Source organism: Kitasatospora sp. NBC_01266, assembly GCF_036242395.1.
GTDB lineage: Bacteria > Actinomycetota > Actinomycetes > Streptomycetales > Streptomycetaceae > Kitasatospora.
The window spans coordinates 1,196,687-1,310,477 of sequence record NZ_CP108458.1; the positions used below are offsets into that span (position 1 = coordinate 1,196,687).

Here is a 113,791-nt window from a genome sequence, read left to right on the forward strand (position 1 = left end):
CGAGTACCTGGCCGCGTCCGAGCGGCCCGCCGTACCCATCGAGCGGTTCCGCCCCAACCTGGTGGTCGACGGCACCGGGCCCTGGGAGGAAGAGGGCTGGCACCGGGTCAGGGTCGGCGAGCTGACCTTCCGCGCGGTCAAGCTCTGCGGGCGCTGCATCGTGACCACCACCGACCAGGAGAGCGGCGAGCGGATGGGCCAGGAGCCGCTGCGCACCCTGACCAAGCACCGGCGCTTCGACAAGAAGGCGGTCTTCGGCGTCAACCTGATTCCCGAGCGCCCCGACCAGGTGACCGGGCCCGCGCTGGGCACGGTGCGGGTGGGCGACCAGGTCACCGTGCTGGCCCGGGGCGAGCGGCTCCCAGCCGCTTAGCAGCGGAAGGCCCAGGTAAGCACGCTACGGTGAGCGCACGGCACGAGCGCGGAAGGCGGGACGACGCAGCGTCATGAGTGGGCACCGTCATGAGTGAGCACAGGGTCCGGGTCACGCAGGACAGCGGCTCGCGCTGGCGGCGGCGCGCCGGGGAGTACCAGACGCTGGCGGAGGCGCTGGCCGCTGCCGAGCCGGGTGACACCGTCACGGTGCGCCCCGGCGTGTTCCGCGAGAACGTGCTGCTCGACAAGGCGGTCACGGTGCTGCCCGCCGAGGGCCCCGGCACGGTGCGGATCGACCCGCCAGCGGGTGTGCCGCTCACCGTCACCGCCGCCGCCACCGTGCGCGACCTGGTGATCGAGGGCTTCAACAGCTCGGCGGCGGCCGTCCGGATCGCCGGCCCCGAGGCGGACGCCACCCTGATCGGCTGCCGGGTGGACACCCACTCGGCGGTCGGTGTCGAGGTGGCCGAACAGGCCCGGGCGCAGCTCATCGGATGCACCGTCAGCAATCCGTCCGGCCTGGGCCTGCGGCTGCGCGGCGCCGCCACCGCGCAGATCGACGAGTGCGAGGTCACCGAGGCAGGGCAGGCGGGCCTGGCGGTGCTGGAAGGCGCCACCGCCCGGCTGAACCGCTGCCGGCTGCACCACGCGGTGGGCGCGGGCGTGCTGCTCGCCGACCCCGGCAGCCTGGCCGAGCTGACCGGCTGCGAGCTGTACGAGATCAAGGGCAGCGGGGTGCAGGCCGAGGCGAAGGCGGTCGGCCGGCTGACCGACTGCTCGGTGCACCGGGTCACCGGCAACGGCCTGACCCTGGACACCGAGGCCGCGCTGCACCTGGTCGACTGCCGGCTGCACGAACTGCCGGAGAACGCCGCCGACCTGCGCGACCGGGCCACCCTGACGCTGGAGCGCAGCACCGTGCGGGCCTTCGGGCGCGGTGCGCTCTCGGTCTGGGACGCGGGCACCAGGGCCACCGCCACCAGCTGCGTGATCGAGGACAGCACCGGCGACTACCCCGCGATCTGGGTCAGCGACGGCGCCCGGCTGGCGCTGGCCGACTGCACGCTGCAGAACCTGCCGGACGCGCTCTTCGTCCTGGACCGGGACTCCCGGGCCGATGTCACCGACACCTCGTTCAGCGAGATCCGCAGCTCGGCCGTCTCGGTCAGCTCCGGCGCGAACGTGGCGCTGGAGCGCTGCAGGGTGCGGGCGGCGGGCACCGGGCTCTGGTTCCGCGACCACGGCAGCGGCGGGCTGCTGACGGACTGTGAGATCTCGGACGTGGCCACCGGGGTGATCGTCACCAAGGGCGCCGACCCGGTGCTGCGCGACTGCGTGGTGCGCGGCAGCACGGAGGCGGCGGTGTACGTCTCGGCGCAGGGCAGGGGCAGTTTCGAGGACTGCCGCGCGGTGCAGGGCAAGGGCTTCGGCTTCCACGTGATCGACGGCTGCCGCACCGTGCTGACCCGCTGCCGGGCCGAGCAGAACGCCCGGGCCGGCTTCGAGTTCGCCGAACCGGGCCCGGTGGTGGAGGCCTGCACCTCGGACGACGTGCCGGCCGCGACCACCGCGCCCGCCAGGTCCACCGCGCTGGCCGCAGCCCCCGCCCTGGCAGAGAGCGTGCCGGGCCCGCGCAGCGCGCAGCTGACCTCGGGCCCCGCGCTGGTCGCGCCGCCACAGATCACGCCGATCCCGGACTGCCGCCCGGCCGACGAGGCGCTGGGCGAGCTTGACGCGCTGATCGGGCTGGCCACGGTGAAACAGGAGGTGCGCACCCTGATCGACCTGATCTCGGTCGGCCGCCGGCGTCGGCAGGCCGGGCTGAAGGCGCCCTCGCTCCGCCGCCACCTGGTCTTCACCGGCTCCCCCGGTACCGGCAAGACCACGGTGGCCCGGCTCTACGGCGAGATCCTCGCCTCACTCGGGGTGCTGCAGCGCGGCCACCTGGTGGAGGTGGCCCGGGTGGACCTGGTCGGCGAGCACATCGGCTCCACCGCGATCCGCACCCAGGCCGCCTTCGACCAGGCCAGGGGCGGGGTGCTGTTCATCGACGAGGCCTACACCCTGGCTCCCGAGGACGGTGCCCGGGACTTCGGCCGGGAGGCGATCGACACCCTGGTGAAGCTGATGGAGGATCACCGCGACGAGGTGGTGGTGATCGTGGCCGGGTACACCGCCGAGATGGAGCGCTTCCTCAGCTCCAACCCCGGTGTCTCGTCCCGCTTCTCACGCACCATCGCGTTCCCCGACTACACCGACGCCGAGTTGCTGGAGATCGCCCGCACCCAGGCCGTGGAACACGAGTACCACCTGGCCGAGGCCACCGAGCAGGCGCTGCTCGGCCACTTCGCCACCCTGCACCGGGGCCCGAGTTTCGGCAACGGCCGCACCGCCCGGCAGGTCTTCGAAACGATGATCGAGCGCCACGCGATGCGGGTGGCGCAGCTGGCCGACCCGTCCACCGAGGACCTCCAACTCCTGGTTCCCGCCGACCTCCCGCTGCCACGCGGGTGAGATGACGTGGCAGGATGACTATAAGGACGGAACACCGAAAGGCGGGGCGGCGTACGTGGCCGACAACAGCAACCTGCTCGCCGAGCAGCGCCGGGCGCTGATCCTGGACGAAGTACGACGGCGCGGTGGAGTGCGGGTCAACGAACTGACCCGGCGGCTGAACGTGTCGGACATGACGATCCGCCGGGACCTGGACGCGCTCGCCAAGGTCGGCGCGATCGAGAAGGTGCACGGCGGCGCGGTGCCGGTCGAGGAGGCCCGCACCCACGAGCCGGGCTTCGAGGCGAAGTCGACGCTCGAACTGTCGGCCAAGGAGGAGATCGCCCGATCCGCCGCCGCACTGGTGACGCCGGGCAGCGCGATCGCGCTCTCCGGCGGGACGACCACCTTCGCGCTGGCCCAGCACCTGGTGGCGATCGGGCCGCTGACCGTGGTGACCAACTCGGTGCGGGTCGCGGACGTCTTCGAGCGGGCCCAGCGCCAGGGCGAGGGCACCGGCACCACCGTGGTGCTGACCGGCGGGGTGCGCACCCCCTCGGACTCGCTGGTCGGCCCGGTGGCGGACCGGGCGATCCGCTCGCTCCACTTCGACCTGCTCTTCCTCGGCACCCACGGCCTCTCCCCCGAGGCCGGGCTCTCCACCCCGAACCTGGCCGAGGCCGAGACCAACCGGAACTTCGTGGCCTCCGCGCGCCGGGTCGTGGTGGTGGCCGACCACACCAAGTGGGGCGTGGTCGGCCTGTCGACCTTCGCCGAGCTGGCCGAGGTGGACACCTGGGTCACCGACGCGGCGCTGTCGGCCGAGGCCGGCGAGGCCGCCCGGGAGCACGTGCGCGAGCTGGTGCTGGCGCCGTCCGGGGCCGGCCGGCTCGGCTGAGGGCGCAGGCGGCTGAGGGCGCAGGCTCTCCGGCTCTCCGGCTCTCCGGCTCTCAGCCGAGGGCAGGTGCCGTCCCGGCCAGCAGCGCCGCCAGCGCCCGCTCGTACGGAGCGATGTCCAGGCCCTGGTCGGCGAGCCAGGAGTCGGCGTAGTACTTGTCGAGGTACCGGTCGCCCGGGTCGCAGATCAGGGTGACCACGCTGCCGTGCTCCCCGCGCGCCCGCATCTCGGCGACGATCTTGAGCGCGCCCCACAGCCCGGTGCCGGTGGAGGCCCCCGCCCGCTTGCCGAGCACCCGCTCCAGCAGCCGGATCGCCGCGATCGACGCGGCGTCCGGGACCTTCATCATCCGGTCGACCGCACCGGGCACGAAGCTCGGCTCCATCCGCTGCCGCCCGATCCCCTCGATCCGCGAACCGCGCTCGCTGGTGGCGTCCGGGTCGTGGTTGACCCAGCCGTCGAAGAAGCACGAGTTCTCCGGGTCGGCCACACAGATCCGGGTGTCGAACTGCTGGTAGTGCACATACCGGGCGATGGTCGCCGAGGTGCCGCCGGTGCCGGCCGTGGCCACCACCCAGGCCGGCTCCGGGTGCGGCTCCAGCCGCAGCTGGGCGAAGATCGACTCCGCGATGTTGTTGTTGCCCCGCCAGTCGGTGGCCCGCTCCGCGTACGTGAACTGGTCCATGTAGTGCCCGCCGGTCTCGGCCGCGAGCCGGCTGGAGGTCTCGTAGACCTCGCAGGGATCGTCCACCAGGTGGCAGCTGCCGCCGTGGAACTCGATCAGGTCGATCTTCGCCTGGCTGGTGGTCCTGGCCATCACGGCGATGAACGGGACGCCGATCAGCTTGGCGAAGTACGCCTCGGAGACGGCCGTGGAGCCACTGGACGCCTCGATCACCGGCTTGCCGGGCCGGATCCACCCGTTGCACAGCCCGTACAGGAAGAGCGACCGGGCCAACCGGTGCTTGAGGCTCCCGGTGGGGTGCGTCGACTCGTCCTTCAGGTAGAGGTCGATGCCCCAGTCGGTGGGAAGCGGGAAGCGCAGCAGGTGCGTGTCGGCCGAGCGGTTGGCGTCGGCCTGCACACGGCGCACCGCCTCCTTCAGCCAGGCGCGGTAGGCGGCGTCGGAGCGGTCGACATCCAGGGTTTCCATGGAGTCGATTGTAACGGAAAGTAATCGTTTCGAGAGGTGCAGGTTCCGCTTATCGAAGCCCTCGGGAGCTGCCGAGGGCTTCGACAGGCGCGATCACCAGTGCGGCCACCGGGCGCCCCCCGAGCCGTCGTCCTCCGTCAGCGTCGCCTTCCGTGCCCGGTACTCGTCCTCGTCGATCTCACCGCGCGCGTAACGCTCGCCGAGCACCGCCGGCGGCGGGGACTGCGGGCCGCCGTGGGCCCAGGGGCCGTAGGGGCCGCGCCAGCGGCGCCAGGCGGTGCGGTGCGGCGTCACGCTGACCCGGACGCCCTTCTGGTGACGGGGTCTGACTGGGCGTCATGGCGTTCGCAAGGGCCCTACCCCGCGACCAGCTGCGGGTTCGCCAGGTACGGCTCCCAGGCCAGCTCGGCCGCTCCCACCAGCCCGCCGTGTGCCAGGGCGGACGCGACGATCGGCACCTGGTCGCAGCGGCCCCAGAGGCTGTGCCGGATCACCGCCTCCGGCAGCCGCTCGGGGGCGGCGGCGAGCAGGTCGCGGTGCAGGCCGCCGAGCACGATCCGGTCGGGGTTGAGGATGTTGGCCAGGCCCGCGAGGCCCAGCCCGAGCCGGTCGACCACCTGGTCCACCGCCGCCCGGGCCACCGGGTCCCGCCCGGCCGACCGGGCCAGTTCGCGGGCCTGGTCAAGCAGTTGACCGGCTGGGTCGAGCAGTTGACCGGCTGGGTCAAGCAGTTGGCCGGCCGGGTCGCTCGCCCGGCCGGCGGCGGCGAGCAGCGCCGCCGGGTCGGTCTCCACGTTCAGGCAGCCGCGGTTGCCGCACGGGCAGGGGCGGCCCAGCGGATCCACCGTCAGATGGCCGACCTCCAGGGCGAGTCCGGCGCTACCGGTGTGCAGACGGCCGTCCACCACCAGCGCGCCGCCCACGCCCCGGTGACCGGAGGTGACCAGCAGCAGGTGGCGGGCGTCGCGCCCGGCGCCGTGGCGGTGTTCGGCGAGCGCGACCAGGTTGGCGTCGTTGGCGACGGCGGTGGGCAGCGGGCGGCGGGTCCGGGGGCCCAGGTCCTGGGCGGCCATGGCGTCCGCGAAGAGTGCGGCGGCCGGGGTGTCGCCGGGCCAGCCGAAGGTGAGCGCGGCGGGGGCGGTGCCCTGCGGCAGGCGGACGGGATTGGGCAGCGCGAGGGCGGCACCCAGGCAGCGGCGGCGGTCGGCGCGGATCAGCCCGGCGCCGGCGTCGGCGATCGCGCCGAACAGGCTGACCGGATCGGTACGGGCGGGCAGCGGGTGCGCGACCGGCTCACCCAGCGACCCGCCGAGCCCGGCCAGCGCCACCGAGAAGCCGTCGGCGTGCAGTTGGGCGGCCAGCACCACCGGGCCCTCGGGTGTCAGGCCGAGCCGGTGCGAGGGGCGACCCCGGGTGCTGCCGATCGGGTGCTGATCGACCGTCACCAGGCCGAGCGCGGCCAGTTCGCCCGCGACGGCACCGGCCGTGGCCCGGGTGACCTCCAGGGCGGCGGTGAGGGCGGAGCGGGTGGGGGCGCGGCCGGTGTGGACCAGCTCCAGGGCCGGGCCGAGCAGGCTGCGACCTCGATCCGGCGCGCGACGGGTTGTCGGAGTGTGCGGCACTCCTCTATTCTCACTTTGTGCCGCTCCTGAACAAAATACGCGCCACCGTCCGCCACCCGTCCGGTACAGCAGAACCGTCCGCCCCGGCAGGCCGGGCGGTCAGCGCCTGGCCAGCCGCCCGGCTCGCGCTGACCGCCTTCTTCGCCGTCGACGGCTTCCTCTTCGCCGCCTGGGTGGTCCGGATCCCCGACGTCCGGGCCCAGGTGCACGCCTCGCACGCGGCCCTCGGGCTCGCGCTGCTCTGCGTCTCGGCCGGCGCGGTGGCGACCATGCCGCTGGTCGGCCGGCTCTGCCTGCGGCACGGCAGCCGCCGGATCACCGTGCTCTCGCTCGCGCTGCTCAGCGGCGCGGTGGTGCTGCCGTCGCACACCCACTCGGTGCCCGCCCTCGGCGCGGTGCTGCTGCTCTTCGGCGCCGGGTACGGGGCCGCCAACGTGGCGATGAACAGCACCGCCGTCGAGTTGGTGGCCGAGCTGCGGCGCCCGGTGATGCCCAGCTTCCACGCCGGCTACAGCCTCGGCGGGCTGCTCGGCGCGGCGGTCGGCGGACTGCTGGCGGGGCAGCTGACGGCCAGTTGGGCGCTGGCCTGCAGCGGGGCGCTGGGCGTGCTGGTCACCGCCGGGGCCGGGGTGGTGCTGCTGCGCGGCGGCCGCGTCGCCGGCACGGTGCGCGAGACGCCGACGGAACGTGCCGTGGCGGGGCAGCTGCCACGGGCCGGCCGGCTGCTGGTGCTGCTGGTCGGGCTCACCGCGCTGTGCAGTTCGTACGGCGAGGGCTCGCTCGCCGACTGGGCCACCCTGCACCTGACCGACGACGTGCACGCGGGCGCGGCGCTGGCCGCCTTCGGCTACGCCGTCTACGCCTTCGCGATGACCGCCGGGCGGCTGGCCGGGACCTGGCTGTCGATCCGGCTCGGCCCCGCCCGGCTGATGGTGGCCGGCGGCCTGACGGCGGGTGCGGGCATGCTGGTCGCCGCGTTGACCCCCTCGGTCTGGCTGGTGCTGGCCGGCTTCGTGCTGGTCGGGCTCGGGCTGGCCAACCTCTTCCCGCTGGCGATCGCGCGGGCCGGCGAGGTGGGCGGGCCGCGCGGGGTGGCCACCGCCTCCACCCTCGGGTACGCGGGCATGCTGATCGGCCCGCCGGTGATCGGCTTCCTCGCCGACGCGGCGAGTCTGCCGCTGGCGCTGACCACGGTCTCCGCCGCCGGCCTGGGGGCCGCCGCCCTGGCGGCGGTGGTGCACCGGGCCGGGCGGCGGCACGGGTAGCCTGCCCACATGAGCGTCCATCAGCTGCCCGCCGCCGCCCGCACCGTCACCCCCTGGCGCAACGGTGGCGGGTACACCCGCGAGGTGGCGGCCGACCCCGGCGGGGCGTGGCGGGTGAGCCTGGCGGAGGTCGCGGCGGACGGGCCGTTCTCACTCTTCCCCGGCCTGGCCCGGATCCTCACCGTGGTGGAGGGGCCCGGCCTCGAACTGACCGTCGGCGACCGCGAACCGGTCATCGTCCCGCCGCAGCGGCCGTTCGCGTTCCCGGGCGGGCTGCCCACCAGCGCCCGGCTGCTGGGCAGCCCGGTCACCGCGCTCAACCTGATGGCCCGGGAGCCGGGCGCCGAGGTCACCGTGACCTCGGGCGGCGAGGAGCTGCGACCGGCGGCGGGCGGCACCCTGCTGGCCATCGCGCTCGACGGCTACGACGCGGTCCTGGTCAGCCACCCGTCGAGCGCGCCGGGGCCGGTCGGGCGGACGGCACTGATCCGTCTCTGATCCGTCTCTGATCAACCGGCGGCACCCGGCGACGAGGGGCCGGGGCTCAGTCGACCGTCGGCGGCCGCAGGTCCCAGCCCACCAGCGCGCGCAGCTGCTCGGCGGTGACACCGTCGGGCAGCGGGCGCGGCGCGTCGTGGCGGAACGGCGGCTGCCAGCCCTCGGCCTCGGTGAAGCTGCGCACCACCCGCGCGGGCGCCCCGGCCACCACGCTGTGGTCGGGCACCTCGCCGCGCACCACCGAGCCGGCCGCCACCACCACGTTGCGGCCCAGCCGGGCGCCGGGCAGGATCACCGCGCCGGTGCCGATCCAGCTGCCGGCGCCGATCTCGACCGGCTCGTTGCGCGGCCACTGCTTGCCGATCGGCAGGGTGGTGTCACGGTACTCGTGGGCCTGGTCGCTGATGTAGACGTTCGGGCCGGTCCAGACGTCGTCGCCGAGCACGATCGACTGGTGTCCGATCAGGTGGCTGCCCCGGCCGATCACGCAGCCGCCGCCGATGGTGATCAGCGGCTCCGGGCCCAGGTCCAGACCCGGCACGAAACCGGCCGAGATGGTGACCCGCTCGCCGATGATGCAGAACGGGCCGATCGCGATCGACTGCTCGTTGAACACGGTGCCCAGCGGGAAGGCGAGCTTGCTGCCGTCCCCGAGGGTGTGGAAGCGGTACGGACCCGGGTTCTGGTTGGAGACGGCGCCCTGCTCCTGCACCCAGCGCCAGCTCCGGTGCACGGCTCGCCCGGCGGCACGACGGGCCCGGGAGCGGACGGCGGTGAGCAGGGCGGTGGCGTTCGGCATGCGCACACGGTAGCCGCTCCCCCGCCGCCCGCCGACGGCCGGGGGAGCAAGATCACACCACCGATCGGATCACGCCGGGAGACCGACCGGGATCACCGCACGACCGGCGCCGTGGTCACTGCGCGTCGAGGGCCCACGGTGCCGGGCGCCGCTCCAGGAACGCCTTCATGCCCTCCTGCGCCTCGGGCGAGCCGAAGAGTCGGGCGGACTGCTCGACCCGGGCGTCCGCGTCCTGCTCGAAGGAGCGCACCACCTCGGCGTTGACCAGCCGCTTGGACTCGGCCAGCCCCTGCGGGGAGGCCAGCCGCAGCGCGGCCAGCACCTCGGCCAGCACCTTCGCCGCCTCGTCCGCCTCGCCGGCGGCGACGGTGATCAGGCCGATCCGGGCCGCCTCGACGGCGTCGAAGGTCTCGCCGGTCAGGTAGTAGCGGGCCGCGGCGCGCGGCTCCAGCTTGGGGCGCAGCGGCAGCGAGATGACGGCGGGAGCCAGGCCGAGCCGCACCTCGGTGAAGGCGAAGGTGGCGGCGGGCCCGGCGATCGCCAGGTCGGCCGCGCCGAGCAGGCCGAGCCCGCCGGCCCGGACGTGCCCGTTGACGTACGCGATCACCGGCTTGGGGCAGTCCACGATGGCCCGCTGGATGTCCACCAGGCCGCGCGGCCCGACCGTCGGGTCGCTGCCGGTGGCCTCCGAGAGGTCGGCGCCCGCGCAGAACACCTTGCCGGTGTGCCCGAGCACCACGGCCCGCACGGCCGGGTCGGCCGCGGCGTCCGCCAGGCCCCGGGCCAGCTCGGCCATCAGCCGGGTGGAGAGCGCGTTGCGGTTGTGCGGGGAGTCGAGCTCCAGGGTGGTGACGGCGCCGGCCGTGCTGACGCGGACGAGGGGCGCTGCGCTGGTCATCGCGGTAGGACCTGCTTTCCGGTATCCGATATGAGGGTGGGTCGGACGGGCTGGGAGCACTCTGGCACGCCGGACCGCCTCCGAACCAGGGGCCACCGGCCCGGGCCGTGCCGGCACCGTGAATTCGCTGGCCGGCCGCGGCACCCGCTCGGCAGAATCTCGCAGGCCTGCGCGCGGCCGGGCCGGCGACAGAGCTGGCCGCCGCCGACCTGCCGTACTGCCGGCGGTGGTCAGATGAGCCGACCGCCCGTCAGGCCAGGGCCGCGCGCCGCTGCGCCCAGCGGCTGACCGGGACCAGCGCGACCCCGGCCACCGCGAACAGGAGGCCGAAGCCGAGCCAGCCCAGCATCCCGTGCCCCACCACGCCCAGGGTGATCAACGCGGGCCCGACCATGAGGGTGGCGGCCGTGCCCGCGTTGAAGACGCCCTGGTAGGCGCCGACCGCGCGGTCGCCCGCCAGGTCGTAGCTGAGCGCCCAGGTGCCCGCCTGGGTGAGCACCTCGCCACCGGCCTCGACGACCAGGGCGAGCGTCAGCACCACGGTGGCGAGCAGCGGCGACAGTCCGTGGGCCAGGCCGAACAGCAGGCAGCCGGCCGCCAGCAGCAGCCCGCCGCGCAGGCAGACCCGGGCGGCCCGCCCCGGCTGCTCGGTGCCCCGGGTGGCCCGGACCTGGAAGAGCACCACCAGGGCGGTGTTGATGGTCATCGAGACGGCGACCATGACGCGCGGCGCGTGGGTGTCGCGGACGATCCAGAGCGGGACGCCGACCTCCAGCATCGCGAACTGCAGGGTGAGCACGGCGCTGAGGCCGGTGATGGCGAGGAAGGGCAGGTCGCGCAGCGCGGGATTGCGCCGCTCCGCGCGGGTGCGGGCCACCGACGGCGCGGCGGCCGCCGGCCGGCTCGGCACCCGCAGCATGCCGAGCGCCACCAGCCCGTAGCTGACCGCGTTCGCGAGCACGGTCAGGTTGTAGGCGAAGCGGGTGTCGGCCTGCAGCGTGAGGCCGGCCAGGATGCCGCCCAGGCCCATCGCCACGTTGGTGACCGCCCGCAGGTAGGCCCGCCCGGCCACCCGCTGCTCGCTCGGCAGCACCTCGGCGTAGAGCGCGCTGCGGGCGGTGGCCACGCCGCGGTCGAGCGCGGTCACCACGCAGGAGAGCAGCACGAAGGCGGGCAGCCCGTGCAGCAGGGGGTAGCCGGTGCTGCCCACCGCCTCGACGGCGACCAGCACGATCACCACCCGCTTGCTGCCCCAGCGGTCGGCGGCCCGCCCGGCGGGGATGCTGGCCAGCACCCCGCAGAGCCCGGCCACGGTGAGCACCACACCTACCTGGGCCACGCCGTAGCCCAGGATCCGGGTGAAGTAGAGGGCGCTGATCGTGAAGAACAGGCCGTTGCCGAGCGCGTTGGCCACGGTGATCCAGGTCAGCAGCCGCAGCACCGGATCGGTCGGCAGCAGTCGGCCGGGCGCGCGGATGGGCGCCGGGGCGGGCGGAGCGGGTACGGACGGCGTGCTGTCGGTGCTTGTCGTCGTCATGACGCGATCTCAGCCCGGCCCGGTACCGTACGGGTACTGATTTAGGCCCAAGCTGAATCGAGGGGCTGTTATGCACCGTTTCCTCCTCGGCCTGGCCGACCTCGCCGCGGTCTCCTTCTCCTGCTCGCCGCTGCACGAGACGGTGCTGAGCCTGCGGATGTGGACCCACCCGGAGAGCTATCCGGCGCAGCGGCCGTGGTTCCGGCAGATGCGGCCGGCCTTCGAGCAGTTGGAGGGCGGCCGGCTGCTGCGCGCGCTGGTCGCCGGCAACCGGTACACCCCGGACTTCCTGACCCCGCGGCCGACCGGCCCCTCCCCCGGCTTCCGGGCCGAGCTGGGCGTGCTGCGGGCCACCGACCCGGCGAACCTGCGGGCCGAGCTGGAGCCCGCCTTCCTGCCGCACGACGGGGCGCTGCCGCCGCCGCTGGCCGAGGGGCTGGCCGAGCCGGAGCGCCTGCTGGAGGCGATCTGCCTGGCGCTGGAGGAGTACTGGGAGAACTGCCTGGCCCCGCACTGGTGGCCCCGGGCCCGCTCGGTGCTGGAGGCGGACATCGTGCACCGGGCCCGGACCCTGGCGCAGCAGGGCGCCGCGGTGATGTTCGCCGAACTCGACGACCGGCTGCACTGGTCGGACGGCGTGCTGACGATCAACCGCAGCTGGGGCGACTCCGGGGACACCGACATCCCGGTGCGACGGCGCGGCCTGGTCTTCCTGCCCAGCTGCTTCGTCCGCGGCGCCAACACCTCGATCAGCGCCGAACTGCCGCCCTCCATCAGCTATCCGGCCCGCGGCCAGGGCACCATGGCGGGCGCCCTCGACCCGCCGGGCTCCTCGCGCGCGCTGGAGCAGCTGCTCGGCGCGCCCAAGGCCCGCCTGCTGACCCTGCTGCACGAACCGGTCTCCACCACCGAACTGGCGCTGCGGCTGAGCGTGACCCCGGGCGCGGTGAGCCAGCACCTGGCGGTCCTGCTGGCCACCCGCCTGGTCACCCGGGCCCGGCACGGGCGCTCGGTGCTCTACCTGCGCAGCCCGCTGGGCGAGGAGCTGTGCCGCTGATGCCCCGCCACCACCCGCACCGCGCGCAGCAGGTCCAGGCGAGGACGGCCCGGCGGACGTCGGCCCGCCGGAGCCCTCACCCGTACTCCCCCGGGAGCAGGCGCCCGGCGGGCACGGTCGGACCGGCCCTACCGCGAGGCCAGTGCCGCCAGCCGCCGCGCGGCCCGGTAGCGCCGCAGGATCTGGCCGAAGGTGGTGTGCCCCTGGGTGGTCTGGGCGAACGCCTGCCAGGCCGGCCTGATCACGCAGACCGCCAGGTGGAACAGGTACGGCCGGCGCTCGAAGGCCTCCAGCATCACCTTGCCCGCCCGCATCTCCACGCCCAGGCCCGCCTTCACCGCGAAGGCGTAGTTCAGCGCCTGCCGCCGCACCTCCTGCGGGCTGCCCGCCTCGGCCACCTGCACCGCCCACTCGCCGGCCAGCCGGCCCGAGCGCAGCGCGTAGGAGATGCCCTCGCGGGTCCACGGCTCCAGCAGTCCGGCCGCGTCGCCGGCCACCAGCACCCGGCCGCGGGAGAGCGGCGAGTCCTCGGCCCGGCAGCGGGTCAGGTGGCCGGACTCGATGGCGGGGGTGAAGCCGGACAGCCCCAGCCGGCGGATGTAGTCGGCCAGGTAACGCTTGGTCAGCTCGCCGTCGCCGCGCGCCGAGATCACCCCGACGGTCAGCGTGCCGGAGTCGGTCTTCGGGAAGACCCAGCCGTAGCTGCCGGGCAGCGGGCCCCAGTCCAGGTGGATCCGGCCCTCCCAGGCCCGGGCCACCCGCTCGGGCACCGGGATCTCGGCCTCCAGGCCCAGGTCGATCTGGTCGAAGGTGACCCCGACGTGCCGCCCGATCCGGCTGGCGCTGCCGTCCGCGCCGACCACCGCGCGGGCCTGCGCCGAGCGCCCGTCGGCCAGCGTCACGGCCACCGTGCGGCGGTCGGCGCCGCCCTGCTGCTCGACGCCGGTCACGGTGACGCCGGTGACCAGCACGGCGCCCGCCTGCTGGGCCGCCTCGACCAGGCGCAGGTCGAACTCGGTGCGGTTGACCAGGCCGAAGAGCATCCGCTTCGAGCGCCGGGTGCGGGTGAAGCGGCCGTTCAGCGCGAAGGTGACGGCGTGCACCCGGTCCTGGAACGGGATCTTGAAGTCGGCCGGCAGGTTGTCCCGGGACGGTCCGATGATCCCGCCGCCGCAGGTCTTGTAACGGGGGTGCTCGGCCTTGTCCAGCAGCAGCACCCGGCGACCCTGCACAGCTGCGGCGTGCGCGGCCGAGGCCCCGGCCGGGCCGGCCCCGACCACCACGACGTCCCAGACACCGTCGAGCGGGTCACGGGCTTCGACGTCGGCTTCAGGTTCGGCCGCCGGTCCGTCCAGAACGTCGACGGGCAGGCGGGCATCGGGGGCATTACCGGAGTCTCTCACGTCGAGTCATCCTATGCGGCGCACCGGCGTGTGCCGCCTGCGCCACCAGCGCGGCCACGCCACCCGGGCGTCCGGCGGCGCCCTTATGCTCGGTCGCACAGGTGATCAACCACGCAGCTTCCGGAGAGCCGTCATGACCGAACCCTCGCCCGATCTCGCCGCCGCCGTCCATGCGCTGATGCCCCGTGCCCAGCGCGAGCTCGCCGAGCTGGTGGCCTTCCCGTCGATCGCCGACCCGCAGCTCGGCCTGGAGCGGGAGTGCCAGGCCGCCGCGCACTGGGTGGCCGACGCGCTGCGCGCCGAGGGACTGACGGGCGTTCAGCTGCTCGACACGCCGGACGGCACCCAGTCCGTCTACGGCGAGCTGACCGGCGTGCCCGGCGCGCCGACCGTGCTGCTCTACTCGCACTACGACGTGCAGCCGCAGCTGGACGAGAAGGCCTGGGCCAGCCCGCCGTTCCAGCTCACCGAGCGCGACGGGCGCTGGTACGGGCGCGGTGCGGCGGACTGCAAGGGCAACATCCTGATGCACCTGACGGCCCTGCGGGCGCTGCGCGAGAGCGGCGGCCCGGCGCTGCCGGTCAACCTGAAGGTGATCGTCGAGGGCTCCGAGGAGCAGGGCACCGGTGGCATGGAGCAGTACGCCATCGCGCACCCCGAACTGCTCACCGCGGACGCGATCGTGATCGGCGACGTCGGCAACTTCGCGGCCGGCCTGCCGACCGCCACCGCCTCGCTGCGCGGCATCACCGAGGTGTCGGTCGAGGTGCGCACGCTGGCCGGCAACCTGCACTCGGGCGCGTTCGGCGGCGCCGCCCCCGACGCGCTGGCCGCGCTGCTGAAGCTGCTCGCCTCGCTCTACGACGAGCAGGGCGGCACCGCGATCGCGGGCCTGCCCGCCGACCAGACCTGGCCCGGCGTCAGCTACCCCGAGGACCGGTTCCGCGCCGACGCCAAGGTGCTGGACGGGGTGCGGCTGATCGGCACCGGCGACGTCGCCGACCGGCTCTGGGCACGTCCCGCGGTGACCGTGGTGGGCATCGACGTCCCCGCGGTGATCGGGTCCACCTCCTCGGTGCAGGCCGGCGCCAAGGCCAAGGTCAGCCTGCGGGTGCCGCCGGGCATGTCGATCGAGACGGCCCAGGACGCGCTGGTGGCCCACCTGGAGCAGGCGGCCCCCTGGGGCGTCCAGCTGACCGTCACCCGGCTCAGCGGCGGCCACCCGTTCCTCGCCGAGACCTCGGGCCCCGCCTACGAGGCGCTCGGCGAGGCGATGCGCGAGGCGTTCGGGGTGGACATGGTGGTGGCCGGCGAGGGCGGCTCGATCCCGCTCTGCAACACGCTGCGCACGCTCTACCCGAAGGCCGAGATCGTGCTGATCGGCGTCGAGGAGCCGAGCACCCAGATCCACGCGGTGAACGAGAGCGTGGACCCCGAGGAGCTGGAGCGGATGGCGCTCTCGGAGGCGCTGTTCCTGCGGCGGTACGCGCAGGTCTGGCAGGGCTGAGGCACCAGGGCCGGTCGGGCGGTTCGCCTCCCACCGGCCCTACCGCCGGTGGACCTGCCGGGGCGGCCCCAGCAGGTCCAGCACGCCCAGCACGGCCGCTGCCGTCGTGGCCCCCGCACCGGCGCCGAAGCAGAAGTCGGAGATCGGGTCCGACCGCCCGCCCGTACCGCGCGCCCGACGGACGCGGCTCAGCCGGTGGGCGGCCCCGGCCGCCGCGCCGGCGCCGACCAGCGCCCGCCGGCGGGCCCGCTGACGGGTCGTCCGCGGGTCCTGCGGCGCCCCGCCGTCCGGCTCGATCCGCAGCTCGCGGGCCAGGTGACCGCCGAGCACGGCCAGCCCGAGGGCCGAGCTGCCGTACTGCAGCGCCGTGCAGAGCGGCACACCCGCCACCCGGCGCTCGAGCACCGGCAGCAGTCGCCCGCCGAGCCGCCCCGGGTGGGTGAACGCGTCCCAGCCGACGTGGCCGGCCGCGCCGAGCGCGGCGGAGAGCGCGAAGGCGGTGGCCCGCTGCCCGGACCCGCCTGGCGCCGGGCGGCGCTCGGTGGCCAGCAGGGCGGGTTCGGCCCAGCACGGCGGCAGCAGGCCGAGCAGCGGGCGCCGCAGCGCGCCCTGCCAACCGGCCGCCAGCACCCCCGCCAGCGCCACGTCCACGGTGGGGACCGCCCACCACCGGTGGGTCAGCGCGCCGTGCCGGAACAGCCCCGGGCCCCAGGAGGCCGCGAAGAACGGCAGGTCAGGCGCCATCGACCCGGCGACCAGCGCGGAGGCCAGCAGCGGTCCCCGGCCGCGCAGCCCGCGCAGCAGCGGCAGCACGGCGGCGGGATGGCTGAACGTGAACGGCATGCGGCCATCCTCGCCGAGAGCCGTCGGCGCGGCCATCCGCCCGCCGGCTGCCCGGTCGCTACCCGGCGCTGCCCGCGCCGGTGGCCGCCGGGCGGCCCGCCTCCAGGTAGTGCGAGGTGCCCGCGCCACGGGCCTCCAGGGCGCTGGCCAGCCGCCGGTAGCGGCCGGCCGACAGCAGCCGCTCGGATTCACCCAGGGTGACGAAGCGCCAGTCCCGCAGCTCGTCCGGCGGCAGCCGCAGCTCGGCCCGCTGAGCGGCGGTCAGGCGTCCGCCGTCGTAGACCAGCCGCATGCCGCCCCGGCGCGGGCCGGTGCGCGGCTCCCAGTCGACCGCCAGCAACCGCAGCGCCTCCGGGTCCAGCCGCAGGCCCAGTTCCTCCGCGGCCTCCCGGACGGCAGCCAGGGTGGGCGCCTCACCGCGCTCGACCACGCCGCCGGGGAACTCCCAGTCGGGCTTGTAGACGGGGTCGACCAGCAGCACCCGGTCGTCCTCGTCGAAGAGCAGCACCGCGGCCGCCACCGTGTCGTCCGCCGAGTCGGTGGCGCGCACGATCGGGCAGCGCGCGGCGCCTTCCGCGACCAGGGCGGCGAGGGTCTCGGCGACCTGGCGGGGCGTCAGGTCGGCGGTGTCCAGTACCCGGGCGTCGCGGTGCAGCCAGGTCCGGGCCTGCTGGTAGACGGGCAGGTGGGCCAGGCGCCAGCGGCGGCACTCGGCGTCGGCCGCCGGATCGTCCGGGAACCGCGTGTCGTGCCCGATCCGCTCGCGCAGGATCGTTTCCTCAGCGTGCAGCACGAAGTGGTGCACCGTCAGGCCGCGGGCCGCCAGCGCGCCGAAGATCTCGTCCCGGTAGGCCTCGCGCAGCAGCGTCATCGGGACCACCAGGGTGCCCGGCACCTCCGCCAGCACCGTGGCCGCCGCCTCGGGGACCAGACGCCGCCAGGCCGGCAGGTCCTGGTAGTCGCCGACCTCGGCCAGCCGGCGGCGCGGCAGCACCCCGCGCAGGTAGTCGCCGATGCCCTCCGGATCGAAGAGGGTGCTGCCGGGCAGCAGCTCCACCAGCTCACGGCAGGCGCTGCTCTTGCCCACTCCGAACGTCCCGTTGACCCAGATGATCACGATTCCCCCTGACCTCGCCGACGCTCCCTGACGCGCCGAGCGCCCCGGCACCATCCGAGGTGGTACCCGCCGAGGCCGACCCGTCATTCCTGAAGATCTGATGAGCGGTCACTTCTCGGTCCGATCCACGTTCGATCCAGGTCCGCTCCCGCTCCGAACCGGGGCGCGTTTCGCCGAGCACGCGCCGCCCGCTCAGGCCCGCGCGCCCGCTCAGGCCCGGGCCACCGCCCGCAGCGCCGCCGCAGCAGCGCCCACCAGGCCCGCGTCGGTGGCCAGTTCCGCCGGCCGCAGGCGCAGCCCGCGCACGTAGGAGAGTGCCGCGTAGTCGCCCAGCCGCTCGCGCAGCGGGCCGAACAGCAGCTCGCCCGCCTGCGCGACACCGCCGCCGATCACCACCACCTCCAGCTCCACCAGCGTCGCCGCCGCCGCGATGCCCGCGGCCAGCGCCTGCCCGGCGCGGGCGAAGGCGGCCAGCGCCACCGGATCGCCGGCGCGCGCCGCCACGGCCACGGCGGCCGCGTCCACCCGGCCGCTCGCGGCGCCGGACGCCGCACCGGTCGCCTGGCCGCTCGCCGCACCGCCGGGCCGCCAGCCCGCCGCCAGCGCGTGCCGGGCGATCGCGGTCCCGCTGGCCAGACCCTCGAGGCACCCCCGTCCACCGCAGGCACAGGGCTCACCGTCCAGGTCCACGCTGATGTGGCCGATATGCCCCGCGTTGCCGGTCGGCCCGGGGTGCAGCGCCCCGCCCAGCACCAGGCCGCCGCCGACCCCGGTGGAGACCACCATGCAGAGCGCGTTGTCGAAGCCCCGGGCCGCGCCGCGCCAGTGCTCGGCGGCGGTCATCGCCACCCCGTCGCCGGTCAGCACCACCGGGCGGCCGGCCGCCAGCTCACGCACCTCCCGGACCACCGGAAAGTCGCGCCAGCCGGGGATGTTGACCGGGCTGACGGTCCCTCGCACGGTGTCCACCGGGCCCGCGCTGCCGACCCCGACCAGCTCGACCCCGGCCCACTGCGGCGTGGCCGCGAGTGCCTCGACCACCTCGGCCAGCGCGTCGCGCACCACCTTGCCCGACTCCTGGGCCCGGGTGGGGCGCTCGACCCGGTGGTACAGCTCGCCGTCCTCGGCCCCGACGAGCGCTCCGGCGATCTTCGTCCCACCGATGTCGACCGCCGCGACCAGCGCCTGACCAGTCATCATCCACCGTCCTGTTCCTCGTCGTCCGTGGCCCGAGCCCATCCTGCCCGGTCCCGGCCACGACGCGGCCGCACCTGCCGGGACTGTCCCGCAGCACCCCGCGGTTCCCGCGCCACCCATTCTGGACACCGCGCCCCGCCGCGCCCCAGAATCGGTCGTATGACCGCTCCCGAGCCCCGCACCAGCGTGGCCTCCGTCGACCTCCAGGCCCGTCCCTCGGAGGCCGACCGCGAACGCGCCCTCGAGGTGCTGCGGGACGGCGCCGGGGACGGTCGGCTCTCGCAGGACACCTTCATCCGCCGGATGGAGCTGGTGCTCACCGCCCGCAGCACCGCCGAGTTGGCGGCGGCCCTCGCCGACCTGCCGGCCGACGGCCCGCTGGCCCGCTTCGCCCTGCGCGCGGTCGGGCGCCTGTCCGCCTTCACCGTCCGGCTGCGCAACGCCTGGCGGACCGAGCGCCTGCCCGGCCTGACACTGCCTCAGCTGGGCCCCGCCGAGCTGCGGATCGGCCGCGCCCCCGGTTCGGACCTGCGCCTCACCGATGTCTCCGTCTCCCGTCAGCACGCCGAACTGCGCCGCTACGGGGACGGCTGGGTGCTCTACGACCTGGGCTCGACCAACGGCACCCACGTGAACGGCCGCCGGGTCACCGGCGGCGTGCCGGTGGGGCCGGGCGACCAGGTCGAGTTCGGCAGCCAGGCGTTCCGGCTCGGCGCGGCCTGAACCCGCGCCTCCCGATCCGCCCGCAGTCGGCTACTCCTCCAGCAGCCGCTTCTTCAACACCTTGCCCATCGCGTTGCGCGGCAACTCCTCGACCAGGACCACCTTGCGCGGGCGCTTGTGCACCGAGAGCCGCTGCGCCACGAAGTCGGTGAGCTGGTCACCCGTCACCGGGCCGTCGGGGATCACGAAGGCGACCACCGCCTGCCCCAGGTCCGCGTCCGGGGCGCCGACCACGGCGGCGTCCGCGACCGCCGGGTGGTCGCGCAGCGCGGCCTCCACCTCGCCGGCGCCGATCTTGAAGCCGCCGCTCTTGATCACGTCCACCGAGCCGCGACCGACGATCCGGTGGAAGCCGTCGGGGCCGATGGTCGCGACGTCCCCGGTGCGGAACCAGCCGTCCTCGGTGAAGGCCTCGGCGTTGGCTAGCGGGTTGCCCAGGTAGCCGTCGAACATCGAGGGACCGCGGACCTGGAGGTCGCCCACGCTCTCCCCGTCGGCGGGCACCGGGCGCCCGTCCTCGGCGATCAACCGGGTCTCGGTGCCGGCCAGCGGCAGGCCGACGCTGCCGGGGCGGCGCTCGCCGGCGGCCCGGGTGCTCACGGTGATCAGGGTCTCGGTCATGCCGTACCGCTCGACCGGGCGGTGGCCGGTGAGCGTGGTCAGCTTCTCGAAGACCGGGACGGGCAGCGGGGCGCTGCCGGAGACCAGCAGCCGGGCGCCGCTCAGCGCCTGGGCCGCGGGCTGGTCGGCGGCGATCCGGGACCAGACGGTGGGCACGCCGAAGTAGAGGGTGCCGGCCGCCTCGGCGTAGGCCGCCGGGGTCGGGCGGCCGGTGTGCACCAGCCGGCAGCCGGTGCGCAGCGCGCCGAGCACGCCGAGCACCAGGCCGTGCACGTGGAACAGCGGCAGGCCGTGCACCAGGGTGTCCTCGGCGGTCCAGGCCCAGGCCTCGGCCAGCGCGTCCAGGTCGGCGGCCACCGCGCGGCGGGAGAGGATCACGCCCTTCGGCGGGCCGGTGGTGCCGGAGGTGTAGAGCACGAAGGCGGCCTGCTCGGCGGCGGGCTCGGGGGGCTGCTCGGCACTGGTCTCGCCGAGGTCGACCGGCAGCGCGTCGACGGTGGCAGCGCCGATGATCTCGGCCGCGACCTCCTTGACGGCCGGGCCCTCGCCGGCCAGCAGCTCGGCGCCGCTGTCCCGCAGGATGTGCGAACGCTCCACCGGCCCGGCGTCCGGCGGCAGCGGCACCACCGGCACCCCGGCCAGCAACCCGCCGACCACCGCGGTCACGGTCTCCACACTCGGCCGCGCCAGCACGGCCAGCGCCCTGGCCCCGGCCACCCGGGCCGCCACCGTGTTGGCCGCGCCCAGCAGCCGCTCCCGGGAGAGGGTCCGACCGTCGATCCGCAGCGCGTCGGCCGCGTCGCCGTGCCCGCCCTGAAGTGCTGTCAACAGGTTCACGGCGGCACTCTACGGGACCCGCACACGCCACAGGGCGTGATCCACACCACCACGGGGGGATCACGCCCTGCTGGAGCTGTCGGCCGAGCTGAATCCGGCTCGACACTCGCTCAGTTGCTCGTGCGGTCGCTCGCGTTCGGCCTCCCGAGCGCCGCTCGGTCCGGCCCTGCGGGCGCCGCTCGGGTTCAGCCCTTGCGGGCGTTGACCTCGCCGGTCAGCTGCGGCAGCACGTCGAACAGGTCGCCGACCACGCCGTAGTCGACCAGCTCGAAGATCGGCGCCTCGGCGTCCTTGTTGATCGCGACGATGGTCTTCGAGGTCTGCATGCCGGCCCGGTGCTGGATCGCGCCGGAGATGCCCGCCGCGACGTAGAGCTGCGGGGAGACCTGCTTGCCGGTCTGGCCGACCTGGTTGCTGTGCGGGTACCAGCCGGCGTCCACGGCCGCGCGCGAGGCACCGACGGCCGCGCCGAGCGCGTCCGCGAGCTGCTCGACCACGCCGAAGCCCTCGGCGGCACCGACACCGCGGCCGCCGGAGACCACGATCGCGGCCTCGGTCAGCTCGGGGCGGCCGGTGGAGACCCGCGCGGTGCGCGAGGTGACCTTGGCGGCGTTGCCGGTGAACTCGACGGTCACGTTCTCGACCGTGCCGGCGGCCGGGGCGGCCTCGGGCGCGGCGGAGTTCGGCTTCACGGTGATGACCGGAGCGCCGTGCGAGACCTTCGACTTGACCTGGAACGAGGCCGCGAAGACCGACTGGGTGGCGACCGGGCCGTCGGCGCCGGCCTCCAGGTCGACGGCGTCGGTGATGATGCCGGAGCCCAGGCGCAGCGCCACGCGGGCCGCGACCTCCTTGCCCTCGCCGGAGGAGGTGACCAGGACGGCCGCGGCGCCGGAGGCCTTGGCGATCTGGGTCAGCGCGTCCACCTTCGGGACGACCAGGTAGTCGGCGAACTCGGCGGCGTCGGCGACGTAGACCTTGGCGGCGCCGAACTCGGCGGCCTTGGCGGCGATGTCGGCGGCGGCAGCGCCGGCGCCGAGGACGACCGCGGACGGCTCGCCGATCCGGCGGGCCAGGGTGAGCAGCTCCAGGGCGGGCTTGCGGACGGCGCCGTCGGCGTGGTCCACCAGGACCAGGATCTCAGCCATGATTTTTTGTCTCCTGAGGGAACGTGGGGGCCGGACGGCGGGTCAGATGAACTTCTGCTCGGCGAGGTAGCTGGCGAGCTGCTTGCCGCCCTCGCCCTCGTCCTTGACGATCGTTCCCTTGGTGCGGGCCGGGCGCTCGGTGATGGTCTCGATCGCGGTCCACGCGCCGGCCAGGCCGACCTCGTCCGCGTCGATGCCGAGGTCGTCCAGGTCGAGCTCCTCGACCGGCTTCTTCTTCGCGGCCATGATGCCCTTGAAGGACGGGTAGCGAGCCTCGCCCGACTGGTCGGTGACCGAGACGACGGCCGGCAGCGCGGCCTCGACCTGCTCGGTGGCGGCGTCGCCGTCACGGCGGCCCTTCACCACGCCGCCGTCGACGGCGACCTCGGAGAGCAGGGTCACCTGCGGCAGGCCCAGGCGCTCGGCGAGCAGCGCGGGCAGCACGCCCATGGTGCCGTCGGTGGAGGCCATGCCGCAGACCACCAGGTCGTAGCCGGTCTTCTCGAGGGCCTTGGCGAGGATCGCGGAGGTGGCGATCACGTCCGAGCCGTGGATGTCGTCGTCGTTGACGTGGACACCCTTGTCGGCACCCATGGAGAGGGCCTTCTTCAGCGCGTCCCGGGCGTCGTCGCCGCCGACGGTCAGCACGGTCACCTCGGCGTCGTCACCGGCCGCCTCCTTGATCCGCAGCGCCTGCTCGACGCCGTACTCGTCGAGCTCCGACAGGAGCCCGTCCACGGCGTCCCGGTCGGTGGTGGTGTCGTCCGCGAAGCGACGGTCACCGGTCGCATCGGGCACGTACTTCACACAGACAACGATCCTCAAGCTCACGGCCTGTCTCCTGTACTGGTCTCGTCCGGCGGCTGCCGCGGGTGCAACGGGCGGGTGCGCACACGCTGACACCCGCTACGGACAGCGCATTCCTGCTGCCCTGACCGGCACTTCCGGCAGCATACTCGGCAGCATCCCGCTCTGGTTACTCGTCAGTATCTAAATACCGGTCGCCCACATCTTGCCGCAATGTCAGGGCGTTATCCCCCCTGATCATTGTGACGAAGCTCTCGACTTCCCCAGCACTCAACCCACCGGTGAATGCCGAGCTCAGGACGCCGGTCCCGGGAATGCTCCCGGACCCTGCTCAGGTGCCGCTCGGGCCGCTGCGGCGGCCGCGTTCAGCAGGCTTCGCCGAGCGCGGCTATCACGTCGGCGCGGCGCGGCTGGCCGACCGCGCGCTTCACCACCCGCCCGGTGCCGTCCAGCACCAGCACGGTCGGGGTGCGCAGGATCTCCAGCCGGCGGACCAGCTCCAGGTGCTGCTCGGCGTCGATCTCCACGTGCGCCACGCCGGTCACCATCCCGGCGACCTCCGCGAGCACCCGGCGGGTGGCCCGGCACGGCTGGCAGAAGGCGGTCGAGAACTGCACCAGGGTGGCCCGCTCCCCCAGTTCGATCTGCTCGCCGAGATCGGCGGCGGACAGTTGCACGGTCTCGTCCCTCCCGCGCGCCGTGACGGCGCGCACCTTTCCGTCGCGCCGGGCCCGGGAGAACCCGAAGGCACTCGCCAGCGCGAGCACCGCGACGCACACCAGCAGTCCGGTCATGCGCTTCAGTGTGCGCCACCGCGGGCTTCGCCCGGACACTGGCTCCTCCGCTCGCGAGCCGCGTACGATCACGCCGTGGACATCCCCCGGAAGCGACTGACGCGGCGCCGCGTGGTCGACCTGTGCCGGGCCACCGCGTCGCGCTGTCGGTGAGCCGCTCCGCCGCTCCCCCGCTCGCCCTTCCGTCCGACGCCTCGGAGTCCACCGTGCAGCAGCGAACCGTCCAGCGCCGCCCCGCTCAAGTCGACCCGCGCGGGCCGCGCTTCGCCGCCGCCCTGACCAGCCTGGTACTGGCCGCCGTCCTGATCACCGGCAGCGGTGCGCTGCTGGCCGGCCAGGCGCTGGTCTTCGCACTCGGCGCGCTGGCCGGTCTGCGCTACTCGCCCTACGGCTGGCTCTACCGGGTACTGGTACAGCCCCGGCTGGGCCCGCCCGCCGAGTGGGAGGACGCCCGTCCGCCGCGCTTCGCCCAGAGCGTCGGGCTGCTCTTCGCCCTGCTGGGGACCGTCGGCTACCTCGGCGGCGCCGACTGGCTGGGCCTGGCCGCCACCGGCTGCGCGCTGGCCGCCGCCTTTCTCAATGCCGCGTTCGACTACTGCCTGGGCTGCGAGGTCTACCTGTGGTGGCGCCGCGCACTGCCCGGCCGCGCCTGAGAGCGACCCCCTGATCGCCGCTCGGGCCACCCCCCTGCCGCCGGTCAGCCCGAGTTCCCGATCCCGCCCTGTTCAGGGGTGTGATGACAATCTCGCGCCGCCGACGCACGCCCAGGTGACAGAAGGCACTCCTTCGAGGGACCATCATCAGCAGAATCACCCGTGTCAGCCGCGGCGTGCCGCGCCTCGAGGCCCGGTCCCCTGGTGGTGAACCCGGGTGCCACCGCACCGGGCCAGGGCCCGTACGTAGTAGAAGTAGGCTGACCGTGGCAGAGTTCGTGTACCCGCCGGTGATCCGTGCCGCGCTGACCGTCTTCAAAGCGCTCGACTGCCGGATCACCATCGTGGGTGCCGAACACGTGCCGGCCACCGGCGGCGCGGTGCTGGTGAGCAATCACATCAGCTACCTGGACTTCCTCTTCGCCGGCCTGGGTGCCTACCGGGGCGGTGACCGCAAGACCCGCTTCATGGCGAAGGACGAGGTCTTCCGGCACAAGATCTCCGGCCCGTTGATGCGCGGGATGAAGCACATCCCGGTCGACCGCACCGACGGCCAGCCCGCGTACGAGGCCGCGGTGCGCGCGCTGAAGGCGGGCGAGGTGGTCGGCGTCTTCCCCGAGGCCACCATCAGCCGCTCCTTCATGCTGAAGAAGTTCAAGACCGGCGCGGCCCGGATGGCCGCCGACGCCGGCGCCCCGCTGCTGCCGGTGATCCTCTGGGGCACCCAGCAGCTGTGGACCAAGGGCCGCCCGAAGACCCTGACCAAGCGGCACGTTCCGGTCACCATCATGATTGGCGAACCGATTCTCCTGGAGCCCACCGACAAGCCGGTGATGGTCACCCGGCGGCTGCGGGCGGCGATGAGCGAGATGCTCGACCGGGCCCAGCGCGACTACCCGGCCAAGCCGACCGGCCCCAGCGACTCCTGGTGGCTGCCCGCCGGCCTCGGCGGCACCGCGCCGACCCTGGAGGTCGCGGAGGCCGAGGACGAGCAGGAGGCAGCCGCCAAGGCAGCCCGGCGCGCCGGGGCCTGACCGAGCCCGAGCCCAGCACCGAGTACCTGTTGACGGCGCGTCACCCTCGCGGGGTGGCGCGCCGTTCGACGTTCGGTCGACTGGTCAGGCCGCGGATCAGCTGTCGGCGGCGAGCGCGGCGGCGATCTGCCGGTTGGTCCGCGCCCAGACGTCCTCGGGCACCTTGGGCAGGAACTCGGCCCAGAGCGGCAGGAAGGTCCCGCGCAGCTGCAGCATGCCCTCCGGCCGGGCGAGGAACCAGAGGTGCAGGTGCGCGGCTCCGTCGCCCCACCGGTTGATGTGCACCCGGGCGATACCGCCCAGCGACTTGATGGCGCGCTCCACCCGCTGGCAGACCGGCCCCAGCTCGGCCGCACGCTCGGCCGGCAGATCCGCCAGGTCGTAATGCCCGCGCGAGAAGAGCATCACCGCGGCCGGCAGACCCTCGGGCTCGGCGAACCGGCAGACCATCCAGTGATCGTCGGCCCAGAGCACATCGGGATCGTCGATCTCCCGCTGGCAGGCACGGCAGTTCTCCGGCCCGTCCTCACCCGAGCGAGGCGGCTCCGGCAGCACCGGCTCGGCCAGTGCCTTGACCTTCAGCTCCCCCTCGAGCGGGAAGGCATCCCAGCCCACCACTCCACCGGCCGGCAGCTCGAGGGGCTTGCCGATCGGCAGACTACGGACGAACGGACTCGGCTCCACGCCGCGTTCACGGTCGGCGGCACGCTCATTGTCAGTCATGCGCCGAATTCTGGCACGAACGCGAAGAAGCCCCCACCGAATATCGGTGGGGGCTTTTTCAGAAGAATTGTTCGGCGGCGTCCTACTCTCCCACAGGGTCCCCCCTGCAGTACCATCGGCGCTATGAGGCTTAGCTTCCGGGTTCGGAATGTAACCGGGCGTTTCCCTCACGCTATGACCACCGAAACACTATGAAACTGTCAACCGCACCACACCGTGACCTGGCGTGGGGTCGTTGTTTCAGAACAACACAGTGGACGCGAGCAACTGAGGACAAGCCCTCGGCCTATTAGTACCGGTCAGCTCCACCCCTTACGAGGCTTCCACATCCGGCCTATCAACCCAGTCGTCTACTGGGAGCCTTACCCTCTCAAGGAGGTGGGAGTGCTCATCTCGAAGCAGGCTTCCCGCTTAGATGCTTTCAGCGGTTATCCCTCCCGAACGTAGCCAACCAGCCATGCCCTTGGCAGGACAACTGGCACACCAGAGGTTCGTCCGTCCCGGTCCTCTCGTACTAGGGACAGCCCTTCTCAACACTCCTACGCGCACAGCGGATAGGGACCGAACTGTCTCACGACGTTCTAAACCCAGCTCGCGTACCGCTTTAATGGGCGAACAGCCCAACCCTTGGGACCTACTCCAGCCCCAGGATGCGACGAGCCGACATCGAGGTGCCAAACCATCCCGTCGATATGGACTCTTGGGGAAGATCAGCCTGTTATCCCCGGGGTACCTTTTATCCGTTGAGCGACGGCGCTTCCACAAGCCACCGCCGGATCACTAGTCCCTGCTTTCGCACCTGCTCGACCCGTCGGTCTCACAGTCAAGCTCCCTTGTGCACTTACACTCAACACCTGATTGCCAACCAGGCTGAGGGAACCTTTGGGCGCCTCCGTTACTCTTTAGGAGGCAACCGCCCCAGTTAAACTACCCACCAGACACTGTCCCTGATCCGGATCACGGACCCAGGTTAGACATCCAGCACGACCAGAGTGGTATTTCAACGACGACTCCACAACAACTGGCGTTGCTGCTTCAAAGTCTCCCACCTATCCTACACAAGCCGAACCGAACACCAATATCAAGCTATAGTAAAGGTCCCGGGGTCTTTCCGTCCTGCTGCGCGAAACGAGCATCTTTACTCGTAATGCAATTTCACCGGGCCTATGGTTGAGACAGTCGAGAAGTCGTTACGCCATTCGTGCAGGTCGGAACTTACCCGACAAGGAATTTCGCTACCTTAGGATGGTTATAGTTACCACCGCCGTTTACTGGCGCTTAAGTTCTCAGCTTCGCCCTGACGAATCAGAGCTAACCGGTCCCCTTAACGTTCCAGCACCGGGCAGGCGTCAGTCCGTATACATCGCCTTACGGCTTCGCACGGACCTGTGTTTTTAGTAAACAGTCGCTTCTCGCTGGTCTCTGCGGCCACCCCCAGCTCAGAGAGCAAGTCTCATCACCAGGAATGGCCCCCCTTCTCCCGAAGTTACGGGGGCATTTTGCCGAGTTCCTTAACCATAGTTCACCCGAACGCCTCGGTATTCTCTACCTGACCACCTGAGTCGGTTTGGGGTACGGGCCGCCATGAAACTCGCTAGAGGCTTTTCTCGACAGCATAGGATCATCCACTTCACCACAATCGGCTCGGCATCAGGTCTCAGCCTTAATGAGTGACGGATTTGCCTATCACTCGGCCTACACCCTTACCCCGGGACTACCACCGCCCGGGCTGGACTACCTTCCTGCGTCACCCCATCGCTCACCTACTACCCTGTTGGATCAGCGGCTCCACCACGTCCCTTTGTCCGAAGACTCCGGGCCGGCTTCACGGCTTTAGCATTCAGAGGTTCGACGTTGGCGCTTCAAAGCGGGTACGGGAATATCAACCCGTTGTCCATCGACTACGCCTGTCGGCCTCGCCTTAGGTCCCGACTTACCCTGGGCAGATCAGCTTGACCCAGGAACCCTTGGTCAATCGGCGCAAGAGTTTCCCACTCTTGTATCGCTACTCATGCCTGCATTCTCACTCGTATCCCGTCCACGACTCGATTCCTCGGCCGCTTCACCCGGAACACGACGCTCCCCTACCCATCCACAGCGTCGTTGGACGTATTCTGTGAATGACACGACTTCGGTGGTGTGCTTGAGCCCCGCTACATTGTCGGCGCGGAATCACTTGACCAGTGAGCTATTACGCACTCTTTCAAGGGTGGCTGCTTCTAAGCCAACCTCCTGGTTGTCTCTGCGACTCCACATCCTTTCCCACTTAGCACACGCTTAGGGACCTTAGTCGGTGTTCTGGGCTGTTTCCCTCTCGACCATGGAGCTTATCCCCCACAGTCTCACTGCCACGCTCTCACTTACCGGCATTCGGAGTTTGGCTAAGGTCAGTAACCCGGTGAGGCCCATCGCCTATCCAGTGCTCTACCTCCGGCAAGAAACACGTGACGCTGCACCTAAATGCATTTCGGGGAGAACCAGCTATCACGGAGTTTGATTGGCCTTTCACCCCTAACCACAGGTCATCCCCCAGGTTTTCAACCCTGGTGGGTTCGGTCCTCCACGCGGTCTTACCCGCGCTTCAACCTGCCCATGGCTAGATCACTCCGCTTCGGGTCTTGGGCATGCAACTCAAACGCCCTATTCGGACTCGCTTTCGCTACGGCTACCCCACACGGGTTAACCTCGCTACACACCGCAAACTCGCAGGCTCATTCTTCAAAAGGCACGCAGTCACGGCCCGCCAGCAAGCTGACGAACGACGCTCCCACGGCTTGTAGGCACACGGTTTCAGGTACTATTTCACTCCGCTCCCGCGGTACTTTTCACCATTCCCTCACGGTACTATCCGCTATCGGTCACCAGGGAATATTTAGGCTTAGCGGGTGGTCCCGCCAGATTCACACGGAATTTCTCGGGCTCCGTGCTACTTGGGAGAAGCTCAAGTGAGCCGCTGATGTTTCGTCTACGGGGGTCTTACCCTCTACGCCGGACCTTTCGCATGTCCTTCGACTACACCAACGGTTTCTGACTCACCCAGCCGCCGGCAGACGACTGAAGAACTTTCCCACGACCCCGAAATGGCAACCCCTGCCGGGTCTCACACCACTCCGGTTTAGCCTCATCCGGTTTCGCTCGCCACTACTCCCGGAATCACGGTTGTTTTCTCTTCCTGCGGGTACTGAGATGTTTCACTTCCCCGCGTTCCCTCCACATACCCTATGTGTTCAGGTATGGGTGACAGCCCATGACGACTGCCGGGTTTCCCCATTCGGACACCCCCGGATCAAAGCTCGGTTGACAGCTCCCCGGGGCCTATCGCGGCCTCCCACGTCCTTCATCGGTTCCTGGTGCCAAGGCATCCACCGTGCGCCCTTAAAAACTTGGCCACAGATGCTCGCGTCCACTGTGCAGTTCTCAAACAACGACCAGACACCCACCCTCAACACCCCAACAGGGCGCCTCGCATGGGACCGGCACTGAGACAACGATTACTCGTTCCCTCAGGACCCAACAACGTGCCCGACACACCAGATCAACCGAAACCGTTCCACGCCGAAGCAGTACTAGGAGACAACCAACCCTGTGTGCCGAATAGTCAACGTTCCACCCATGAGCAACCGTGCGAGACATTCGCTCGCAACCGGCCATGTGCTCCTTAGAAAGGAGGTGATCCAGCCGCACCTTCCGGTACGGCTACCTTGTTACGACTTCGTCCCAATCGCTGGTCCCACCTTCGACGGCTCCCTCCCAAGGGTTAGGCCACCGGCTTCGGGTGTTACCGACTTTCGTGACGTGACGGGCGGTGTGTACAAGGCCCGGGAACGTATTCACCGCAGCATGCTGATCTGCGATTACTAGCAACTCCAACTTCATGGGGTCGAGTTGCAGACCCCAATCCGAACTGAGGCCGGCTTTTTGGGATTCGCTCCACCTCACGGTATCGCAGCCCTTTGTACCGACCATTGTAGCACGTGTGCAGCCCAAGACATAAGGGGCATGATGATTTGACGTCGTCCCCACCTTCCTCCGAGTTGACCCCGGCAGTCTCCTGTGAGTCCCCATCACCCCGAAAGGCATGCTGGCAACACAGAACAAGGGTTGCGCTCGTTGCGGGACTTAACCCAACATCTCACGACACGAGCTGACGACAACCATGCACCACCTGTATACCGACCACAAGGGGGCGCCCATCTCTGAACGTTTCCGGTATATGTCAAGCCTTGGTAAGGTTCTTCGCGTTGCGTCGAATTAAGCCACATGCTCCGCTGCTTGTGCGGGCCCCCGTCAATTCCTTTGAGTTTTAGCCTTGCGGCCGTACTCCCCAGGCGGGGAACTTAATGCGTTAGCTGCGGCACCGACGACGTGGAATGTCGCCAACACCTAGTTCCCAACGTTTACGGCGTGGACTACCAGGGTATCTAATCCTGTTCGCTCCCCACGCTTTCGCTCCTCAGCGTCAGTAATGGCCCAGAGATCCGCCTTCGCCACCGGTGTTCCTCCTGATATCTGCGCATTTCACCGCTACACCAGGAATTCCGATCTCCCCTACCACACTCTAGCCTGCCCGTATCGAATGCAGACCCGGGGTTAAGCCCCGGGCTTTCACATCCGACGCGACAGGCCGCCTACGAGCTCTTTACGCCCAATAATTCCGGACAACGCTCGCACCCTACGTATTACCGCGGCTGCTGGCACGTAGTTAGCCGGTGCTTCTTCTGCAGGTACCGTCACTTGCGCTTCTTCCCTGCTGAAAGAGGTTTACAACCCGAAGGCCGTCATCCCTCACGCGGCGTCGCTGCATCAGGCTTTCGCCCATTGTGCAATATTCCCCACTGCTGCCTCCCGTAGGAGTCTGGGCCGTGTCTCAGTCCCAGTGTGGCCGGTCGCCCTCTCAGGCCGGCTACCCGTCGTCGCCTTGGTAGGCCATTACCCCACCAACAAGCTGATAGGCCGCGGGCTCATCCTGCACCGCCGGAGCTTTACACCAACCCCCATGCGGAGGAAGGTCATATCCGGTATTAGACCCCGTTTCCAGGGCTTGTCCCAGAGTGCAGGGCAGATTGCCCACGTGTTACTCACCCGTTCGCCACTGATCCACCCCGAAGGGCTTCACCGTTCGACTTGCATGTGTTAAGCACGCCGCCAGCGTTCGTCCTGAGCCAGGATCAAACTCTCCGTGAATGTCTGCTCGACAGTGCTTAATTAAAAGCGCGAGCGGCCACCCGCGTTGAGCGGCACGACAACCACCGGAATAGGGTGACCTCGTGCACTGCGTCCTCGCTAGTGTTTTACTTCAAAAGGAATCTCCAACCCCGATCAAGCGATCGAGGCCGGGGATGTCAACATATCTGGCGTTGACTTTTGGCACGCTGTTGAGTTCTCAAGGAACGGACGCTTCCTTCAAGCCGCTCTCGCAAGCTCTCCGGGCGCTTCGTTCTTACTTCGTAAAGCTTATCAGATCAGTTTCACTCCGATTTACCGAAGTTCATCTTCTCGACTCACTCAGTCGCCCCTCTCGGCGCGACTCCGGAACTGTACGGGTACCGGCCCGCCGCAAGCAAATCGTCCCGTCCGGCATTCTGGTGCCGACCTGAGGGAGGGAGTTGACCATGGACATGGTCAGTAAGTTGAGCAGGGCACTGGCTGCCGAACCGGTGTCGTTCGACGGGGGTCCCGGTCGTCACCACCAACTCGTCCTACCGAGCTCGACCACGCCGGTCGTGGTCGACCTGATAGCCGCCGCGCAGACCACGCCCCCACGTCAGGTAGCCGTCCTGCTGCCCGGCGGCGGCCTCAACGTCCGGGCCAACTACTGCACCGCCCAGCACGGCCGCAGCCTGGCCCGGTTCCTCGCCGACCACGGCTATCTCGTCATCGGCATCACGCCCCGCGAAGACGCGCTGACTCCCCCGGCCATCGGTCCGCACTGCGCCGACTGGGGCCTGCGCGCCCATCGACGCGACCTCCAGCCGGTGCTCGCCGCCGTCCAGGACACCCTCGGCCTGCCGTACGACCTGCTCGGGCACTCGGCCGGCGCCGCCCTTGCCCTGGACACGGCCGCGCAGCCCGACGCCCACCCGCGCCGGGTCATCGTGCTCGACACCACCGGCCCCTATGACCCGGCCACCGAGCCCGAGTCGGCCGCCCGCGCCGACGCGCTCACCACCGCGCTCCAGGAGCAGCTCGCCCAGGGAGTCCACGTCGTCGACCCGGGGCTCAAGGGCCTGTTCGCCCGCGCCGCCGCCGACCCCGGGGGCAGCAGCCCGGTACCGCGCCCGGACCGGGCCGGCCCGACGTTCAGCAACCTCGGGCTGCTGCACTACGCGCTGACCCACACCCGGCGGCTGCCCGGCCCGGCGAACTGGATCTACCACCAGGGCCACAGCAGCGGCTCCTTCGAATTCGGCGCCACCCCCGCGCAGGACCGCTTCACGCTCGACCGCACCCCCCTCGACGTCTGGCGCCGGGCGATCGAGGCGCTCGGCAGCGGGGTCCAACCGACCGCGCTGCTGCGCGACCTGGCAGCCGTGTGGGCCGGCCGCACCGACGTGTACCGGATCGACTGGTCGGCGATCCGCGCGGACGTGGTCTGGGTCAACGCCGAGCTGGGACGGGGTGATCACGACCTGGGCGCCCGGCTGATCCAGGCCGGCGGGGCGCGGGTCGACTACCGGGTCGTCCCGGGTTACGGCCATGGCGACGTGGTGTGGGCGCCCGGCGCCGCACAGGAGATCTGGCCGCTGCTGCTCGGCTGAGGCGCACAGACGCGGAACGGCCGGTCGGGACCAGGTCCCGACCGGCCGTCTGCGGCAGCCTTGCTCAGGCCGTGCGGCCCAGCTCCTCGGCGATCGCCGCCGCGAACGAGTCGATGTCCGCCTCGGTGGTGTCGAAGGCGGTCATCCAGCGCACCTCGCCGGTCTGCTCGTTCCAGAAGTAGAAGCGGTAACGCTTCTGCAGCCGCTCGCTGACCTCACGCGGCAGGATCGCGAAGACCGCGTTCGCCTGCACCGGGCGGACCAGCGTGACGCCCTCGATGCCGCCGACCGCGGTGGCCAGGCGCTGCGCCATCGCGTTGGCGTGGCCCGCGTTGCGCAGCCAGAGGTCGCCGGTGAGCAGCGCCTCGAACTGCACCGAGAGGAAGCGCATCTTCGAGGCGAGCTGCATCGACATCTTGCGCAGGTACTTGATGTTCCGGACCTTCTCCGGGTTCAGCACCACCACGACCTCGCCGAACAGCAGGCCGTTCTTGGTGCCGCCGAAGGAGAGCACGTCGACGCCGGCGTCCGTGGTGAACTCGCGGAACGGGCGGCCGAGCGAGGCGGCGGCGTTGGCCAGCCGGGAGCCGTCCAGGTGGACGAGCATGCCGCGCTCGTGGGCGTGCTCGCAGATCGCCCGGATCTCCTCGGCGGTGTAGAGGGTGCCGAGTTCGGTGTTCTGGGCGATCGAGACGGCGAGCGGCGCGGCGCGGTGCTCGTCGTCCCAGCCCCAGGCCTGCTGATCGATCAGCTCGGGGGTGAGCTTGCCGTCCGGGGTGGGCACGGTGAGCAGCTTGATGCCGGCGACCTTCTCCGGCGCCCCGCACTCGTCGACGTTGATGTGCGCGCTCTGGGCCGCGATCACCGCGCCCCAGCGCGGCAGCAGGGCCTGCAGCGCGACCACGTTGGCACCGGTGCCGTTGAAGACCGGGTAGGCCTCGGCCTGCTCGCCGAAGTGCTTCTTGAAGACCGACTGCAGGTGCTCGGTGTACTGGTCCTCGCCGTAGGCGATCTGGTGGCCGTCGTTGGCCAGCGCGATCGCCGCGAGGATCTCCGGGTGGACGCCCGCGTAGTTGTCGCTGGCGAACCCGCGGGAGGCGGGGTCGTGCCGCCGCACCGCGTCGGTTCCGGAGAGGGAGGTGCTCATCGGGCTGTCAACCACAGGTGCTGTCCGTTCAGTTCTGCTGCGGGGCGGGACCAGAGGTCCGCCAGGTGGTCGGCCAGGTCGGCGGTCTCGGTGTAGCCGGTGAACTTGGCCTCCGGCTTCTCGGCCCGCATCTCGGGCGAGAGCAGGGCCTTGATCACCAGGATGACAGCCGCCGCCGTCGGGACACCATCCTCGGCGGTGGTCTCCTTGGCGAAGGAGTTGGCCATCGCCAGGGTCCAGGCCTCGCCGGCGGCCTTGGCGGCGGCGTAGGCCGCGCCGCCCGCGGTCGGCTTGTGCGCGGCGGAGGCGGAGATGATCGCGTACCGGCCGGCCTCGCTGCGCAGCAGCGCGGGCTGGAAGGCCAGCGAGGTGTGCTGCAGCGTGCGCACCACGGTGTCGTGCAGGAAATCCCAGTCGTCGATCCGGGTTTCGTGGAAGGTCTTGCTGCCGCGCCAGCCGCCCACCAGGTGGAGCAGGCCGTCGACGTGGCCGTGCTCGGACTCCAGGTGGTCGGCCCAGTCGTGGACCTCCTGCGGGTCGAGCAGGTCGATGACCTGGCCGGTGACCTGCGCGCCCGGCACGGCGGTGCGCACGCCGGCCGTCACGGCGTCGAGGCGCTGCTGGTCGATGTCGGCGGCGATCACGATGGCGCCGCCGGCGGCCAGTCGGCGCACGGTCGCCCGGCCGGCCGGGCCGCTGGCGCCGGCGACCGCGATGACCTTGCCCCTGACCCCGTCGAGGGTGCGGCCGCTGCTGGTCGAGTCGAGGGTGCTCACGCGGCGACCTCCTGGATACCGGCGCCGGTGATGCCCGCGGTGGCGGTGATCACGTTGGCGAGCTTCTTGGACAGGGCTTCGTAGAACATGCTGAGCGGGAACTCGTCGGGGTGGACGGCGTCGCAGAGCGCCTTGTTGAGCGCCTTGCCGTCCAGGTCCAGCGGGAGGGCCTCGGCGCCCTTGGCCCAGGTGGAGGCCGGGTGCGGGGTCAGGTAGCGGGACACTAGCTGGTAGGCGGCGATCCAGTGGGCCGTCTTCGGGCGGTCGATGCCGGCCCGGTAGAGCGCCTCGATCTCGCCGCAGAGCGCGTTGGTGACCTCTGCGACCCGGTCCCAGTCGATGCTGAGGCGGTTGTCGCGCCAGCGCAGCGCGTCGTGCTGGTGCAGGTAGGCGAAGAGCAGCTGGCCGCCCATGCCGTCGTAGTTGCGGACCCGGCCACCGGTGACCGGGAAGCGGAAGAGGCGGTCGAACAGGATCGCGTACTGGACGTCGCGGCCCTGCTCGTAGCCCTCGGCCTCCAGCTTGACGGCCTCCTTGAAGGCGGTCAGGTCGCAGCGCAGCTCCTCCAGGCCGTACATCCAGAACGGGCTGCGCTGCTTGATCATGAACGGGTCGAACGGCAGGTCGCCGTGGCTGTGGGTGCGGTCGTGCACCAGGTCCCAGAGGACGAAGGTCTGCTGGGCGCGGGCCTGGTCGTCGATCAGCGCGGCGGCGTCGGCGGGGATCTCCAGGCCGAGCAGGTTCACGGCGGAGCTGGAGACGGCGCGGAACCGGGCGGCCTCGCGGTCGCAGAAGATGCCGCCCCAGGTGAAGCGCTCGGGGGCCTGGCGGACGGCGACGGTCTCCGGGAAGAGGACCGCGGAGTTGGTGTCGTAGCCGGCCGTGAAGTCGGTGAAGGTGATCGGCACGAACATCGGGTTGTCGAAGCGGGTGCGCTCCAGCTCGGCCAGCCAGTCGGGCCAGACCACCTGGAGGAGGACGGCCTCCAGGTTGCGGTCCGGGTTGCCGTTCTGGGTGTACATCGGGAAGACGACCAGGTGGCCGAGGCCGTCGACGCGCTGGGCGGCGGGCTGGAAGGCGAGCAGCGAGTCGAGGAAGTCGGGCTCGCGGTAGCCCGTCTCGGCCCACTTGCGCAGGTCGGCCTGGACGGCTTCCAGGTAGGCGGCATCGTGCGGGAAGAGCGGGGAGAGCTCCTGGATCGCCCCGAGCACGGTGTCGAGCAGCGGGTCGACGGTGTGCCGCTGGACCGTGGAGAGGTCGATCGACCCGTCCTTGGACTGCAGCGGGCGCAGCGCCTCGACGGTCTGCTTCAGCCGCTGCCAGGCGGGGTGTTCGGCCAGGGACGCCGCCGTAAGGTCGGCCGCCACAGCGAGGTTCGGCGAAAGATTCTGCATGGGAGACCCACTTCGACAGAAGTTATTGAATCAAGGACACGATAAAAGCGAAAGGTTCTCCTGTTCAAGGGGGGGTCGGTACGAGATCCTCCACTTCGTGTCCCGGCGGCCCGGAATCCGTCCACTGACCACCATCCGGACACCCTGCTGGAACGGCCTCGCTGAACGACCTTGACCCGCCGCGCTCCGCCGTCGCCACCGGGGAGAGCCACTCGGCCGCCCTGTCAGCAGGCCCGGCGCGGACCGTGGCCCGAGCCCCGGCCACCCCCGCCCCGGCGCGCGGATTCGGCCGTCGGCCCGCTCGCACTCCCGTACGCCCCGCACGCGCCCTGCTCCCGGGCGGCGGCGGGGCTGATGGTGGTGCCATCCCCGGGTTCAGCGGCGGGTACGAGGGGGGACCGATGCACGGACCGGCTGTGCTCAGTTGGCTGCTGGCGCTGCTGACCACCGCGACCGGGGGCCTCTGCCTGCTGCGGCTGCGCCGCCCTGCGGGGCGCGTGCCGGGTGCGGGCAGCCGGGGCGGGCATCCCGACGACCGGGGGTCGGATGCGGCGGAGGCCGCGATGGGGCTGGGCATGGCGGCGATGATCGTGCTGGGCGACCGGCTGCCGGCACCGCTCTGGGTCGGACTCTTCGGGTTGCTGGGCGCCGCCTCGCTCTGCGCCGCCGCCGGGCGGCGGGCCGGCGGCCTGCGCGCGCACCGGCTGCATCACGCGGTGGGAGCCGCCGCGATGGTCTACATGGCGCTGGCCATGGGCCACCCGCCGCAGCAGTCGCACCCGGGGATGGTGATGCCGATGGGGCTGCCCGCGGTGACCGGACCGCTGCTGGTCTACTTCGGCTGCTACGCCCTCTGGTCGGGCAGCCGGCTGCTCACCGTGACCGCGTACCCGGGCGGGCCGGCGGCGGGCCGACCGGCCGGACCGCTGCCCGAGGCCTGCCGACTCGCCATGGGCGTCGGGATGTTCGCGATGCTGCTGGCGCTGTGAGACGGAGCGGCAGGCGCACCAGTGGTGTTGTTGGTCACTGCCGTGGCGCGGCGGTTCCACGCGGTCCGGTGAGCGCCTAGATTGAGCCAGAGCGTTCGGTCACGCCTTTCCCTGGGGGGACCCACTGCCATGACGGCCTTGCTCGGCCTGCTGCTGCTCGGTGCGCTGCTCGCCACCGCCGGCCCGCTCCTGCTGACCCGGGCCGGCTGGGTCCAGCGAGAACCGGTGCTCGCCCTGCTGGTCTGGCAGTGCCTGGTGATCGCGGTGCTGCTCTGCTGCCTGCTGAGCCTGCTGCTGGCCGTCTCGGCCTCGCTGCCCCAGGTGCGGGCGCTGCTCTTCACCGGCGCCCCGCACGGCGTGGAGGCGGCCTACGGGCTGGCCGGCGCCGAGGGCTGGGGGCGGCTGTGCGCGGCACTGCTGGCCCTCGGCGGGCTGCGCACCGCGCTCTCGCTGACCCGCGAGGTCCGCGCCGCCCGCGCGCTGCGCGATCACCGGCATGCCGAACTGGCGCACCGGTCACCTGAGTTGCCGGCCTCCATCGGGGACTCGCCGGCCCGCAGGGAGCGGCTGGTGGTGCTGGAGAACGTCCAGCCCCAGGCCTGGTCGCTGCCCGGGCCGCAGTCCCGCCTGGTGGTCACCACCGGCGCGCTCAGCCGCCTCACCGACCGCGAGTTGGCGGCCGTACTGAGCCATGAGCGGGGCCACGTCCGAGCCAGGCACCACTGGCTGGCCCAGTGCGCGCAGGCGCTCGCGGCGGGCTTTCCCGGGGTCGGGGTGTTCAGCGCGTTCCGCGACCAGGTGGGCGAGTTGGTGGAGCTGGCGGCGGACGACCGGGCCGCGCGCCGGCACGGGCGGCTGACCACGGCCCACGCGATGGTCGAACTCAACACCGAGCGAGGGGTGTTCGGGAACTGCCCGGGGCAGGGAGCGCCCGGCCAGCTGGCCCAGGCGCCGCGCCGGGTGGACCGGCTGCTGGTCGGGGCGCCCAGGCTCCCGGTGACCGGTCGGCTGCGCCTGACGGCGCTCGCGCTGGCGGCGCCGGTCACCGTCCTGCTGATCGCGGCGCTGCCCGGCCTGACCGCGCTGCGCTGACCATCGCGGCCGGCCGACCCCGGCCGCCGGTGGGCGGGCGCGCGGGCAGCCGTCAGCCGCCGGCCGGCCGGTGGCCCGCCAGCGACCGGGCGAGCACCTCGCGATGCAGCGGCCGGGCGGCCTGGTAGCGCTCGTCACCGGCCGCCGAGAGCGTCACGTAGATGCCCCGCCGGTCGGCCTCGCACATCGCCCGCTGGACCAGGCCGGCCTTCTCGAGCCGGCCGATCAGCCGGGAGAGCGCGCTCTGGCTCAGGTGCACCTTCTCCGCGAGCTCCTGCACCCGCAGCGCCTCGGCGGCCTCGGCCAGTCGCTCCAGGACCTCGAAGTCGCTCATGCAGAGCCCGAACCGCTCGCTCAGCTCACGGTCCAGGGCGCAGGCCGTCGCCGCGTGGCGGGCCAGCAGATCGCGCCACTCGGAGACCAGGACGGCCGTCTCGGCCGAGTCTTGTACGGACACCCGCGCACCCTATCACATGCACGAGCACTATATGAGTTCACATTATATTTACTTGCACTGATTGCACGTGCATGTAATCTCTCCCCATGACCTCCGCACCCCATGACGCAGCGACAACCCTCCCCCGAAGGACTTCTGACGCACCCTCCGACGAGCGCCACTGGAGCCCCCGGCTCTGGGGCGCGCTGATCGTGCTCTGCGCGGCCCTCTTCCTGGACGCGCTGGACGTCTCGATGGTCGGCGTCGCGCTGCCCTCGATCGGCTCCGACCTCAGACTCTCCACGTCCGCGCTGCAATGGGTGGTCTCCGGCTACGTGCTCGGCTACGGCGGCCTGCTGCTGCTCGGCGGCCGGGCGGCCGACCTGCTGGGCCGGCGCCGGGTCTTCCTGATCGCGCTCGCGGTCTTCGCCGCCGCCTCGCTGCTCGGCGGACTGGTCGACAACGGCGGCCTGCTGATCGCCGCCCGCTTCCTCAAGGGCGCCAGCGCCGCGTTCACCGCGCCGGCCGCGCTCTCGATCATCACCACCACCTTCCCCGAGGGCCCGGCCCGCAACAAGGCGCTGTCGATCTTCACCACCTGCGGCGCCAGCGGCTACTCGCTCGGCCTGGTGCTCAGCGGCCTGCTCACCTCGGTCGGCTGGCGCTGGACCTTCCTGATGCCGGTACCGGTGGCCCTGATCGCCCTGGTCTTCGCGATCAAGCTGCTCCCCCGGCACGCGCATGAGCAGCAGGGCGGCGGCTACGACGCGGCCGGCGCGATCACCGGCACGGCCGCGCTGCTGCTGCTGGTCTACACCGTCACCGAGGCGCAGGCCGCCGGCTGGGCGAGCCTGCGCACCATCGGCTCGCTGGTCGCGGTGGCCGCGCTCGGCGCGGTCTTCCTGCTGATCGAGCAGCGCACCGCGCACCCGCTGGTGCGCCTGGGCATCTTCCGCAACGGCAGCGTGGCGCGGGCCAACGCGGCCGCCTTCACGTTGATGGGCTCCTACGCGGGCTTCCAGTTCGTGGTCGCGCTCTACCTGCAGCGGGTGCTCGGCTGGTCGGCCCTGGAGATGGGCTTCGCCCTGCTGCCGGCCGGGGCGCTGGTCGCGCTGTCGGCCACCAGGATGGGCGCCATCGTGGACCGTTTCGGCACCGGCCGGCTGCTGCCGCTCGGCGGCCTGGCGATGGTCCTCGGCTACGCGCTCTTCCTGCGGCTCGACGCCCACAGCACCTTCACCGCCCTGGTGCTGCCCAGCATGGTGCTGCTCGGCATCGGCTTCGCGCTCTTCTACCCCTCGGCCAACATCGCCGCCACCAACGGAGTGGCCGACGAGGAGCAGGGGCTGGCCTCGGGCCTGGTGAACACCGCGATGCAGATCGGCAACGCGCTGGTGCTCGCGGTGACCACCGCCGTGATCACCGCCGGCAGCCACGGCGGCACCAGCGACGCCGCCCAACTGGACGGCTACCGGCCCGGGTTGCTGCTGGTGACCGGAGTCGCCGCAGTGGGCCTGGCGGTCACCGCCGCAGGTGCGCTGCTGGACCGGCGACGGGCCGGGACAGGGCACCCGGTCCCCGACTACGATTACTCCCGGGGCAACGCCGAGGCGGCCCTGGCGGAGCGGGTCCGATCGAGCGAGCAGGTCTGATCGAACCGGTGCGACCGGCCGTCCGAGACGGTCCGACCGGTCAACGCACCTGGCACTCACGCCCACCGGGCCGGCGGTTCACCGCCGACCGGTGGGTGTCGGTCTCACCAGTCCCCCGTTCTGGTGAGACCGACACCGGTGCCCGCACGGGTCGACCACCGGCCCTGGTCGCCCCCGGCTCCGCCTCGGACGGATACCGTCGGTACGTTGGACCGGCAGTATATTGGCCCGGAGCCAACCGACGTACGGAGCTGACACGATGACACCTCGCGGGGAATCGGTCAACGAGGAGATGCGCCAGCGCTCCCGCCGGCGCCTGATGCGGGCCACCGTGGAACTCGTCGACCAGCACGGATACTCCGCGACCACACTCGCCGACATCGCCGAACAGGCGGGACTGGCACGCGGCCTGGTGTCGTACTACTTCGAAGGCAAACGGCTCTTGATGCAGGCGGCCACCCACCGCTTCATGCACCTGGAACTGACCGCCGCGCTCGCCGAACTGCCCACCGGTGCCTCCGCGCAGTGCCGGCTGGCCACCGCGATCGACGCGGTGCTCCAGCTGGCCCTCGACCACCCCCGGGTGATGCGCTCGCACCTGGCGTTGATCCTCGACCCGGACGTCGGCGACTTCGTGCAGGATCCGGAGCAGCGGCAACTGGGGGCGATCCTGCGGGACTTGCTGGCGGGCTGGGGAGCCGAGGATCCGATCGCCGAACACGCGGTGCTGCGCAGTGCCCTGATGGGCGGGTGCATCGGCCTGCTGCTGCCCGGCGCGCAGACCCCGCTGCCGCCGATCCGGGCCGACCTGTTCGCCCGCTACTCGCTGCCCTGGGAGCTCGGCCGGCCACCGCAGCCGCAGGCGCCGAGCCGACCGCACTGGGCGCCGCCGGACTCCACCGCCCGCTGAGCGGGAGTGCGTCCACCGGCGCGGGCACCCCGCTGCGGAGCTCAGCTCTCCGCGAGGATCGAGGCGAGCAGCTCGATGGTGCGCTCCGGGGTGAGGCTGTCCACGCAGAGCCGCTCCATCACCTGCACGTAGGCGTCCACGTCATCGCGCTTGTCCAGGTAGAGCGCGCTGGTCAGCTGCTCCAGGTAGACCACATCGGCCAGGTCCTGTTCAGGGAAGCGCAGGATGCTGAACGCGCCGCTCTCTCCGGCGTGCGCGCCGAACCGGAACGGCATCACCTGGATCACCACGTTGGGCTGCTCGGCGATGTCGATCAGGTACTGGAGCTGCCCGCGCATCACCTTCGGCCCGCCGACCGGACGGCGCAGCGCCGCCTCGTCGATCACCGCCCACAGCCGGGGCCCCTGACCCTGCGTCAGCAGCTTCTGGCGGCGCAGCCGCAGGCCGACCAGGCGCTCGATCTCCTCGTCGCTGAGCACCGGGCGGCTCTGCCCGAAGACCGCGCGGGCGTAGTCCTCGGACTGCAGCAGGCCGGGGATGAACTGCACCTCGTAGGTGCGGATCAGCGAGGCCGCCTCCTCCAGGCCCACATAGGTCTGGAACCAACCGGGCAGCACGTCGCTGAAGCTGTGCCACCAGCCGGACTTGTTGGCCTCGCGGACCAGGCCGAGCAGCGATTCGCGCTCCTCGCCGTCGGTCACGCCGTAGAGGCTCAGCAGGTCGGCGACGTCCCGCTCCTTGAAGCTGACCCGGCCGAGTTCCATCCGGCTGATCTTGGACTCGGAGGCGCGGATCGCGTAGCCGGCGTCCTCGCGCGTGATGTTGCGACTCTCCCGCAGCCGACGCAGCTGGGAGCCCAGGAGGATCCGGCGCACCATGGAACCGCCGCCGGGCTGCGCTGTGGTCATGCCGTGGGAACCTCCGCGTCGGGAAACAGCGCACAGTCTGCCATCACTTGGCCGCTCACAGTGCGTGTAGTGGCAGAAGGATCTATCAATTTTGCATCGGCACGTCCATCAGCACGTCCATCGGCACGTTCCGCTGCACGTGCATCCGGCGCCTGCATATGCCAATCGGCCGACTGCACGTGAATCGACTCTTGCATCTGCCGGGAGCGCAGAGCACGATGGTGCACGTGCAGTTGCACGCCCCTTGGACATTCCCGCGGGCTTCGTTGTCGACCGTGCGCTGTTGGTCGGGACGAGGACGAAGCGGCCAAGCGAGTCGGAGGTGACCGGCATGACCCCGCCGGGTCCAGCCGTGTCCGCCCCCTTATGGGAGGAGCTCTTCATGGGCACCGGTGCGGCCCTGGCCGTCGATCCTGACGTCGTGACCTGTACGCTCGCGCCCCGCTACGACGCGGTGAAGACCGCGCGCGACTTCACCAGAACGACGTTGCTGCGCTGGGGTCTTGACGATCTCTTCGACGATGTCGCGCTGGTCGCCTCGGAACTGGTGACCAACGCACTGCGCCACGCGATAGGCCAGCCGACCGCCGCCGATCTGCCGGGGTCCCGCTGTCCGAACTCGCCGCTGGCCGGCTTCCCGGTACAGGCGGGCGCCGGGCGGTCACCCGAGGAGCAGGGACACGGCCCGGAGGGGCGACTGCCGATCCGGATCAGCCTGGTCCACCGCGCCTCCCAACTCGTCTGCGCGGTCAGCGATCCGAGCAGCTGCGGCCCGGTCACCCGGGAGGCGGACTTCGTCGCCGAGTCGGGCCGCGGACTGCACCTGGTCGACTCGTTCAGCCAGTCCTGGGGCTGGCACCCGCTGGCCTCCGGGGCCGGCAAGGTGGTCTGGGCCCTGTTCCAGGCCGATGAGTCGGCACAGGACGTACCGGGCCTGGCTCCTGACGCGATGTCAGCGATGACCGCCTCGGCCGGACGCCACCGCCGGTCCGCCTAGAACACCCAGCCGCGCATCATGGGGGCGCCTCCCGGCCGAAGGCCGGGAGAGCCGCGCCCGTGCGCGGCGTTTCACTGCGTCACACTCGCCGGCTCGACGCCTCCAGGACCGATACTCGGCGGCTTCGCGCTTCACGGCCTCGGGCGCCCACTCCGCGGCCTCGCGGGCCGGCGCCCGACCGGCCCCCGCCGCCCCCGCCACCGCCCCCGCCCGGACACGTCGAACGCCGCCGCGGCACAGACCCCCACGACGGCGCGTTTTCGTGTCAGTGGACCAGCGAGGCCGTCAGGCCACCAGGTGGTCGAACTCCCCGTCCTTGACGCCGAGCAGCATCGCCTCGATCTCGTCACGGGTGTAGATGAGCGCCGGGCCGTCCGGGAAGCGCGAGTTGCGCATCGCGACCGCACCGTCGGGGAGGGCGGCGAACTCCACGCAGTTCCCCTTGGAGTTGCTGTGCTGACTTTTCTGCCAGACCACGCCATCGAGGTCCGCAGCCGCCATGCCGTTGAACGTGTGGTGCATAGAAATCTCCCAAGAGCCTGGAGTGCTCGTACTACTCGGCGCCCGGCCACTCCGGCCGCCGGCCGCCTCCGGCTCGTACGGGCAGGGCTAGTGCCTTACTACTCGTAATGATAACGCTAATGCACGTGCATCGGCATGTGATTTTGCGCGTGCAGAAGCCTGTACGACAGGTAACCAAACCACCCCCGAGCAGCCTCGCCCGATCCACAGAATCGGACATTCGATGGCAAATCGGCCGATGATCCGTGACCCGGCGTCGGAGTAACGGCCAACAAGGCTGACCGGTTCAACCATTGACACCCTCGCGCAAGTGATCAACTTCGCAGCCGTTTCCTCACACTCCGTCACATCCGTACCAGCGGGCGAGGGTTTCGCGCGGCTTGTCCGGGTTGGCGGCGGGGCGTCGGCGAGCGCTCTCCCCTTCTATGACGTGCGAAGGTGCCCAGCCGGATGCAGGGCGATCGCGCGCATGTCCTACGATCTCCGGCATGAGCACTGCAGCCATCCCGGGCGCACCACTGCCCGTCCGCACGCCAGGCTCCCGCGCGCGGGGGCGCCACCGTCGGCCCGAAAGGCCCGAGGTGCCGATCGGCGCACCGGCGCTTGTGCTCGCCATTCCCGCCCAGGCCACCCCGGCCGCGGTGGCCCTGGTGGACGAACTGGTCTCGGTGATCCGCTTCGAGCAGCCCGGCATCGAGGTGGCGGCCGGCTGGCTGCGCACCGCCCCGGCGGCGGAGCGGGTCGCGGCCGAGGACGCGCCCGGCGAGGGTGACGAGAGCGAGCCGCGCGAGAGTGCGCACGAGGCGGCGACCGCCCGGCCGACCGCGACGATCGAGGACCTGATCACCTCCGCACTGGAGGCCGGACGCCCCGCGCCGGTCCTGGTGCCACTGCTGCCCGGCCCGCACGACTACCTGACGGAGCTGCAGGCCCTGGCCGCCGAGACCGGCGCCCTGCTGACCGACGTGCTCGGCCCGCACCCGCTGCTGGCGGAGGCGGTGCACGTGCGCCTCTCCGAGGCCGGCCTGGCCCGCGCCGACCGCGCCCGGCTCTTCGCCATCACCACCGCCGCCGACGGCGTGGTGCTGACCACCGTCGGCGGTCAGGCCGCCGCGGACGCCGCCGGGATCACCGGCGTGCTGCTCGCGGCCCGCCTGGCGGTGCCGGTGGTCGCCGCCGCGCTGGACCTGCCGGGCGCGGTGGCCGCCGCCGTCGAGCACCTGCGGGCCACCGGCTCGCAGCGCCCGGCCCTGGCGCCGCTGGTGATCGGCCCCGAGGTCGACGAAGAACTGCTGCGCACCGCCGCCGCGGAGACCGGCTGCGAGAGCGCGGCCGGACTGGGCGCCTACCCGACGATCGGTCAGCTGGTCGCCTCGGCGTACCTGGCCGTGCTGCCGGCCCCGGCCCTCGAGGAAGCTCCCCTCGAGGAGACCGTCGCCGGCGAGTGACGCGGTAGTCAGCACGACATATCGGACAAGGCACTGGCCCTGTCCCCTGGCACCAGCGCCGGGGGGCAGGGCCAGTGGCATGCCCACAGGCCCCACCGGCGGACACCGGACCCCACGGGCGGTCACCCGGCCGCCAGGCGGGGCCTCAGAGGCCGCTGGAGCGCCGGCACGGGCCGGCGGGCCCGTGGTCCGCACTCGAACATCCGGCACTCGAACATCCAGCGTCCAGCGTCCAGCGGGCGGCGTCCGGCGCCCGGCGTCCGGCGTCCGGCGTCCGGCGTCCGGCCGGTGGCGTCGAGAAGCCGACGCCTCGCCCCGGCGACGGCAAGGTGGCGCGCAGGTGACGGCCCGGTGGCGGAGCGGGCCGGCGAAGGCGGTAGCCGAAGGGGCGGCAGCGAACGGCTCGCGATGGCGACCTGACGCCATAACAGAAGGTGCAAAACGGACATTGGGTTGATGTCGGCCAGTCACGGCGCATCTCGCTCCGCGAGACTTCGACCCAGCCCGGCGGGACGAATTTCGACCGCGGATCTCCATGATCATCAAGAGGTGATCCGCCCTCGACCGGACGGGCCATCAGCACCCGCGGCCCTGAAGGACCAGCACTTTCCGCAGCCGCGGGGCCAGTTGCCCACCTCGTCCGCCGCACTCCCCCGACGCTCCCTCAGCTGCGCCGCCGGGGCGATCTTGAAGCTCTCGTGGAGCCCGTGTGACCGCCATCACAGCTGTTTGCGGTTTCAACTTATCTCTGTCTAACGTGCTCCCCGTTCGTGGTCACACGGACCCAGCGCAACCGAACGCCTAGTCCTGCCACGGGCGCGCTGGCAGCGCGAAAACGCAACCACGGCAGGAGCGGGGGAACCAGGTAAGCCGCTCCGGCGCCGGTCTTCGGACCAGGTGCTCGGAGCTAGGGGTGAAGCCGCGCAGTGCGCGGCCGGGCAACTCCAGCCCGAATCCGACAGCTCACCTCGCAGGCGTAGGAGAGGATCGCGTCTTCATGCTGCCCACCACTGGCACGACCCGTCCGTCCCGCAACGCCCGTCGGGCGATCGCCGCCACCGGTCTGCTCGGCCTCGGCCTGGCCCTGCCGTGCATCACCGCCACCACCGCCTCCGCCGCGTCGGTCTCCACCTGGGACAAGGTCGCCCAGTGCGAGAGCTCCGGCGACTGGAGCATCAACACCGGCAACGGCTACTACGGCGGCCTCCAGTTCAGCGCCTCGACCTGGGCCGCCTACGGCGGCACCCAGTACGCCCCCCAGGCCAACCAGGCCACCGAGGACCAGCAGATCGCCATCGCCGAGAAGGTGCTGGCCGACCAGGGCCCCGGCGCCTGGCCCGTCTGCTCGGTCCAGGCCGGCCTGACCCAGGGCGGCCCCGCCCCGGCCATCAACCCCGGTGGCTCGACCAGCTCCTCCTCGACGGCCACCAGCACCCCGGCCCCGAGCACCTCCGCCACCAGCACCTCCGCCACCAGCGCCCCGGCGCAGAGCACCGCAGCGCAGAGCGGCTCGCAGCAGGGCGGCTGGAGCCACGGCAACTGGGGTCACTGGAACCACTCCCAGGGCGGCCAGAGCTACACCGTGCAGACCGGTGACTGGCTCTCCACCATCGCCAACACCCACCACGTGGACGGCGGCTGGCAGAAGCTCTACGACCTCAACAAGTCGGTCCTGACCCACGGTCCGGACGTCCTCTACCCGGGCGAGCAGCTGTCGCTGGGCGGCTCGACCGCCGCGGCCGCCCCGAGCACCAGCACCCCGGCGCCGGCAGCCCCGGCCCCGAGCACCCCCGCCCAGACCACCGCCGCCACCAGCGCGCCGGCCGCGACCGGCTCGATGGCCGCCGCGGTCAGCTTCGCCGAGTCCCAGGTCGGCCAGGCCTACATCTACGGCGGCACCGGCAACGGCGGTTGGGACTGCTCCGGCCTGACCCAGGCCGCCATGGCGCACGCCGGCATCTCCATCCCGCGGGTGGCCGCCGACCAGGCCGCCGCCAGCACCCCGGTGTCGATGAACAGCCTGCAGCCGGGCGACCTGCTGTTCTGGTCGAACAACGGCCAGGACTCGGGCGTCTACCACGTCGCCATCTACGTGGGCAACGGCCAGTTCGTCGAGGCCGCCAACCCGAGCGCCGGCGTGAAGTACGAGACCATCGCCAACTACACCCCGGACTTCGCCGGCCGGGTCTGAACCAGCTGACGGACGCGTGGTGAAGAACGCGTCCCGATGACACGCGTGAACATGTGCCGACATATGTGGACACGTGCTGATCGGCCTCGCCGATCGCAACCGCAGGGCAGCCTGAAGGCCGCCTCCCCTCGGGGAGGCGGCCTTCGGCCGTGCTGCTCGGGCGGGCCGGGACGCGGTCGCGCTGATCAGCCGTGGACGGCGTCGCCGGGCAGCGCCGGCACAGCGTCAGCGGTTCGGGCAGGCCCCCGTGGAGCCGCGGACCACCAGCTCGGGCTGGAACATGAACTCCCCGCGCTGGGCCGGCTCGCCGCCGACCTCCTCGAGGAGCGCGTCCACGGCGGCGGTGGCCATCGCCTCGACGGGCTGGCGGATGGTGGTGAGCGGGGGCTCGGTGAAGGCCATCAGCGGGGAGTCGTCGAAGCCGACCACCGAGACGTCACCGGGCACGCTGAGCCCGCGCCGGCGCACCGCGCGGATCGCGCCGAGTGCCATCAGGTCGCTGCCGCAGACGATCGCGGTGCAGCCCCGGTCCAGCAGCGCGCCGGCTGCGGCGTGGCCGCCCTCGACGGTGAACAGGGTGTGGTGGACCATTTCCTCGGCCTGCTCGGCGCTGTAGCCGAGCACCGAGCGCAGCGCGGCCGTGAAGCCCTCGATCTTGCGCAGCACCGGCACGTAGCGGCGCTGGCCGACCGCCAGGCCGATCCGCTCATGACCGAGTTCGGCCAGGTGCTGGACCGCCATCGCCATCGCGGCCCGGTCGTCGGGCGAGATGAACGGCGCGGTGATCTTCTCGCTGTAGCCGTTGATCAGCACGAACGGCACCTGGCGACCGGTCAGCTTGGCGTACCGGTCGTGGTCGGCGGTGGAGTCGGCGTGCAGGCCGGAGACGAAGACGATGCCCGCCACGCCCCGGTCGACCAGCAGTTCCACCAGTTCGTCCTCGGTGGAGCCGCCCGGGGTCTGGGTGCAGAGCACCGGTGTGTAGCCGTGCCGGCTGAGCACCTGCTCGATCACCTGGGCCAGCGCGGGGAAGATCGGGTTGCTCAGCTCCGGGGTGATCAGCCCGATCAGCCCGGCGCTGCGCTGGCGCAGGCGGGTGGGCCGCTCGTAGCCGAGCACGTCGAGCGCGGCCAGCACGGTCTGCCGAGTGGCGGCCGAGACGCCCGCCTTGCCGTTGAGGACGCGGCTGACGGTGGCCTCGCTGACCCCCGCCTGCGCCGCGATGTCCGAAAGTCGCGCCGTAGTCACGATCCCAGAGCCTATTGCAACCATGTCAGACCGCCCACCAGCTGGTGCTGTCCGGCCCAAGCAGTCCCGGCTCGACGTTCCCGGCCGCGCCGGAGCTGAGCAGCAGCCGGCCCTCGGTGGCGTAGCCGACCGGCTCGCGCGTGGTGTTGACCAGGCAGACGAAGCCGCCGCGGCGGAAGGCGAGCACGCCCGCCGGGGACGGCAGCCACTCCACCTCGGTGCCGGCGCCGAGTTCGGGGCGCTCGCGGCGGACGGCCAGCGCGCTGCGGTAGAGCTCCAGGGTGGAGGTCGGGTCGCCGGTCTGCGCCTCGACGCTGAGCTCGGCCCACTCGGCCGGCTGCGGCAGCCAGCTGGGACCGCCGGCGGTCGGCCCGAAACCGTAGGGGGCGGCGGTGCCGGACCACGGGAGCGGGACCCGGCAGCCGTCGCGGAAGCCGTCCTGGCCGCTGGCGCGGAAGAACGAGGGGTCCTGGCGGACCTCGTCGGGCAGGTCGGTGACGTCCGGCAGGCCCAGCTCCTCGCCCTGGTAGAGGTAGGCGGAGCCGGGCAGCGCGAGCATCAGCAGGGTGGCGGCGCGGGCCCGGCGCAGGCCGAGTTCGCGGTCCCCGCGCTCGCGCAGCTGGGTGCCGCCGGGCGGGTTGGCGAAGCGGGTGGCGTGCCGGGTGACGTCGTGGTTGGACAGCACCCAGGTGGCGGGGGCGTCGACCGGGCGCATCGCGGCGAGCGAGGAGTCGATCACGGCGCGCAGCTCGGCGGCGTCCCAGGCGGTGCCCAGGTACTGGAAGTTGAAGGCCTGGTGCAGCTCGTCGGGGCGCACGTAGTTGGCGGTGCGCTCGACGGTGGGGGTCCAGGCCTCGGCCACCGCGATCCGCTGCCCCGGGTACTCGTCGAGGATCTTGCGCCAGCTGCGGTAGATCTCGTGCACGCCGTCCTGGTCGAAGAACGGCATCACGTCGTTGCCGAGCAGCTTGAGCTGGTCGTGGCTGCCGAGGTCGGGCAGGCCGGGGGCCTTCACCAGGCCGTGCGCGACGTCGACCCGGAAGCCGTCGACGCCCATGTCCAGCCAGAAGCGCAGGATCGAGCGGAACTCGTCGGCCACGGCCGGGCTGTCCCAGTTGAAGTCGGGCTGCTCGGGGGCGAACAGGTGCAGGTACCAGTCGCCCGGGGTGCCGTCCGGGTTGGCGGTGCGGGTCCAGGCCGGGCCGCCGAAGATGGACTCCCAGTCGTTGGGCGGCAGTTCACCGTTCTCGCCGTTGCCGGGGCGGAAGTGGTAGCGCTCGCGCAGCGGGGAGGCGGGGCCCTCGCGCAGCGCGCGCTGGAACCACTCGTGCTGGTCGGAGGAGTGGTTGGGCACCAGGTCCACGATGATCCGCAGGCCCAGCGCGTGGGCGTCGCGGATCAGGCCGTCGGCGTCCAGCAGGGTGCCGAACATCGGGTCCACCGCGCGGTAGTCGGCCACGTCGTAGCCGGCGTCCGCCTGCGGGGAGGCGTAGAACGGGGAGAGCCAGACCGCGTCGACGCCCAGGTCCCGCAGGTAGGGCAGCCGGCTGCGGACACCGGGCAGATCCCCCATGCCGTCGCCGTTGGCGTCCGCGAAACTGCGCGGGTACACCTGGTAGATGACCGCGTCCCGCCACCAGCCTCTGGGCTCGCCGGCGTCCGTGGTGCTCGGGGCGGCCGCGGTGGGCCGGGAGGTGTCGGCCAGGTTCTGGGTCATCGAGACGGGATCCCTTGGAAACGAGGAACGTGCTTGCGAGATACGGCGGTTGACTGTACGTCAGAAAAATGAGCGGACAGCGGGACGAGCGGCCGGCGGGTCAGGACTTGGCGGCACCCGCGGTCAGGCCGGTCACCAGGTTCTTCTGGACCAGGTAGAAGAGCACCGTGACCGGAATCGCGATCAGTACGGCGGTGGCGGCCATCAGGTTCCACTGGCTCTCGTACTGCGACACGAAGGTGTTCAGGCCCACCGCGAGGGTGTACTTGTCCGAGCTGAGCATGAAGGTGGAGGCGAACGGCACCTCGGCCCAGGCGGTCAGGAAGGCGTAGAAGGCGGCCACCGCCAGACCCGGGCGGGCCAGCGGCAGGATCAGCCGCCAGAAGGTGCCGAACGGGGAGAGCCCGTCGACCCGGCCGGCCTCGTCGATCTCCACCGGGACGGTGTCGAAGTAGCCCTTCAGCAGCCAGGCGCAGTACGGCACGGTGGTGGCGGAGTTGACCAGGATCAGGCCGCCGTAGCTGTCCAGCAGGTTGAGGTTGGCCAGGATGTAGTACATCGGCACGATCAGCACGGCGACCGGGAACATCTGGGTGATCAGCAGCGACCACATCAGCGGGCGCAGGCCCGGGAACTTCATCCGGGAGACGGCGTAGCCGGTGCTGGCCGCGATCAGCACACCGAAGAGCGCGGTGCCGCTGGAGACGATCAGCGAGTTGCCGAACCACTTCAGGAAGTCGGTCTGGCCGAGCACCTTGGAGAAGTTGGCGAGGGTGGCCTTGCCGGCGATGCCGCCCGGGTGCAGGTAGTCCATCTTGTCCGGGCCGAGCGCGATGTAGAAGATCCACAGCACCGGGAAGACCGCGACGACGGCGGCCAGGCCCAGCGCGAGGTGCATCAACAGGGCGGCGGGGCGGCTGCGTTCGCCGCGCCGGCGGGCCTTGGCGGGGCGCTTGACGGCGGTCGGCGGCACCGTCGGGCGGGTCGTGCTGCCGGGCAGGTCGGTGGTGGTGCTCATCGGAGGCCTTCCTGGGTGGTCTCTGCGGGCGAACTGACGGACCGTCAGACGGCGGTCTGGTCGTTGCGCCTGAGCCAGCGCTGGTAGAAGGTCGTGAAGACGATCAGGATCGACAGCAGGATGATCCCGTAGGTGGCCGACTGCGCGTAGTCACGCGGGATCTGGCCGAACCCGAGCTGGTAGGCCCAGGTCACCAGGATCTGCACGTCGGGCGCGTTGGTGGAGCCGAAGAGCAGGTAGATGATGGTGAACTGGTTGAAGGTCCAGATCACGCCGAGCAGCACCACGGTGGCGCTGACCGGGCGCAGGCCCGGCATGGTGACGTGGCGGAACCGCTGCCAGGCGCTCGCGCCGTCCATCTCGGCGGCTTCGTAGAGCTCGCCCGGGATCGCCTGCAGGCCGCCGAGCAGCGAGACCATGATGAACGGCACTCCGCACCAGGTGTTGACCAGGATCGCGGCGGCCTTCTGGGCCAGCGGATCCTCCAGCCAGGACGGCTGCGGCAGGTGCGCGAAGCTGAGCAGGCTGTTCACCAGGCCGCCGTCGGCCAGCATCAGGCGCCAGGAGAAGACGGTCACGAAGCTCGGCACGGCCCACGGCACGACCAGCATCAGCCGGTAGGCGGTGCGGCCGCGCAGTCGCTCGTTCAGCAGCAGCGCCAGCCCCAGACCCAGACCGTAGGTCAGCACCACGCAGGTGACGGTCCACTCGATGGTCCAGATGAAGTGCGACCAGAACCGGTCGTAGGAGCCGGGCCCGAACAGCACGTCGGAGTAGTTCTGCAGGCCGACGAACTTGAAGGTGTCGGGGATGTGGTTGACCCCGATGGTGTGCCCCACGTTGAGGCTGGTGGCGTCGGTCAGCGTCAGGTAGATGCCGCGCCCGAGCGGGTAGGCGACCAGCACCCCCAGCACGATCACCACCGGCGCGGCCATCGCGTAGGCGTACCAGTACGTGCTGTACGAGCGCTTCACGCGCTGCACCAGGGCTGTCATGTGCGGGAAAACCTTCTCCGAGTCGGGACCGGACGGCGAGTCCGCCCGGCCCGCCCCCGTGGCGGGCCGGGCGGACTCAGCTCAGCTGCTGCTTGCTTCGCGAATCAGACGGGTCGGTCCGGAGCCTCGCTCCGGACCGGTCGGTCTTACTTCGAGAAGTCCGGAAGCAGCTTGGCGTAGTCCTGCGCGGTGGCGTCCAGACCGGCCTGAATGCCCTGCTGGTTGGTGGCGATCTTCCCGAGGTTGGTGCTCAGCGAGGTGAAGAGCGAGGAGTACTCGGGCAGCGCCGGCCGCGGCTGGGCGACGCTCAGGATCTGCTGGAAGCCGGCGATCCCCGGGTCGGACTTGACGTCGGCGGTGAAGGCGTCGGGGCGGGTCGGCAGGGTGGAGTTCTTCTCCGCGATGAACGACTCGCTGTCCGCCGAGGTCATGAAGGCGGCGAACTTCTCGGCGGCGGCCTGGTGGGCGGCGTCCGAGCCGGCGTAGACGGCCAGGTTGGCGCCGCCGGTGGGGGCACCGGCCTTGCCGGCCGAGCCGGCCGGGACGGCGGCGATGCCGAGGTTGGTGTGGTCGGTGAAGGCCGAGCCCTTGTAGATGTTGGTGATCTCCCAGGGGCCGTTGATGATCGCCGCGACCTTGCCGTTGTTGAAGGCGTCCATCATGTGCGCGTAGGAGTCGGTGGTGATGTCGGCCTTGACCGTACCGGGCGCCGTGAACAGCGACTGGTAGGTGGCGATCGCCGCGGCCGCCGCGGGCGAGTTGATGGTGATCTTCTTGTTGGCGGCGTCCACCATGTCGGTGCCCTCGCCGAAGAGCAGCGGCATCGCGTAGTAGCCGTCGCCGGCCCGCATCTCGAAGCCGTCGACGCCGGTCTTGTCCTTCAGGGTGGCGGCGTCGGCCTTCAGCTGATCCCAGGTGGTGGGCAGCGTCGTGATGCCGGCCTTGGCGAAGAGCGCCTTGTTGTAGAGCAGACCCAGGGTGTCGGTGGTCAGCGGGACGCCGTAGGTCTTGCCCTGGTACTGGGCCTGCTTGATCAGGCTGGGCTGGTAGACCGAGGCGTCGGGCAGCGCGGGGGTGCCGTCCAGCGGGGTCAGGAAGCCGGACTTGGCGAAGGCCGCGGTCCAGCCGACATCGGAACGGAAGACGTCCGGGGCGCCCTTGCTGCCCATCGCGGTCTGCAGCTTGTCCTGTGCCTGGTCGAACGGCACGTTGACGAAGTTGACCTTGATGTTCGGGTTGGCTGCCTCGAACTTCTGCACCACGGCCTGGTAGTTCGGCATCTCGTTGGTGGCGTTGGAGGTGTCCCAGTAGGTGATGGTCACCGGGCCGGAGGCCGAGCTGGAGGAACCGGAGCCGCTGCTGCCGCAGGCCGCGAGAGAGACCGCGAGGGCCGCAACGAGGGCGGAGGCCGCGATGCCACGCCGCATGAGAACTCCTTGGGGAGGGGTGGTGGGGGGTGGGGTGGCCCGGAATCCGGGGCGGGAGCGCATAATTGCTCCCAGACACCAACCGCACTCGGTGCCGGTGCCGGGCTTGTGACCAGGAACGTAACAGCGGCGCAAGGCGCTTTGAAAGTTCTTGCAGCAAGTTTCTGCAAGAACCTGGGGATCGTTACATCCGCGTGTCCAGACGGTTGCCGTCACGCGTCTTGACCGATGCGGCCAGTCCTTGACACCGCAGCGCCCCTGCCATGGGATTGGTGTGGACCGCCCCCACCCCCCCGGGAGGTTCCGCCCTGGCCGGCGCAGTCCAGGGTGTCAGTCGCTCAGGAGGCGCAGATGGCGTACTACCGCACCGTTGGCACGGTGCCGCCCAAGAGGCACACGCAGCACCGCAACGAGGCCGGCGGCCTCTACTACGAGGAGCTGATGGGCGAGGAGGGCTTCTCCTCCGACTCCTCGCTGCTCTACCACCGCGCCATCCCCTCCGCCCTGGTGGACAGCCGGATCTGGGCCCTGCCGGAGGGCAAGCCGGAGCCCAACCACCCGCTGAAGCCCTTCCACTTCAAGCTGCACGACCTGTTCCCGGGCGAGGAGTGGCGCCAGACCGACGCGGTGCGCGGGCGCCGGGTGGTGCTGGCCAACGCCGACGTGCGGATCGCCTACGTGGCCTGCGGCCGGCCCTCGCCCCTCTACCGCAACGCCATAGGCGACGAGTGCGTCTACGTGGAGTCCGGCAGCGGCACGGTCGAGACGGTCTTCGGCACGCTGGAGGTGGGCCAGGGCGACTACGTGATCCTCCCGCGCGCCACCACCCACCGCTGGCTGCCGAGCGGCGACCAGCCGCTGCGGCTGTACGCGATCGAGGCGAACAGCCACATCACCCCGGCCAAGCGCTACCTCTCCAAGTACGGCCAGCTGCTGGAGCACGCGCCGTTCTGCGAGCGCGACCTGCGCGGGCCGGTGGGGCCGCTGGTGGTCGGGCCGGGCGAGGGCGGGGACGAGGACACCGAGATCTACGTCAAGCACCGCGGCAACGGCTCCAGCGGTATCGCCGGCACCGTCTTCGTCACCCCCACCCACCCCTTCGACGTGGTGGGCTGGGACGGCTGCCTCTACCCGTACGTCTTCAACATCAGCGACTACGAGCCGATCACCGGCCGGATCCACCAGCCGCCGCCGGCCCACCAGGTCTTCGAGGGCAACAACTTCGTGATCTGCAACTTCGTGCCGCGCAAGGTGGACTACCACCCGCTCTCCATCCCGGTGCCGTACTACCACTCCAACGTGGACAGCGACGAGGTGATGTTCTACTGCGGCGGGAACTACGAGGCCCGCAAGGGCTCGGGCATCGGCCAGGGCTCGATCTCGCTGCACCCGGGCGGGCACACCCACGGCCCGCAGCCGGGCGCCTACGAGCGCTCGATCGGCGCCGAGTTCTTCGACGAGCTCGCGGTGATGGTGGACACCTTCCGCCCGCTGGAGGTCGCCGAGGGCGGCCGGGCCAGTGACGACGGCAAGTACGCGTGGAGTTGGAGCGGGCGCGGCCCGCAGGACGGTGGCAAGCAGCAGTGACCGCTCAGCAGAACCGAGCAGCGCAGACCTGGGTCCCGGTGCCGGACGGCTCCGACTTCCCGGTGCAGAACCTGCCCTACGGCGTCTTCACCCCGCGCGGCTCCACCGAGCCCCGCGTCGGCGTGGCGATCGGCGAGTTCGTGCTGGACCTGTCGGCGATCTGGGCGGGTACCCCGCTCGGCGCCGACCTGGCCACCGGCTCGCTCAACCGCTTCCTGCGCCGCGGGCCCGCCGAGTGGGCGTACGTGCGCGAGCGGGTCACCGACCTGCTGACCGGCGAGGGCGAGCGGCGACTGGTGGAGGCCAACCTCCACCGGATCGACGAGGTCGAACTCCACCTTCCGGTGGAGGTGGCCGACTACGTGGACTTCTACGCTTCGGAGCAGCACGCCACCAACCTGGGCCACATCTTCCGGCCCGACGGCGAGGCGCTGCTGCCGAACTGGAAGCACCTGCCGGTCGGCTACCACGGGCGCGCGGGCACCGTGGTGGCCTCCGGCACCGAGATCCGCCGCCCGAGCGGGCAGCGCAAGGGACCGAACGACCCGGCACCGGTCTTCGGCTCCTCGGTGAAGCTGGACATCGAGGCCGAGCTGGGCTTCGTGGTCGGGGCCGGCTCGAAGCTGGGCGAGCCGGTGGCCGTCGACGACTTCGCGCAGCACGTCTTCGGCGTGGTGCTGCTCAACGACTGGAGCGCGCGCGACATCCAGGCCTGGGAGTACGTGCCGCTCGGCCCGTTCCTCGGTAAGTCGTTCGCCACCTCCATCTCCCCGTGGGTGGTCCCGCTGGCCGCGCTGGAGGCCGCCCGGGTGGCCACCCCGGCCCAGCAGCCGCAGCCGCTGCCCTACCTGGTGGAGAAGGAGCCCTGGGGGCTGGACCTCGACCTGGAGGTGCGGCTGAACGACGCCGTCATCTCGCGCCCGCCGTACGCCGGGATGTACTGGTCACCGGCCCAGATGCTGGCGCACACCACGGTCAACGGCGCCTCGCTGCGCACCGGCGACCTCTACGGCTCGGGCACCATCTCCGGCCCCGGCGCCGACCAGCGCGGCTCGCTGATCGAGCTGACCTGGAACGGGCGCGACCCGATCACCCTGCCGGACGGCTCCACCCGGACCTTCCTGCAGGACGGCGACACCGTGACGATGACCGCCTCGGCGACCGGCGCGGACGGCGTGCGGATCGGGTTCGGCGAGGTGCGCGGCACGATCGCGGACTGACACCCGACAGCTGACGGTTCGACAGCTGACACACCGACAACAGAGCGGCCGGCCTCCCGATCGGGAGGCCGGCCGTTTCACTGTGTTCACAAAAGAAACTTTACATTCCCGTAATACCATCTGATCCACTGGCTGCCCTACAGTTGTCGGCACACCGTCAAACAGGTGTCCCCCCAATGAAGTTCGCGCGACAACGACCCCCACCTCTCGCCCTCAAGGGAGCAGCCATGTCCGCAACTCCTCGCCGTACCCTGGCCGTCGCCGCCGCGCTCACCGCGGTGCTCGGCAGCGCCGCCCCCGCGCTCGCCGTCAGCGCCCCCGCCCTGGTCAACGCCCCGATGGCGGCGACCGCGCACCCCCTCACCGCGCACGGCGGGATCCTGCACAGCACCAGCAGCAACTGGTCCGGCTACGCCGCGACCGGCCAGAAGTTCACCAGCGTCACCGCCAGTTGGGTGCAGCCGGCCGCCAGCTGCAACGGCGACGACACCTACTCCAGCTTCTGGATCGGCCTGGACGGCGACGGCAGCAGCTCGGTCGAGCAGACCGGCAGTGAGGTGGACTGCTCCGGCGGCTCGCCGCAGTACTACGCCTGGTACGAGATGTACCCGGCCTACCCGGTCAACTTCAGCAACACGGTGCGGCCCGGCGACCACTTCACCGCCTCGGTGACCGAGTCCGGCAGCGGCGCCTTCACCCTGAAGCTCTCCGACACCACCGCGGGCTGGAGCCACACCGTCAGCAAGACGCTGAAGAACGCCGCGCTGGCGTCGGCCGAGATCATCGCCGAGGCCCCCTCGGACTCCACCGGCGCGCTGCCGCTGACCGACTTCGGCAAGATCAACTTCACCGGGGCCACCGCCAACGGCAAGTCGATCGGCAGCTTCTCGCCCGAGAACATCACCATGGCCAGCAACGGCACCACGCTCGCCACCACCTCCGCACTGAGCGGCGGCAGCGCCTTCTCGGTGACCTGGAAGAACGAGAGCTGATCAGCTGACCGGCTGATTCACGGGCCAGGGCACGGCGACTCACCCGAACAGGTGAAGCGCGGGGCGAATCTGAGTATGCGTCACATCACCGGACGGTCGGACGGGCATACGTCTGTCGGCATACAGCCGTATGTACACAGTCCATCAGCACACACTCGATCCGGTGGAGTATCATGCCCGCCCCTCGTCGTCGCGCCCTGGCCGTCTCCGCCGCACTCGCGGCGGTCCTCGGCACCTCCCTCCCCACTCTCCCCGCCCTGGCCGCCTCGGCCCCCGAGCTGGTGAACGCTCCGATGGTGGCCACCTCACCCCATCTGACCGGACCGCACGGCACCCCCATCACCCAGGGCACCAGCACCAACTGGTCCGGCTACGCCGCCACCGGACAGAAGTTCACCAATGTCAGCGCCAGTTGGGTCGAACCGGCCGGCCTGTGCACGGACACCGACACCTGGTCCAGCTTCTGGGTCGGCCTGGACGGCGACGGCAGCGACTCGGTCGAGCAGACCGGCAGCGAGGTGGACTGCTCCGGCGGCGAGCCGCAGTACTACTCCTGGTACGAGATGTACCCGGCCTACCCGGTCATGTTCAGCAACGACGTCGCGCCCGGCGACCACTTCACCGCCTCCGTCACCGAGGACACCGGCGGCGCCTTCACCCTGAAGCTCTCCGACACCACCCAGGGCTGGAGCCACACCATCCACAAGACCCTGAAGAGCGCCGCGCTGGCCTCCGCGGAGATCATCGCCGAGGCGCCCTCGACGGCGCAGGGGCCGCTGCCGCTGGCCGACTTCGACAAGGTCGACTTCACCGGCGCCACCGCCAACGGCAAGCCGATCGGCACCTTCTCCCCGGAGAACATCACCATGGCGGCCCGCAACGGCACGGTGCTGGCCAGCACCTCACCGCTGACCGGCGGCGACGCCTTCTCGGTGACCTGGCACCACAGCTGAGCGAAGCACCGACGGGCCCGCCGGCGTCCGGCGGGCCCGTCGACATGTCAACTCAGCGGCTCAGTAGGGCTGCACCAGCACGTGCGCGGCGCCGGGGATGCCGACCTCGAGCAGCTCGTCCTCGGCCGGCGTGGTCGGGGTGCCGGTCTCCTGCTTGAGGACGGCCCGGGAGAGCGACTGGACCCACATCGCGCGCGGGCGGCGGCGCTCCTCCCAGGCGGTCAGCGCGATCCCCAGGTCGGCGTGCTCGTCCAGTGACCGGGCCAGCAGCAAGGCGTCCTCGACCGCCATCGCCGCACCCTGCGCCAGGTGCGGGGTGCTCGCGTGGGCGGCGTCGCCGGCCAGTACCACCCGGCCGACGTGCCACGGCGCCTCGACCGTGACCTGGGAGATCCGCGAGTAGACCACCGCCGCCGGATCCGTCACCTGCTCCAGCGCCGCCGCGATCGGCCCGCCGAACCCCGCCAAACGCTCGCGCAGTTGCTCGTGCGCGCGCTCGGGATCCGGGCGGAAGTCCGCGGCCTCGGCGAAGACCGTGCCCAGGTACATCAGCTCGTCGGTGATCGGGGTGAGCAGCGCCTTGGCGCTGCGGTTCCCGGTGCTCATCAGCACCCCCCGCAGCTGCGGATCGCGCGGCAGGGTGACCCGCCAGTTGGCGAAGCCGGTGTACTCGGGGGTGAAGCGGTCCCCGTAGAGCCGGGTGCGCAGCGGCGAGCCGATCCCGTCGAAGCCGACGATCAGGTCGTAGCGCTCGGCGCTGCCGTCGGAGAGCTGGACATCGCCCTCGTCGGTGAGCGAGTCGATGGTGGTGGCGAAGCGGATCCTGGCCCCGGCCTCGACCGCCGCCGCCCCCAGCACCCTGGCCAGCGCCGGCCGGGGTATGCCGTTGTTCGACGGCACGTCACCCATCCGCGGCTGCGGGATCCGGGCCAGCGTGGCGCCGGCCGGGTCGCAGACGGTGAGCACCTCCCACTCGAAGCCCGCCGCCAGGCACTGGTCCAGCACGCCGATCTCCCGCATCACGTGCAGTGCGTTGGAGGGCTGGATGATGCCGACGCCGAGCGCGTCCAGCTCGCCGCGCAGCTCGGCGACCTCCACCCGGTGGCCGCGCCGGGCCAGGGCGGTGGCCGCCGTGAGGCCGCCGATGCCGCCGCCGTGGATCAGGACGCGCAGGGGTGCGGTGCTCATATCGATGGATCCCCTATCGGTGACGGCCCTCAGACCAGGGCCGGCTGGTTGATCAGGTGGTCGACCAGGGCGAGCAGCACGTCCCGGCCGAACGGACGGGTGCGCACGTCCCCGATCAGCAGCGGCACCTGCGGATCCAGGTCGAGGGCGGCGCGGATCTCCTCGGGCGTACGGGTGTTGACGCCGTCGAAGCAGTTGATCGCCACCACGAAGGGGATCTGCCGGCTCTCGAAGAAGTCGATCGAGGCGAAGCTGCTCTCCAGCCGCCGGGTGTCGGCGATCACCACCCCGCCCAGTGCCCCGTTCACCAGGTCGTTCCACATGAACCAGAAGCGCTCCTGGCCCGGGGTGCCGAACAGGTAGACCACCAGCTCGGGGTTGATGGTGATCCGGCCGAAGTCGAGCGCGACGGTGGTGGTGTCCTTGGCGTCCACCCCGTCCAGGAAGTCGACGCCGATGCTGGCCCGGGTCAGGTACTCCTCGGTGCGCAGCGGGGCGACCTCGCTGACCGAGCCGACCAGGGTGGTCTTGCCGACCCCGAAGCCGCCCGCGATCAGGATCTTCACAGCGGCCGGAGCCGCCTGGCTGTCTGTCATCTCAGAGTCTCCGCAGTCCCTCGCGTACGGCGTTCAGCAGGCCGAGGTCGACGCCACCGCTGGCCCGGGCCACCGCGATCGGGGCCCGGGCGGCCAGCAGGCCCTGCGCGATCAGGTCGCCGAGCAGGATCTTGGTGACCGAGACCGGCAGGTCCAGGTCGGCCGCCAGTTCCGCGACCGCCGCCGGCTGCCGGGTGCAGCGCGCCAGGATCGCCCGGTGCTCGGGCTGCAGCCGCCGGCCCGCCTGTTCGGCGGCCCGCGGCAGCGCGGTGAGCACGGTGATCAGGGTGAGGTCGTCGCGCTCGGGCGCGGTGCGGCCGCGGGTGATGGTGTACGGGCGGACCATCGACTCCGCGCCGTCGTCCCCGACCGTCTCCTCCAGCTCCTCCCAGTTCGGGCTCACCCGACACCCCGGATCGGGGTGCTGAGCTTCTGCCCGACCTGCTGGACCAGGGTGTGCATGGCCAGCGACATCACCTCGGCGTCCACCTCCTGGGAGGCGATCACGGCCAGGTGGGTGCCCTGGCCGGCGGCGGTGATGAAGAGCCACAGCTCGGCCAGTTCGACGATCACCTGGTGCACCGAGCCGCCGTCGAAGAGCGTGCCGACGCCACGGGCCAGGCTCTGCTGACCGGTCGCCACCGCCGCCAGCCGCTCGGCGTCCGCCCGGTCGATACCACGCGACTTGCTGACCACCAGGCCGTCGTCGGAGAGCAGCACCGCGTGTCTGGTGCCGGCCACCGAATCCACCAACCCGTCCAGCAGCCAGTCCAGGTCCTGATGGGTGGCGATGGTGCGCGTCATGACGGGTCCTCACTGGTGGGGATGGGGGTCAGCTCGGTGGTCTCGTCACCGAAGCGGGCGGCCCGGGAGCGGCGCTGGAAGGCGCCGATCGCGGCACCGGAGCGAACCGGGGCGGGTGCGGGAGCCTGCGGGGGCTCGCCCGGGGTCCGGTCGTGCTCCGACGGGGTCGGTGGGGTGCGCAGTTCGGCGGCCAGGCTGGCCTGGCGGACCCGCTGCGGGAGCGGGGGCTGCACGTTCTCGGCGGTCCGTTCGTGGTCGCTGACGGGAGCCGCCCAGGACGGGCGGGCGGCGGGGACGGGGGCCGGGACCGGGTCGGCCACCAGGGCCGGCAGCGGGGGCGGGGCGCTGGGCAGTGCCCCGCCCGGCGCCGGCCCGGCGGCGGGCAGGGTAAGGCCGCGCACCCGGGACGGCAGTGGCAGGGCTTCCACCAGCACCGGCTCCAGTACGGCGCCGTCGGTGACCAGCTCGCCGGGGATCAGCACCACCGCACGGGTGCCGCCGAAGGCCGAGGCGCGGAACTCCACCCGCAGCCCGAGGGTGTCGGCCAGCCGGGCGACCACGTAGAGGCCGAGCCGGATGTCCTCGGCCTGGGCCAGCACGTCCATCCGGGGCGGACGCTGCATCAGCTCGTTGGCGGCGTCCAGTTGCTCGGGCTCCATGCCGAGCCCGCGGTCCTCGATCTCCACCGCCAGGCCCCGCCCGACCATCGCGGCGCGCACCTCGACCGGCGTGGGCGGCTTGGAGAAGGCGGCGGCGTTCTCCATCAGCTCGGCCAGCACGTGCACCACCGGGCCGACCGCGCGCTCGGAGAGCCATGGGGCGCCCTCGATGTCGATCAGGATCCGCTGGTAGTCCTGCACCTCGCCCTGGGCGGCGCGCAGCACGTCCAGCAGCGAGACCGGCTTGCGCCAGCGGCGCTGGGGCTGACCGCCGGCCAGGATGACCAGGTTCTCCTCGTAGCGGCGCAGGCGCGCGGTGAGGTGGTCGAGGTCGAAGAGGCCTTCCAGCACCTCGGGGTCCTCGTGCTTGCGCTCCATCTCGTCCAGCGTCTTCAGCTGAAGGCCGATCAGCAGCTGGGTGCGGCGGGCGATGCGCTGCAGCAGCCGCTCGAAGCCGCGGTGCTGCTCGGCCTGGCCGACAGCGGCGGTGACGGCGCTGTGCCGGGCCAGGTTGAGGGCCTGGCCGAGTTGGGTGAGCTCGTCGCCGCGGGCCGGGCCGGTGCTGATCGGCCCGGTCTCCTGCTCGGGCTCCGGCTGCTCGCCGCGGCCGAGCCGGTCGACCAGCTCGGGCAGGGTGCGCTCGAGTTCACCCGCCTGGGCCTGGAGGTCGACGATCCGGCGGCGCAGCGAGCGGGTCAGCCGCCAGCTGGTGATGATCACGGCGATCACCGCGAGCAGGCCGATGAGGCTGGTCAGCACCACCCGCAGCAGCAGCGTCTCGATGCTGCTCTTGCCGGTGTCGATCACCGCGTCGGTACGGTCCTGCAGCAGCGAGACCAGCTGCGGGGTGGCCAGGTCGATGGCCTGGCGCCACTGGGCCTGGACCGGCGGGAGCGGGACGGTGTTGTCGGAGCTGGTTTTGATGGGCTTGAGCAGTTGCTGCTCGATACCGGTTTTGGTCTGCCAGGCCGGGCCGGTGATCATCTCCCGGGCGGCAGCGGCCTCCTGGCTGGGCAGGAACGGCAGGATCTTGTTGCCGTAGAGGAACGAGGCGTCGGCGATCGCCTCCTGCACCGCCTGGAAGTCCGGCAACGACAGCTTGCCGCTGGGCCAGCCGCGGGCCAGGATCGCGTCCTCGCGGGAGACCATCTCCTTGGCCCAGAACTCGTCGACCAGGGTCCGCGAGAGGTAGCCGACCTCACCGTTGTCCACGTGGCTGATCGCGGTGAACAGGTTGAGGTCGACGGTGATCAGGTTGGTGTAGTACAGGAAGATGCTCTGCTGGTCGATGGAGCCCTGGTCCACCGCGGCCCGCCGCTGGGGCAGCTGGTCCAGCGCCGTGCGGGCCGAGCTGATCGCGTTCTTCACCTCGGCGGAGGCGTGCGACTCGGAGACGCTGGAGAGCTTCTGGAAGGTGCGCACCGCGTCGTCGGTGGACTGCCGCTGGGTGGCCAGTTGGTCGGTGACGCTGCCCGGCTGGGCCAGCTGCTCAGCCGTGAGCCGACGCTCCTCCTGGAGGTTGTAGTACACGATGTTCGATGGCTGACCGGCCTTCTGGGCCAGCAGCCCCTGCGCGGCCTGCCGTTGGAAGTCGGACAGCGTCTGTCCGGTGGTGACGGCCCAGAGCGCGGCCAGCGCGATGCTGGGGACGATCGCCAGGACCAGCAGCGCGGTCCGCAGGGTGAGGCGCGAGCGCCGGGTTTTCGAGGTGTTTCGCAGCCTGGAGGCTCTACGCGGGCGCAGGGCATTCTCCTCGGAAAGGGCGGTGCTCTATGGCGACACGCCGTCTGTAGTACGACCTTTGACGGAGTGATACTAGTCATACTGTGTGACTGCTGGGAAAACCCCAGGCGAAACGGAGCAGCGTCACGGAGCGAAACTCCTGGCCAGGGCGTAGTTCGGTGGACGGATAGCCCGGCCGGTGCGGCGAGTCCGGGTGGTGCTGGGTCTCCAACGCGACCCCGGCGTACGGCCCGTAAGCGACCCGCCCAGGACCGGTCACCGCACCGTGGAAGGTGTTGGACGTGTACACCTGAAGGCCGGGCTCGGTGGTCAGCACTTCCAGGCTCCGCCCAGAAACCGGGTCCTCCAGCAGCGCCGCCCGCACCGGCGGCCCGTCCTGCGGGCGCGGGCGCAGCACCCAGTTGTGGTCGTAGCCGCCCGGTCCGGCCAGTTGCGGGTGCTCCTCGTGGATCGCCTTGCCGATCGGGGTCGCGGTGCGGAAGTCGAACGGGGTGCCGGCCACCGGCTGGTACGGGCCGTAGGGGATCTGCCGCTCGTCCACCGGGGTGTACTCGTCGGCGTCCACCGTGAGCAGTTGGCCGAGCACGTCACCGCTGGCCTCGCCCGCGAGGTTGAAGTAGGCGTGGTTCGTCAGGTTGATGACGGTGGGTCGTGTGGTCACCCCGGTACTCGATGGCCAACTCGCCGCCGGCGGAGAGCAGGTAGCTGACCCAGACGTCCAGCGCGCCGGGGAAGCCCTGGTCGCCGTCGGGGCTGTGCAGGTGCAGCCGCACGCCCGCGCGCTCACCCTCGACGACCGGCTCGGCGGCCCACATCCGGTCGGCGAAGCCGTCCGCGCCGCCGTGCAGGGTGACACCGCCGCCGGTGGGAGCGAGCCGGTACTCCTGGCCGTCCAGGGTGATCCGGCTGTCGGCGATCCGGTTGGCGTAGCGCCCGACGGTGGCGCCGAAGTGCCTGGCCGGGCCGAGGATCTGGGCCAGTTCCTCGCTGGCCAGCAGCACCTGGCCGACCGCGCCGGTGCGGTCCGGGATCCGCACCCCGTGCAGGGTGGCGCCCAGGGTGAGCACCGCGACCTCGACCGGCCCGGCGCTCAGTGTCCAGCGCTCGATCGCGGCCCCTGCCCCGCCGTGCTCCAGCGGGGCGTGCGAGACCGTCACCACGTGCTCGGAGTTGGGCGCCATCTGCTGCTCCTTCGAATTCGCTGTGCCGAACGGGGCTAACCGTGCGTCAGCTTAGGGCGTGTCAGGACCCTTGTTGGGCCGTGTCAGGACCCTTGTTCGGCAGCCCGAGTGCGGCGGCCAGGCCCTCCCGGGTGCTGCCGGTCTTGCGGTGCACCGCGGCCAGCCGCCGGTTGACCAGGCTCACCGCCATGGTCAGCCGCTCGGCGATCTCCACCGGCGACAGTCCCGACACGGTGAGTTCGGCGATCCGCCACTCGACCTGGCTCAGCGCGTCCCGCCCGGTGCTGCGCAGCCGGCTGGGGCGCAGCCCCGAGGCCTTCAGCTCCTCGCGGGCCCGGGCCATCAGGCCGTCCGCGTTGCACTCCACCGCCAGCTCCATGCCCTGGTGCAGCTGCTCGGTGGCCTCGGCCAGCCGACCCGCCTCGCGCAGCGCGGCGCCCAGTTCGACCAGTGCGCAGGCCTGTTCGTAGCCGGCCGGGGAGTGGCCGAGCTCGCGCACCGCCTCGCCGAGCAGGTCCACGGCGGGCTGGCCCTCCACCACGGCGGCCGTCAGCCGCAGCGCGGTCCCGATCGCCGAGGCGACGCCGGAGGAGCGGGCCCTGGCCAGCCCCTCCTCGGCCAGCTCACGGGCCCGCGCCGGGTCCTCGGGCAGCACGGCGAGCGCCAGGTGCCCCAGCCAGGGCGCCCAGATGGTGTTGTGCCAGCCGCGCTCGACCAGCCGCCCGCCGACCTCGGTGAACACCCCGGCGGCGGCCTGCCGGTCCCGCTGGGCCAGCAGCAGCTTGCCGTAGAGGGTGGCCGCGTCCGGCAGCACCATCGCGGTGGGGTGGTACGGCGGCGCGAAGGAGTAGTCGGCGGCCAGCTTCCAGGCCTCCTCGGTCCGCCCGCGCGCCAGCAACGTGTCGGCCAGCACACCGACCGCGTCCCACTGCAGCGGCAGGCCGGGGCCCAGCCGGCGGGCGATCCGCAGCGCCTGGCGCAGGAACTCCTCGGCCTCGGCGAGCGCGCCGCGGCGGAACCGGACCAGGCCCATCAGGAAGTAGGCGAAGCCGAGGTGGCCGCCGCCCCAGCCCGCCACCTCGAAGGTCCTGATCGCCTCCTCGAAGAGCTTCTCGGCGCGGTCCAGGCGGTCGGTGTAGACGTAGGTGAGGCCGATGATCCCGGGCAGCTCCAGGCCCCACATGGTGCTGGTCCAGTCCAGCCCGGTCGGCAGCCGGCCGTCCGCCAGCACCGCGGAGTCCACCAGCGCCAGCACCTCGGTGGCGTCACCGCCCTGCAGCGTCAGGTCCCAGGCGCGCAGCGCGCGGGCCGCCCGCGCGTACAGGTCGTCGCCGGTCAGTTCGGCGCACAGGGCGGCCAGCCGGGCCGAGCGCTCGGGGCCGTCGGCCTCCTCGCGCTGGAAGGCCGCCCAGATGAAGTGGGCCACCTGCAGCCTGGTCCGCCCCGGCCCCGACGCGGTCCGCTCGGCCTCGGCCAGGGTGATCTCGGCGGCCTCCACCAGCCGGCCGCTGTGCGCGAGCACCTCGGAGAGCCGGAAGGTGGCGTCCACCCGCAGGTCGCTGCGCAGTCCCGGAGTGCTGTCGAGCGCGAGGCGGAGCTGGTTGACCGTGCTGACCGGGTCGGTGAGCAGCGTCGCGCAGCCCAACTCGTAGATCACCTCGGCCCGGTCCTCGTCCTCCGGCGGCTCGGCCAGCGCGCGGTCCAGGCAGCGCACGGCCGCGTCCGGGGCACCCACCGCCAGATGCTCGCGGGCCGCCTGGCGCAGCTTGGCCACCACCTCGGGATCGCCCTCGGGGTGGGTCTCCAGCAGGTGCCGGGAGGACTCCACCAGCGGGCGCCCGGCGTTCTCCAGCTCGATGGCCGCCTTGCCGTGCATCGCGGTGCGCATGCCCAACCGGATCGACTTGTAGAGCGAGGTGGCGAGCAGTGGGTGGACGAACTCCAGCGGGCCGTCGGCCGGGCCGTTGAGCACCTGCTGGCGCCGGAGTTCGGCGATCGCGTCGGCGGCGGCCGACGGGGTCATCCCGGCGATCCTGGTCGCCACCGGGATCGCGATCTGGGTGCCGAGCATCGCGGCGGCCTGGGCGAAGTTGAAGGTGTTGACGCTGAGCTTGGTCAGCCAGTACTCGCGGTCCATGCCCTGGGCCTCGGCGGCCAGGTCGTGCAGCAGCGGCACGTTCTCGTGCACCGGCTCGATGCCGCTCTCGCGGACCTTCGCCAGCAGGGCGTTGACCAGGAACGGGTTGCCGTCGGTGACCGCCCAGACCTGGCGGCAGAAGGAGTCCTCGGCGGTGTCCGGGAAGACCTCGTGGACCAGCCGCCTGACCGGCTCCGGCTGCAGGCCCTGGAACTCCAGGTGCCGGTGCGAGTTTCCGGCCACCAGGGCGCGGAACGACTGGGCCTGCTCGGGCAGTTCGCCGGAGCGCCAGGCGATGGCCAGCAGCACCGGCAGTTCGGGGCAGCGCTGGGCGAAGGCCTCCAGCCAGCTGAGCGACTCGTGGTCGGCCCACTGCAGGTCGTCGACCAGCATCACCAGCGGTGCCTGGCGGACGGCGAGTTGGGTCAGCACGTAGTCGATGCCGGTGCGCACGCTCTGCGGGTCGGCCGGCTCGCCGCTGGGCGCCAGCAGGCCGAGCGCGGGGCCGGCGATCTCGCGCCACTGCCCGAGCACCTCCTGCTGCTGCGTTTCGCCCAGCCGCAGCAGCTCGGGGAGCAGTAACTGGCGCAGCAGGTAGAAGGGTTCGTTGACCCGCTGCTCACCGGCCCGGCCGCTGAGCACGGTCAGGCCCTCGCGGCCGGCCAGCGCCCTGATCTGCTGGAGCATGGTGGTCTTGCCGAGCCCGGCGGTGCCGCTGTAGAGCAGCAGCGAGCCGAGCCGGATGCCGCCGGCCGCGAAGTCCCGGCGCAGCGTGTCGATCGCCGTCCTGGCCGCACCCAGCGCGGCCTCGCGCTCGTAGAGTCGCGGGAGCACCGAAGCCTCGCCCGCTCCTCCTTCGCTCTGCTGTTCGGTCACCGTCGGTCCCCTCCACCTCGCCACTGCGTGATCCTGAGGGTGAGGCTATCGCCGAGACGGCCCACGCGCCGACGCTTCGCGCAGGTAGCGCCACTGACCATGGTTCAAGCGCAGGTGCCATGGGCAATTGCTGCGACAGCCAGAACATCTGATGGTCTGATCAGATACCCTGCGGGCCGCAGAAACACAGGGATCATGCTAGACCGTGGCACCACCCGTACGACCGGCCCTCACCTTCCGGGAGTCCGATGTCCGACGCGACCACCCTTGACGTGCCTTACCCCCACCGCCAGAACCCGCACATCGCGAACGCGGCGGCCCAGCACCGGCGCTGGCTGAACGAGCACTGGATGCTCGGCAGCGCGATGACCCCCGACGCCTACGCGCGCTGGGACGTACCCGGCCTGGCCGCGCTGAGCTACCCGGACTGCACCGCCGAGGAGTTGGCGCTCGCCACCGACCTGATGGGCTTCTACTTCCTGTTCGACGACCAGTTCGACGGCCCGCTCGGGCGCCGACCCGGCGAGGTCGCGGTGCTCTGCGACCGGCTCACCGGCGTGCTGCACGGCACGCCCGCCCCCACCGACACCCCGTGCGCCTTGGCCTTCGAGGACCTCTGGCAGCGGATCAGCCGCGGCATGTCACCACGCTGGCGGGCCCGCGCCACCTACAACTGGGAGTGCTACTTCGCCAGCCACCCGGCCGAGGCGGCCGGTCGACGCGGCGGCGAACCGCCGGACCGGGAGACCTATCTGATCCTGCGCCGGGGTACCGCAGCGATGGAATCGGTGCTCGACATGGTCGAACGGCTCGGCCGCTTCGAGGTGGCCCCGGCCGCCTTCCACAGTCCGCTGCTCAAGCAGCTGCGCCAACTTGTCGCCGACATACCCTCGCTGAGCAACGACATCCGCTCCTATCCGCAGGAGGCACCCCGCGGCGACGTGAACAACCTGGTGATGATCGTGCAGCGGGAGCGCGGTTGCTCCCTGGAGGAGGCCGGCTCGGTGGTGCTCGCCGAGGCCCAGCTGATGGTCGACCGCTACGCCCGACTGGTGGACGACCTACCGCGCACCTACCGGGAGCTGGAGCTGGGACCGGACCAGAGCCGGACCGCGCAGCGCTACGCGGACGGCCTGACCGCCTGGCTCTCGGGCTACCTGAGCTGGGAGAGCGGCACCGGCCGCTACCGGAGCGGGTGACCTTCCCGGCACACACGGTAGCCGAGCGGCCGCAGCAAGGCTAGGGTGCGCAGAGCACCTCAGCCGTCAGTCGCCCGCGCCCCGAGGAGAACCCGGACTTGACGATCTATCAGCCGCCGACCAGCTTCAAGTCCCGCTACGAGAACTGGATCGGGGGCGCCTGGGTGCCCCCGGTCCGCGGGCAGTACTTCGCGAACCCGACGCCGGTCACCGGCCAGGTCTTCTGCGAGGTGGCCCGCTCCACCGCCGCCGACATCGAGCTGGCCCTGGACGCGGCGCACGCCGCCGCGCCCGCCTTCGGCCGCACCTCCCCCGCCGACCGCGCCCAGCTGCTGAACGCGATAGCCGACCGGATGGCGGCCAACCTGGAGCTCCTGGCGATCGCCGAGAGCTGGGAGAACGGCAAGCCGGTGCGCGAGGCGCTGGCCGCGGACATCCCGCTGGCCATCGATCACCTGCGCTACTTCGCGGGCGCGATCCGGGCCCAGGAGGGCGGCCTCTCGCAGATCGACGAGGACACCGTCGCCTACCACTTCCACGAGCCGCTGGGCGTGGTCGGCCAGATCATCCCGTGGAACTTCCCGATCCTGATGGCGATCTGGAAGCTCGCCCCGGCCCTGGCGGCCGGCAACGCGGTGGTGCTCAAGCCCGCCGAGCAGACCCCCGCCTCGATCCTGGTGCTGATCGAACTGATCGCCGACCTGCTGCCGCCCGGTGTGCTGAACGTGGTCAACGGCTTCGGCGTCGAGGCCGGCAAGCCGCTGGCCGCCAGCAGCCGGATCCGCAAGATCGCCTTCACCGGCGAGACCACCACCGGCCGCCTGATCATGCAGTACGCCAGCGCCAACCTGATCCCGGTCAGCCTGGAGCTGGGCGGCAAGAGCCCCAACCTCTTCTTCGCCGACGTGGCGGCCGAGCGGGACGCCTTCTACGACAAGGCACTCGAGGGCTTCACCATGTTCGCCCTGAACCAGGGCGAGGTCTGCACCTGTCCCAGCCGGGCGCTGATCCAGTCCTCGATCTACGACCGGTTCCTCGGCGACGGCCTGGAGCGGGTGCGGGCGATCAAGCAGGGCAACCCGCTGGACACCGAGACCATGGTCGGCGCGCAGGCCAGCAACGACCAGCTGGAGAAGATCCTCTCCTACATCGACATCGGGCAGGCCGAGGGCGCCAAGCTGCTGGCCGGCGGCGAACGGGTCGACCTGGGCGGCGAGTTGGCCGGTGGGTACTACGTGGCGCCGACCGTCTTCGAGGGTGACAACGGGATGCGGATCTTCCAGGAGGAGATCTTCGGCCCGGTGGTCGCGGTGGCCCGCTTCGACGGCTTCGAGGACGCCATCCAGATCGCCAACGACACGCTCTACGGGCTCGGCGCGGGCGTCTGGAGCCGGGACGGCTCGACCGCCTACCGGGCCGGGCGGGCGATCCAGGCGGGGCGGGTCTGGACCAACGCCTACCACCTCTACCCGGCGCACAGTGCCTTCGGCGGGTACAAGAACTCCGGCATCGGCCGGGAGAACCACCAGATGATGCTGGAGCACTACCAGCAGACCAAGAACCTGCTGGTCAGCTACTCGCCCCAGGCGCTGGGCTTCTTCTGATGCCCAGGGTCGCGGTGACCGAGGCGGCCGCCGGGCTGCTGCGCGAGCTGACGGCCGAGCACGGCCCGCTGATGTTCCACCAGTCGGGCGGCTGCTGCGACGGTTCGGCCCCGATGTGCTACCCCGCCGGGGAGTTCATCACCTCGGCGAGCGATGTGCGGCTCGGCGACCTGGCGGTCGACGGGCTCGCCGAGCCGGTCGGGGTCTGGATGGCGCGCGACCAGTTCGCCTACTGGTCGCACACCCACCTGACCATCGACGTGGTGCCCGGACGGGGCAGCGGCTTCTCGCTGGAGGCCCCGACCGGGCAGCGGTTCCTGACCCGCTCGCGGCTGCTGACCGACGCGGAGGTGGCCGAGCAGGAGGCGGCCGAGGGGGAACTGGCCGAGGATGGCTAGGGTCTGGTGGGCAAGCACCCCCGCAACGCCGTGATCAACCCCCGGGAGCGGATGTCGCCGGTCACCCCCGGCTGCATGCCGCAGGTGACGTAGCCGAAGCCGATCCCCAGCTCCGGATCGGCGAAGCCGAGCGCGCCGCCGCGCCCGGGGTGCCCGAAGGCCGCCGGTGAGGACATCGGCGAGGTCGAGCTGTGCCGGAAGAAGCCGTGCCCGAACCGGGAGTTGACGATCAGCACCCGGTCCGGGCCGTCCGCGGCCGGGCCGACCGCCTCGGCCAGCGTCTCGGGCGTGAAGAGCGCCGGCAGCGCCTGCCCGGGCGGGCCGTCGGGCCGGTCGGCCACGCCGATCAGCGCCGCGTAGAAGCGGGCCACCGCGCGGGCCGTGCCGATCCCGTTGGCGCCGGGGATCTCGGCGGCCTGCGCGGCCGGGTCGTTCAGGTCCAACGCGGGACGGACGGCGCCGAAGGCCCGCGCGGTCAGCGAGGCCGGGTCCTGGTAGGCAGCGGTCACCGAGCGCTTGGGCCGCAGCCGCAGCCCGCCCGCCGGAGCGGCCGGCGCCGGAGCCGGCAGGTCGACCAGCCGGCCCACCCGGGGCGCGACCGCGGCCGGCAGCCCGATCCACAGGTCCAGTCCGAGCGGCCCGGCTATCTCCTCGGCGAAGTAGCGGCCCACCGTGCGTCCGCTCGCCCGGCGCACCACCTCGCCGACCAGCCAGCCGAAGGTGTACGGGTGGTAGCCGTGCGCGCTGCCCGGCTCCCAGGCCGGCGCCTGGGCGGCGACCGCGGCCACCGCCGGCTCCCAGGCCAGCACGTCCTCCACCCGCAGCGGTTCGTCCAGGGCCGGCAGCCCGGCCCGGTGCGAGAGCAGCCAGCGCACCGGGATCCGCTCCTTGCCCGCCGCCTTGAACTCGGGCCAGTACTCGGCCACCGGCGCGTCCAGGTCCAGCTGCCCGCGCTGGACCAGCAGCAGCGCGGCGGCCGCCGTGCACCCCTTGGTCACCGACCGCAGCACCTGCGCGGCGTCCGCCGTCCAGGCCACCGCCGGCGCCGGACGGCCGCCGACCTCCGGCCGGGCGTCGCCGCCCCACAGGTCCACCACCTTGCGCCCGCGCAGGTAGACCGTGCAGGCCGCGCCCAGCTCGCCGTAGTCGCGGAAGTTGCGCGCGAAGGCCTCCCGAACCGGCTCGTAGCCCTCGGCCGTCTCGCCCCAGATCTCCACCACGGTGCTGCCTCGCCAGTCTCGCTCGGATCTTCCCCCCGCACCTTAGACCGCGCCTCGGACCGACCCTTAGTCTGATCGTCATGAGCAACCCCAGCGAGGAACTCCTTGACGTGGTCGACGCGAACGACCAGGTGATCCGCGTCGCCCCGCGCGGCGAGGTCTACCGCGACCGGCTGACCCACCGCTGCGTGATGATCCTGGTCCGCGACGCCGAGGGGCGGATCTTCACCCACCGCCGCTCGGCCGACAAGCTCTTCGCCCCCGGTGCCTACGACGTCTTCGTGGGCGGCGTGGTCGGTACCGGCGAGAGCTACGCCGAGGCGGCCGTGCGGGAGGCCGAGGAGGAGCTCGGGGTGCGCGGGATCAGCACCGAGCCGCTGTTCCGCTTCCTCTTCGAGGAACCGGGCTACTCCTGGTTCTGCGACGTCCACCAGGCCCGCTGGACCGGCCCGGTGGAGCCGCAGGCGGCGGAGATCGACTGGCACGACTGGCTCACCGAGGCCGAGGTCGCCGAGCGGCTCAGCGCCGGCCGGTGGCAGTTCGTCCCCGACGGCCGCGAGGCCTACCGCCGCTACCTGCTCCGGCGTCGCTGACCCCGGTCGGGTCGCCCTCCTCCTCGGCGGGCTCCCACTCGGGGTGCTCCCGCGCGGCCCAGTCGGGGTCCACCCACCCGGTGCGCATGCCGCGCCGGGCCTCCGGGTCGCCCAGCGCCATGTAGAGGTGGCCCGCGACCACCACACCGATGGCGAGCGCCAGCCAGTCGTGCACGAAGGTCGCCCCCGTGCGCCAGGCCAGCGGCGCGAGGTGGGTGAACCACATCAGCAGACCGGTACCGAGCATCACCAGGGTGGCGCCCGCGATCCAGCTCGCGAAGAGCTTCTGACCGGCGTTGAACTTGCCCGCCCGGCGGCGGCGGAACGAGCGGCGCAGCGCGGCCTTGAGCCAGGCCCCATCACCGGGCAGGAAGCGGTTCAGCCGGCCCAGGTCGCGGCGCAGCGCCCGGGAGCCGAGGCCGAGCAGCAGCGGCACCGGCAGCAGCACCCCCGACCACTCGTGCACCACCTCCACCAGCCGGCGCCGGCCGACCAGCTCGGCCAGCTGCGGCAGGTAGAGGCAGGCGGCGGTGGCGATGCAGACCAGCATCAGCGTCGCGGTGCAGCGGTGCACCCAGCGCTCGGCCCGGGTGAACCGGGGCAGCCGGCGGTCGGCCGCGGGGTGGTCAGCTGGTCGGGGCATCGTCGCGCCCGTTGGACTTGCCGACCCAGGCGTCGACGTCATACCCGTAGTTCTCCCAGTAACCGGCCTCGACGGTGGGGGTGACGCTGATCCCGGAGAGCCACTTGGCGGACTTGTAGAAGTACATCGGCGCCACGTACAGCCGCACCGGCCCGCCGTGGTCGTGGGTCACCGGCTTGTCCTGCATCTTCAGCGCCACCAGCACGTCGTCACGGCGCGCCTGGTCCAGCGTGAGGCTCTCGGTGTAGCTGCCGTCGAAGCAGGTGAAGTGCACGGCGGTGCCGCCCTGGCGCACCCCGGCCGCCTCCAGCAGGTCGGCGAGCCGGACCCCCTCGAACGGCGTCTTGGGCACCCGCCAGCCGGTCACGCACTGCACGTCGTGCACGATCCGGACCTGCGGCATCGCCTGCAGGTCGGCCAGCGTGTAGCTGGCTGGGTGGTCCACCAGGCCGTCGACGGTCAGCCGGTAGTCGGCCGCCGACTTGGCCGGCACCGGACCGGTCACCGAGTAGTACTCGAAGCCGCCGCTGTCCGGCAGCAGGGCGGTCAGCCCGGTCGGGTCCTTCGCCGCGATGCCGGCGAGCAGCGAGTTGACCGTCTGCGAGAGCGCGGGCCCGGCGGCGACACCGGCGGCGCCCAGGCCGAGCATCCCGAGCAGCACGCGTCGGCCGACCGGCGTGCCAGGAGTCGGAGGATTGTCGTTCACCGGACCAATTGTCCTCGTCCGCACCGGTTCACGGACAGGGGCCGAGCCCGGATGTCAGACTTTCGTCATCTCGACGATCACGGCGGCCGGACGGCTGGGTAGGGTGACGGCCATGTCCCCGTCCTCCGCGAAGCCGGCCGCCGAGCCAGCCGCGCCAAAAGTGGCCAAGGCAGCCAAGGCGGCCAAGGCCCAGCCGCGGCGGCGGCTGAGCGTCGACGAGCGGCGCGAGCAGTTGATCGCCGTCGCGCTCGAGCTGTTCAGCGCGCGGGCGCCGGAGGAGGTGTCGATCGACGACATCGCGGTGGCGGCGGGCGCCTCCCGGCCGCTGGTGTACCACTACTTCCCGGGCAAGCAGGCGATCTACGAGGAGTCGCTGCGCCGGGCCGGGCAGGAGCTGGCCGGGCGCTTCGAGGAGCCCGCCGCCGGCCCGCTCTCCGAGCGGCTGGCCCGGGTGATGGACCGCTACCTGGACTTCGTGGCCGAGCACGGCCCCGGCTTCGCCGCCCTACTGCGCGGCGGCTCGGTGGCGGCCAGCCCGGGGACCAACGCGGTGATCGACGAGGTGCGGCAGGCCGCGCACGACCAGATCCTCGCCCACCTGGCGCTGCCCGACCCGAGCCCGGCCCTGCGGCTGACCGTCCGGGCCTGGATCGCCAACGCCGAGATCAGCTCGCTCGCCTGGCTCGCCGAGCGGCAGCAGCAGCCGCGCGAGGAGGTCCGGCTCCGTCTGGTCCAGGACTTCGTGGCGGCGCTGGTGGTCACCGCCGCCCGCGAACCGGAGCTGGCCGCCGTGCTGCCCGCCTACCTGGCCGACGAACGCCCGGACACCCCGACCGGCACCCTGGTCCGCTCGCTGGCCGGCCTGCTGGCCGTCCCGGGCCTGGCCGAGGCGCTGGGCGCCCTGGTCACCGGGGTGGAGCCGGTCTGATACAACAGCGGAGCGGACATATCAGCACAGCGGGACACCACAGCGGAATCAGCACGGGAACGATCGAACGGGGGCTGCGGAGCATGACGCAGGACGGCCAGGGGAGCCTCACCGGGGCGGCGGTGGTGGCAGCCGCCGAGCGGATCTCCGCCTCGCTCGACTCGCTCGCCGAAGCGCTGCTCGGCCCCGACATCACCCGGCACGCGCCCGACACGCTGTTCAGCACCCCGCCCACCCCCGGCGGCCCCACCCTCTTCGACACCTGGCTGACCCGCACCGGCCCCGGCCGACTGGCCCGCCCCGGCCGCGGCACCGTGGTCTCCTGCACCCCGCCGCGGCCGGCCGCCACCAGCGCCGGAACGATCGAGGCGCTGCTGGACCGGTACGACCGGCAGGCCGTGCGCGGCGTGCCCCACGCCCAGCAGGCGGCTGCCTTCCAACTGCCGGTCAGCGCGGAACCCTCGGCCGCCCAACTGCGCCCGGCCTTCGCCGCGCCGCTGGCCGAACTCGCCACCGGACGGCAGACCCTGGCGCCCGCCGAACTGCCCACCGGCCACGGGGTGGAGGTCCGGTTCGCCGTGCCGCCGACCTTCCACGCCCTGACCGTACGCGGCGCCGACCAGGCGGCAGCCGAGCAACTCGGCGAGGTGGCCGAGGAGTTGTTCGCCGCTGCCGACACGCGGGCCCGCCGGGACTGGGCGGTGCCGCACGCCTCGCTGCTGGACGACGGCGCGGCGGCCGACGTCCGGTTCGCCGCCCTGGCGGCGACGCGGATCGACGGACGGCCGAGCAACGCCTCGCTGGTCGTCGCGCTGCACCAGGACCGCACGCCGATCGCCGAACTCGCCGCCGAACTGGCCACCTCGCGCCCGCAGGCCGAGGTGTGGACGGTGATCCTGCCGTCCGGCCCGGCCGTGGTGCTGGTCCAGGGCCGCACCGGCGCGATCCCGGCGCCGCTCACCGAGGACGGCACCCGGCGCTGGGTGGTCTCCTCGGTGGTGCAGGCCTTCCTGCCGCTGCCGGACGGCGCCTCGCTGCTGAGCGTGCAGCTGGGCACGGCGACCGGCGAGGACTGGGAGCTGTACGCCTCGGTCTTCGCGGAGCTGCTGCGCAGCGTGGAGTTCGGCTGGGACGGCGTGACCGCACCGGCGGCCGCCGCTTCGGGGCCGCCGACGTCCTCGGTGATCGCCGTGCCCCCGATGCCGCCGGCTCCCCCGGCTCCCCCGGCCACCCCGCCCGCCCCGGTGCAGGCACCCGAGCCGGCCAGCACCGCCGAGCCGAGGCGCAAGGGCACCCCGGTCAACGTGCCACCGCCGGACTTCGACCCCTTCGCCCCGGCCAACGCCGCCCCGCCGGCGGCCACACCTACGCCTACACCTACGCCCGCCCCCGAGCCGGCCGCCGCCCCGCAGCCGCTCGACCCGTTCGGCACGGTGGTGAAGAACCAGGCCCGCGCCCCCTTCGCCCCGCCCACCGAGCCGGAGCGACCCGGCACCGCCGAGCCGAGGCGCAAGGGCACCCCGGTCAACGTCCCGCCGCCGGACTTCGACCCCTTCGCCCCGGCCGACGCCACCCCGCCGGCGGCCTCCAGCGATCCGTCGGCCGAGCCTCCAGCGCCCGCCGAGGCCGACCCGTTTTCCTAGATCCACGCAGCCGCTGACGGGGCGTCACCGGTCGTTCCCCGCGGGGTCCCCCACTCCCCGTCGACCGCCAGGGCCCCCACCCCTGACGTCCCGTCAGCCGAGCTGCCCGCGCCGGTCGGCGCGGCCCGGGGCGGGTGTCAGCAACCGACCCGGTTGGCCGCCGCCACCCGCAGCCCGTCCAGGACCAGCTCGGTGGCCGGCAGCGGCAGGTGCTCACGCAGCACGTAGGCGCAGACCTGGCGGCGCACGTGCGGCTCCAGGGTCCGTCCGGTCACCTTGCGGTGGTTGAGGAACGAGAGCACCAGCGCGGGCGCCACCGCGAGCCCGACCCCGGCCGCCACCAGGCTCTGCAGCGCCAGGTTGTCGTCGGTGGTGAAGACGATGTCCGGGTCGAAGCCCTCCTCCGCGCAGATGTGCAGGAAGTTGGCCCGGCAGCGCGCGCAGCCGGCGATCCAGCGGGCCTGGGCCAGCTCGGCCAGCCGCACCGCGTGCCGGCGGGCCAACGGATGGCCGACCGGCAGCAGGACCGTCAGCAGATCCTCCATCAGCCGGATCTCCACCAGTTCGGCCGGCAGTTCGGCACGCATCCCCGGGTAGCTGAAGGAGAGCGCGATGTCGCACTCGCCGGCCAGCAGCTTCTGCACCGACTCCGGCGGCTCGGCCTCCAGCAGCTCGACCCGCACCCCCGGGTGCTCGGCCAGCAGCGCGGCCATCGCCTCGGGGATCAGCGTGGCGTTGGCGCTGGGGAAGGCGCAGACCCGCACCCGGCCGGCTCGCAGCCGGGCCAGTGCCTGGAGCTGCTGCTGAGCGGCGCCGAGGCTGCCGAGGATCACCTCGGCGTGCCGGGCCAGCGTCTCGCCCGCCTCGGTGAGCCGCATCCGGCGCCCGTCCCGGATGAAGAGCGCGACGCCGGCCTCGCGCTCCAGCGCGCGGATCTGCTGGGTGACGGCCGGCTGGGTGTAGCCGAGGGAGCGCGCGGCAGCGGTGAACGAGCCGGTGCTGACCACCTCGTGGAAGGTCCGGATATGTCGGGAGTCCAGCATCCGAGAATCATAAGCAGAATTTGGGAGAGATTGACCTGCCCGTAGCTGAGGTGATCTCTGACCCGATGAAACCCTAACGGTTCTCGCGCCGGCCCTTGACGAGGTATCCGAGCACGGCGCCGATCAGCAGCGTGGCGGCGAGCGCGATCCACAGCGGCGCCGTCACGGTGAAGACCCAGAACTGGATCTTCACGTTGTTCAGATTCGCCAGCAGGAACCAGAGCGCGAGCCCGGCCACCACCACACCGGCGATCAGTCGGGTCGGGATACCGGCGATCTCGCTCTGCTTCGCCTTCTGGCCGGCGAACGGGCGCTCCGAGTTCCTGGTCACACGGGCAGTCTGCGCGCCGGGCCGCCGTCACCGGCCGCACTGCGCCGCCGACTGCCCCGGACGGAGTACCAGCACTCCCCCGGGTGGGTGGCCGGACACCGGGTCGGCAGGTGATCCGGGATCTCGGGAACATCGCTGACCCGCCATTGGTTGACCCACCGGCAGAACAGGACAAATCGAAGGGCACACCACAGCTCGTGAGCATCATTCCCACGATCACTCTCAACAATGGCGTCGCGATCCCGCAGCTCGGCTTCGGCGTCTGGCAGGTGCCGGAGGACGAGGCGGCCACCGCCGTGCGCACCGCCATCGAGACGGGCTACCGCAGCATCGACACCGCCGCCATCTACGAGAACGAGGCCGGCACCGGCCTCGGCATCCGGCAGGCCGGCGTACCGCGCGACGAACTGTTCATCACCACCAAGCTGTGGAACAGCGGCACCCGCGACTGGTCCGGCCAGGCCGGCCGCGACGCGGTGCTGACCGAGTTCGACGCCTCGCTCGAGAAGCTCGGCCTGGAGTCCCTCGACCTCTACCTGATCCACTGGCCGCGCCCGATGCACGGCAGCTACGACAACCTCTGGAAGGCCTTCGAGGAACTGCTCGCCTCCGGCCGGGTCAAGGCGGTCGGCGTCTCCAACTTCGGCCAGGCCGAGCTGACCCGCCTCTTCGAGACCAGCTCGATCGTCCCGGCGCTCAACCAGGTCGAGCTGCACCCGCACTTCGCCCAGCGCGAGCTGCGCGCCTTCCACGCCCAGCACGGCATCGCCACCGAGGCGTGGAGCCCGCTGGGCCAGGGCAAGGCCCTGCTCAGCGATCCGACGCTGGCCAAGGTCGCCGCCAAGCACGGGCGGACCGTCGCCCAGGTGGTGCTCCGCTGGCACCTGCAGAGCGGCATCATCGCGATCCCGAAGTCGGTCACCCCGTCCCGGATCGCGGAGAACTTCGCGGTGACCGGCTTCGAACTCGACGCCGAGGACCTCGCCGCGATCGCCGGCATCGAGACCGGTCAGCGCCTCGGCCCCGACCCGGTCACCTTCGACTGGAGCTGATCTAAGTTCGTGACCGTTCAACTGTTGGCTCCCACCGATCCGGCGGGAGCCAACAGTTATGTCGGACGCTCGGAAATTCTCAGATAATTCCCAGGAATTCCGGGCGAATCGTTACGCCACCGGAGCGAGTCGAGCCGCCTTCGCCAGCAGGATCAACGCCTGCTGATGTTCGGTCGGCTCCAACGGTTCGAGCAGCAACTCTTCCACTCGGGCCACTCCGGCAGCAGCGCTGTGCAGCAGCTCCTGACCGGTCGGCGAGAGCGACAGCAGGTTGCGCCGCCCGTCCGAGGGGTCCCGGCGGCGCAGCACCAGACCCCGCCTGACCAGGCGTGAAACCATCTCGGCCATCGTCGCCTTGTCCAGCGAGGCCAGCTCGCCGACCGTCCGCTGGTCGGCCCCCGGCTCGCTCTCCAGCGCGTCGAGGACGGCGAACTGAGGAGCCGTCAACTCCGAGCCGACGTGCTCCGACCAGAGCTTGGTATGGACCTGCTGACCGACCCTGATCAGGTAACCGACCGCGCGCTGGGCGTCCAGCAGCGGACGGCTGTCGCTCAGCGCGGCCACCGCGGCCGGCTCCAACTTGGCTATCTTGGCCAGGAATCGGATCAGTTCGAGCTGCTCATCGCCGGTCAGCGGCTCGAACAGGGTGCGCTGGACGCGCACCACGCCGCCGGTGGCCTCACGGACCGCCTGGGCTCCGTTCTGCGAAAGTGCGAGCAGTTTGCGCCGGCCGTCCGCCGGATCGCGCCGGCGCAGCACCAGGCCACGCCGTACCAGCCGAGCGACCATCTCGGCCATCGTCGCCTTGTCCAGTGAGGCTCGTTCGCCCACCGTGCGCTGGTCAGCGCCTGGTTCGAGGGCGAGGGCGAGCAGCACGGCGAACTGAGGAGCCGTCAATTCGGCTCCCACATGTTCGGACCACAGCCGGGTGTGTACCTGCTGTGCCACGCGAATGAGGTGACCGGGCGACTGCTGCAGTCGACCGGGCACGCGGGTCGTCGGGATCTCCCCCAGCACCATGAATCCGTCCTGATGTCACACCCGGCGCGCTGTGGGACGCCCGGGCGGGGCAGTAGCGGCGTGCTGGCCTCCCCCGGCGCGAATCGAGAACCAACCGCAGTGATTTCGACCCGGATCGAGGGGAGCTCCGCCGTGCAGCCGACGGCTGCTGGCGCACACTATACAAACGGAGTCTGTGTTGCGGCAGGCAGGGGCAGATAGTAGACGGATGTTCACCATACTTGTGGTATTTCGTCCCGCACCGCCGAGTTGAACATCCGCCCGGATCGCGCTCTGGTCCCCTCAACTACTCGCCGGTAGGGTATTCGGCGCAGCGCTCTCAGCACCATTTTTCGTTGAACCGAGAGAGACGAGTAAGAGGCATGACCGAGCAGAGCAGCACGTCCAGGGTCGCGATCGTCACCGGCGCCGCGCGCGGCATCGGCGCCGCCACCGCGCAGCGGCTGGCGGCCGACGGCTACGCCGTCGCCGTGGTCGACCTGGAGGAGTCGGCCGGCAAGGAGACCGTCGAGAAGATCACCGCGGCCGGCGGTCGCGCCCTCGCGGTGGGTGCCGACGTCTCCGACGAGGCCCAGGTCCAGGCCGCCGTGGAGCGGATCGCGGCCGAGTTGGGCACCCCCGTGGTGCTGGTGAACAACGCCGGGGTGCTCCGCGACAACCTGCTCTTCAAGATGTCGGCGGCCGACTGGGACACCGTCATGAACGTCCACCTGCGGGGCGCCTTCCTGATGACCCGCGCGGTGCAGAAGCACATGGTGGACGCCGGCTTCGGCCGGATCGTCAACCTCTCCTCCTCCTCGGCGCAGGGCAACCGCGGCCAGGCCAACTACTCGGCCGCCAAGGCGGGTCTGCAGGGCTTCACCAAGACCCTGGCGATCGAGCTCGGCAAGTTCGGCATCACCGCCAACGCGGTGGCCCCCGGTTTCATCGCCACCGACATGACCGCCGCCACCGCCGCCCGGGTCGGCATGGAGTTCGAGGCCTTCAAGCAGGCCGCGGCCACCCAGATCCCGGTCCAGCGGGTCGGCGTCCCCGAGGACATCGCGCACACCATCTCGTTCCTCGCCAGCGAGGGCGCGGGCTTCGTCAGCGGCCAGGTGATTTACGTCGCCGGTGGACCGCTCGACTAGTCATTCCTACGTAGCGACCCTGGTCACCGCGTCCGCGCGACGGCCAGGGTCGCTACGGTTTCGGAGCACGGGCGACACCGGGTGCGCTCCTCGGGCGCACCCGGCGGGCAGGCGGCGGCAGGGAGCTGAGGAACGCCACCGGTGGGTGACCCGCGAGCAGGACGCCGACCGGCCGTCAGCGCGCTGGTCGTCCCTTCCGCCGTCGGGTCCTCAAGGGTGCCGTGCGACCGTGCCGGAGGCAGCTGCGGACGCCGGACGCGCCGTCAGCGCGCCGGAGCCGCCACCGGGACACCCCGGACCGCGCCCGGCTCGACTGGTACCGCGTCAGCTAGTACTGCTGCAGCGCCCGCAGCCGGGCCGCCTCCGCGACCATGGCGGCCCGCTCGGCCCGCCGTGCCTTACGCGCCTCGTCCGCGCCGACCGGCTCGACCACGTGGAAACAGGCTCCGCAGACGTAGCCGCCCTCCGGCCCCTCGGAGACCGGGGTCCCGCAGTGCGCGCAATACCGGGAGTAGGTGACAGTGGCGACCATGACGACCTCTCGCATCGGTTACGAAGAGTAGGTCCACGGTAGCCGCTCGTTTCAGTGGCAGAAAGAGCGAACTGATGCTCGATCAGACCTCGGCGGGGTGGGTCCCGGCGATCGATCCGGTGCCGTCGCAGGTCCGGCAGGGTTCCTCGCGGTAGGCCTGCTTGCTGCCGTCGGCGGAAACCCGGTACCGGGTGTAGGTGCCGGTCCCGCTGCACAGGAAGCAGTTGCCGCCGCCGTCCCGTTCGGTGGTGCCGGTTCCCTTGCAGGTCCGGCACTGCAGGCCGGCCAGTCGCCCGGTACCGGTGCAGATGGTGCACACCGCGATGCTCACGCCGCTCCCTCCGATCCTCGTGCTCCCGCCAGGAGCCCGAATGCCTCGTTTGCGCAGCCTACCGCCGGAATACCCTTGGACCTGTCCGGGTACCCCGATCCGGACGGAGGTGAGCCGCCATGCGCTATGCCACCACCCCGCGCCGCTGGCGCAGCGGGACCGAACCCCGCTTCGCCCGAAGCGACCTCAAGCTGCGTTTCCTGCTCTCGGTGGTCTTCGTACCGGTCTTCGCGCTGATGACCGCCGCGTTCGCGGTCTTCGCCGCCATGGCGAAGGCGACCAGCGCGCCCTCCCAGAGCACGCTGGTCGCCTTCGCGGCGGTCTGCTTCGCGCTGACCGTCGTCGCCACGATCGACCTCTACGTGGTGATCCGGCGCCGCCGGGTGGAGCTGTAGCGCCGGGCTACCGGTTCCCCACCGCCTGCTTCACCAGCGTCTTGCCGAAGTCCCACATCAGGCCGCTGCCCCGGTGCGCGTCGTCCATCACCTCGCAGAACGCGTCCACGAACCGGTCCACCTCGCGCTCGGTGATGATCAGCGGCGGAATCAGCTTGATCACCTCCAGGTGGTCGCCGGAGACCTGGGTCAGGATCCGGTGCCGCTGCAGCAGCGGAACCACCACCATCTGCGCGAAGAGCCCCTTGCGCGCGGCCTGCAGCGCCGTCCACCCGGTGCGCAGCTTGAGCGAACGGGGCCGGCCGAACTCGATGCCGATCATCAGACCGCGACCGCGCACCTCGGCGAGCAGCTCGTACTTCTCGGTGAGCGCGGCCAGCCGGTCGCGGAACAGGTCGCCGACCCGGCGGGCGTTCTCCACCACCCGCTCGTCCCGCATCACCTGCAGGGTGGCCAGGCCCGCCGCCATCGCCTGGGCGTTGGAGCCGAAGCTGGCCGAGTGCACCAGCACCCGGTCCATCGAGGAGTACACCTTCTCGAAGATCCAGCCCTTGCCCAGGGTGGCGCCGATCGGCACGTAGCCGCCGGAGAGCGCCTTGGCGGCGCAGACCAGGTCGGGCTGGACCCCCTCCTCGTCCTGGTAGGCGAAGAAGGCACCGGTGCGCCCGATGCCGGTCTGCACTTCGTCGCAGATCAGCAGCGCCTTGTTCTCGTGCAGCAGGTCCTGGGCCGCACGCAGCCAGCCGGGCGGGGCGGCGTGCACGCCCTTGCCCTGGATCGGCTCGACGATCAGCGCGGCCACGTCCCCCTTGCGCAGCTCGCGCTGGAGCGCGCCGAGGTCGCCGAGCGGGATCGCGGTGTCGGGCAGCAGCGGCCCGAAGCCCTTGCGGAACCCGCCCTCGCCGTTGATCGAGAGCGATCCGGTGGTCAGCCCGTGGAACGCGTGGTCGCAGTAGAGGATCCGCCCGCGCCCGGTGGCGTACCGGGCGAACTTGATCGCGGTCTCCACCGCCTCGGTCCCGCTGTTGCCGAAGAAGACCCGGTCCAGGCCGGGCGCCTCGGCCAGCAGCCGCTCGGCCAGCAGGCCGGGCAGCGGCGGGCAGTCGAAGCGGGTCAGGTCGGGCAGGTCGAGGTCCATCACCTGCTGGATCGCGTCGCGCACCACCGGGTGGTGGCGGCCGAGCGCGAAGATGCCGAAACCGGCCAGCATGTCCAGGTACTCGTTGCCCTCGGCGTCGTAGAAGTACGGGCCGGCGGCGCGCTCGTAGGTCTTGTCGAAGCCGATGGTGCGCAGCATCCGCGGCAGCTGCGGGTTGAGGTAGCGGCCGTGCAGTTCATACCGCTCGCCGCCGCGCTCGGCGAGCAGGGCGGCAAGGTCGAGGGCACCGTCCGGTCGGTCGGCGGGCACGTGGTCAGCTGGCACGGGGTTCGTTCACTCCTCGGTTCGGTAGCAGGTGCTTGGCGAAGGCGGCGGTCTGGGCGGCGATCCCGGTACCGGTCAGCCCGGCCTCCTCCATGATCTCGCCGCGCCCGGCGTGCTGCAGGAACTCCTGCGGAATTCCCAGGTCGCGCAGCGGGGTGTCGACCTCGGCGTCCCGCAGCGCCTGGGCGATCGCGGCGCCCACCCCGCCGACCCGGCCGTTGTCCTCGACGGTGACCACCAGCTTGTGCCGGGAGGCGAGTTGGACCAGCGCCGGGTCGACCGGCTTGACCCAGCGCGGGTCGACCACGGTGGTGGCCAGGCCGTCGGCGGTGAGCAGCGCGGCGGCGTCCAGGCAGGCGCAGGCCATCGCGCCGACCGAGACCAGCAGCACGTCCTGGCCAGTGCGTCCGGGCACCTGGGTGCGCTGCAACACGTCGACGCCGCCCAGCTGTTCGACAGCCGGCCGGACCGGGGTGACCTCGCCCTTGGGGAAGCGGATCACGGTCGGCGCGTCGGTGACCTCCAGCGCCTCGTGCAGCTGCGCCTTGAGCTGCTCGGCGTCGCGCGGCGCGGCCAGCCGCAGGCCGGGGACCACCTGGAGGATCGACATGTCCCACATGCCGTTGTGCGAGGCGCCGTCGTTCCCGGTGACCCCGGCCCGGTCCAGCACGAAGGTGACGCCGAGCCGGTGCAGCGCCACGTCCATCAGCACCTGGTCGAAGGCCCGGTTCAGGAAGGTCGCGTAGACCGCGACCACCGGGTGCAGGCCCGCGGTGGCCAGACCGGCGGCGCTGGTGACGGCATGCTGCTCGGCGATCCCGACGTCGAAGATCCGGTCCGGGTAGGCCTTGGCGAACGGGGCCAGCCCCACCGGCTGGAGCATCGCGGCGGTGATCGCCACCAGATCGGTGCGCTGCCCGCCGGCGGCCACCATCTCCTCGCCGAAGACCGAGGTCCACGAGGTGCCGCCGGTCGGCGAGATCGGCAGGCAGGTATAGGGGTCCATGGCGCCGACCGCGTGGAAGCGGTCCGCCTCGTCCAGTTCGGCGGGACGGTAGCCGCGGCCCTTGACGGTCAGGCAGTGCACGATCACCGGGCCGCCGAAACCGCGCGCCTTGCGCAGCGCGGACTCCACGGCGGAGATGTCGTGCCCGTCGATCGGGCCGACGTACTTCAGCCCGAGGTCCTCGAACATGCCCTGCGGCGCGAAGGAGTCCTTGAAACCCTTCTTGGCGCCGTGCAGCGCCTCGAAGATCGGCTGGCCGACCACCGGAGTGCGCTGCAGCGCCTCCTTGCCCCAGGTCAGGAAGCGCTCGTAGCCCTGGGTGGTGCGCAGCGTGGCCAGGTGGTTGGCCAGGCCGCCGATGGTCTTGGCATAGGAGCGCTCGTTGTCGTTGACCACGATGACCAGCGGCCGGTCGTCGGCCTCGGCGATGTTGTTGAGCGCCTCCCAGGCCAGCCCACCGGTCAGCGCGCCGTCGCCGATCACCGCGACCGTCTGCCGGTCGCCGCGCCCCTGCAGCTGGTTCGCCTTGGCGATGCCGTCGGCGTAGCCGAGCACGGTCGAGGCGTGCGAGTTCTCGATCACGTCGTGCTCGGACTCGGCCCGGGACGGATAGCCGGAGAGTCCGCCCTTGGCCCGCAGCCGGCTGAAGTCCTGGCGCCCGGTCAGCAGCTTGTGGACGTAGGCCTGGTGCCCGGTGTCCCACAGGATCCGGTCCCGGGGCGACTCGAAGACCCGGTGCAGCGCGATGGAGAGCTCGACCACGCCGAGGTTGGGTCCGAGGTGACCCCCGGTCCGGGAGACGGCCTCGATCAGGAAGTCCCGGATCTCCTGGGCCAGCTGCGGCATCTGGTTGGCCGGCAGTCGCTTCAGATCGGCTGGTCCGTGGATTGAGGACAGGAGTGACATGGCTCCACCTCTTCGCTCGGTGATAAGGGACTTGACGTCATGGAAACGGCGGCGTGGCTGATCTCAGCCTGCCGCGATCACCGCCGGCACGCCTGCCGGGGCGCCTTCGGACTGCATCTGCTCGGCGAGCAGCAGGGCCTCTTCGATCAGGGTCTCGACGATCTTCGACTCGGGGACGGTCTTGATCACCTCGCCCTTGACGAAGATCTGCCCCTTGCCGTTGCCCGAGGCCACCCCCAGGTCCGCCTCGCGCGCCTCACCCGGACCGTTCACCACACAACCCATCACCGCGACCCGCAGCGGCACCTCCATGCCCTCCAGGCCCGCGGTGACCTCCTCCGCCAGCTTGTACACATCCACCTGGGCCCGACCGCAGGACGGACACGAGACGATCTCCAACCCGCGCTGACGCAGGTTCAACGACTCCAGGATCTGGATCCCGACCTTGATCTCCTCCACCGGCGGCGCCGACAGCGACACCCGGATCGTGTCCCCGATCCCCTCCGCCAGCAGCGCACCGAACGCCACCGCCGACTTGATCGTCCCCTGGAACGCCGGCCCCGCCTCCGTCACCCCCAGGTGCAGCGGATAGTCGCAGGCCGCCGCCAACTGCCGGTAGGCGTTGATCATCACCACCGGGTCGTTGTGCTTGACCGAGATCTTGATGTCCCGGAAACCGTGCTCCTCGAACAGCGAGCACTCCCACAGCGCCGACTCCACCAACGCCTCAGGCGTCGCCTTCCCATACTTCTCCAGCAGCCGCTTGTCCAACGACCCGGCGTTCACCCCGATCCGGATCGGCACACCCGCCTGCGAGGCCGCCTTCGCGATCTCACCGACCTTGTCGTCGAACGCCTTGATGTTGCCCGGGTTGACCCGCACCGCCGCACAGCCGGCGTCGATCGCCGCGAACACGTACTTCGGCTGGAAGTGGATGTCCGCGATCACCGGGATCTGCGACTTCCTCGCGATGATCGGCAACGCGTCCGCGTCATCCTGCGAAGGCACCGCCACCCGCACGATCTGACACCCCGAAGCGGTCAGCTGCGCGATCTGCTGCAGCGTCGCGTTCACATCCGAGGTCAGCGTGGTGGTCATCGACTGCACCGACACCGGCGCGTCACCACCCACCGGGACATCACCGACCATGATCTGACGCGAGTGACGCCGCGTCGCGAGCGGCTTGAGCGGCAGCGATGGGATACCGAGCGAGATCGCGGTCATGACTGTTCGCACATCCTTGCTGTCTTGGTCTTGGTGTCATGGTCGGGCCCGGCGCGGGCTCCCGCACGCGCGCCGGGCCCGCCTGCTCAGCGGTTACCGCTCACGGTCTCCCGCATCGCCCGCAGCGACTCCTTGAGCGAGCCCATGGTCGCCAGCACCGCCGTCGGCTCGTACCCGCAGTGCGCCATGCAGTTCTCGCAGCGCGGGTCCTTGCCACGGCCGTACTTGGACCAGTCGGTCTTCTCGATCAGCTCGCGGTAGGTGGGCACGTACCCGTCGGACATCAGGTAGCAGGGACGCTGCCAGCCGAAGAGCGAGTAGTTCGGGATGCCCCACGCGGTGCACTCGAAGTCGACCTTGCCCTCCAGGAAGTCCAGGAAGAGCGGGCTGTGGTTCAGCCGCCACCGGCGGCGGTTGCCACCGGAGAAGGCCTTGCGGAAGAGCTCCCGGGTCTGCTCCACGCCCAGGAAGTGCTCCTGGTCGGGCGCCTTCTCGTAGGCATAGGCCGGGGAGATCATCATCTCCTCGACCTGCAGCTCGTCATTGAGGAAGTCGAGCACCTCGACGATGGTCTGCGGGGTGTCCGTGTTGAAGAAGGTGCTGTTGGTGGTCACCCGGAACCCGCGTCGCTTGGCCTCCTTGATGGCGGCCACCGCCTCGTCGAACGTCCCCTCCTTGGCCACCGACTCATCGTGCCGCTCGCGCAGGCCGTCGATGTGCACCGTGAAGGTGAAGTACGGCGAAGGAGTGAACTTGTCCAATTTCTTCCGCAGCAGCAGTGCGTTTGTGCAGAGGAAGACGTACTTCCGCCGTTCGACCAGCTGACGGACGATCTCGTCGATCTGCGGGTGCATCAGCGGCTCACCGCCGGCGATGGAGACCATCGGCGCACCGGACTCCAGCACCGCGCCGACCGCCTGGGCGACCGGCATCCGCTGCTTGAGCACCCCGGCCGGGTGCTGGATCTTGCCGCAGCCCTCGCAGGCGAGGTTGCAGGCGAAGAGCGGTTCCAGCTCGACGATCAGCGGGAACTTGTCCCGCCGCTTGAGCTTCTGCTGAATGAGATAGGTACTGACCCGCATCGTCTGGCGCAGCGGCATGGCCATGGCTAGCTCGCCTCCTGAGGGAGCGTCGGCAGGGAAGAGTAGGTGACGAGGGACGGCTCTGACGGCTCCGTCGACAGGCGCGGGCGCCGGGGGGCGCCGGCACCGACGGCGGTGCGGTGCCAACCGAGCAGGGCGGGCACCAGGGCCCGCAGGGTGCGAGCCGCGCGCAGTCCGCTGCGCAGCGTCCCGAGGCGGAGCAGTTCGTGCTCGGGTGTGTCGACCACCACCCGGACCGCCGCCACCGGCAGGCCGGCGGGCAGCGCCTCGAGCACGGCCGCGGACTCCATGTCCACGGCGAGCATCCCGCGGCCGTGCAGCGCGCGGCGCTGGTGGCCGCGGACCACGTGGTCGGCGGAGTACAGCGGGCCGGTGCGCACCGGCAGGCCCAGGCCGGTCACGGCCTGGGCGAGGGCATCGGGCGACCGGGTAGCAGTCGAACATCCCGAAGCGGAGTGCACTCTGTCGGCAATAATCACCTCACCGGGGCTTGTTCCCGGCGCGGTGGCGGCGCAGAATCCGGTCATCAGGACCGCGCCGTACCCCTGGGGGGCGGCCGCCAGCAGGGTGCTGATGGTCCGCCCGGCCCGGGCGGGGCCCATGCCGGTGCGGGCGAGCACCGGCGGACCGTCGAGCGCATTCGCCCAGTCGCCACCGCGCAGCGCCCACTCCTCCGGGGCCAGCGCGCACAGGACCAGGAGTGGAGCACTCATGTCAGCCTCCCCAACGCGGGATTGCCGTGCAGGTAGCGGCCGAGCGCGGTGACCGGGAAGACCAGTCGGTAGAGGTGGTAGTTGATCGAGAAGTCCCACGGGAACCCGGTCCCGGTGAACTGCGGCTCGTCCCAGCTGCCGGAGGGCAGTTGAGTGGCCGCCAGCCAGCGCACGCCGCGTTCGACGGCCGCGCTGCCACCACCCCCCGCGGGGGCGAACCGCCCGCCGGGGCCTTCGCCGGCCGACAGCAGCGCCATCAGCGCCCAGGCGGTCTGCGAGGCGGTGGACTCGCCGCGCCCGGACCAGTTCTCCGGGTCCTCGTAGGAGCGCATGTCCTCGCCCCAGCCGCCGTCCGGGTTCTGCCTCTCCTCCAGCCAGCGCACCGCACGGCGGATCGCCGGGTCGGACTCGGGCACCCCGGCGGCGACCAGGGCCGGCACCACCGAGCCGGTGCCGTAGATGTAGTTGGTCCCCCAGCGGCCGAACCAGGAACCCTCGGCCTCCTGGTTGCGCAGCAGCCACCCGACGCCCCTTCTGGTGCGCGGGTCGTCCGCCTTGCCGACCTCGGCGAGCATCTCCACCACATGGGCGGTCACGTCGGCCGACGGCGGATCGACCACCTCGCCGAAGTCGCAGAACGGCAGCTTGTTCGGCAGCGTGCTGGTGTTGTCGACGTCGAAGGCACCCCAGGCGCCGTTCTTGGACTGCATGCCGAGGTTCCACTCGACGCCCCGGTGGACCGCGCCGCCCACCCGCTCGGGCTCGGGATGACGCACCCGGCGCAGCGCCAGCACCACCTCGGCGGTGTCGTCGATGTCCGGGTAGGTGTCGTTGTGGAACTCGAACGCCCAACCGCCGGGGGCGAGCTGAGGACGCTGGACGGACCAGTCGCCCTTGGTGGTGATCTCCTCTTCGAGCATCCAGTCGGTGGCCTTGATCAGCGCCGGGTGGTCGGCCGGCAGCCCGGCGTCGACCAGCGCGATGGTGGCCAGGCAGGTGTCCCAGACCGGGGACTGACAGGCCTCCAGCCAGCGCTTGCCGTCCTCGGTGTGCACGGTGAAGCGTTCGAAGGCGGCCAGACCCGTCCGCATGACGGGGTGGTCCAGCTCGTAGCCGAGCAGGTGCAGGGCGATCAGCGAGTAGACGGCGGGCGGCTGGATCCCGCCCCAGCAGCCGTCCGCCTCCTGCCGCTCGACGATCCAGCGGCCCGCCTGGGTGAGCGCGAGGCGGCGCAGTGGGCGCACCGCGCGCTTGTGGTAGGCGTGCAGCACCAGGTCCAGCCGCTCGAAGAGGCCGTCCCAGCTGGCCGGCGGTGCGAGCGGGCGCAGCGGGAAGGGGTTGGCCGGATCGGTGTGCAACTCGGTCAGGTCGAACGGCCCGGGTCTGACCGGGCGGTGGGCGGAGACCACGGTGAGCGGCACGATGGTCTGCCGGGCCCAGCAGCCGAAGGCGTAGATGTTCAGCGGCAGCCACTTGGGCAGGAACATGATCTCCGGTGGCATCTCCGGCAAACGCTCCCACGGCCACCAGCCGAAGAGCGCGAGCCAGATCCGGGTGAAGACCCGGGTCGCGGCGATACCGCCCTGGGCACGGACGTATTCGGCGGCGGCGCGCATGTGCGGCGCGTCGATCCCGTCACCGGCCAGCCGCAGCGCGACATAGGCCTCGACCGTGGTGGAGATCTCCGGCGGGCCACCGTGGAAGGTCCCCCAGGTGCCGTCCGCGCGCTGCTGTGAGCGGATCCACTCGGCGGTCGCCGCGGTCTGCTCCACCGTTCTGATGCCCAGGAACTGGCGGAGTAACAGGTCCTCCGCGTCCATGGTGACGTTGGTCTCCAGGTCCCCCTTCCACCAGCCTTCGGCGTCCTGCAAGGACAGCAGGTGCGCGGTGGCCCGGCGCAGGCTGTCCTCGATCTCCGCGCGTTCCACCGGTGTGTGCGCGGGTGGCTCGCCGATGAGCTCGACGCCCTCCCCAGCCACCTGCCACGGCCCACCCATCGGGTCGGGCGGCCGCTCATCCACCGCGACCGGCTCGGAATCGTACTCAGGGTCGAGCCGGCCGTCCGCGGTTGCTGTCAACTTGATGTCACCTCTCTCGTACCACCACGAATTCGGCGAGGGCCACGAAGCGCTCGCGCACCTCGTCGGCCATCGGCACCTCGTCCAACGCGGCGAGGGCGGTTGTGTGCTGGCGGCGGGCCTCGTCCTGGGTCCAGGCCCGGCCGCCGGCCTGCTCGATCAGCGCGGCGCGTCCGGCCAGCACCTCCTCGGACTCCTCGCCGCGCCCCTTGGGGTCGGCGAGCAGCTCGGCCAGCTGTCGGGAGGCCGCACCGCCTTCGGCGAGGGCGGCGGCGACCGGCAGCGACTTCTTGCGCTGGCGCAGGTCGCCCCAGTGCGGCTTGCCGGTGACCTCGGTGGCGCCCCAGATGCCGAGCAGGTCGTCGACGGCCTGGAAGGCCAGACCGAGGTGGTGGCCGTAGCGCTCCAGCGCGTCCGCGGTGCGGTCGTCGGCCCCGGCCAGTACGGCGCCGATGGCGGAGGCGGCGGCCAGCAGGGCGCCGGTCTTGTTGCCCTCCATCGCCAGGCACTCCTCGACCGTGACCACGTCGCGGTGCTCGAAGGAGAGGTCCTGGGCCTGGCCGTCGATCAGCTTGCGGGTGGCGACGGTGAGCAGCCGCACCGCACGGGCCGCATCGGTGTGGGTCGCGGGCGCCGTGCGGTCCCCGGAGGGATTCGCGGAGTCCAGCAGAACCTCGGTACCGAGGGTGGCCAGCGCGTCACCGACCAGGATCGCCTGGGCCGGTCCGAAGACCGTCCACGCGGTGGCCCGGTGCCTGCGGGTCTCGTCACCGTCCATCAGATCATCATGCAGGAGCGAGAAGTTGTGCACCAGCTCAACGGCCACGCCACCCGGCACTCCGGCAAGTGCGTCGGCGCCTGCGGCCTCGGCCGAGAGCAGGGCCAGCGCCGGGCGGACCGCCTTGCCGCCGTCGCCCGCCACCGGGTTGCCGAGCCGGTCGGTCCAGCCGAAGTGGTAGGCCGCGACCGCGTCCATCGGCGGCGCGAGCCGGGCGATCGCCGCACGCAGCGGCGGGGTGCAGAGCGTGCGGCCTCTGGCCAGCAGCTCGGGTACCGAGACAGGCTCGGCTTGGGCCGTCGCTCCCGCGGCCGTGCTGGGGCGTGCCTCCACGTGTGTTCCCTCTCCGTGGGCCGGTGTGCTGGGGTCGGTACCGGCGCGGTGGGCCGGTGGCCGGTCGATGGGGGCGCGCAGGGCGCCCGGCGGCGCGTTCACCGGGGCCACCGCCCGTCGCCGCGGTCCACCGGGACCCGGGCGCCGGCGGCGCGCAGCGCGGCGTCGGCGGCGGCGTGGCCACTGCGCACGGCGCTCTCCATGGTCGCGGGCCAGCCGGTGGCGGTCCACGAACCGGCCAGCAGCAGGCCGGGGATCCGGGTGGCGGCCACCGGGCGCAGCGCCGCGGTGCCGGGTGCCGGGTCGAAGGTGGCGGTGCGCTCACGGGTGACGAAGAAGTCGAGCACCTCGGCCCCGCGGGCGGCCGGCAGCAGCCGCTCGAGCTCCGGCAGGTAGCGGGCCCGCAGCTCGGAGACCGGCAGGTCGATCTCGTCGCGCACCGCGGACTGGGAGAGCGCCAGGTACTGGGCGCCGGGCCGGGTCCGCGCGGCCTGCGAGTCGGCCAGGCCCGAGTGCGGGGTGCGGTCGAAGACCCACTGCACCGGGGAGTCCAGCGCCGCGAAGAACGGGCGGCGCAGCACCTTGCGGTCGTAGACCACGTGCACGTTCAGGATCGGCGCGGTGCCCAGCTCGGCCAGCCGCTGCTGTCCCTCGATCGCCTCCGGCGGCAGCAGCGCGGCGGCACTGTCCTGGGCGCCGGCCAGCACCACGACATCGGCGCTGAGCAGTTCGCCGTTCTCCAGCCGCACCGCGTGCGGCGGGCCGGACGTGGCGGAGACGGTCTTGAGCTCGACCACCTTGGTGCGCAGCCGCACCGCGACGTCGGCGCGCTCCAGCTGGGCGAGCGCCGCGTCGTGGTGCACGGCACCCAGCGGGACGGCGGCGATCCCGATGTCGCTGGCGCCCGGGTCGCTGAGTAGCCCGGTCTTGAAGACCATCGCGGCCAGCGCCAGCGAGACCTCATCGGCCCGGGCGTTCAGGGTGGCCACCCCGACCAGGTCCCAGAGCGCGGCGATGGTTCGCTCGTTCTGGCCGTGCGCGCGCAGCCAGGCGCCGAAGGAGAGCCGGTCGAGCGCGGGGTCGGCGAGGTCCAGGCGCTGCAGCGCGAGCGCGCCGCGCACCACCCGCAACCGGTCCAGCGGCGCCAGGTGCGGGTAGCTCGCCAGGCTCGCGGCCAGGTGCAGCGGCACCGGCAGGCCGGCCCGGCGCAGCCGGCCCAGCCGGTGCCGGTCGCCGCGCACCGAGAGCACCGGGACGTCGAGGCGGGGCTGGATCTCGACCTGGCCCGTGGCGCCGAGGCGCTCGATCAGGCCGCGGTAGGCGGTGCAGCAGCGCAGGAAGACGTGCTGGCCGTTGTCCACGGTCAGCTCGCCGCGGCGGAACGAGAAGGCCAGCCCGCCCAGCCGGGGACGGGCCTCCAGCAGGGTGACCCGGTAGTCGGCCTCGGCCAGCCGCAGGGCAGCGGTGAGGCCGGCCAGGCCGCCGCCGACCACCACGGCGGTGCGCCGGTTCGTTTCTTCGGCCCGCCCGCTCATCGCACCTCCCCGCTGCTCGCTCGGTACACCTGGGGCTCCCCCTCGGTGCACACCCGTCCCATGCGCAACTTCAGCCAAAACACCGGCCACCCCTCCGGTGATTCCCCGTCGCCGACGGCTGACGGAGGGTCGCAGAGGCTCAAGAACGTCCTCCGGCCAGACCCGAGAGCGCGACGTAGGCCTTCTCCCAGCCCGGCAGCGAGACCCGGCCGCGGAGCACCGACTCCGGCTCGGCGGCGATCCGCCCGAGCAGCCGGTGGTAGATGCCGGCCATCGCCGCGGTGCAGGCGCGGCTGCGCCGGTCCAGCATCGGCAGCAGCCGCAGGCCCTCCTCGAAGTAGCCCTGAGCACGCCGCGCCTCGAAAGCCACCAGGCCGGTGAAGTCAGCGCCGGCCGGGGGCGTGGGCGAGGCGAAGCCCTGCTCGCAGCCGAACCTGGCCAGGTCCTCGGCGGGCAGGTAGGTGCGGCCGTTGACCGCGTCCTCGCGCAGGTCGCGCAGGATGTTGGTGAGCTGCAGAGCCAGCCCCAGGGTGTCCGCGTACTCGGCGCCGCGCTTGGGGTCCGCGCAGCCGTAGACGCCCAGCGAGAGCCGACCGATCGAACCGGCCACGCAGCGGCAGTAGACCTTCAGGTCCTCGAAGGTCCGGTACTCCTCGCCGCGCAGGTCCATCTCGACGCCGTCGATCAGCTCGTCGAAGGCGTCCAGCGGGACCGGGAAGCGCCGGGCGGCGTCCGCCAGCGCCACCTTGATCGGGTCGGTGTCCTCCTCGGTGACCTCGCCCGCCCGGATCTCGTCCAGCAGGGCGCGGGTGCCCAGCAGTTGCTCCTGCTTGCGCTCGGCCGGCAGCTCGCCGTCGCCGATGTCGTCGACCCGGCGGGCCAGCGCGTAGAGCGCCGACATGGCCAGCCGCTTGGGCTCGGGGAGCAGCCTGATCCCGTAGCTGAAGTTGCGGGCCTGCAGGGCGGTGACCGCCTCGCAGTACCGGTACGCCGCCATGACCGGTGCCGACGCCAGTGGTGATGCCGCCACTCGGGCGTTCACCTTCCCTTCGCGAAGATGGCCGCCGCCTTCATCGCCAGGCGGCGCTTGTCGGGCTTCGGCTGCTGGGCCAGCACGTCGTACCCGGCGGCCTCGATGGCCGCCAGGGCCGCGTACCCACCCGCGGTGAATCCCGCCAGGAGCAGTCGAAGCCTTCCCCGAACCGTACCCACCAGCGGCGCGCCGTGGTCGAGCAGGGTCCGGGCCCGGGCCGCTTCGAACGCGACCAGTTCGCGTACCGCCGTCCCCGCGCTGGAAACGGCCAGGTCGGCTTCGGTGACGCCGAACCTGGCCAGGTCCTCGGCCGGCAGGTAGACCCGGCCCCGGGCGAAGTCCTCGGCCACGTCCTGCAAGTGTTCGATCACCTGCAGTGCGGTGCAGATGGCGTCCGAATACTCGATCCGCTCCGGTGTCGCGACGTCGGCGAGCGCGAGCACCAGGCGGCCGACCGGGTCGGCGGACAACGTGCAGTAGCCGACCAGACTCTCGAAGGTCGGATAACGGGCGGTGGTCTGGTCCACCCGGTTGGCCTCGATCAGCCGACGGAACGGCTCGGGGGTGACGGCGCGCCGCCCGATCAGCGGGATCAGGGCGGCGATCAGCGGGTGGCGCGGCGGCTCGCCGGCCGTGCCACCCGCGGTGCGGGGCAGCGCGGCCTCGAAGGCGCGGTCGAGGTCGCCCTCCAGCGCGTCGAGCAGGCCGAGCCGGAAGGCCGTCTCGTCCCCACCGTGCGCGGGCGCCCCGAGCAGCGCGGCGGTGCCGGCCGGGTCGGCGAGGTCGCCGTCGCCGGCGTCGTCGACCAGGCGGGCGTAGCCGTAGACGGCCATCAGATCGTCGCGCCAGGCCGCGGGCAGGAAGCCTGGGGCGACCGGGAAGTTCTCCCGGGCCGCCTTGGCCAGCGTGTCGCCCTGATCCGGACCGTCCGCCGCAGCGCTACCCGGCCGCGCCGAAGACTGAGCCGAAGCCGTCACTGCCGTCACTCCCCCGTTCTACACCGGTGTGGACCTTGGGACCCGATTCGGACACGCTTCCCCCGCAGGCTGGGCCGCTCCCGGACCCCCACCCTTTCATCTCGGGTCACCAGCCGAAAAGACCACCCCCCGGCGCGCCGACCCCGCTCACCCTCCCGGCGCACACGCGGGGGCGCGGTGACACACCGTGCGCCGGCGGGCGCACGGTGGATCGCCAGGGGCCACAATGCCAGAGCCGGTGCCCGGGACGCTCGCGCGTTTCGGGCACCGGCTCTGCGGGCTTTCGGTACGACCGGCCTTACGGGCGCTCGCCGCGCTCGTACATGCCGACGACCTCGTCGGTCGGGCCGTCCATGATCAGCTTGCCGGTCTCGATCCAGATGGTCCGCTCGCAGGTGTCCCGGATCGCGTTGTTGTTGTGGCTGACCAGGAAGACCGTACCGGCCTCCTTGCGCAGCTCGCGGATCCGGTCCTCGCTGCGCCGCTGGAAGGCCTGGTCACCGGTGGACAGCGCCTCGTCGATCAGCAGCACGTCGTGGGTCTTGGCCGCCGCGATGGAGAAGCGCAGCCGGGCCGCCATGCCGGAGGAGTAGGTCCGCATGGGCAGGTTGATGAACTCGCCCTTCTCGTTGATCCCCGAGAAGTCGACGATGCTCTGGTAGCGCTCCTTCACCTGGGCCGGGCTCATGCCCATGGCCAGGCAGCCGAGCACCACGTTGCGCTCGCCGGTCAGGTCGTCCATCAGGGCCGCGTTCACACCGAGCAGCGAGGGCTGGCCGTTGGTGTAGATGCCGCCCTTCTCGGTCGGCAGCAGGCCGGCGATCGCCGACAGCAGGGTCGACTTGCCCGAGCCGTTGGAGCCGATCAGGCCGACCGCCTCACCCTTGTAGGCGGTGAAGCTGACGCCGCGCACGGCGTGCACCTCGGTGATGGCGGGCGACTTCTTACGGGAGATCAGCCGGCTCAACGCGGAGGTGGCGCTGCCCTTGCCGGCGGAGGCGCCGTGCACCTTGTAGACGATGTGCACGTCGTCGACGACGACCGTGGGAACCCGGGTCTTCTGCGCGGCCTCGACGGCCCGCCGGTCCCGCTCCTGGCGGTCGGTCTCGGTCTTGGTTGCGACGTCAGCCACGTCCGTACTCCTCTTCGGCCTTCCAGAAGAACACGTAACCGATCACGAAGGCGATGACCGCCCACCCGAGGGCCATGTCCCAGACGTGGGGCGGCAGCTTCTCCGCGTTGCCCCCGTAGTGCTTGCGACTGTAGATGCTGGGGATCATCGCGTGCCGGAACAGCTCCATGTACACGGAGGCGGGGTTCGCCTGGGCGATCACCTGCACCCAGTGCGGCCACTTGTGCACGCGGTCCGCGATGCTGTACATCACGCCGGAGAGGTACATCCAGGTGCGCAGGACGAACGGCATCAGCTGGGAGACGTCACTGGTCTTGGCGCCGATCCGGGCCATGATCAGGGCCAGGCCGGTGTTGAACAGCGACAGCAGGAACATCGCCGGGATCACCTGGAACCAGGTCAGCCCCGGCATCAGGTTGTTGCTCAGCACGATCGCGACCAGCACGACCATCGAGATCAGCAGCTGCTGGAGCTGGATCACCGTGAAGGCGATCGGCATGCAGGCACGGGGGAAGTGCAGCGCGCGGATCAGCCCGAGGTTGTACGAGATCGCGCCGGTGCCGGACTGGATCGCGCTCTGGATGAACTGGAAGATGAACACCCCGACGCAGAGCCACGGGATGTACTTCGGCACCGAGTTGCCGCTCAGGATGACGCCGAACACCAGGTAGAAGACCGCGCAGTTCAGCAGCGGCGTGACAACCTGCCACACCTGGCCCATCTTCGCCGTGGTGTACTGCGCCACCAGCCGCGCGGTGGCGAACGCGACGATGAAGTGTCGACGCCCCCAGAGCTGCTTGGTGTAGGCGAGAAGGCCCGGGCGACGGCCACTGACCGTCAGGCCGTACTTATCGGCGAGCTGCTTGGGGGTCAGCCCGGTATCAACACCCCCAGGTAGAGAGAGGTTGATCGGTTCACTCACTGTCGACACATTCGTCCTTCACGGGATCGGAAGTCCGGCTGCTGGCCGGGGGGCAGTGGCCGGGCTCTCGACGAGGGGAGAGCCTTACGGATCACGGGGGACCCGGACGGCGGCGTGGTGTTCGCCGACCGGGATGATCAGATGACCGGCGGTCTGCCCAACCTGGTCAATCGCCATACAGTACGCCATCGCATCGGCCGTCGCTCACCGCACGGTGTGCGCCGACCTTCCCGGAAACCGCCCCACCAGGCCTTGCGTGCCTCCCGCGGGGGACGGCGGGCCAGGGTGAGCAGAATCCAGGTGCACAGGTAGAGAGGCACCAACGGCACCGGAAGGTTCCGTCGGGCCAGCCACACCCGGTTGCGGGCCACGTTGTGGAAGTACGCGGCATGCCGGGCGGGCGAGGTGGTGGGGTGGTGCAGCACGATGTCCGCCCGGTAGTCGATCGACCACCCGGCATCCAGCGCACGCCACGCGAGGTCGGTCTCCTCGTGGGCGTAGAAGAAGTCGGCGGGCAACTGCCCGGCCTGCTCGAAGACCGTCGAGCGGACCGCGCTGGCGCCGCCGAGGAAGGTGGTGACCCGTGAGGAGCGCAGCGGGTCGGCGGCGCGCAGCCGCGGCACGTGCCGGCGCTGGGTCACACCGGTCTCCGGATCGGCGATCCGGAAGCTGACGATGCCCAGGCCCGGGTCGGCGGTGAACGCCTCGCGCAGCAGCCGCGCCGAGTCGGTCAGCGGCAGCCGGCCGTCGTCGTCCAGGAAGAGCACGGCGTCCACGTCGCGGGCGTTCGGGCCGAAGAGCTCGATGCCCACGTTGCGTCCGCCCGGGATGCCGAGGTTCTCCGGCAGCTCGACCGTCCGCACTCCGGCGGGCAGCGGCGGCAGCGGGGCGCCGTTGCCGACCACGGCCAGCTCGACGGCCGGGCCCTGCTGGTCGAGCACCGACTGGATCAGCGCGTTCAGCTCCGCCGGGCGGTTGCCCATGGTGATGATGACCGCGCCGAGCCGGAAGCCGTCGGCCTGACTGCCGCCGGTGGCGGCGGTGTTGGTGACAGCGGCGGTGTCGGTGGCGGCGGTGGTGTCGCTCATCGCAGCCTGCTGGAGAGGACGATGCTGAGCAGGTGGAGCACGGTCTGGAGCATCGCGATGGCGGCGAGCACCACGACCGCGAGGCGGGTGAAGAAGAGGCCGCCGTGCACCTGGTCGGCGATGCCGGCCGCCAGGATGAAGAGCGAGGCCTCGACCGCACCGACCAGCCGGTGGAACTTGAGGAAGGAGGCCGCCCGGCGGGCCTTGGCCACCCCGGAGGAGCGCGGCACCGCGGCGCTGTCCTCGACCGCGGTCAGCCCGCTGCGGGCCCGCGCCACGTCGACCAGGTCGGTCTCCGACTTGATCAGGATCGCGCCGAGCGCCGCCAGGGTGCCGAGGAAGGCCCACTCCCAGTGCGACCCGCTGCCGTTGCGGTGGAGGAGGTCGGCGCCGCGCAGGCCGAGCCCGGTGAGCAGCGCGGCCTCCGACATGTAGTGGCCGACCCGGTCCAGGTAGACGCCGGTCAGCGAGGTCTGCCGGCGCCAGCGGGCCACCTCGCCGTCCACGCAGTCCAGCAGCAGGTAGACCTGGATCAGCAGCGCGCCGACGATCGCACCGGCGATGCCCGGGATGAGCAGCCCGGCACCGGCCAGGACTCCCGTGAACATCATCAGGTAGGTCAGACCGTTGGGCGTGATCGCCGTGAACGTCGACAGGATCCGGGTGATCCGCAGCGAGATGCTGCGCATGTAGAGCCGACCCGCCCAGTGCTCGGCGCTACGGCGCTGGAGCATGCCCGCCGGGTGGATGACGGCGCGCAGCTCCTCGATCGAGGGGCGAACCGTGAGGTCGACCGGCGGCCGCTCGGCGGCACCGGGGCGGGCGACCGGGGGGCTGGACTCAGCTGTTGACGGCTTGGACATAGTCGGCGTACGCGTCCCTGATCGCAGATGGGGAGAGGTCGAGGTGCTCAAGAATGGTGAAGCGGCCCGGCCGGGTATTCGGAGCGTAGTGCACCGCTTCGGTGAACTCCGCCTCGGTGAAACCGATCTGATCGGCGGTCACCGGCAGCCCGTGGGCCCGCAGGCGTTCGACGATCAGCCCGGTCAGTTCCCGCTCGCCCCGCAGGAAGCTCGCGAAGGCGGCCCCGAGGCCGACCTGCTCGCCGTGCTGGGCCGAGCGCTTGGGATGCAGCACGTCCAAGGCATGCGAGATCTCGTGGCAGGCGCCCGACGAGGGCCGGGTGCTGCCTGCGATGCTCATCGCGATGCCGGACAGTACCAGTGCTTCCGAGAGCGCGGTAAGGAGGTCCGGGTCCTCCAGCACGCCCGGGTGCCGCAGCAGGCTCTCGCCCGCCGAACGGGCCATCGCCACCGCGAGTCCGTCCACCTTCTCGCCCGTGACGCGCTGGGAGAGTTCCCAGTCGGCACAGGCCGAGATGTTGGAGAGGACGTCACCGACGCCGGACGCCACGAAGCGCTGCGGGGCCTGCCGGATCACGTCCAGGTCGACCACGACGCCGATCGGTCCCGGCACCCCGTAGGAGCCGCGTCCGGCGTCGTTGTCCAGCGTCGAGACGGGAGAGCAGATGCCGTCGTGCGCCAGGTTGGTGGCGACGGCGACCACGGGCAGCCCGACCCGCGCGGCGGCGTACTTGGCGGCGTCGATGATCTTACCGCCGCCCAGACCCACCAGGACGTCGTAGTGGCCGCCGCGGACCTCGTCCGCCAGCCGCACCGCGCCGTCCAGCGTGCCGTCGGCCGCCTCGAACCAGTCGGCGTTCGGCAGCAGCGGCCGCAGGCGCTCGCGCAGCCGGGCTCCCGAGCCGTTGCTGATCGCCATCGCGACCCGGCCGCCGGTCGACAGCCGCTGGTCGGCCAGGATGCCGGCCAGCGAGTCCAGTGCGCCCGGCCGGATCTCGACGAAGAGCGGGGAGGGGATCAGCCGGGTCAGTACTGGCACGCGATCTCCCGGGCCTTCGCCAGGTCGGCGTGGTTGTCGACCTCGACCCAGGAGACCTCGCCGATCGGCTGGACGTCGATCCGGAAGCCGTTGTCGACCAGCTCCTGGTAGCCGTCCTCGTAGTAGAGCTGCGGGTCGCGCTCGTAGGTGGTGCGCAGCGCCTCGGCCAGGTCGGCGGCGGCGGACGGGTTGATCACCGTGACGCCGATGTACTCACCGGTCGCGTCGAGCGGCTCCATCAGCTTGGTGATCCTTTGCATGCCCTTGACCGGGTCGACGACGACCTTCATCTCCTCGTCGGCCAGCTGCTTCACGGTGTCCAGCGCGAGCAGGATGCCCGGCGCCCGACCCTCGGCGATCAAGCGGTCGTTGCCGTCCAGCATGGTGCGCTGGACCGAGGCCGGGTGCACGGTGTCGCCGTTGGCCAGCAGCAGGCCCTCGCTGAACAGGTCGCGGGCGCACCAGAGCGAGTAGGCGTTGTTCCACTCCTCGGCCTTGTCGTTCTCGACCAGGGTGAGCTTGACGCCGTACTTCTGCTCCAGGGCCTCCTGGCGCTCGTACACGGCGTCCTTGCGGTACCCCACGACGATGGCGGCCTCGCGCAGGCCCACCTCGGCGAAGTTGCCGAGCGTGAGGTCGAGCACGGTCTTCTCGCCATCCACCGGCACCAGCGCCTTGGGGAGCGTGTCGGTGTACGGGCGGAGCCGGCGGCCGGCTCCGGCCGCGAGAACGAGGCCGATCATGCGGGGTCTCCTGTGCTCGTCTGTGCTCGTCAGTACTCGTCGCCGGGTGCGCGAGTACTCGTCACCGGGTGCGCGAGTACTGACTGCCCTGGGGTTCCCCTGTACCGACCCGCGGGTCGCGCACGTTTCACGAGGTCAGGGCACCGGCGCGCAGTCCGCGCCCGCACCCGCACCCGTACCTGCCCGCCCAACGGGACGACTCCCCGGTCCCGCCGCTCGGCGGTGCACCGTGTCGTATGTGATGGTAGGCGACCGGCGCGACCTGCTCGAACGCTGCCCCACGCTACGGCGCGGGTCGGACGGGGCCGCCGGGCCGGGCGGTGAGGAGGTCGTGGCGAGGACGTGGCGGGGGCATGGCGGAGGCATGGCTGGGGCATGGCGAAGGGGCGGCTGGGGTGCGGCGGAGGCGTGGCTGGGGCGTGGCTGGGCCGCGACCGCGATGTGTTAAACAGGTGATTGATTCTGGCCGCTGAACTGCACACGTGTACGTTTCCAGGGCGCTCGGCAGCCTGTTCGCGCCGGTGTTCCCGGGGCTGGTGCGTCGAATCGGTCCCAGCGCCCCGGCCATGCGGCAGACTGGCAACCGACGCTCTCCGTACGCCACACAGCACCACCCGCGACGGAGGCGTGCTGCCGTCCGCTGGACCGGGGGGGCTTTCCCGGGTGCTACACCCGGGTGGCGGCGCCGGTCCCCGTGCCGAAAGAGGCGCTATGTCCGAGAGTCGATCGACCAGCCTTGCCGCCGAGCCGGCCGCCGCTCCCGCCACTGGTACGTCCGGATCCGCCGAGATCCTGCTGGAGCTGGTGGACGACTCGGGCGTGACCATCGGCACCGCCGAGAAGCTCTGGGCGCACCAGGAGCCGGGCCATCTGCACCGGGCCTTCTCGGTCTTCCTCTTCGACCAGCAGGGCCGCCTGCTGCTGCAGCGCCGGGCGCTCGGCAAGTACCACTCGCCCGGCGTCTGGTCCAACACCTGCTGCGGCCACCCCTACCCCGACGAGGCGCCGTTCGTGGCCGCCGCCCGGCGCACCGCCGAGGAGCTGGGCGCGGCCCCCAGCCTGCTCTGCGCCGCCGGGACCGTGCGCTACGACCTGCCCGACGAGGCATCCGGGCTGATCGAGCGGGAGTGGAACCACCTCTTCGTCGGCCTGATGACGGACGAGCTGCGGCCCGACCCGGAGGAGGTCGAGGACACCCGTTTCGTGACCGCCCGCGAGCTGAAGGAACTTCAGGCCGAGAAGCCGTTCTCCGTCTGGTTCACCACGGTGTTCGAGGCGGCGCTGCCCGGGATCCGGGAGATCGCGGGCCGGGACTGGTAGTCCTGCGGAACGGGGGCGGCTGCGGGGGCAGGGCCGGGCAGCGGTAGTGAGGCCCAGATCACCTTGCCGCCGTCCCCGGTCCGCTCCACGTCGCAGGAGCCGCCCGCCGCCAGCGCGATGCTCTTCACCAGCATCAGTCCGCGCCCGCCGGTCTGCTCCGTGTCGCTCTGCACCGCCTTGGGCCGGTGCGGGTGCCCGTCCTCCACCGCCACCCGCACCTGCCCGCCGCCGATCGTCAGCTCGGTGGTCACCCGCGGCGAGAGCACGGCCGCGTGCGTCACGGCGTTGGTGACCAGCTCGGAGACGATCAGCAGCAGCCCGTCGGTCAGGTCCTCGTACCGCTCCCCCAGCAGCCCCCGGTCCCGCAGCAGATCACGCACCACATGCCGCACCCGCGGCACCGAGCACTCCTGAGCGCCCGCGACGATCCGCCACAGCCCCTCGCCGGCCGGCTCCACTTCGACACCCTCAACGGCGATCTGTGCCCGCTGCCACTGCGACGACTGCTGCGGTTGCCGCTTCTGCAGCACCGTCGGCGTCGTCGCACTCGTCCGCTCCACGTCCTGCCACCCTTCGTCCGGGCCTCGGGAGGCGTCGCCGGCACCGGCCGACTCCGGCCGACCATCCGGGAACGGGGCGTTCCGTTCAGGGCTCCCCTTCACTTCCGAGGCTAGGAGAGCCACCGGACTCCCCGTGCCCGGTCGAGGAACTTGCCCCCGCCAGACCGTTTCCGACCGACCATGACCACTTCAGCCCACTCCTGACCACCTTTCCCCGGGCCGCCGGCGCAGGACCGTTCATCCTGCCGCCCGTTCGGCACGGTTCGCCCGCATCGCGGCTGCCGGGTGCACCGCCCCGGCGGTCCGCCCGACCGCTCGCCCCGGAGTCCGTCAGCGGGCGAGAGCGCAGGTGAAAGGGTGTGAGGAGCACTCCGAAAGCCTGATAGTGTTCTCTCTGTCGCCGCGGGGACAGCACGAAAAACCCCGAGGCACACACCCTGTCCGGGTGGCGGAATGGCAGACGCGCTAGCTTGAGGTGCTAGTGCCCTTTATCGGGCGTGGGGGTTCAAGTCCCCCCTCGGACACTTCGATACGTACATGAAATCTGCGGGTCGTGACTCCACAGTCACGGTCCGCTTTTTCATGTCGTAGACCAGGTTCAGGCCGAAGCTCTCGTAGATCGGTGCCTTGCGTTCGGGTTCGGCCCGCAGGAGGCGGTCGGTGAGATCGCCGAGGTCGCTGATCAGACGTTCGATCTGCTGGTGGGTGAGCGGGGCCGGGATCTCGGCGGTGAGCTGGTTGAGGCGCTGCTGGGCGGTGGCCTGTTGGAGGCGTGCTTCGTTGATCCATTGGGCGACTGTGGCGGGGTCGCCTCCGGCGTCGAGGGTGGCGCGGTAGCGGGTGATGTTGGCGAGCGCGGTCTCGACCTCGTGGCGTGCGGCCTGGACGGTGACCGGATCGGGGGCGGTTGTGGTCTGGGCCTGCTGGAGTTCCGTGATGGTGCGCTTGAGGCGGCTGGGGGCGAAGGCAGTGCCGATCCAGCGGTCGAGCGCGGGCAGGATCACGCTCTCGCGCAGGTAGACGGTGGGCGGGTGGTCGAGGGCTCGGCTCTTGGCGTACTCGGCGGGGTAGCTGCACCGGTAGTGGGGATGGCCGTTGTTGAAGGTGCCCTGCATCTTGCGGTCGCACAGGGCGCAGCGCATCAGGCCGCGCAGCGCGTAGGTGCGGTCGGTGGTGCGGGGTTTGCGCTCTACGGGGTGGGTTGCGGCGGATTTGGTGGCCAGTTTGAGCTGGACCTGTTCGAAGTCGCCGGTGGTGATGAGGGGTTCGTGGGCGAGGCCGGCGGACTTGATCCACTTCTCGGGGTCGTTCCAGCGCAGCTTGGTGATGTGGCCCAGCGCGACGTCTTCGACGTCGAGGAGGACCTCGTCCTTGCGCTGGCGGTTCCAGACCTGGTGGCCGGTGTAGCGGGGGTTGAGGAGGATGACGCGGATCGCGCTCTTGGCCCAAGCGTTGCCGTGGCGGTGCGGGTTGCGGGCGCGGTCGTGGGCGGAGGGGCAGGGGATGTTGTCGCGGGTGAGGCCTTCGGCGATGGCGTACAGACCTTTGCCACGCAGGTACTCGGCGAAGATCCGCTGGATGACGGGGGCAGCGGTCGGGTCGGGCTCGAGGCAGCGCAGGCGCTTGCCGTCGCGGGCCTTGATGGGGTTGGGGTGGGGTCCGGCGTCGGCGAGGCGGTAGCCGTAGGGCGGGCGGCCGCCGAGGTAACGGCCTTCGAGGGCGGCCTGGGACGCCATCGCGGTGCGGACCCGGATCTTGATGCGGGTCCGTTCGCCCTTGGACATGCCGCCGAAGACGGACATGACCAGGTCGTGGGCCTCGCTGTCGGGATCCACGGCGCCACCGACTTCGGGCACCCACAGCTGAACGCCGTAGTGGGCGAAGACGGGTTGGGTGAGGCCGTACTGGTTGCCGTAGAAGACGCGCTGGGGTTCGCCGATGACGACGGCGTCGAACCCTCGGTCGGGATCCTTGAGGGCGGCGAGCAGGGCGGCGGCCCGGGGGCGGCGCTTCCAGGGCAGGGAGCGGGAGTAGCCGACGTCGAAGAACTCGGTGACGATCCGGCCGCCGGCCGGGGTGATGAGCGCTTCGGCGCGGGTGCGCTGCCAGTTGCGGGAGGTCTCCGGGTCTTGAAGGTCCTCGGTGGAGACGCGTCCGGCGAAGGCGAACGCGAGGGCAGTGGGACTGGGGGTGGCGGTCATGGGCAACTCCAGGGGCGGCTGGCGGTTGGTACGCCCCCGTCGTAACTCGGACGGGGGCGAAGGGCCAGTCGGCGCGACGAGTTCACGGCTGTCGACCGATGGATGGGGGCCCTGTGGCCTGGGCTCGTTCGGCCTTGAGGAAGGCCAGCAGGGCTGCGGCAGCGGGGCTGGTGAGGGCCGGTGGGTGTTCGGGAAGCACCACAGTGACGGTCACGGGCGGAGGTTCGCCGTGCTGCCGGGCAACGCGTGCTGTCGAGCCGTCAGAGCGCCGTTGGCGCGGCGATTCAGGCCGCGGCTGGCGATCCTCGGCCGGCGAGGTGCCTGGCATGTCAGCTCCGGTCCGAGGCGGCGTGCTGCTGGAGGAGTTCGGTGAGGGCTCCGGCTGCCTGGTTGACGACCACGGAGTTGCCGAGCAAGCGCAGGCGGGCGGTGCGCGAGATGCCGGGCACACCTGTCCACCCGGGCGGGGTCCCCTTTCGTCGGGGTGGGTTTGAGGGCGTGCACTGTCGCATGGGGAGTGCTTCATCCGTGTGTGCAACTGCTTCTGTAGGTTTGTCGGGCATGTCTTGCATGGCGTCTCCCTGGGGTTGGTAGTGCCGGGTGGGAGGCGTGATGGAGGAGTTCAGATCGTTCTTGGTGAAACTGCCGTCCGGGATCAACTACTGGACGGTGCTTGATGCGGGGCTGCGGCCGGTGGTCGCGGCTGACGAGTTCTTGATCAATGCCCGGTTGGGTCGGGATCTGGCGGAGTCCACGACGCGTGCGTACGCGACATCGATCGCCCTGTACCTGCGGTGGTGCGCGCGGATCGAGATGGGCTGGCCGCAGGCGACGGTTCGGCTGGGCCGGTTCGTGCACTGGTTGCAGCACGATGCTGGCGACGGCGAGAACCTGGTGGTGCTGGTCCGCCCGGTACGCGGTGCCCGACGGGTGAACTGCGTCCTTTCCGCAGTACGGGAGTTCATCCGGTTTGCGGTCTCGACGGGCCTGGCGGACTCGGCGGCGCTGGAGCCGCTCTACGACTTGGTCCCGGTCTGGGACCTGCCACCGGAGTTGCGCGGAGAAGGGCAGACCCGGTGGCGCTCTCGGGCCCGGCACCGGCTGCGTGAGGCCGAGTCGCTTGTGGACGCGGCGTCACCGGAGGAGATCCTGGGTCTGCTGCGAGCATGTCGGAACGCCCGGGACCGGTTCATCATCGTGGCGTTGTGGCGAATGGGCTTGCGCCGGGGTGAGTTGACCGGTGTTCGCCGCGAGGATGTCCATTTCCTTGCCGATGCCTCGCGGTTGGGCTGTGGGATCGCCGCAGCTCACCTGCATGTCCGGCGCCGGGAGAACGTGAACGGGGCGGCGGCCAAGTCGCGTCGGCACCGGCCGATCCCGGCGGACTGGCTGGTGGTGCAGGCTTACGACCGGTTCATGGCCGAGCGGGATGCCTGCCGGCAGGCCCAGGGGTGCGATTTCCTGCTGGTGAACCTGTTCCGGGCGCCGTTGGGGGCGCCGATGCGTCCGCAGGCGTTGAACGAGTTGCTCGAGGCGCTGTCGCGGCGGGCCGAGCTGGAGCGCGGGGTTCATCCGCACATGGCTCGCCACGCGTTCGGTTCGGGCGTCGTGGCCGCCGGTGCGACCTTGGACGAGTTCAAGGAGCTCATGGGTCACGCCTCGTTCGCCTCCGGCGAGCCGTACTTGCATCCCGATCCGCGGCGGTTGCGGGCTGCGGTGGAGAGTGTGCCGTTGCCCCGTGAGATTCCCAGCGAGGTGAACTGGTGAGTGCAACTTCCCTCCGTCCCCTGCCGGTTGATCCGCAGCATGAGGACCTGGCCCGGCTGCGTGCCCGCCTGCGTACGGACTTCCTGACCCGCGCCGGCTGGGACGAGGCCACCGGTGTGCTCACGCCCGACCGGCGGGATCCGCTGCTGGGCCTGGAGGACTGTCCGGTGGCGGACTGCCGGGCTCCGCTGCCGAGGCGGGCGGCGAAGCTCTGTGACCGGTGCGCCAGGCGGTTCGAATCCGCTGGAGTGGCGTGGGAGGAGTTCCTGCGGCTGCCCGGCGGCGGCATGAGCTTCGGGGACCGGACCTGCACGGTCGCCGGGTGTCCGCGGCCCGGCCGAGGCCGGGAGGCGCTGTGCCAGGCCCATACCTGGCAGCGCACGCAACGGCCTGCCCTGACAGTAGAACAGTGGGCGGCCCTTCCGGGAGTCGTGCCGTTGAGTGATCTGGGGCGGTGCCGCGCGATCGCCTGCATCCGCCGCGCCAGCGCGGTCGACCTCCGGTTGTGTCAGGCGCACCATTCCCGCTGGAACAAGCAGCGCAGAGCTCTGGCCCTGACAGTCGAGGACTTCGACGGCTGGCTCGCGCGGCAGACCAGTGTCGCGGTGGGACAGGTCAACATCCTCACACCGCTTCCCGAACGGGTCCGGCTCGAAGTCCTGCTCGCCCTGCAACAGCGCACCGACCTGGGCCTGCGGACGTTTCCGACCGCCCTGCGCTACCTGATCAACCTCCTCCACACGCGCCAGGCCGCCTCGCTGCTGGGTCTGACCGGCGTGCCCAGCACCAGCATCCGCACTGACGCCGGGGCCCTGCTGCGATCGCTGACAAAGGAGCTGTACTGCCATCTGTCCGGCCCGGACGTGGAATCCCGCCGTGACCGGTGGAATCTGCAGGTCTTCGGCCTGCCCGGAACCCTGGACTTCACGCCGATCCGTCAGCGCTGGCTGCGCGAGACCGTCAAGGCATGGACGATCGAAGACCTGCCCCTTCGCTACGGCAAGCAGCAGGCCAGCCAGCCCCGCCAGGTGATCAGCGCGATCACCCTCCTCTCTGAAAGCCTGCACCTGAGCGCCTCCGAGGGCGGCGAAGTACCGGCGCTGCTGGGCCGCTCGGACATCGTGGCGTTCTGCAACCGGATGTCCCATGCCGAGCGCACAGGGCAGATGACCCTGGACAGCCGAATCCGGCTCGTCCGCCTGGCCCGCCGACTCCTCGACGAGGCCCGCCAGCTGGGTCTCACCCGCACAGGCGGCCCGGCCGCCGGGCTGCCGGGCGACTTCAGCCTGCGGCGCGGCGACATCCCCACCGAGCCCGACAGAGGCGAGGCCGGCCGCGACCTTCCCCCGCACATCATCCGCGCCATCAGCGCCAACCTCACTGTATTGCAAAAGCGTTGCGGCAAGGCGGAGCGCCGGATCACCGAGATCCTGATCGACACCGGACGCCGTCCGGAGGAGGTCTGCGCGTTGCCCTGGGACTGCCTGGTTCACGACAGCACCGGTCAACCCGTGCTGGTCTACACCGACTTCAAGAACAACCGGATCGGACGTCGCCTGCCCATCCCGCACGACACCGCGCAGGTCATCGCGGCCCAGAAGAAGGACGTCACCGCCCGCTTCCCCGATACCCCGGTGGAACGGCTGGCCCTGTTTCCCCGGGACGCGGGCAACCGGGACGGCGCCAAGCCGATCGGCGCGGACGCCTACAGCAACGCGCACCGGATCTTCATCGACGCCATCGCCCACCTGCTCATCGACCACGACGGGCTGCCGTTCAACCCGGCTGCCGTCGTCCCGTACGCCTACCGGCACTCCTACGCTCAGCGGCACGCCGACCAGGGCGTCCCGCCCGATGTGCTGCGGGATTTGATGGGCCATCGAAGTATGCGCACGACGGCCGGGTACTACCGGGTCTCCGCGCACCGATTGCGTTCGGCGGTCGACAAAGTCGCCCGGCATCAGTTCGACGGAGCCGGCAACCGCGTCTTCCAGCAGGCCGCGGCCCTGCTTGCCGACGACCGTACCCGCATCGCCGTAGGCCAGGTCGCCGTTCCGTTCGGCATGTGCACCGAACCCAGCAACGTCAAGGCTGGCGGGCAGGCATGCCCGTTCAAGTACACCTGCATCGGCTGCGGCCATTTCCGTAGCGACCCCTCCTACCTGCCGGAGCTCAAGTCCTACCTGCAGCAACTCCTCGCCGACCGTGAACGCATCACCGCAGCGGCAGAGTTGACCGAGTGTGCTCGCGCCCAGCTGATGCCGCCCAGCGAACAGATCGACCAGCTCCGCGCACTGATCCGCCGCATCGAGACCGACCTCGACCAGCTCAGCGACACCGACCGTGACCAGATCCAGAAGGCGATCACCGCCCTGCGCGGCGCCCGCCAGCGCGTGGACCTGGGCATGCCCACCATCCGCACACCCCGGACTCCGGCCGAGTGAGGAAGCAATGACCGATCCCCATCCGCTCGCGGCGGCCCGCCGCGCGGACACCGACCGGCGCCGCACCCGCGTCCAGCAGGCACTCGCCGAACTCGCCGATGATCCAGGACAGATCAGCATCTCCTCCGTCGCCGCCCGCGCGGGCGTCCACCGCTCCTTCCTGCACCGGCACCAGGACCTCCACTCCGCCGTCCTCGCCGCCCAGCAGGCCATGCCCGCCCCTCGCGCGCGGTCCGCGACCACCAGCGCGGCATCGCTCCGCGCGGACAACGCCAACCTCACCGAGCGCAACCGCCGCCTCCAGCAGCACATCCACGTCCTCGAAGATCGACTTTCCGAGCTCCTGGGCGAGCAAACCCTCCAGCGCAGCGGCCTGGGCGCGCCGCCGGCCACCGCGGCCATGGAGCAGCAGCTCGAAGAGCTCCGCCAGGACAACCTCGACCTGCAACGCACCCTCGAAGAACGCGATGAGGAACTCGGAGCCATCCGGGAGGCATACCGCCGCCTCATGGCCGACCGAAACCGAAGTGCATCCGGAATCATCTGATCCGTCCCTCATGTGCTCGGAGCAGGAGCTACTGGTTGACGCCATACGGAGGAAGTAGGCTCCGGCTGCGGTGAAGCCAGTCACGTCAGCCCTAGCCGCTCGGTAGGAGTGCCAGGCCGGGAACGCAAACCACTCCGATAGCCGAGTGGCAGGTGACAGCCGTCAATTATTCTGCATACGATCGAGAGGAGTGGTTCGCCGACGAGAGAGGCTGGCTATGACCCCAATCGATCCTGAGTGGCTACGATTGCTGCCACTTCCCGAATCTCCCGGGTGGCGCAGCGAGGGAAATATCGCGCGCTTCAACCAGATGCGGGAGGTCCTGCCGGAGGAACTTACTCCTTCGGCATATTGGACCCTGCGGGTCTGCGAGGAATTTAATCACCAAATGGACTCCTCGGAATGGCGCGCCGCATACCTCCCACCCGGATTCCAGTATGCTGGTGTTGGCTTCCTGAATCCGAGTATTGATGGCTATCTTCCAGGTGCTTTTGGCGTAATTCTCTACACGTCCGATGACGTGCCTGAACGGCTTCGCCCTCCATTTCAAGACGTGCTGTGGGTGGATGAGATCGGATTTCTTATGGTCCGCCGCTCTGTCACTTTCGAGGATCATGTTTCCGTGACGTCGCCATTTCAGGGTTCTATCACCTGCTGGGCACGCTCCCGCGTCAGCGATCCCCAGCCTTGCGAGGGTTGGCTAACAGCGGGGCACGTCGTACGAGATGCCAGTGGTTCAGTAGACTTTTCTGATGGCGCCTCCGGGAAAATCATTGACCAGGCGTCGCTGTGCATTGATGCGGCAGTCGTAGACACCACGAATCCGTGCAGCGTGAAAAGTCAACTGACGGTCAGGCCAGCTGTTCCCGGAACGAAAGTCAGCTTTCCGCAGCTTGCAGGGGGAACGGTCACTTCTGATATCTGGGATGTCGCTAGTACATTTGGCCAAATGGGCTCCGCCCACTTCCCAGTCCGCTTTGCGATGGGCGACTACGGTGTTGGCGGTGACTCCGGCGCACTGGTTTCCTCAAATCCTGGGGATATCGTAGGCATCTATCTGGGGCGATACCAAGCTTCAATTCGGGGGGTCAAGTACCCCATTGGCGGGTTTGGACTATCCGCAGAGAATCTGCAAGAAGTTATGGAGATGGAGTTCTACTCATGAGCAACCAAGAGCCTCAGGTGGGGACCGTGCCGATTATGCTCTCGGGCCCGCACTCCGCGCCGACAACCGAGTTTCGTGGATCTTCCAGGGAAACTGTCGAATTGCAGCGCGGACCTCGAACTTCCATCAAGGATGTCAAGCTAGATGAGGATAGCTACAACAGAATCTGTACGCAGGTGTTTGCCCTTGTTGACGCCCAGGAAAAGGCGCGACAGAAAGACACGAGGGCGACAGCTCAGCACAATGGGGGCTTCTCAGTCAACGAGATCACGGTTCACCTTGGCCTTAGCGCCAGCGGTAAAGTGGCTTTCATCGCAGAGGCCGGTGTTGAGGTCTCCATCGAAGTCACATTCAAGCGCGGCGGATAGTTGGACCGAGGAACGCGACGCTACGACGGCCTCTGCCTGCTGCAACCGCACCGAACTACCGAAGCAAGTAGTCGAGGGCGGCGGCCGGGACACTCACCTGGGAGGCGAATCTAGCCAGGTCGGACGCGGTAGCCGAGAGAACCCCGATCCTGAGCTACGCGTTCCAAGACGGCGGAAGGAGTCGTCGGCGGTTGACTTCCTCGTTCCCTCCATCGCTGAGCATCAACTCTGTCGCGTGTGGCTCATGTGCGACATGTGTCGCGCACGGCCAGACGTACAAAGGTGCAGCTCAAATCGCCAGTGTGCGGAAATATCCCGATAGAAAGACCTATCATCCACTCCACGAAGTCCGGTGACAGGACCGGTGTCCCGGTCCGCCCCGGACAGGTGGGCTGTGGAGCTGGACGGTTGAGGATCCGCTCCCAGCGACGGATCGCGGCCTCGTAATCGCCCCACCGGGTGTGAATGGACGTCAGGGACTCGGAGGAGCCGAGTTCCTCGGAGCAATGGCGGCGATGGCGGATGGCAGAGTGAGGTCGCCCTTGGAACCGCGCTGACGTGGGCTTCCCTTGGCACCGTCGCCAGCCAGCGGGGTCGGCAGCAACACTGGTGGCGCACTGCCAATATCCGGGACGGCTACCGGGATCGGGGCATCGGGCTCTTCGGTCGGGAGAATGGTGAGAGCGATTTGGGTGCGCAGGTTGAAGCCCCGTCCGGTGGGCCGGTTGCGTCCCGGCCCGGTGGAGTCGGAGACGGTGGGGGTTACCAGCAGGCGCATCGCGAAGCAGCCCGAGGAGGAAGAGGCGGTCGCGGCGGTGTGGGGCTCCGACGTCGCTTGCTCGTAGGCAGCGCCATGCGAGGTCGTACCCGCTGACGGCCAGGTCGGCGGCGACGGTGTCGAGTCCGCGCCGGCGGAGGGCGGTGACGTTCTCCACGAAGACGTACCGGGGTGCCAGTACGCGAACGGCGTGGGCGATGGTGTGCCAGAGTCCACTGCGGGTGCCTTCCATGAGTCCGGCGCCGCGCCCGGCGTACGAGATGTCCTGACATGGGAACCCGGCCGTGAGGATCTCCACGGGCTCGACGGTGTACCAGTCGACGGCGGTGAGGTCGCCGAGGTTGGGGACGTGCGGGAAGCGGTGGGCTAGGAGCAGGCGGGCAGCGGGGTCGTTGTCGGCGCACCAGGCCAGGCGGGCAGGCAGGACGGCTTCAACCGCCAGGTCGAGGGCGGCAGTCCCGGTGCACAGGCTGCCGATCCGCAAGCCGGACCCGGTCCGGGTGAGGGCCTGCGGGCCGAGGGCTCCCGGCCCGCAGACGATGTTCGGGATCACGGAGTCGTAGCCTCCGCCCGGGCGACCGAACCGACCTGGTCGCCCGTCATCGACTTGCGCACAGAACCCGTGAGTGGGGCCCGCAGGACCAGCACGTCCTCGTGCACGATCAAGTGCATGGGGACTCCGGCGGCGCGGGCGGTGCGGACGTTCTTGAGCTGGAAGAAGGAGGGCCGGGCGGCCAGTTCGCCGTCGCGCACGCCTGCGAGCAGGGCCACGCACCGCTCGACCGGGGTGAGGCCGGCGGCCTGTCCGGCGGCGATGATCGCGGCGGGCAGGTCGACGAGTTCGCCGTGGTGGCGCCAGGGGCGGGCGGTGACCGCCACGTGCGCGCCTGAAGCCAGCAGGGGCAGGCAGTTGGCGAGGATCGTGGTGAAGGCGTCGACGAGGTCGTCGGTGGGGGCGAGGGCGAGGTTGGCCGGGTTGGTGCCGTAGCTGGCGTCGAACTTGGCGACACCGCTTCGGCCGGTGTCCCGGGTGGCGTTCACGCGGCCATGGACGGAGGCGCCGTAGGGCGGGGAGGTGAGCAGGAGCCGGACCTGACCGCGGTGTTCGGCGTCGAGGAGGCTGTGGGCGTGGCGCCCGTCACCGGTCCGGACGCTCGCTCGGCCGGTGGCACCCTGGGTGCGGGCGAGGTGAAGGTTGGCGCGGGCGACAGCCGTCCAGCGGCCCTCAAGCTCCACGCCGACCGCGTCGCGACCGAGGTGGACAGCCTCCACGAGGGTGGTGCCGATGCCGCACATCGGGTCCAGGATGAGCTGGCCCGGGTCGGTGTAGGTAGTGATGGCGTGGGCGGCGATGGCGGGGAGCATCTTGGCCGGGTGGGCGGCGGAGGCCGGGGTGTAGCGGTCGCGGCGCTGG

Annotated in this window: 97 protein-coding genes, 1 tRNA gene, 3 rRNA genes, 1 pseudogene and 1 riboswitch (2 of these 103 cut by a window edge); of the genes and pseudogenes, 38 read left to right on the forward strand and 64 right to left on the reverse strand. The window is 71.2% G+C overall.

Features of this window, described 5'->3' with window-relative positions; all coding sequences use genetic code 11:
- The 3 genes from OG403_RS05390 to OG403_RS05400 all read left to right on the forward strand — a co-directional run.
- Positions 1 to 373, forward strand: partial view of an MOSC domain-containing protein gene (locus OG403_RS05390; protein WP_329561860.1) — the 3' portion only. 506 nt of this gene lie to the left of the window's left edge; the window shows 373 of its 879 coding nt (coding positions 507–879); the start codon falls outside the window, past its left edge; its stop codon occupies positions 371 to 373.
- An 89-nt stretch (positions 374 to 462) separates the two neighbouring features.
- Positions 463 to 2,889, forward strand: coding sequence for a right-handed parallel beta-helix repeat-containing protein (locus tag OG403_RS05395; protein WP_329561862.1), 2,427 nt, complete (start codon positions 463 to 465; stop codon positions 2,887 to 2,889).
- A gap of 55 nt (positions 2,890 to 2,944) precedes the next feature.
- On the forward strand, positions 2,945 to 3,766 hold the full coding sequence (locus tag OG403_RS05400; protein ID WP_329561863.1) for a DeoR/GlpR family DNA-binding transcription regulator: 822 nt from the start codon (positions 2,945 to 2,947) through the stop codon (positions 3,764 to 3,766).
- 52 nt (positions 3,767 to 3,818) lie between these two features.
- On the opposite strand, the gene OG403_RS05405 is transcribed toward OG403_RS05400, so the two are convergent.
- From OG403_RS05405 to OG403_RS05415, 3 genes are all read right to left on the reverse strand, one after another.
- Entirely contained in the window at positions 3,819 to 4,919 is a 1,101-nt protein-coding gene (locus OG403_RS05405) for a PLP-dependent cysteine synthase family protein (RefSeq protein WP_329561864.1), read from the reverse strand.
- Positions 4,920 to 5,012: 93 nt separating this feature from the next.
- Complete coding sequence (locus OG403_RS05410; protein WP_329561866.1) at positions 5,013 to 5,213, reverse strand: SHOCT domain-containing protein; 201 nt, start codon at positions 5,211 to 5,213, stop codon at positions 5,013 to 5,015.
- Positions 5,214 to 5,275: 62 nt separating this feature from the next.
- Positions 5,276 to 6,541, reverse strand: a complete 1,266-nt coding sequence (locus tag OG403_RS05415) for an ROK family protein (protein ID WP_329561867.1) — start codon at positions 6,539 to 6,541, stop codon at positions 5,276 to 5,278.
- A 17-nt stretch (positions 6,542 to 6,558) separates the two neighbouring features.
- On the opposite strand from OG403_RS05415, the gene OG403_RS05420 reads away from it, so the two are divergent.
- Together OG403_RS05420 and OG403_RS05425 are read left to right on the forward strand one after the other, a co-directional pair.
- Complete coding sequence (locus tag OG403_RS05420) at positions 6,559 to 7,806, forward strand: MFS transporter (protein ID WP_442910861.1); 1,248 nt, start codon at positions 6,559 to 6,561, stop codon at positions 7,804 to 7,806.
- 9 nt (positions 7,807 to 7,815) lie between these two features.
- Positions 7,816 to 8,304 carry a HutD/Ves family protein gene (locus OG403_RS05425; RefSeq protein ID WP_329561868.1) on the forward strand — a complete coding sequence of 163 codons (489 nt, stop codon included), beginning with the start codon at positions 7,816 to 7,818 and terminating at the stop codon, positions 8,302 to 8,304.
- A 46-nt stretch (positions 8,305 to 8,350) separates the two neighbouring features.
- Here the strand turns inward: OG403_RS05425 and OG403_RS05430 are convergent, their stop codons facing one another.
- The 3 genes from OG403_RS05430 to OG403_RS05440 form a co-directional block, all read right to left on the reverse strand.
- On the reverse strand, positions 8,351 to 9,103 hold the full coding sequence (locus OG403_RS05430; protein WP_329561869.1) for an acyltransferase: 753 nt from the start codon (positions 9,101 to 9,103) through the stop codon (positions 8,351 to 8,353).
- 115 nt (positions 9,104 to 9,218) lie between these two features.
- Positions 9,219 to 10,001: an enoyl-CoA hydratase family protein gene (locus OG403_RS05435; protein WP_329561871.1), complete on the reverse strand. Its 783-nt coding sequence runs from the start codon at positions 9,999 to 10,001 to the stop codon at positions 9,219 to 9,221.
- A 250-nt stretch (positions 10,002 to 10,251) separates the two neighbouring features.
- Positions 10,252 to 11,538: an MFS transporter gene (locus OG403_RS05440; protein WP_329561872.1), complete on the reverse strand. Its 1,287-nt coding sequence runs from the start codon at positions 11,536 to 11,538 to the stop codon at positions 10,252 to 10,254.
- A 70-nt stretch (positions 11,539 to 11,608) separates the two neighbouring features.
- Here OG403_RS05440 and OG403_RS05445 point away from each other — a divergent pair, with 70 nt between their 5' ends.
- Positions 11,609 to 12,595, forward strand: coding sequence for an ArsR/SmtB family transcription factor (locus tag OG403_RS05445; protein ID WP_329561873.1), 987 nt, complete (start codon positions 11,609 to 11,611; stop codon positions 12,593 to 12,595).
- A 128-nt stretch (positions 12,596 to 12,723) separates the two neighbouring features.
- Here OG403_RS05445 and OG403_RS05450 read toward each other — a convergent pair whose 3' ends face one another.
- Positions 12,724 to 13,950, reverse strand: a complete 1,227-nt coding sequence (locus OG403_RS05450; RefSeq protein ID WP_329572117.1) for a geranylgeranyl reductase family protein — start codon at positions 13,948 to 13,950, stop codon at positions 12,724 to 12,726.
- Between the two features lie 181 nt (positions 13,951 to 14,131).
- On the opposite strand from OG403_RS05450, the gene OG403_RS05455 reads away from it, so the two are divergent.
- Positions 14,132 to 15,505 carry a dipeptidase gene (locus tag OG403_RS05455; protein ID WP_329561874.1) on the forward strand — a complete coding sequence of 458 codons (1,374 nt, stop codon included), beginning with the start codon at positions 14,132 to 14,134 and terminating at the stop codon, positions 15,503 to 15,505.
- Positions 15,506 to 15,544: 39 nt separating this feature from the next.
- Here the strand turns inward: OG403_RS05455 and OG403_RS05460 are convergent, their stop codons facing one another.
- The 3 genes from OG403_RS05460 to OG403_RS05470 all read right to left on the reverse strand — a co-directional run bounded on the left by OG403_RS05460 (position 15,545) and on the right by OG403_RS05470 (position 18,665).
- A complete protein-coding gene (locus OG403_RS05460) occupies positions 15,545 to 16,348 on the reverse strand; it encodes a DUF4184 family protein (protein ID WP_329561876.1) in 804 nt (267 codons plus the stop codon).
- A gap of 58 nt (positions 16,349 to 16,406) precedes the next feature.
- Positions 16,407 to 17,465, reverse strand: coding sequence for an NUDIX hydrolase (locus OG403_RS05465; RefSeq protein WP_329561877.1), 1,059 nt, complete (start codon positions 17,463 to 17,465; stop codon positions 16,407 to 16,409).
- A gap of 210 nt (positions 17,466 to 17,675) precedes the next feature.
- Positions 17,676 to 18,665, reverse strand: a complete 990-nt coding sequence (locus OG403_RS05470; protein WP_329561878.1) for an ROK family protein — start codon at positions 18,663 to 18,665, stop codon at positions 17,676 to 17,678.
- Positions 18,666 to 18,821: 156 nt separating this feature from the next.
- Here OG403_RS05470 and OG403_RS05475 point away from each other — a divergent pair, with 156 nt between their 5' ends.
- Positions 18,822 to 19,385 carry a DUF1707 and FHA domain-containing protein gene (locus tag OG403_RS05475; RefSeq protein ID WP_329561879.1) on the forward strand — a complete coding sequence of 188 codons (564 nt, stop codon included), beginning with the start codon at positions 18,822 to 18,824 and terminating at the stop codon, positions 19,383 to 19,385.
- 30 nt (positions 19,386 to 19,415) lie between these two features.
- Here the strand turns inward: OG403_RS05475 and OG403_RS05480 are convergent, their stop codons facing one another.
- From OG403_RS05480 to OG403_RS05495, 4 genes are all read right to left on the reverse strand, one after another.
- Positions 19,416 to 20,843, reverse strand: coding sequence for an acyl-CoA synthetase (locus OG403_RS05480; RefSeq protein ID WP_329561881.1), 1,428 nt, complete (start codon positions 20,841 to 20,843; stop codon positions 19,416 to 19,418).
- Positions 20,844 to 21,028: 185 nt separating this feature from the next.
- Complete coding sequence (locus OG403_RS05485; RefSeq protein WP_329561882.1) at positions 21,029 to 21,991, reverse strand: electron transfer flavoprotein subunit alpha/FixB family protein; 963 nt, start codon at positions 21,989 to 21,991, stop codon at positions 21,029 to 21,031.
- Positions 21,992 to 22,033: 42 nt separating this feature from the next.
- Positions 22,034 to 22,798, reverse strand: a complete 765-nt coding sequence (locus OG403_RS05490; protein ID WP_329561883.1) for an electron transfer flavoprotein subunit beta/FixA family protein — start codon at positions 22,796 to 22,798, stop codon at positions 22,034 to 22,036.
- Positions 22,799 to 23,163: 365 nt separating this feature from the next.
- On the reverse strand, positions 23,164 to 23,592 hold the full coding sequence (locus OG403_RS05495) for a thioredoxin family protein (protein WP_329561885.1): 429 nt from the start codon (positions 23,590 to 23,592) through the stop codon (positions 23,164 to 23,166).
- Between the two features lie 206 nt (positions 23,593 to 23,798).
- Here OG403_RS05495 and OG403_RS05500 point away from each other — a divergent pair, with 206 nt between their 5' ends.
- Both OG403_RS05500 and OG403_RS05505 read left to right on the forward strand, forming a co-directional pair.
- Positions 23,799 to 24,245: a DUF4395 domain-containing protein gene (locus OG403_RS05500; RefSeq protein WP_329561886.1), complete on the forward strand. Its 447-nt coding sequence runs from the start codon at positions 23,799 to 23,801 to the stop codon at positions 24,243 to 24,245.
- A gap of 266 nt (positions 24,246 to 24,511) precedes the next feature.
- Positions 24,512 to 25,279, forward strand: a complete 768-nt coding sequence (locus tag OG403_RS05505; RefSeq protein ID WP_329561888.1) for a lysophospholipid acyltransferase family protein — start codon at positions 24,512 to 24,514, stop codon at positions 25,277 to 25,279.
- 96 nt (positions 25,280 to 25,375) lie between these two features.
- On the opposite strand, the gene OG403_RS05510 is transcribed toward OG403_RS05505, so the two are convergent.
- From OG403_RS05510 to OG403_RS05525, 4 genes are all read right to left on the reverse strand, one after another.
- A complete protein-coding gene (locus OG403_RS05510; protein WP_329561890.1) occupies positions 25,376 to 26,002 on the reverse strand; it encodes an HIT family protein in 627 nt (208 codons plus the stop codon).
- 69 nt (positions 26,003 to 26,071) lie between these two features.
- Positions 26,072 to 26,188: ribosomal RNA gene (rrf, locus tag OG403_RS05515) — 5S ribosomal RNA — on the reverse strand.
- An 83-nt stretch (positions 26,189 to 26,271) separates the two neighbouring features.
- Positions 26,272 to 29,391, reverse strand: a 23S ribosomal RNA gene (locus tag OG403_RS05520).
- 273 nt (positions 29,392 to 29,664) lie between these two features.
- Positions 29,665 to 31,186: ribosomal RNA gene (locus OG403_RS05525) — 16S ribosomal RNA — on the reverse strand.
- The 16S, 23S and 5S rRNA genes sit together here, the layout of an rRNA operon.
- A 428-nt stretch (positions 31,187 to 31,614) precedes the next feature.
- On the opposite strand from OG403_RS05525, the gene OG403_RS05530 reads away from it, so the two are divergent.
- A complete protein-coding gene (locus OG403_RS05530; protein ID WP_329561893.1) occupies positions 31,615 to 32,760 on the forward strand; it encodes an alpha/beta hydrolase in 1,146 nt (381 codons plus the stop codon).
- Positions 32,761 to 32,824: 64 nt separating this feature from the next.
- On the opposite strand, the gene OG403_RS05535 is transcribed toward OG403_RS05530, so the two are convergent.
- From OG403_RS05535 to OG403_RS05545, 3 genes are read right to left on the reverse strand one after another with little or no spacing between them, the layout of a single operon-like run.
- The gene (locus OG403_RS05535) at positions 32,825 to 33,907 is read right to left on the reverse strand and encodes a threonine aldolase family protein (protein ID WP_329561894.1); all 1,083 of its coding nucleotides are present in this window, start codon (positions 33,905 to 33,907) and stop codon (positions 32,825 to 32,827) included.
- Positions 33,904 to 34,683: an SDR family NAD(P)-dependent oxidoreductase gene (locus OG403_RS05540; RefSeq protein ID WP_329561895.1), complete on the reverse strand. Its 780-nt coding sequence runs from the start codon at positions 34,681 to 34,683 to the stop codon at positions 33,904 to 33,906. Before OG403_RS05540 ends, OG403_RS05535 begins: the two co-directional genes overlap by 4 nt.
- Positions 34,680 to 36,077 carry a DUF6421 family protein gene (locus OG403_RS05545; protein WP_329561896.1) on the reverse strand — a complete coding sequence of 466 codons (1,398 nt, stop codon included), beginning with the start codon at positions 36,075 to 36,077 and terminating at the stop codon, positions 34,680 to 34,682. Before OG403_RS05545 ends, OG403_RS05540 begins: the two co-directional genes overlap by 4 nt.
- Before the next feature lie 401 nt (positions 36,078 to 36,478).
- Between OG403_RS05545 and OG403_RS05550 the strand changes: the two genes are divergently transcribed.
- Positions 36,479 to 37,066, forward strand: coding sequence for a DUF5134 domain-containing protein (locus OG403_RS05550; protein ID WP_329561898.1), 588 nt, complete (start codon positions 36,479 to 36,481; stop codon positions 37,064 to 37,066).
- Positions 37,067 to 37,195: 129 nt separating this feature from the next.
- The gene (locus OG403_RS05555) at positions 37,196 to 38,158 is read left to right on the forward strand and encodes a M56 family metallopeptidase (protein WP_329561900.1); all 963 of its coding nucleotides are present in this window, start codon (positions 37,196 to 37,198) and stop codon (positions 38,156 to 38,158) included.
- Between the two features lie 52 nt (positions 38,159 to 38,210).
- Here OG403_RS05555 and OG403_RS05560 read toward each other — a convergent pair whose 3' ends face one another.
- Entirely contained in the window at positions 38,211 to 38,615 is a 405-nt protein-coding gene (locus OG403_RS05560) for a MarR family transcriptional regulator (protein WP_329561902.1), read from the reverse strand.
- 86 nt (positions 38,616 to 38,701) lie between these two features.
- On the opposite strand from OG403_RS05560, the gene OG403_RS05565 reads away from it, so the two are divergent.
- Both OG403_RS05565 and OG403_RS05570 read left to right on the forward strand, forming a co-directional pair.
- On the forward strand, positions 38,702 to 40,246 hold the full coding sequence (locus OG403_RS05565) for an MFS transporter (RefSeq protein WP_329561903.1): 1,545 nt from the start codon (positions 38,702 to 38,704) through the stop codon (positions 40,244 to 40,246).
- 259 nt (positions 40,247 to 40,505) lie between these two features.
- The gene (locus OG403_RS05570; RefSeq protein WP_329561905.1) at positions 40,506 to 41,156 is read left to right on the forward strand and encodes a TetR/AcrR family transcriptional regulator; all 651 of its coding nucleotides are present in this window, start codon (positions 40,506 to 40,508) and stop codon (positions 41,154 to 41,156) included.
- A gap of 41 nt (positions 41,157 to 41,197) precedes the next feature.
- On the opposite strand, the gene OG403_RS05575 is transcribed toward OG403_RS05570, so the two are convergent.
- Entirely contained in the window at positions 41,198 to 42,064 is an 867-nt protein-coding gene (locus OG403_RS05575) for a helix-turn-helix domain-containing protein (protein ID WP_329561906.1), read from the reverse strand.
- Between the two features lie 382 nt (positions 42,065 to 42,446).
- Between OG403_RS05575 and OG403_RS05580 the strand changes: the two genes are divergently transcribed.
- Positions 42,447 to 43,061 carry an ATP-binding protein gene (locus OG403_RS05580; protein ID WP_329561908.1) on the forward strand — a complete coding sequence of 205 codons (615 nt, stop codon included), beginning with the start codon at positions 42,447 to 42,449 and terminating at the stop codon, positions 43,059 to 43,061.
- A 285-nt stretch (positions 43,062 to 43,346) separates the two neighbouring features.
- On the opposite strand, the gene OG403_RS05585 is transcribed toward OG403_RS05580, so the two are convergent.
- Positions 43,347 to 43,583 (reverse strand): DUF397 domain-containing protein, encoded by a 237-nt coding sequence (locus tag OG403_RS05585; protein ID WP_329561910.1) that lies wholly within the window; start codon positions 43,581 to 43,583, stop codon positions 43,347 to 43,349.
- A 488-nt stretch (positions 43,584 to 44,071) separates the two neighbouring features.
- Between OG403_RS05585 and OG403_RS05590 the strand changes: the two genes are divergently transcribed.
- Positions 44,072 to 45,031, forward strand: a complete 960-nt coding sequence (locus OG403_RS05590; RefSeq protein WP_329561913.1) for a hypothetical protein — start codon at positions 44,072 to 44,074, stop codon at positions 45,029 to 45,031.
- A gap of 826 nt (positions 45,032 to 45,857) precedes the next feature.
- A riboswitch (cyclic di-AMP (ydaO/yuaA leader) is annotated at positions 45,858 to 46,021 on the forward strand.
- 7 nt (positions 46,022 to 46,028) lie between these two features.
- Entirely contained in the window at positions 46,029 to 47,222 is a 1,194-nt protein-coding gene (locus OG403_RS05595) for a transglycosylase family protein (RefSeq protein WP_329561915.1), read from the forward strand.
- 225 nt (positions 47,223 to 47,447) lie between these two features.
- Here OG403_RS05595 and OG403_RS05600 read toward each other — a convergent pair whose 3' ends face one another.
- The 5 genes from OG403_RS05600 to OG403_RS05620 form a co-directional block, all read right to left on the reverse strand.
- Positions 47,448 to 48,494, reverse strand: coding sequence for a LacI family DNA-binding transcriptional regulator (locus OG403_RS05600; RefSeq protein WP_329561917.1), 1,047 nt, complete (start codon positions 48,492 to 48,494; stop codon positions 47,448 to 47,450).
- A gap of 1 nt (position 48,495) precedes the next feature.
- Positions 48,496 to 50,187: a glycoside hydrolase family 13 protein gene (locus OG403_RS05605; protein ID WP_329561919.1), complete on the reverse strand. Its 1,692-nt coding sequence runs from the start codon at positions 50,185 to 50,187 to the stop codon at positions 48,496 to 48,498.
- Between the two features lie 100 nt (positions 50,188 to 50,287).
- Positions 50,288 to 51,205 carry a sugar ABC transporter permease gene (locus OG403_RS05610; RefSeq protein ID WP_329561921.1) on the reverse strand — a complete coding sequence of 306 codons (918 nt, stop codon included), beginning with the start codon at positions 51,203 to 51,205 and terminating at the stop codon, positions 50,288 to 50,290.
- A 44-nt stretch (positions 51,206 to 51,249) separates the two neighbouring features.
- Positions 51,250 to 52,200, reverse strand: a complete 951-nt coding sequence (locus tag OG403_RS05615; RefSeq protein ID WP_329561922.1) for a carbohydrate ABC transporter permease — start codon at positions 52,198 to 52,200, stop codon at positions 51,250 to 51,252.
- A gap of 146 nt (positions 52,201 to 52,346) precedes the next feature.
- Positions 52,347 to 53,627 carry an extracellular solute-binding protein gene (locus tag OG403_RS05620; protein WP_329561924.1) on the reverse strand — a complete coding sequence of 427 codons (1,281 nt, stop codon included), beginning with the start codon at positions 53,625 to 53,627 and terminating at the stop codon, positions 52,347 to 52,349.
- 351 nt (positions 53,628 to 53,978) lie between these two features.
- On the opposite strand from OG403_RS05620, the gene OG403_RS05625 reads away from it, so the two are divergent.
- The 4 genes from OG403_RS05625 to OG403_RS05640 all read left to right on the forward strand — a co-directional run bounded on the left by OG403_RS05625 (position 53,979) and on the right by OG403_RS05640 (position 58,379).
- Entirely contained in the window at positions 53,979 to 55,214 is a 1,236-nt protein-coding gene (locus OG403_RS05625) for a homogentisate 1,2-dioxygenase (RefSeq protein ID WP_329561927.1), read from the forward strand.
- The gene (fahA, locus tag OG403_RS05630) at positions 55,211 to 56,434 is read left to right on the forward strand and encodes a fumarylacetoacetase (protein WP_329561929.1); all 1,224 of its coding nucleotides are present in this window, start codon (positions 55,211 to 55,213) and stop codon (positions 56,432 to 56,434) included. Before OG403_RS05625 ends, fahA begins: the two co-directional genes overlap by 4 nt.
- Before the next feature lie 227 nt (positions 56,435 to 56,661).
- Positions 56,662 to 57,426 (forward strand): G1 family glutamic endopeptidase, encoded by a 765-nt coding sequence (locus OG403_RS05635; RefSeq protein WP_329561931.1) that lies wholly within the window; start codon positions 56,662 to 56,664, stop codon positions 57,424 to 57,426.
- A gap of 173 nt (positions 57,427 to 57,599) precedes the next feature.
- Positions 57,600 to 58,379, forward strand: coding sequence for a G1 family glutamic endopeptidase (locus OG403_RS05640; RefSeq protein WP_329561932.1), 780 nt, complete (start codon positions 57,600 to 57,602; stop codon positions 58,377 to 58,379).
- A gap of 60 nt (positions 58,380 to 58,439) precedes the next feature.
- Here the strand turns inward: OG403_RS05640 and OG403_RS05645 are convergent, their stop codons facing one another.
- The 7 genes and pseudogenes from OG403_RS05645 to OG403_RS05680 all read right to left on the reverse strand — a co-directional run bounded on the left by OG403_RS05645 (position 58,440) and on the right by OG403_RS05680 (position 67,563).
- On the reverse strand, positions 58,440 to 59,567 hold the full coding sequence (locus OG403_RS05645) for an FAD-dependent monooxygenase (protein WP_329561933.1): 1,128 nt from the start codon (positions 59,565 to 59,567) through the stop codon (positions 58,440 to 58,442).
- Positions 59,568 to 59,596: 29 nt separating this feature from the next.
- Complete coding sequence (locus tag OG403_RS05650; RefSeq protein ID WP_329561934.1) at positions 59,597 to 60,163, reverse strand: GTP-binding protein; 567 nt, start codon at positions 60,161 to 60,163, stop codon at positions 59,597 to 59,599.
- 1 nt (position 60,164) lies between these two features.
- Entirely contained in the window at positions 60,165 to 60,566 is a 402-nt protein-coding gene (locus OG403_RS05655) for a DUF742 domain-containing protein (RefSeq protein ID WP_442910862.1), read from the reverse strand.
- Positions 60,563 to 60,967, reverse strand: coding sequence for a roadblock/LC7 domain-containing protein (locus tag OG403_RS05660; protein WP_329561935.1), 405 nt, complete (start codon positions 60,965 to 60,967; stop codon positions 60,563 to 60,565). The genes OG403_RS05655 and OG403_RS05660 overlap by 4 nt, the downstream gene beginning before the upstream one ends.
- Positions 60,964 to 63,156: a sensor histidine kinase gene (locus tag OG403_RS05665; protein ID WP_329561937.1), complete on the reverse strand. Its 2,193-nt coding sequence runs from the start codon at positions 63,154 to 63,156 to the stop codon at positions 60,964 to 60,966. The genes OG403_RS05660 and OG403_RS05665 overlap by 4 nt, the downstream gene beginning before the upstream one ends.
- A gap of 289 nt (positions 63,157 to 63,445) precedes the next feature.
- Positions 63,446 to 64,550: pseudogene (locus tag OG403_RS36650) on the reverse strand (aldose epimerase family protein).
- Between the two features lie 61 nt (positions 64,551 to 64,611).
- Complete coding sequence (locus OG403_RS05680; RefSeq protein ID WP_329561942.1) at positions 64,612 to 67,563, reverse strand: ATP-binding protein; 2,952 nt, start codon at positions 67,561 to 67,563, stop codon at positions 64,612 to 64,614.
- A 248-nt stretch (positions 67,564 to 67,811) separates the two neighbouring features.
- Here OG403_RS05680 and OG403_RS05685 point away from each other — a divergent pair, with 248 nt between their 5' ends.
- The 3 genes from OG403_RS05685 (at position 67,812) to OG403_RS05695 (ending at position 70,764) form a co-directional block, all read left to right on the forward strand.
- Complete coding sequence (locus OG403_RS05685; RefSeq protein WP_329561944.1) at positions 67,812 to 68,762, forward strand: terpene synthase family protein; 951 nt, start codon at positions 67,812 to 67,814, stop codon at positions 68,760 to 68,762.
- Between the two features lie 98 nt (positions 68,763 to 68,860).
- Positions 68,861 to 70,366 carry an acetaldehyde dehydrogenase ExaC gene (gene exaC, locus OG403_RS05690; RefSeq protein ID WP_329561946.1) on the forward strand — a complete coding sequence of 502 codons (1,506 nt, stop codon included), beginning with the start codon at positions 68,861 to 68,863 and terminating at the stop codon, positions 70,364 to 70,366.
- Entirely contained in the window at positions 70,366 to 70,764 is a 399-nt protein-coding gene (locus OG403_RS05695) for a DUF779 domain-containing protein (protein ID WP_329561948.1), read from the forward strand. The genes exaC and OG403_RS05695 overlap by 1 nt, the downstream gene beginning before the upstream one ends.
- Here the strand turns inward: OG403_RS05695 and OG403_RS05700 are convergent.
- Entirely contained in the window at positions 70,761 to 71,984 is a 1,224-nt protein-coding gene (locus tag OG403_RS05700; protein WP_329561950.1) for a serine hydrolase domain-containing protein, read from the reverse strand. The two genes, OG403_RS05695 and OG403_RS05700, sit on opposite strands and share 4 nt — an antisense overlap.
- Before the next feature lie 80 nt (positions 71,985 to 72,064).
- Here OG403_RS05700 and OG403_RS05705 point away from each other — a divergent pair, with 80 nt between their 5' ends.
- Positions 72,065 to 72,577, forward strand: a complete 513-nt coding sequence (locus tag OG403_RS05705; protein WP_329561952.1) for an NUDIX domain-containing protein — start codon at positions 72,065 to 72,067, stop codon at positions 72,575 to 72,577.
- On the opposite strand, the gene OG403_RS05710 is transcribed toward OG403_RS05705, so the two are convergent.
- Both OG403_RS05710 and OG403_RS05715 read right to left on the reverse strand, forming a co-directional pair.
- Positions 72,504 to 73,220, reverse strand: a complete 717-nt coding sequence (locus OG403_RS05710) for a cytochrome b/b6 domain-containing protein (protein WP_329561954.1) — start codon at positions 73,218 to 73,220, stop codon at positions 72,504 to 72,506. The two genes, OG403_RS05705 and OG403_RS05710, sit on opposite strands and share 74 nt — an antisense overlap.
- On the reverse strand, positions 73,204 to 73,869 hold the full coding sequence (locus OG403_RS05715) for a molybdopterin-dependent oxidoreductase (RefSeq protein WP_329572119.1): 666 nt from the start codon (positions 73,867 to 73,869) through the stop codon (positions 73,204 to 73,206). Before OG403_RS05715 ends, OG403_RS05710 begins: the two co-directional genes overlap by 17 nt.
- 169 nt (positions 73,870 to 74,038) lie before the next feature.
- Between OG403_RS05715 and OG403_RS05720 the strand changes: the two genes are divergently transcribed.
- Complete coding sequence (locus OG403_RS05720; RefSeq protein WP_329561956.1) at positions 74,039 to 74,854, forward strand: TetR/AcrR family transcriptional regulator; 816 nt, start codon at positions 74,039 to 74,041, stop codon at positions 74,852 to 74,854.
- Positions 74,855 to 74,937: 83 nt separating this feature from the next.
- A complete protein-coding gene (locus OG403_RS05725) occupies positions 74,938 to 76,497 on the forward strand; it encodes a hypothetical protein (RefSeq protein ID WP_329561958.1) in 1,560 nt (519 codons plus the stop codon).
- A gap of 137 nt (positions 76,498 to 76,634) precedes the next feature.
- Here the strand turns inward: OG403_RS05725 and OG403_RS05730 are convergent, their stop codons facing one another.
- Complete coding sequence (locus OG403_RS05730; protein WP_329561960.1) at positions 76,635 to 77,540, reverse strand: LysR family transcriptional regulator; 906 nt, start codon at positions 77,538 to 77,540, stop codon at positions 76,635 to 76,637.
- A gap of 73 nt (positions 77,541 to 77,613) precedes the next feature.
- Positions 77,614 to 77,871: a LapA family protein gene (locus OG403_RS05735; protein ID WP_329561962.1), complete on the reverse strand. Its 258-nt coding sequence runs from the start codon at positions 77,869 to 77,871 to the stop codon at positions 77,614 to 77,616.
- A gap of 197 nt (positions 77,872 to 78,068) precedes the next feature.
- Between OG403_RS05735 and OG403_RS05740 the strand changes: the two genes are divergently transcribed.
- On the forward strand, positions 78,069 to 78,923 hold the full coding sequence (locus OG403_RS05740) for an aldo/keto reductase (RefSeq protein WP_329561964.1): 855 nt from the start codon (positions 78,069 to 78,071) through the stop codon (positions 78,921 to 78,923).
- A 111-nt stretch (positions 78,924 to 79,034) separates the two neighbouring features.
- Here OG403_RS05740 and OG403_RS05745 read toward each other — a convergent pair whose 3' ends face one another.
- Positions 79,035 to 79,820: a MarR family winged helix-turn-helix transcriptional regulator gene (locus OG403_RS05745; protein ID WP_329561965.1), complete on the reverse strand. Its 786-nt coding sequence runs from the start codon at positions 79,818 to 79,820 to the stop codon at positions 79,035 to 79,037.
- Positions 79,821 to 80,305: 485 nt separating this feature from the next.
- Here OG403_RS05745 and fabG point away from each other — a divergent pair, with 485 nt between their 5' ends.
- Positions 80,306 to 81,073, forward strand: a complete 768-nt coding sequence (fabG, locus tag OG403_RS05750) for a 3-oxoacyl-ACP reductase FabG (RefSeq protein WP_329561966.1) — start codon at positions 80,306 to 80,308, stop codon at positions 81,071 to 81,073.
- 328 nt (positions 81,074 to 81,401) lie between these two features.
- Here the strand turns inward: fabG and OG403_RS05755 are convergent, their stop codons facing one another.
- Both OG403_RS05755 and OG403_RS05760 read right to left on the reverse strand, forming a co-directional pair.
- Positions 81,402 to 81,620 (reverse strand): hypothetical protein, encoded by a 219-nt coding sequence (locus OG403_RS05755; RefSeq protein WP_329561968.1) that lies wholly within the window; start codon positions 81,618 to 81,620, stop codon positions 81,402 to 81,404.
- Between the two features lie 67 nt (positions 81,621 to 81,687).
- A complete protein-coding gene (locus OG403_RS05760) occupies positions 81,688 to 81,936 on the reverse strand; it encodes a hypothetical protein (RefSeq protein WP_329561969.1) in 249 nt (82 codons plus the stop codon).
- A gap of 119 nt (positions 81,937 to 82,055) precedes the next feature.
- Here OG403_RS05760 and OG403_RS05765 point away from each other — a divergent pair, with 119 nt between their 5' ends.
- A complete protein-coding gene (locus tag OG403_RS05765; protein ID WP_329561970.1) occupies positions 82,056 to 82,331 on the forward strand; it encodes a DUF6343 family protein in 276 nt (91 codons plus the stop codon).
- A 7-nt stretch (positions 82,332 to 82,338) separates the two neighbouring features.
- Here OG403_RS05765 and OG403_RS05770 read toward each other — a convergent pair whose 3' ends face one another.
- From OG403_RS05770 to OG403_RS05845, 16 genes are all read right to left on the reverse strand, one after another.
- Positions 82,339 to 83,754: an aspartate aminotransferase family protein gene (locus OG403_RS05770; RefSeq protein WP_329561972.1), complete on the reverse strand. Its 1,416-nt coding sequence runs from the start codon at positions 83,752 to 83,754 to the stop codon at positions 82,339 to 82,341.
- The gene (dxs, locus tag OG403_RS05775) at positions 83,744 to 85,666 is read right to left on the reverse strand and encodes a 1-deoxy-D-xylulose-5-phosphate synthase (RefSeq protein WP_329561973.1); all 1,923 of its coding nucleotides are present in this window, start codon (positions 85,664 to 85,666) and stop codon (positions 83,744 to 83,746) included. Before dxs ends, OG403_RS05770 begins: the two co-directional genes overlap by 11 nt.
- A gap of 63 nt (positions 85,667 to 85,729) precedes the next feature.
- Positions 85,730 to 86,890 carry a flavodoxin-dependent (E)-4-hydroxy-3-methylbut-2-enyl-diphosphate synthase gene (gene ispG / locus OG403_RS05780; RefSeq protein WP_329561975.1) on the reverse strand — a complete coding sequence of 387 codons (1,161 nt, stop codon included), beginning with the start codon at positions 86,888 to 86,890 and terminating at the stop codon, positions 85,730 to 85,732.
- A gap of 86 nt (positions 86,891 to 86,976) precedes the next feature.
- A complete protein-coding gene (gene hpnH / locus OG403_RS05785; RefSeq protein WP_329561977.1) occupies positions 86,977 to 87,996 on the reverse strand; it encodes an adenosyl-hopene transferase HpnH in 1,020 nt (339 codons plus the stop codon).
- A 2-nt stretch (positions 87,997 to 87,998) separates the two neighbouring features.
- Complete coding sequence (locus OG403_RS05790) at positions 87,999 to 88,706, reverse strand: phosphorylase family protein (protein WP_329561978.1); 708 nt, start codon at positions 88,704 to 88,706, stop codon at positions 87,999 to 88,001.
- Positions 88,703 to 90,784 carry a squalene--hopene cyclase gene (shc, locus tag OG403_RS05795; protein WP_329561980.1) on the reverse strand — a complete coding sequence of 694 codons (2,082 nt, stop codon included), beginning with the start codon at positions 90,782 to 90,784 and terminating at the stop codon, positions 88,703 to 88,705. The genes OG403_RS05790 and shc overlap by 4 nt, the downstream gene beginning before the upstream one ends.
- A gap of 7 nt (positions 90,785 to 90,791) precedes the next feature.
- The gene (locus OG403_RS05800) at positions 90,792 to 91,895 is read right to left on the reverse strand and encodes a polyprenyl synthetase family protein (protein WP_442910863.1); all 1,104 of its coding nucleotides are present in this window, start codon (positions 91,893 to 91,895) and stop codon (positions 90,792 to 90,794) included.
- Between the two features lie 98 nt (positions 91,896 to 91,993).
- Complete coding sequence (gene hpnE, locus OG403_RS05805; protein ID WP_329561982.1) at positions 91,994 to 93,430, reverse strand: hydroxysqualene dehydroxylase HpnE; 1,437 nt, start codon at positions 93,428 to 93,430, stop codon at positions 91,994 to 91,996.
- Between the two features lie 139 nt (positions 93,431 to 93,569).
- A complete protein-coding gene (hpnD, locus tag OG403_RS05810) occupies positions 93,570 to 94,427 on the reverse strand; it encodes a presqualene diphosphate synthase HpnD (RefSeq protein WP_329572123.1) in 858 nt (285 codons plus the stop codon).
- 41 nt (positions 94,428 to 94,468) lie between these two features.
- Positions 94,469 to 95,440 carry a squalene synthase HpnC gene (gene hpnC, locus OG403_RS05815; protein WP_442910864.1) on the reverse strand — a complete coding sequence of 324 codons (972 nt, stop codon included), beginning with the start codon at positions 95,438 to 95,440 and terminating at the stop codon, positions 94,469 to 94,471.
- A 298-nt stretch (positions 95,441 to 95,738) separates the two neighbouring features.
- Positions 95,739 to 96,572: an ABC transporter ATP-binding protein gene (locus OG403_RS05820; protein ID WP_329561983.1), complete on the reverse strand. Its 834-nt coding sequence runs from the start codon at positions 96,570 to 96,572 to the stop codon at positions 95,739 to 95,741.
- Positions 96,565 to 97,503, reverse strand: coding sequence for an ABC transporter permease (locus tag OG403_RS05825; protein WP_442910865.1), 939 nt, complete (start codon positions 97,501 to 97,503; stop codon positions 96,565 to 96,567). Before OG403_RS05825 ends, OG403_RS05820 begins: the two co-directional genes overlap by 8 nt.
- Before the next feature lie 128 nt (positions 97,504 to 97,631).
- Positions 97,632 to 98,477, reverse strand: coding sequence for a glycosyltransferase family 2 protein (locus OG403_RS05830; RefSeq protein ID WP_329572127.1), 846 nt, complete (start codon positions 98,475 to 98,477; stop codon positions 97,632 to 97,634).
- Positions 98,478 to 98,578: 101 nt separating this feature from the next.
- A complete protein-coding gene (locus tag OG403_RS05835) occupies positions 98,579 to 99,316 on the reverse strand; it encodes a CDP-alcohol phosphatidyltransferase family protein (RefSeq protein WP_329572129.1) in 738 nt (245 codons plus the stop codon).
- A 106-nt stretch (positions 99,317 to 99,422) separates the two neighbouring features.
- Entirely contained in the window at positions 99,423 to 100,484 is a 1,062-nt protein-coding gene (locus OG403_RS05840) for an iron-containing alcohol dehydrogenase family protein (RefSeq protein WP_329561986.1), read from the reverse strand.
- Positions 100,472 to 101,227: a phosphocholine cytidylyltransferase family protein gene (locus OG403_RS05845; RefSeq protein ID WP_329561987.1), complete on the reverse strand. Its 756-nt coding sequence runs from the start codon at positions 101,225 to 101,227 to the stop codon at positions 100,472 to 100,474. The genes OG403_RS05840 and OG403_RS05845 overlap by 13 nt, the downstream gene beginning before the upstream one ends.
- A gap of 711 nt (positions 101,228 to 101,938) precedes the next feature.
- On the opposite strand from OG403_RS05845, the gene idi reads away from it, so the two are divergent.
- Positions 101,939 to 102,547, forward strand: a complete 609-nt coding sequence (idi, locus tag OG403_RS05850) for an isopentenyl-diphosphate Delta-isomerase (protein ID WP_329561989.1) — start codon at positions 101,939 to 101,941, stop codon at positions 102,545 to 102,547.
- Here idi and OG403_RS05855 read toward each other — a convergent pair.
- Positions 102,457 to 103,107 (reverse strand): ATP-binding protein, encoded by a 651-nt coding sequence (locus OG403_RS05855; RefSeq protein WP_442910866.1) that lies wholly within the window; start codon positions 103,105 to 103,107, stop codon positions 102,457 to 102,459. The two genes, idi and OG403_RS05855, sit on opposite strands and share 91 nt — an antisense overlap.
- Positions 103,108 to 103,546: 439 nt before the next feature.
- Here OG403_RS05855 and OG403_RS05860 point away from each other — a divergent pair.
- A tRNA-Leu gene (locus tag OG403_RS05860) sits at positions 103,547 to 103,631 on the forward strand.
- Here OG403_RS05860 and OG403_RS05865 read toward each other — a convergent pair.
- Complete coding sequence (locus OG403_RS05865) at positions 103,596 to 105,308, reverse strand: recombinase family protein (protein WP_329561990.1); 1,713 nt, start codon at positions 105,306 to 105,308, stop codon at positions 103,596 to 103,598. The two genes, OG403_RS05860 and OG403_RS05865, sit on opposite strands and share 36 nt — an antisense overlap.
- Positions 105,309 to 105,920: 612 nt before the next feature.
- On the opposite strand from OG403_RS05865, the gene OG403_RS05870 reads away from it, so the two are divergent.
- The 5 genes from OG403_RS05870 to OG403_RS05890 all read left to right on the forward strand — a co-directional run bounded on the left by OG403_RS05870 (position 105,921) and on the right by OG403_RS05890 (position 111,599).
- A complete protein-coding gene (locus OG403_RS05870) occupies positions 105,921 to 107,075 on the forward strand; it encodes a tyrosine-type recombinase/integrase (RefSeq protein WP_329561993.1) in 1,155 nt (384 codons plus the stop codon).
- On the forward strand, positions 107,072 to 109,519 hold the full coding sequence (locus OG403_RS05875; protein WP_329561995.1) for a tyrosine-type recombinase/integrase: 2,448 nt from the start codon (positions 107,072 to 107,074) through the stop codon (positions 109,517 to 109,519). Before OG403_RS05870 ends, OG403_RS05875 begins: the two co-directional genes overlap by 4 nt.
- A gap of 7 nt (positions 109,520 to 109,526) precedes the next feature.
- Positions 109,527 to 110,066 (forward strand): DUF6262 family protein, encoded by a 540-nt coding sequence (locus OG403_RS05880; RefSeq protein ID WP_329561996.1) that lies wholly within the window; start codon positions 109,527 to 109,529, stop codon positions 110,064 to 110,066.
- A 217-nt stretch (positions 110,067 to 110,283) separates the two neighbouring features.
- Positions 110,284 to 111,231 (forward strand): hypothetical protein, encoded by a 948-nt coding sequence (locus OG403_RS05885; protein WP_329561998.1) that lies wholly within the window; start codon positions 110,284 to 110,286, stop codon positions 111,229 to 111,231.
- Complete coding sequence (locus OG403_RS05890; RefSeq protein ID WP_329562000.1) at positions 111,228 to 111,599, forward strand: Pepco domain-containing protein; 372 nt, start codon at positions 111,228 to 111,230, stop codon at positions 111,597 to 111,599. Before OG403_RS05885 ends, OG403_RS05890 begins: the two co-directional genes overlap by 4 nt.
- A 242-nt stretch (positions 111,600 to 111,841) precedes the next feature.
- Here the strand turns inward: OG403_RS05890 and OG403_RS36655 are convergent, their stop codons facing one another.
- Positions 111,842 to 112,930, reverse strand: a complete 1,089-nt coding sequence (locus OG403_RS36655; RefSeq protein WP_442910867.1) for a DNA cytosine methyltransferase — start codon at positions 112,928 to 112,930, stop codon at positions 111,842 to 111,844.
- Positions 112,927 to 113,791, reverse strand: the 3' portion of a protein-coding gene (locus tag OG403_RS05895) for a TRM11 family SAM-dependent methyltransferase (protein ID WP_329562001.1). The gene runs 134 nt beyond the window's last position; the window shows 865 of its 999 coding nt (coding positions 135–999); its start codon lies off the right edge, out of view — the gene reads right to left on this strand; the stop codon is at positions 112,927 to 112,929. The genes OG403_RS36655 and OG403_RS05895 overlap by 4 nt, the downstream gene beginning before the upstream one ends.

What these genes read in the sequence shown, in the direction of transcription:
- OG403_RS05395 (WP_329561862.1), top strand. Translation starts at nt 463, where the DNA reads ATGAGTGAGCACAGGGTCCGGGTCACGCAGGACAGCGGCTCGCGCTGG.
- OG403_RS05405 (WP_329561864.1), bottom strand. Translation starts at nt 4,919, where the DNA reads ATGGAAACCCTGGATGTCGACCGCTCCGACGCCGCCTACCGCGCCTGG.
- OG403_RS05425 (WP_329561868.1), top strand. Translation starts at nt 7,816, where the DNA reads ATGAGCGTCCATCAGCTGCCCGCCGCCGCCCGCACCGTCACCCCCTGG.
- OG403_RS05430 (WP_329561869.1), bottom strand. Translation starts at nt 9,103, where the DNA reads ATGCCGAACGCCACCGCCCTGCTCACCGCCGTCCGCTCCCGGGCCCGT.
- OG403_RS05435 (WP_329561871.1), bottom strand. Translation starts at nt 10,001, where the DNA reads ATGACCAGCGCAGCGCCCCTCGTCCGCGTCAGCACGGCCGGCGCCGTC.
- OG403_RS05440 (WP_329561872.1), bottom strand. Translation starts at nt 11,538, where the DNA reads ATGACGACGACAAGCACCGACAGCACGCCGTCCGTACCCGCTCCGCCC.
- OG403_RS05445 (WP_329561873.1), top strand. Translation starts at nt 11,609, where the DNA reads ATGCACCGTTTCCTCCTCGGCCTGGCCGACCTCGCCGCGGTCTCCTTC.
- OG403_RS05455 (WP_329561874.1), top strand. Translation starts at nt 14,132, where the DNA reads ATGACCGAACCCTCGCCCGATCTCGCCGCCGCCGTCCATGCGCTGATG.
- OG403_RS05460 (WP_329561876.1), bottom strand. Translation starts at nt 16,348, where the DNA reads ATGCCGTTCACGTTCAGCCATCCCGCCGCCGTGCTGCCGCTGCTGCGC.
- OG403_RS05470 (WP_329561878.1), bottom strand. Translation starts at nt 18,665, where the DNA reads ATGATGACTGGTCAGGCGCTGGTCGCGGCGGTCGACATCGGTGGGACG.
- OG403_RS05475 (WP_329561879.1), top strand. Translation starts at nt 18,822, where the DNA reads ATGACCGCTCCCGAGCCCCGCACCAGCGTGGCCTCCGTCGACCTCCAG.
- OG403_RS05485 (WP_329561882.1), bottom strand. Translation starts at nt 21,991, where the DNA reads ATGGCTGAGATCCTGGTCCTGGTGGACCACGCCGACGGCGCCGTCCGC.
- OG403_RS05495 (WP_329561885.1), bottom strand. Translation starts at nt 23,592, where the DNA reads ATGACCGGACTGCTGGTGTGCGTCGCGGTGCTCGCGCTGGCGAGTGCC.
- OG403_RS05510 (WP_329561890.1), bottom strand. Translation starts at nt 26,002, where the DNA reads ATGACTGACAATGAGCGTGCCGCCGACCGTGAACGCGGCGTGGAGCCG.
- OG403_RS05530 (WP_329561893.1), top strand. Translation starts at nt 31,615, where the DNA reads ATGGACATGGTCAGTAAGTTGAGCAGGGCACTGGCTGCCGAACCGGTG.
- OG403_RS05535 (WP_329561894.1), bottom strand. Translation starts at nt 33,907, where the DNA reads ATGAGCACCTCCCTCTCCGGAACCGACGCGGTGCGGCGGCACGACCCC.
- OG403_RS05545 (WP_329561896.1), bottom strand. Translation starts at nt 36,077, where the DNA reads ATGCAGAATCTTTCGCCGAACCTCGCTGTGGCGGCCGACCTTACGGCG.
- OG403_RS05550 (WP_329561898.1), top strand. Translation starts at nt 36,479, where the DNA reads ATGCACGGACCGGCTGTGCTCAGTTGGCTGCTGGCGCTGCTGACCACC.
- OG403_RS05555 (WP_329561900.1), top strand. Translation starts at nt 37,196, where the DNA reads ATGACGGCCTTGCTCGGCCTGCTGCTGCTCGGTGCGCTGCTCGCCACC.
- OG403_RS05565 (WP_329561903.1), top strand. Translation starts at nt 38,702, where the DNA reads ATGACCTCCGCACCCCATGACGCAGCGACAACCCTCCCCCGAAGGACT.
- OG403_RS05570 (WP_329561905.1), top strand. Translation starts at nt 40,506, where the DNA reads ATGACACCTCGCGGGGAATCGGTCAACGAGGAGATGCGCCAGCGCTCC.
- OG403_RS05575 (WP_329561906.1), bottom strand. Translation starts at nt 42,064, where the DNA reads ATGACCACAGCGCAGCCCGGCGGCGGTTCCATGGTGCGCCGGATCCTC.
- OG403_RS05580 (WP_329561908.1), top strand. Translation starts at nt 42,447, where the DNA reads ATGGGCACCGGTGCGGCCCTGGCCGTCGATCCTGACGTCGTGACCTGT.
- OG403_RS05585 (WP_329561910.1), bottom strand. Translation starts at nt 43,583, where the DNA reads ATGCACCACACGTTCAACGGCATGGCGGCTGCGGACCTCGATGGCGTG.
- OG403_RS05590 (WP_329561913.1), top strand. Translation starts at nt 44,072, where the DNA reads ATGAGCACTGCAGCCATCCCGGGCGCACCACTGCCCGTCCGCACGCCA.
- OG403_RS05595 (WP_329561915.1), top strand. Translation starts at nt 46,029, where the DNA reads ATGCTGCCCACCACTGGCACGACCCGTCCGTCCCGCAACGCCCGTCGG.
- OG403_RS05600 (WP_329561917.1), bottom strand. Translation starts at nt 48,494, where the DNA reads ATGGTTGCAATAGGCTCTGGGATCGTGACTACGGCGCGACTTTCGGAC.
- OG403_RS05605 (WP_329561919.1), bottom strand. Translation starts at nt 50,187, where the DNA reads ATGACCCAGAACCTGGCCGACACCTCCCGGCCCACCGCGGCCGCCCCG.
- OG403_RS05610 (WP_329561921.1), bottom strand. Translation starts at nt 51,205, where the DNA reads ATGAGCACCACCACCGACCTGCCCGGCAGCACGACCCGCCCGACGGTG.
- OG403_RS05615 (WP_329561922.1), bottom strand. Translation starts at nt 52,200, where the DNA reads ATGACAGCCCTGGTGCAGCGCGTGAAGCGCTCGTACAGCACGTACTGG.
- OG403_RS05620 (WP_329561924.1), bottom strand. Translation starts at nt 53,627, where the DNA reads ATGCGGCGTGGCATCGCGGCCTCCGCCCTCGTTGCGGCCCTCGCGGTC.
- OG403_RS05625 (WP_329561927.1), top strand. Translation starts at nt 53,979, where the DNA reads ATGGCGTACTACCGCACCGTTGGCACGGTGCCGCCCAAGAGGCACACG.
- OG403_RS05635 (WP_329561931.1), top strand. Translation starts at nt 56,662, where the DNA reads ATGTCCGCAACTCCTCGCCGTACCCTGGCCGTCGCCGCCGCGCTCACC.
- OG403_RS05640 (WP_329561932.1), top strand. Translation starts at nt 57,600, where the DNA reads ATGCCCGCCCCTCGTCGTCGCGCCCTGGCCGTCTCCGCCGCACTCGCG.
- OG403_RS05645 (WP_329561933.1), bottom strand. Translation starts at nt 59,567, where the DNA reads ATGAGCACCGCACCCCTGCGCGTCCTGATCCACGGCGGCGGCATCGGC.
- OG403_RS05650 (WP_329561934.1), bottom strand. Translation starts at nt 60,163, where the DNA reads ATGACAGACAGCCAGGCGGCTCCGGCCGCTGTGAAGATCCTGATCGCG.
- OG403_RS05660 (WP_329561935.1), bottom strand. Translation starts at nt 60,967, where the DNA reads ATGACGCGCACCATCGCCACCCATCAGGACCTGGACTGGCTGCTGGAC.
- OG403_RS05685 (WP_329561944.1), top strand. Translation starts at nt 67,812, where the DNA reads ATGTCCGACGCGACCACCCTTGACGTGCCTTACCCCCACCGCCAGAAC.
- OG403_RS05695 (WP_329561948.1), top strand. Translation starts at nt 70,366, where the DNA reads ATGCCCAGGGTCGCGGTGACCGAGGCGGCCGCCGGGCTGCTGCGCGAG.
- OG403_RS05705 (WP_329561952.1), top strand. Translation starts at nt 72,065, where the DNA reads ATGAGCAACCCCAGCGAGGAACTCCTTGACGTGGTCGACGCGAACGAC.
- OG403_RS05710 (WP_329561954.1), bottom strand. Translation starts at nt 73,220, where the DNA reads ATGCCCCGACCAGCTGACCACCCCGCGGCCGACCGCCGGCTGCCCCGG.
- OG403_RS05715 (WP_329572119.1), bottom strand. Translation starts at nt 73,869, where the DNA reads ATGCTCGGCCTGGGCGCCGCCGGTGTCGCCGCCGGGCCCGCGCTCTCG.
- OG403_RS05720 (WP_329561956.1), top strand. Translation starts at nt 74,039, where the DNA reads ATGTCCCCGTCCTCCGCGAAGCCGGCCGCCGAGCCAGCCGCGCCAAAA.
- OG403_RS05725 (WP_329561958.1), top strand. Translation starts at nt 74,938, where the DNA reads ATGACGCAGGACGGCCAGGGGAGCCTCACCGGGGCGGCGGTGGTGGCA.
- OG403_RS05730 (WP_329561960.1), bottom strand. Translation starts at nt 77,540, where the DNA reads ATGCTGGACTCCCGACATATCCGGACCTTCCACGAGGTGGTCAGCACC.
- fabG (WP_329561966.1), top strand. Translation starts at nt 80,306, where the DNA reads ATGACCGAGCAGAGCAGCACGTCCAGGGTCGCGATCGTCACCGGCGCC.
- OG403_RS05755 (WP_329561968.1), bottom strand. Translation starts at nt 81,620, where the DNA reads ATGCGAGAGGTCGTCATGGTCGCCACTGTCACCTACTCCCGGTATTGC.
- OG403_RS05765 (WP_329561970.1), top strand. Translation starts at nt 82,056, where the DNA reads ATGCGCTATGCCACCACCCCGCGCCGCTGGCGCAGCGGGACCGAACCC.
- dxs (WP_329561973.1), bottom strand. Translation starts at nt 85,666, where the DNA reads ATGTCACTCCTGTCCTCAATCCACGGACCAGCCGATCTGAAGCGACTG.
- ispG (WP_329561975.1), bottom strand. Translation starts at nt 86,890, where the DNA reads ATGACCGCGATCTCGCTCGGTATCCCATCGCTGCCGCTCAAGCCGCTC.
- hpnH (WP_329561977.1), bottom strand. Translation starts at nt 87,996, where the DNA reads ATGGCCATGCCGCTGCGCCAGACGATGCGGGTCAGTACCTATCTCATT.
- OG403_RS05790 (WP_329561978.1), bottom strand. Translation starts at nt 88,706, where the DNA reads ATGAGTGCTCCACTCCTGGTCCTGTGCGCGCTGGCCCCGGAGGAGTGG.
- hpnE (WP_329561982.1), bottom strand. Translation starts at nt 93,430, where the DNA reads ATGAGCGGGCGGGCCGAAGAAACGAACCGGCGCACCGCCGTGGTGGTC.
- hpnD (WP_329572123.1), bottom strand. Translation starts at nt 94,427, where the DNA reads ATGGCGGCGTACCGGTACTGCGAGGCGGTCACCGCCCTGCAGGCCCGC.
- OG403_RS05830 (WP_329572127.1), bottom strand. Translation starts at nt 98,477, where the DNA reads ATGGGCAACCGCCCGGCGGAGCTGAACGCGCTGATCCAGTCGGTGCTC.
- OG403_RS05835 (WP_329572129.1), bottom strand. Translation starts at nt 99,316, where the DNA reads ATGCTCCAGCGCCGTAGCGCCGAGCACTGGGCGGGTCGGCTCTACATG.
- OG403_RS05845 (WP_329561987.1), bottom strand. Translation starts at nt 101,227, where the DNA reads ATGATCGGCCTCGTTCTCGCGGCCGGAGCCGGCCGCCGGCTCCGCCCG.
- idi (WP_329561989.1), top strand. Translation starts at nt 101,939, where the DNA reads ATGTCCGAGAGTCGATCGACCAGCCTTGCCGCCGAGCCGGCCGCCGCT.
- OG403_RS05865 (WP_329561990.1), bottom strand. Translation starts at nt 105,308, where the DNA reads ATGACCGCCACCCCCAGTCCCACTGCCCTCGCGTTCGCCTTCGCCGGA.
- OG403_RS05870 (WP_329561993.1), top strand. Translation starts at nt 105,921, where the DNA reads ATGGAGGAGTTCAGATCGTTCTTGGTGAAACTGCCGTCCGGGATCAAC.
- OG403_RS05880 (WP_329561996.1), top strand. Translation starts at nt 109,527, where the DNA reads ATGACCGATCCCCATCCGCTCGCGGCGGCCCGCCGCGCGGACACCGAC.
- OG403_RS05885 (WP_329561998.1), top strand. Translation starts at nt 110,284, where the DNA reads ATGACCCCAATCGATCCTGAGTGGCTACGATTGCTGCCACTTCCCGAA.
- OG403_RS05890 (WP_329562000.1), top strand. Translation starts at nt 111,228, where the DNA reads ATGAGCAACCAAGAGCCTCAGGTGGGGACCGTGCCGATTATGCTCTCG.